Below are 86,882 nucleotides of genomic sequence, written 5' to 3' on the forward strand. Positions count from 1 at the left end.
TCCAAGTCGACCAAGGCCTTCAACCCCAACTCCAAGGTCACGTTCAATCACATGGTGCGATTCACCTATGGGCCGGACACCAAGTCGCCCATTGGTCTGCATGCGATCCCGAAGTACTACGACGGAACGATGATGCATTCGGTCAAGCAACTGGGTTTGCCCATTGCTCGGGGTGGATGCGTACGCCTGTCCGAACAGGCAGCGGCAGCGGTCTACAAGTTTGCCCGGGTCGGCACCCCTGTGGTCGTGCTTCCCTCGCCATGACTTCTCGCTGAGTCAACGACTGACTCTGCAAGCCAGCTCTGTAGCTCTCCAAGCCCAGCAACTCCGCGACGCCGACTCTTGGCAAGGCTTCTCAGTCCCGACTTTGCGAGTTCTTCAGTTGCATACCGCGGCAGTTCGAATATCGGCAGCGTGATGCCGTAATCGCGCAGGCTGGCAGCGCCCGCGGAGGCGCTGCCTTTCGCGTGTGGTGGGGTCAATGCGATTGCCGAGCACGGCGGGCGCGCATCCATTGTCGATGGCCGGTGCTGCAGGAAGCGCGTGATGCCCAAGGCAGTTGCCTCCACGATGGCCACAAATGCATCACAGGCGGCGACAGCGGCACTGGCTGCCTCATATCGCGGAGCGGCCAAAAGCTCCTTGGCGTGAGGCTTCTCCAAGCCGGCGCCCACATCGACCACCGTCATATCGAAACTTGCACGGCACAGGTCAATGACTGACGACAAGGCATAGGCGCGCACATCGCCCCACTGCTCGCAATGCTCCACGCCACCCAAAGCCCAGAGTCTTCCCTGAATCACATGCGCTGTTTGATGCAGGCGCGCCGAGTCCAAGGAGTCACGTTCGGCGAAGCGGCATGCGACAACAAGACTGCTTGCGCTTTCTGCGATGCCGCAGATCTGCAAGAGCGAGGGCGCCGTTGTATCGGCATCGATCAAGCACACTGAGCTTCCGCTCGCCGCAAAAAGCCGTCCGAGCATCAATGTGGCGCTGGTGCGACCCGGAGAGCCCGGCGGGCCCCAAACGCAGATCACCCCTCCGCGAGATATCGGGCCTCGAATGCTGGGGCTCTCGCGCCTGGGTGCTGCTGGGGTCGGTTCGGGAGCCCATGCGCCAGTTGACCAGACCCCCTGTTGACGTGCACGCATTGGTCCCAGAGTTCGACCCCGCAGCACCGCACACAGATCTTCCAGCGTGTGCTCAACAGCGCGCGCTCGCACCGAGTGAGCTATGCCCAAGCTGAGTAGCTGCTCGGCGCTGTGCTCATCGATTGCAAGACCCACAACGAGGCGATCCGCAAGCAACCGCGAGATCAGTTCACGGGCCAAGTGTGGAAGGCCCGGCGTCACCAGGACGGGCAATCCAGGCTCAAGAGCAGCGACCGCCATCAGGTCGGCCGCGTCCAGACAACGCCGCACAATGTGCAGATCAAAAGCCGCTGACTGCGCAACAAGTTCGGGTTCGTGTGGCAGATCCGGAGCCGCCAGAATGCATGCAAGAGAAGTCATGTCCGTGATTCCGGAGCAGGGCGCTGTGCCGAAAGCGGCACTTCGACAAGTGAGATGAGGCCACGCGAAGCAGCGACGATCGACGCCGCACGGTCACGTTCAATGGCGAGCACGACAGGGATTTCTCCTCCGACGCCGACATTCTCTCGGTCCACGGCTTGCACGTGCGCCTCGGCAAGCACCAAGTTCGGTGGAAGGGGATTCGACGAGTCATCGGGGATGGCCCAGACATCGACGACATCCCCCGCGGTCAGGTCCATTGGGGCATGCAAGGCATCAACGGGAACAGTGACCAATCGATCATGGGAGGACTCGGCGGCACCCACAGCTGCTGCCGGCAGCAGGGCGCCGGCCTGAACAGGGACACGCATTCGCCCCTGTGGCATCGAGGAAGTCACCAAGTAGGCCGAGGCTGCAGCATCGAGCCGAACTGAGACCGGCTCAACCTGGGGAACATCACCCACAGCCAGATCCGTCGAAGCACGCCAGACCTCGATGGATTGCTCATTTGCCGAAAGCAGATAGGCACCAGCGAACATCGAGCCCACGATGAGAGCCAGCCCCAACCACAGTCGAAGATCTGTCCATCGAGCACCGACCTTGCCCAGCATTGCCTTGTGCGTTCCCACCATCTGCTGCGCTCCTTTTGCATACCTGATGCTCACACCGAGACCAACGATGACTCCAAGGTCCATCGGATCCGAATCACTATCCACAGGGATCGCTTCACTTGATGCGCCTGTGGACAAACTCCTCATACCTGCGCTGGCATTGCACAATGCGTGGATGCCCAACTCGCCTCTTCGATTCCTGACTCTCGCGGATGTGGCAGAGCTGCTCAATATCTCGGCATCACAGGCATACGCGTTGGTACGCAACGGGGAACTACCCGCGATAAAAGTGGGCGGGCGTGGCCAGTGGCGAGTTGAACAGCAAATGCTCGAGCGCTACATCGCCCGGATGTACCAGCAGACACAGGAGTTTGTGGTGGAGCATCCGTTCAGCCAGAGTGACGCATACTCATGACTGTCACCGCACTGATGGCGTGCAGCATGACATCGCTCTCCTTTCCATTCTCATCGGCGATGCGAATGAAATCTGCAGCGACGTAGCAGATGAGCGCTCGGGTGATCCGGCCATCAACACACGCGATCTGAACGGTCCCTACCTGCTGCTCAACCAGCGATCGCAACCAGTGAGTCCATGTCGACAGGTCCACGGATTGCGACGCTTCTGTCGGCAGTCGATGATCCAGCCCCACGATGCGCACAACGGTCGAGAACTGCACGCCCGTCACCCGCCGATTGTCATGCGCAATCAGGACCCACTGGTGACTGAGATCAACGACGGCGCCCTTGATCATGGCCCCGCCCAGACAACTGATCTGCACTTCGACCGAGCTCTCGCGCAGTCCTTCGCGCATACGTGAACGAGCCCGCTCAGCATCGGCAATGGCACTGGCCTGCGCCAGCACATCCTGGGAAAGCTCTGTCTGCAGGCTGGCTTCAGCGCTCTCCCACACATGAGCAACTCGGCAGTCCGCATCGCCAATTGTTCGAGTTGTGCAAGAAAGCACGTCCACGGGTTTGGTCACCGCCTGCTGGGGGAACTCCATAGTCATGAACAATCAAGAGGCAACCGGCAACCTGGCAAATCCATCGTCCACAGGGACATCCGTTCATCCACAGTTGAATACTGCTGTTGAAGCCGAAGCCCTGACAGTGCAAGCATCGGCAAACGCAAGCCAATGCAAGCAAATGAATGCAACTCCACCCGCGAGCCCCCGACCGCGCACGACCGGCAAGGAGGCCGCCGTGTCCACGCTGTTGGATCGTCTACCCGCTCCAGTGCTCGCCACCGCTGAGGTCCCCGCTGAGCAGCTCGTGCTGCCACTGGTCTGGGAAATCGCCCCCGGTGTGCCAGCTGTGCCACAAGTGCCCCGTCACCTTCGGCTGGTGTCTGACACTCCCAGCACGACGCATCGCACCAACGGGCCAGCAACAGTGCCCGGCGGGCCGCCCATTCCACCACCAATCTGGGTGGCGCGGATGGCCCGAGCAATCGCTGAAGTCGCCAGCGGCGACCGCCCAGCTCAGCAGCTCACGAAATGGGTTGAGAAGCGACAACTCGCGATGCTTGCAGCCCGCGGCAATGCAGCCCGACGCCATCCAAGTGCCGTCCACGGACGCAACGCCCGCGCAGCAATGCGATCACTGCAGCAAGTGCGCGCCATCCGCGTATGCCCGGTAGCCCCTGGTGTCGCAGAAACCTCTGCCGTGCTCGTGGGTGATGGACGAGGTCGAGCTGTTGCCATGCGTTTTGAAGCGATCGCCGACACCTGGCAGGTGACAGCTATTGCACTGGGCTGATCAGCTCTGGCGCTTGCGGTTGGCCCGCTCAGCGCGGCGTCGATCTGCGCGACTGGCATTTGGGTCAACCTCGACGACAACTTCGGCATTCACCGACTCGTGCACGACATCACCTGACTCACCTGGCGCTGAATACTCCAGATGCGCGGGTCGTGATGGCGCCAAGCCTGCCACGATGACCTCCGACACCACCTCAGCTGCGATCGTCTCGCTGCCGTCAGCGCCCAATTCGACGAGAGCATCCTCGGCCTGCTCGACCTCGACCTGCACGTTGAAGAGATAGCCAACGGTCTCTTCCTTGATGCCATCCATCATTGCGTTGAACAGATCAAAGCCTTCGCGCTGGTATTCGATCAGCGGATCACGCTGAGCCATGGCCCGCAGGCCAATGCCATCACGCAGGTAGTCCATCTCGTACAGATGCTCGCGCCACTTGCGATCAAGCACAGACAAGATCACGCGTCGCTCGAGTTCGCGGGTGACTTCTTCGCCGAGCGCTTGCTCTCGCTCGTCGTAGGCGCTCTGCGCATCCTCCAGCAATTCGCGGGTCAGGAAATCGCTCGTGAGTCCTGCTCGGCTGCCACCGCTGGCTTCCTCGAGTTCTTCAACCGTGAGTTGAACAGGGTAGAGAGTCCGCAACGCGGTCCAGAGTTGATCCAGGTCCCAGTCCTCGGGAAATCCAACACCCGTGGCACCGCGAACATAGCTCTCAACAGTGTCCGTGATGAAACTGCGCACCTGCTCTTCGATGTCCTCGCCCTCAAGGACGCGACGGCGCTCGGCATAGACAACCAGTCGCTGGCGATTGAGGACATCGTCGTACTTCAGGACATCCTTGCGAATCTCAAAGTTGCGGGCCTCGACCTGGGACTGCGCCGAACGGATGGCATTGGACACCATGCTCGCCTCGATCGGCACGTCATCGGGCACATTGAAGCGGCGCAGGAATGCGTCAACCATGTCGGCCTTGAACAGCCGCATGAGGTCATCCTCAAGTGAGAGGTAGAACTGCGAGGCGCCTGGATCACCCTGACGACCGGAGCGCCCACGCAACTGGTTGTCGATGCGTCGCGACTCATGGCGCTCAGTGCCGAGCACATACAGCCCACCTGCGGAGATGACCTGGTCGTGCTCTGTCGAAACGGCAGTGCGTGCCTGTTCAATAGCGCCGCCCCAGGCTGCCTCGTAGGCCTGCGGATCATCAACGATTGAGATGCCGCGCTGGGTCAGGGCTGCCGCAGCCATGAACTCTGGGTTGCCGCCAAGCATGATGTCGGTTCCGCGACCGGCCATGTTGGTGGAGACTGTCACCGCGCCTTTACGTCCGGCTTGGGCAACGATGTGCGCCTCACGATCGTGGTACTTCGCATTGAGCACTTCATGCGGGACGCCATTTTGCTTCAGCAACTTGCTCAAGTGCTCGGACTTCTCAACCGAAGTCGTACCCACCAGCACTGGCTGCCCGCTGGCGTGCCGCTGGACAATGTCGGCGACAACAGCCTGCAGCTTGGCCTCGTTGGTGCGATAGATGACGTCAGCGTTGTCCAGCCGGATCATGTCGCGGTTGGTCGGAATCGGCACGACGCCGAGGTTGTAGATCTGCGAGAACTCACTGGCCTCAGTCATTGCCGTACCAGTCATGCCTGAAAGACGCCCGTACAGACGGAAGAAGTTCTGCAAGGTAACCGTGGCCAGAGTCTGGTTCTCGGCCTTGACCTCCACACCCTCCTTGGCCTCCAAGGACTGGTGCAATCCCTCGTTGTAGCGACGTCCCGCAAGGATGCGGCCGGTGTGCTCATCAACGATGAGGATCTCGCCATCCATGATCACGTAGTCGCGGTCGCGCTTGAAGAGCTCCTTGGCGCGGATGGCATTGTTGAGAAACCCAACCAGCGGGGTGTTGACCATGTCGTAGAGGTTGTCGATGCCGATCTGGTCTTCCACCTTGTCGATGGCCGACTCCAGCACGCCAACCGTGCGCTTCTTCTCGTCGACCTCGTAGTCCTCATCAAGGGTCAGCAAGGTGGCGATGCGTGCGAACTCGGCGTACCACGTTGTGGCTTGGTCGGCAGGGCCACTGATGATCAGCGGGGTACGGGCTTCGTCAATGAGAATCGAGTCCACTTCATCAACCACCGCGAAGTGATGCCCACGCTGGACGAGTTCCTCGGCGCTCCACGCCATGTTGTCACGCAGGTAGTCGAAGCCGAATTCATTGTTTGTGCCGTAGGTGATGTCCGCTGCATAGGCGATGCGGCGCTCGGCGGGGGTCATGGCGGACAAGATCACGCCTACCTCGAGTCCAAGGAAACGATGGACTCGTCCCATGTTCTCGGAGTCGCGCTCGGCGAGATAATCGTTGACCGTGACAACGTGCACACCATCACCCTTGAGAGCGTTGAGGTAGGCCGGCAGGGTTGACACGAGGGTCTTGCCCTCGCCTGTCTTCATCTCAGCAATATTGCCCATGTGCAGTGCCGCGCCACCCATGATCTGCACGTCGAAGTGGCGTTGACCAAGGGTGCGCTTGGCGGCCTCGCGCACCGTTGCGAAGGCCTCGGGCAGGAGATCGTCGAGAGTCTCACCTTCAGCAAGGCGCTCCCGGTACTCATCTGTCAGCGCCCGCAGCTCAGCGTCGCTCATCGAGGTGTAGTTCTCCTCGATTGCATTGACCGCCACAGAGATGGCGTGAAGCTTGCGAAGGATCTTGCCCTCGCCGGCGCGCAGGATCTTGTCGAGCACTCGCACTGTGAAGCGACCTTTCCTTCGTCGATCTTCTGCCAGCTGACCCGGCAGGACTCTCCATCGTAGGGGACTTGTTCCTCACGCCCCGGTGCCCTGCAAGACTGCCTGACGTGTCAGTTGCTTCACGGCCCATGGCGCCTAAGAATCCCCCGACCCTCACCGATGGGGTTGTGCTCCTGCGCCTGCCTGAGAGTCGCGATATTCCCACCATCGCCAATGGCTGCCAGGACCCTGAAGTCGCGCGCTGGACCAATCTGCCCAGTCCCTATACCGAGCAGGACGCCAGGGCCTGGGTGGACAAGGTGACCAATCCTGTTCACTGGTGGGATCAGCCGACCTGGGTGATCGCTGACACCGACAACCGATGGTCGGGATCGGTTCATTTGCAGCCAGACGGGCATGGAGCGGCCACCGTCCGTTTTCTCGTGGCTCCGTGGCTGCGGGGCCGCGGCATTGCCACCCGAGCTGTGCGACTGGCATGCCGGTGGGGCTTCAGTTCACTAGACGTCAATGTCATCACCTGGAGAGCGCTTCTTGGCAATGAAGCTGCCCGGGCCGTTGCTCAATCAGCCGGCTTTGCTGTGCATGAGCAGCCGATGCGCAGAGGCCTTGTACACCGAGGTGAACTCATGGACTGCTGGTACGCAGATCTGCTCGCCGACGACTTGATTGACATGGCTGGGGGCCAGGTCTGGACGGGACCTCAGTTGACACGTCGAGAACGCGAAGTCCTTCATGCAATGGCAGCGGGGCAGTCCAATCGCGATATCGCCCAGACTCTCGGCATCAGCGAGAACACTGTGAAGAACCACGTGCGCAGCATTTTGGAGAAGCTTCCCGCCAAGTCGCGGATGGAGGCCGTCCTGAAGGGCGTGCAGGAAGGCATCACGCGGCTTACCTAGTTCCTCGACTCCTACTCGCTACGCAGGCAACTGCCTGTACATCAACACCGGCAGCTCTGAGAACACGCACCGCCTCAGCGACGGTCGCGCCTGTAGTGACGACATCGTCAACAACAACAGCCATCCTTGGCAGTGCAGTACGCGATCGAACAAGGAATGCATTGTTGAGTTCCCACCGCGCACTGGCCGAGAGTCCAGCGTGCCTTTCATTCTCGCGACGCCATTGCAATACCGGTGCAACAGCAATCGACCGTCCGCGGGCACGAAGGACTCGAGCCGAGGACTGCACGATCTCGCCCAGGCTGTCCCGTCCGCGGGAACGAATAGAGCTTCGATGCGGCGGAACCGGGACCAAAGTGATCGGCGACGCGAACCAGCCATCCACCGCATGCCACGTAGAGATTGCAAGCAGGCGTCCCAGAATGTGAGTCACCGCACGGACTCCTCGCTCCTTATGCGCAAGTACCAGATCACGCACGAGGCCTTCATGCTCCCCTGCGTACCAGATCAAGGGATCGTGATCTCGTTTCGCGGCAGTCATCGGAAGGCGCGCTTGGCATCGATCGCACAGCACTGCGCACTCGCGCCCGCAACCAACGCACACGCGAGACAGTGACACATCTGCAAGATCCTGCGAGAGTTCCCTGACCTCTGCCAGGAGCTGCTGCATCAAGTGCATGGCGAATGATGACTTCGCGCATTCTCACATCGCCCGATGACTAACCCGACTGTGGATGAAATCCACAGATCAACTCGGATATGCAGGTGACCAACCGGGGGCCCGCACGGTCCAAGTGCCAGCATCGAGTTGATAGACAACGCCGTCGGCTGCCGCAATGAGTACTGGCAGTCCAGGAGCAGCAGCAATGGTCTCGGGCTCATCTGGACCACCTTGCGGGGTGAGCGCTCCCGAAGCCAGATCCAGATCGAAGGCCTGCAGATCACCATTTCCGGTCCGCCCGATGAATGCCAGCGAGTTTGCGCTTGACCAATCCACATCAAGCACACCAGTAGCACTCGGCGCGTAGGCCCGCGCTCCCGAAATGACGCGCCGATCGGTTTCGACGTCCTGCTCAATGCGCGCCAAATAGACCGATGTCGTACCAGATTTGCGAAGAATCAGCGCGGCTCGGGTGCCGTCACGCGAGGGCACGGCTTTCACCAGGCTGGCTCCGGGAGGCAGCCCGGTCACCGTGATGTCCTTGATTGGTCCAGGCGCATCCCAGACTGCCAGTCCATTGGATGGATCCCACATCCACAGCCCGCCACTGGCGTCGAATTCCAGCCATTGCGTTGGTCGAGTGATGGGCAGTTGCGCCCAGGTGGTGTTTGCCTCGATCAGGGCACTCCACACGCGACCAAGCGGGTCGACTCCTGAGAGCAGGCCACCAAAGCGATTCACCACGACTTGAGTGAACGTCGAGTTTGATGTTGATGGATATCCGACGATCGGCCTTTCCCGGCCATTGGTCAGCCGTGAGATCCCATTGGCGTTGGCGAACACCGCTTCAGCGCCAGGCTCCAGGCCTGAAGGATCAATGGTTGGCCATTCGTCGCGGGGAATCGGATAGGGCACGCCAGCGATTGTGAGCAATTGACCACCTGCAGTGATGCTCACTGCACTCACGTCGGGCAGCTGACGCAAAGTCCAGACGATCTGCTGCGCCATCTGCATGCGCTCACTGTCCGATGCGAAGAGCGCATCGGCAGTCAGATCAACCCGTGCCACCCCGGAGTTGATGCCGACGAAGTTGAAGTTGAGCCTCACGCCAAGCGGGAAGGCAGTCTTGACTGCCGGGGCAAGCCACGGATCAGACCCATTGAGCAGTGCCCGCATGAGCCCGGTCGCAACGCCATTGCCTGGTACCGGGATCATCCGCGCGTCGGGAACCAGGGTGCTGAACTGCGGATTGAAGTAATACACCGACAACGGCCGAAAGGCCCGGTCAACATCGATCGTGGACAGTTCCAGCCCCTGTGGGAGTTCAGCAATCCGCCACTCATCGTCTTGCCGTTCCAAGGAGAACTCGGCATTGAGCGTGGCATCAGGGCTGGCGATCTGGTACGTGCCTCGCTCGGAGATCGTGCCTGCCAGGGGCGCAGAAAAGCGCACGACGGACCCGTTCTGCACGAGATCGGGCGCACCCCGGAACACGCGTACTTCTGAATCGGGAGCCCACAGGTTCGCAGCCTTCAACGTGAGAAATTCACGCGCGACAGCGTGATCATCCTCGAATGCAGCCGAGGCATCCAGGAATCCCTGCACAATCTCTGCTTGCGACATCCCCTTGCGCGGACTCTGCGGGATCACCCGAATGAATTGGTCTTCACGATTGGCGGCGCTGGCATCGCCCTGCTGAATCGAGCCGCCTTCAGGCACCTGCGCGGTCAATGACCATGGCAGTACGCCGCAGCCACTCAGGAGCAAGCCGAAGGCAGTCAGCGCCGCTGCAAATCTCAGGACTTTCATGTGCGTCCCGATCGTGGTGGCAGTTGGAATCCCTTTGACGCCGGACCCGGAATGGTGTCCAAGCGCACTGCCGAAGAGTCCGCGGATTCAACGGCTTCGAAGTTCACTGGCACCAATGGCAGCGGTGAGCGCGTCAACGGCTCTCGGGCGACCCGCGGCAAGGTGAGTCGGAAGTTGGATCCAAGTCCGGGCTCACCCCAGGCCTCAAGCCAACCACCGTGAAGTCGGGCATCCTCAAATGCAATGGACAAGCCCAGTCCAGTTCCGCCCGTGGTGCGTGCCCGCGCCGGATCCGCGCGCCAGAAGCGGTTGAACACCAGCCCAGACTCACCCGGTCGCAGGCCAAGCCCATAGTCACGGACGCAAATCGCGACTGCATCCTCATTCGTGCCGACGGTGACAACGACGCCCTTGCCATCGCTGTGTTCGATTGCGTTGTCCAGAAGATTGCGTACGACTCTGTTGATGCGCCTGCTGTCTGCTGCAACGAGCGCCGGATCGGGCGAGGCAACGAGTTCCAGGCTGGTATCGATGCGCGTGGCCAAAGGTCGCGCTTGCTCAACTGCGCGAGCAACAAGGGCGTTCACGTCACAGGCTTCAAGATCCAGGACCGCAACGCCGGCATCGAAACGCGAAATCTCCAGCAGATCAACCAGCAGTTCCTCGAAGCGGTCCAATTGATTCTGAAGCAGCTCCGCGGCTCGCGCTGTCGCTGCGTCAAACTCCACCCGCCGTTCGAACATCAGGTCTGCTGCCATGCGAATAGTTGTCAACGGGGTACGAAGTTCGTGCGAGACGTCAGCCACGAATCGCTGCTGCACGCGCGAGAGCTCTTCCAGCTGCTTGATCTGCTGTTGCAGGCTCTCGGCCATCTCGTTGAAGGTAGTGGCCAGTTGTGCCAGCTCGTCCTCACCGCGAACCGTCATGCGTTCGGAGAGTTGCCCGTCAGCAAGCAATGCAGCAGTACGCGCGGCTTCACGCACCGGATTGACCACCAGTCGAGTCACCAGTCGAGCGATGAGCGTGAGCAGCACCAGGAGCAGCGCGCCTGTCAACAGCACTGCGCCTCGAACCAGGTCAAGGGTCTGTTGCTCTTGAGTCAGCGGAAACAGGTAGTACAGGTGATAGCGACCAAGCGACGGAATCTCAAGCGGCGCACCAACGAGCAATCCGGGGACGCTGAGACCATTGATGTAGCGGATTGGGTCATAGGTCCACAACTGCGTCTGGTCTTGATTCAACGCCACACGAAGTTCGGGATCGATACTGGAGGTGGACACCAGATTCGTGCCACGTTCGGGGAGCGCCTGTCCCGGCTGGGCAGCGAGCAGCAGGATGTCGAACTGTGTTGAGGTTCCGCCTTGCGATCCCAGCCCGGCCACGATGGCATCCACCAAACGGGAAGGCGAGGGCGCCGTCGGCGATGCCTCCGCCGCTTCAATGATTCGTTGGGCCTCAATCAATCCCGCCGAAGCTTCAGCGATCGAAGTCTGCTCCTTGGCTCCCATCAGGCCGGTCGTGACCTTGCTGAGCAAGGAGACGCCGAGAACGGTCAACACAATGAGAGAGGACACCAGGGTGATCGTGGTGATGCGTAGGAGAAGGGAGCCGCGCCAGCCGCGCTTGAGCCACCGGAAAGGCGCGGCAGCTGGACTCAGCGCCGCGGCAAGGCGTGGCCGCGAATAGCGAATCGAGGTCAAGCGGGTCCTGCCTTGTAGCCAATCCCCCGCACGGTGAGCACGTATTCGGGACGCTCTGGATCGCGCTCTACCTTGGACCGGAGCCTTTGCACGTGCACATTGACCAGTCGAGTGTCCGCTGCGTGCTGGTAGCCCCAGACATCGTGCAGCAGGGCCTCACGCGTGAAGACCTGCCCGGGCTTGCGTGCCAGGCAGACCAGCAGGTCAAACTCCAAGGGGGTCAGCGAAAGCATCTCGCTGTTGCGCGAAACCTTGTGGCCTGCCACATCTATGCGTAGATCGCCAATAGCCAGCGGTTGGGCCGCGGCATCGTCACCACGGCGCACACGCGCTCGCAGTCGGGCAATGAGCTCACGGGGCTTGAAGGGCTTGACGACGTAGTCGTCTGCCCCGGATTCCAGCCCCACGACCACATCAACGGTGTCGCTGCGTGCCGTGAGCATCACGATCGGGACGCCGGATTCCTTGCGGATTGCCCGACAGATCTCTATGCCGTTCATTCCGGGCAGCATGACATCCAGCAGCACGATGTCTGGCTGGACAGCGCGGAATCGATCCAGCGCCAATGAACCGTCAGCACAGAATTCCGCGGAGAATCCCTCTTGCCGCAGCACGATGCCCAGCATCTCTGAGAGCGCTGCATCGTCATCGACGACCAGAACCTTTCCGAGCGTGCCAAAGTCTGAGGGTTGATTCATACCCTCATGGTGCCACTCAAACTGCGCCATACCCAGTACCGCACGCAAAGTGCACGGATCGGCCCAAACTATGCTCCCAAGAGCGGTACAGCGGCTAGCCTTCCGTATTCCTCCGAGAAGGGTCTGTGAGTCAGTGGCGTCTAAACGTGATCGCAATGCGAACTCCCGCAAGCAGCGAAACAAGATTCGGCGTCGCGTCATTCTCGTGGTCCTGTGTCTACTGCCCGTCGTGGTCGGCGCTATCTGGTTCAGTTACGCAAACAAGATCATCGATGAGATCAACGGCTACAACACGCAATCCACGATCCTGAGTCGCACCGAATCCAGTCGTGAGTCGCTGAACTACAACCTCAAGGGCGCAGCTGCGGGCTACGTCGCTGGCGAGGGCAATGCGATGCTCGCCGCCCTTGAAGAGCTCAACCCTGGTTATAAGAATTCGATGAGCAAAGTGACCACACCACATGCACCCGGTTCAGCCGAACTAGAAGCATCTATCGAGGCATATACCGCAGAGGCAAGCAAGGCTGTGGACCTTGCGCTCTCGGCGCAGTACACGCCAGCTGGTGTCGCAAGCATCATCAATGGAGCGGTGTTCCTGGAGGTCGACGAGCAGGTGGCTTTGTCGGTGGCATCTGCGCGCCTGGGTCTGACTGGAGCCACCGACAGAGGCAATGACAACTGGAAGTTCGTCATCACGGCCGAATTGGTGATCACGCTCTTCATCACAGTCCTCGCCATCGTGCTCTCCTTGATCAGCGAACGAGCGATCAAACGTGCTGACGACAGTGAAGCCGCTCGCCATGAGGACCGCACCAATATGGCGACTGAACCCTTCACACATGTCGTCGCCACCATGAATGACGGCGTACTGCTGCTTTCAGATGAGCAGCAGGTGCTGCATGCCAACCCGGCAGCTCAGGCATTGCTTGGCATGGGGGTGACAGTCGGATCGAACTACAACATCCCTGAAGATGGCCGCGTGGAGATTCGCAAGGCCGATGGATCCACGAGTTCAGCGTCTGTGACGACCTCCCGGGCTGTCACGGGCGGCCAGCCAGTCACGATCCTGACGATCCAAGCCGACTAGCGGTCCGTCAGCACTGCACTCACTTGGTGAAGTTCGGGTTTTCTATCACCCCGAAGACAAAGCCTTCGGGGTTGCGCAGTTCGCCTACGCGGATGCCTTCACCGACCGCGCTGATGCCACCAACAATTGTGCAGCCGTTGTCGATGAAGTCTGAGAACGCCCGAACGATGTTGTCAGTGCGCAAATAGGCCACTGGCCCGTCCGCAATCGAAGCGCCGGGGTTGATGCCGAGCTCGTAGCCATTCAGCTCGAAGCCGACATAGAACGGCTCGTCAAAATATGGCTGCTTGCCCAAGGCCTGTGCCCACCAGGATTTTGATGCTTGAAGGTCAGCCGTAGGAAAGATGACGGTGGCAAGTCCCAGGATGTCGTTCATGCGGTGATCCTAAGGACCGGGCAGTGCGGCAACGAGTCGAATGCCTGCCCCGTTGGTCGCTTTCGGAGTACCGTGCCAAATAGGGAGACTCGTCTCCGGTATTGGGGCAGGAGGCAGCGTGCACACCCACCGTTCCCACCATCAAATCCCCACCCTGCGGCCGCCGCGGCAGGCACTCATCCCACGGCACTTCGATTTCGCAGCGAAGATCGCCACTGCATATCTGCTGCTCTCCATCTTGTGGATACTCGGTTCCGATCGAGCCGTTGACTTGCTGCTTCCTGAGAGCGACTTCGCTGCATGGGCGCAATCGGCGAAGGGCCTGGTGTTTGTCACCATCTCAGCCTTCGTGCTGTACCTCGCGGTGCACCTGTACATCAAGCGATTGGCCACGGCGAATGAGAATCTGCAGGCTGCCTGGGATGAGAGCCTTCTGGGCTGGGCCATGGCCATGGATGCCCGCGAGCCCGACATGGCAGAGCACTCTCAGAACGTTGCCTCACTCACCGTGCTGCTGGCAAAGTCCATGGGGGTAGACGCCAAGGACCTGCCCATCATCTACCGCGGCGCTCTTCTGCATGATATCGGAAAGATCGGCATTCCCGATGCCGTCCTGCAGTTTCCTGGCCCCCTCGACGAAGAGCAGTGGGCATTGATGCGCCAGCACCCGGATATCGCGATGCACATCTTGGAGCCGATTGAGTTCCTCAAGGACGCGATGGACATCCCCTACTGCCATCACGAGCGCTGGGACGGCGCCGGGTACCCGCAGGGTCTGAGCGGTACCGACATTCCACTTTGGGCTCGCATCTTTACAGTGGTGGATGTGTTCGATGCGCTGTCAACAAAGCGCGTGTATCGGGTGGCCATGCCCATGGCTGAAGTGCTCGCGCACATCAAAGCAGGTTCAGGCTCACACTTTGACCCGGAAGTGGTCGATGCCTTCTGCGCACTCATTGAAGATCTGCAGGTTCAGGTGGGATGAGGCTTGGGGTTGGGGCAGGAACAAAGTTTGGATCTTGCGTGGGAATTGGCGTTGGAGTTGGCGAAGCTGTCGGCTCGGGTGCCGGCGTAAGAGCAGGGGTGGGCACTGGAGTGCCCGCCAGCCAGGCTGCGAGCCCGATGACCGCCGATGCTGCGCGCTGCGCCCCTGCAGGCGTGACCTTGGAGCGCAATTCAACGGTGAGCCCGATGGCCTGCAACTCGGAGTTCACCCAGGCTGTCATTGTCCCCCTGCACACACCCCGACAGGGAACAATCCCAGTGGGCAGGCCCAAGAGCGCGCCGAACTTCTTGGCAGCCGCATGCCCACGCGGATAGGGGTCGTCGACCATCCCGTACGCCTGATGAAATGACAGGACCGCCGTCGGCTTCACCTCGCTGAGGAAGGCCATCAGGCTTTGCGTCTCTGGCTCACTTGCCACACTTGGACCGGGGTAATAGGGCGAGCGCTTCTTGCTGGTCCTCCACTGGCTGGGAAAATTGCGATTGATGTCGACCTTGTTGGCATTGCGACGCGTTCCAAGCACCGCACCATCGGGATTCACTGTGGAGATGAGCCAGAGTTGGACATGAGCCGGAAGCACGCGAGTCTGCAACAAGCTCACTATGCGCCGACCTGCGCGCTCATTGCCATGCATCTGGCCAAGTACCACGATCCGGACAGGCGCTGATTCTGGTCCCCGATGGGTCGCAACAATCGCACGACCCTTCACCGACTTGCCGATGGTCTGTGGCGTGCCACTTGAATTCGCAGCAAATCCCGGCTCGCTGCCAGCAAAAAGCAGGCACATCATGAGCGCAGCCAGCCCCGCAGAAATGGCGATCCGGAACGAATACATCAAGATGATCATGTCCCAAATCGCGGGCCAATAGTCAAGCCGAACGCAAGAGGCGCACAATTGGGATGTGAAGGGGACTCAGCGCGCCGGACTCCTGCGCCTGTTCGCGACCGTTGCGCTGTTCCTTGGCTTGGTGTCCATGCATCATCTCTCGCTGGCTCAATGTGATGACCTCCAGCACGCGACGAGCGCTTCCTCGGTCGCAATTGCGGCCGAGCCTGCGGGCATGGCGATGCCGGTCACAGCCAATTCGAGTCCTTCACCAAGCCACTCCCACTCCAACTCAGCGCTTGGGTGCGCGTGCCTGATTGCCATGTGCTTGGCAATCCTTGCCTTTGTCATTCTGCTCCGGCCACAATCCCCCAAGGACTGGCTGCGCGCCCGCCAGCGCACTGTGCAGAGCGTCACTCGCATTCGGCAGTTGTGGCCGCCAAGTCCTCCCGATCTGCTCGCGCTGTCAGTTTCGCGGACGTGACATGTGCTGATTTCTCGCACACATCTCACCTCCCTCAACTGAAAGGCTCAACATGAACACAAAAATGAAACTGGGAGCCGTCTGCGCTCTCTCGCTCTTCGCAGCATTGTCGCTTGGGGCATGCTCAAGCGATACCACGTCTCCCACTTCGGGCGACATGATGAATCAGTCAAGCCCGGGCACCTCAGGCATGATGATGGACAACGATGCAAACCAGGCCTCCGCTGCAGACATCTCCTTCTCCCAGATGATGATTCCTCATCACGAACAAGCCGTGGAGATGTCACAACTGGCCCCAGAACGAGCCTCGTCGACATTCATCAAGGATCTTGCGATGACGATTCAGAACGCCCAGCAGCCAGAGATCGAACTGATGGCCGGCTGGCTGGACACTTGGGGCATGCCTCGTATGACGATGATGGATTCCATGTCCGCCCACGGTGGGCATGGAATGGCCGGCATTGTGTCTGACGAGGACATGGACAAGTTGGCAGCTGCCAAGGGTGCAGCATTCGACCGGCTGTACGCCGAACTGATGATTGCCCACCACGAAGGCGCGATAGACATGGCCCAGGCGGTTGAGAACTCCTCGAACCCTGACGTGGCGGCTCTGGCAAAGGGGATCATCTCCTCGCAGCAGGCCGAGATTGCCCAGATGCAGGAGTTTCTGGATTCATAGGAAATGCATGAGGGGTGGATGCCGACGCCGGCATCCACCCCTCATTGCCTTGAACTCAGTAGCGGTAGTGCTCCGGCTTGTACGGGCCGGCAACATCGACACCCAAGTACTCGGCCTGCTGCTTGGTGAGATCGGTGAGTTGCACACCAAGGGCCTCAAGGTGCAGACGGGCAACCTTCTCGTCAAGGTGCTTGGGCAGGGTGTAGACGCCAAGCGGGTACTGATCGAGCTTGGTGAACAGCTCGATCTGCGCGAGGACCTGGTTGGTGAAGGAGTTGCTCATCACAAATGAAGGATGGCCCGTTGCGTTGCCTAGGTTCAGCAGGCGACCTTCGGACAGCATGATGATCGAGTGGCCATCAGCGAAGGTCCACTCATCAACCTGTGGCTTGATGGTCTTGCGCTTGATGCCGGGAAGAGTGCCAAGTCCAGCAATATCGATCTCATTGTCGAAGTGACCGATGTTGCCCACGATCGCCTGATGCTTCATCTGCGCCATGTGATCCGCAGTGATGACGTCATAGCAGCCAGTGGCGGTGATGAAGATGTCTGCCAAGCCGATGACATCCTCGATGCGAGCTACCTGGTAGCCATCCATGGCTGCCTGCAGCGCACAGATCGGATCAATCTCAGTGATGATGACGCGAGCACCCTGGCCACGCAGTGACTCGGCCGAGCCCTTGCCGACATCGCCGTAGCCGCAGACCACGGCAACCTTGCCGCCGATGAGAGTGTCGGTCGCACGGTTGATGCCGTCAATGAGTGAATGACGGCAGCCGTACTTGTTGTCGAACTTGCTCTTAGTCACTGAGTCGTTGACATTGATGGCCGGGAAGAGCAATTCACCCGCACGCAGCATCTCGTACAGACGGTGCACACCAGTGGTCGTCTCTTCTGTGACGCCCTTGATTCCGTCAGCGATGGTGGTGAATCTGTCGGAGTAGTTTGCGAGTGACTCACGAAGGGTGTGCAGAATGACCCGGTACTCCTCGGAGTGGCTCTCATCCGTTGCCGGCACTGCACCAGCAAGTTCGAACTCGCGTCCCTTGTGCACAAGAAGAGTGGCGTCGCCACCATCGTCCAGGATCATGTTCGGGCCCTTGCCATCTGGCCATTCCAGGATCTGCTCTGTGCACCACCAGTACTCCTCGAGCGACTCGCCCTTCCATGCGTACACCGGTACGCCACTTGGCTTCGCGACGGTGCCGTCGCGGCCAACCACGATCGCCGCTGCAGCGTGATCCTGGGTGGAGAAGATGTTGCACGAGGCCCAGCGCACATCGGCACCGAGATCAACGAGAGTCTCGATCAACACCGCGGTCTGGACGGTCATGTGCAATGACCCGGTGATACGAGCACCAGTCAACGGCTTGCTGTCGCCATACTCCACGCGCATGGCCATCAGGCCCGGCATCTCGTGCTCGGCCAGACGGATTTCATCGCGGCCGAATTCGGCCAGCTCCAGATCGGCAACCTTGAAGTCGGGGGTGCCATCAGCTTTGAACACGGACATAGATTTCTCCTCGTGAGTGTTGCGGATTGGGCGCGAACGTCACGAGGCTTCGTTGGTCCGGCGAGATGATTCTGCCAGAGATGGCGCGCAGGGCCAAAGCGCGACGCTCCATGGGGCGAAATGTGACGAAAACGAGGAAGCCATAGTCTGCCCGGATGCCACGCATGCCCAAGTGGGGGCTGATCTCAGCGGCAGCCGCCCCGATCCTGCTCGTGGCCGGCTGGACGATCGCGGCCCGCTTGCAGCCCGAGGGCTTCGATGCAACGACGCAGACCATCAGCGCTCTGGCTGGGGCCGATGCAAAGAACCGCTGGGTCATGAGCACAGCACTTCTTGCAGTGGGAGCAAGTCAGATCGGCACGGCAGTGGCGCTGCGACCCGTAGCTCCAGCGGGGCGAGTTCTGCTTGGCACTGGCGGAGTCTTCACGCTCCTTGTCGCCTTGAATCCTCTTCCCACTGCCGGACAAGCGGCGCCGGTGCACGGCGTTGTCGCCGCAGGATCATTCGCTGCTCTTGCTGTCTGGCCATTGCTGAGCTGGCAGCGCGGGCCATCAACTGCATGGGCACTGCGCCCAGCCGTGGCTGTTGCGGCCGGGTCAGTGCTGGTGATTGCCACCGGCTGGTTCTTCGCTTCAGTGGTGGCCGACGCACACCGCGTGGGACTGGCTGAACGCAGCGCGGCAGTCGTCTTGAACCTTTGGCCACTGGCCGCAGCAGCCTCGATCTGGAAGCTTCAGCGTCGAAACTAGATCACTGTCGGAAGTGAAGCCTCGCGATCAATGTCAGGTTCCAGGAAGATGTACCTGGCTGTGGGGACTGCTGCGCGCAGCGACTTCTCTGCGGCATCAATTGCCGCTGCGATGTCTTGGCCCGTGCCACTGTTCGCGATCGAAATCTTGGCTCCTACGAGCAGCTCATCTGGACCAACGTGCATCGTGCGCAGGTGAATAACACGCAATACACCGTCCGATGATTCAAGTGCTGCACGAATTGCGTCAACTTCTTCCGGAAGTGCGCTTTCTCCTACCAGCATGGTCGTCATCTCCATCGCCAAGAAGATGGCAATGACCACGAGCAAGGTGCCGACTGCCATCGCACCGAGAGCATCGAAGCGACCGTCGTCCGTGATGACTGCCATCCCGACACCAGTCAGCGCAAACACAAGGCCGATCAATGCACCAAAGTCTTCAAGCAGAATGACAGGCAGTTCAGGCTGACGTGCATCGCGCACGAATTTGCCAAGCGAGCGCTTTCCGCGCGCGCGGTTGGCCTCGCGAATAGCCGTGCGGAAACTGAAACTCTCCAACACAATCGCCACGAGGAGTACGACAACAGCGATCCACCAGTCATCAAGCGGCTCAGGGTGCTGCCACTTGTGAATGCCCTCGTACAACGAGAACAGACCACCGACCATGAACAGCACGATGGCTACGACGAAGCCATAGACATAGCGACGGCGCCCGTATCCGAAGGGATGATGCTCATCGGCTGGCTTGTTGGAGCGTTTATTACCGATCAGCAGCAGGATCTGATTGCCGGAGTCGGCGACTGAGTGAATGGCTTCAGACAGCATCGACGAGGACCCGGTGAACGCGAAGGCCACGAACTTGCTGACCGCGATGCCAAGGTTTGCCATCAGCGCCGCAATGACAGCCTTCATTCCGCCTTCTGTGCTCATGTGCTTTCCGATCGCGTTGCTTGCACGATTGCCGTGAGCCCTTCTGCGCGAACCACGGCCTCCGGCTCGGTTGCCGCGATCACATTGGCCATGCCCGGAAACAAGACAATCTCTTGACCCATGCAGGTCACCGTTGCCTTGCCCTCAATGGACAGCACGACTCGAAAAGCCCCGCCTGCCAATTCTTCGGCACCCTCACGCGTGAGTTGCGCACGAAATGGAGCACCTGCCGGATCAATACCTTCGCCAATCTCTGCACCGATGAACTGCGGCTGAATCTCGCGGTCAAGCGCCTGCAGCGCCTGATCAAGGAACACCGCCTTGGAGGTCAGGCCGAGACGAATCACGTTGTCGCTGGAGGTCATCACCTCGATGCCGATGCCGCGTATGTAACTGTGCGGAATTCCGGCAGGCACGAACAAAGCCTGGCCAGGCTGCAGCACCCGAAAGGACAGCAAGGGAGTGAGCAGAGCACCCAGATCCGCCGGATAGTCAGCCGATACCAGCAGATAGGCATCGACCTCTGCTTGCGGCAAGCCGATGAACTGCGCCGACTGTCCAAGAGCGGCGATGGCCGCGATGGAATTGCTCTCCAACAAGGGAGGAATCGCTGCCGGAAAATCACCATCGACAATCGCAGCAATCGCAGCGCTGGGATCAAAATCGTCAACAGCCGACTGCAATGCGCGCAGGAAACTCACGCATTCTGTTGGTTCGCGCCAACCAGCCAGTGCCTCGAAAGGCTCGAGGGCGATCAGCATTTCGGTCTTTTCGGACCGATCTGCGAACACCGGCAGTGAATCAGACGTGGCGATCTGGGCCTTGTAGCCATCGGCTGCAAACTCTGCCGGCGGATGCACCTGGATTGAAAGCGGGCGGGCTGCGGCGAGAAACTTCACCAGGATCGGTACATCGCCGCCGAAAACATCGGGATTCAGGAAGGCGCCGGTCGCAATGCCATCTGCCCCGACCAGCGGCGATCGGCCACTGGGATGCGCGCCGTACCAGAGCTCGGCTTGCGCTTCACCTGTACTGGCGCCGACCCATGGGGCCAAGCCATCAACGACTCCCCAGTCGTAGTTCTTCAGCGCCCCCCGCACGACCAGCGACACGCTATGCCTGACCTGGCGTTGTCGCCTCATCGATCAACATCACCGGAATGCCATCACGGACAGGAAAGACCAAGCCACACACCGTGCAGGTCAGCGTTCTGGCGGCTTCATCTGCCTTCAGTGAGCCGTGCGCATCGCATGGGCATGCCAGTACCTGCCAGAGCGCAGGATCAAGTCCCAATGGCGCAGTGCTCATGACAGCTCTCCCTCGATGACAGTCAGGACGTGAGGCGCATGCGCTGCAGCAGTGCATCGCGAAGCTCGGCCATCCGTGCTGGGTCCCTGGCCTCCACATTAAGGCGCAGCAGCGGCTCGGTATTACTCGGGCGTACGTTGAATGCCCAATCTGAAGCCGTGATGCTCAGGCCGTCGAGCTCATCGACTTCAACTCCTGGCAACTGGCTGTACTCAGCCTTGATGGCTGCGGTGACTCCTGCTTGATCAGCAACCTCGGTGTTGATCTCACCGCTGAGCGAGTAGCGAATGTATTGGGCCAGCATGGATGACAGCGTGGTCCCAACGGGCGTGTGCCCAAGAGCCGAGATCGTGTGGAGCGCAGCAAGCATGCCCGAATCGGCCCGCCAGAACTCACGGAAGTAGAAGTGACCTGAGTGCTCGCCGCCAAACACCGCATTCGTCTCGGCCATGCGCGCCTTGATGAACGAGTGCCCCACGCGCGTGCGCACAGGAACGCCGCCGTTCTCGATGATGACCTCTGGCACCGAACGCGAGGTGATGAGATTGTGAATCACTGCCGAGCCCGGTGACTTCGCCAGCTCACGCACAGCAATGAGTGCCGTCAAAGTTGAAGGACTGACAAGTTCGCCCCTCTCATCGACGACAAAGCATCGGTCCGCATCACCATCAAAGGCCAGCCCAAGGTCAGCACCGACAGCGACCACACGAGCCTGTAGATCAACAAGCGTCTCGGGGTCAATCGGATTTGCCTCGTGATTGGGAAAGGAGCCATCGAGTTCGAAGTACATCGAGATGACCTCAAGCGGAAGCGGGGGTAATCCGGCAGCACCCTGCAGCACCGCCGGCACGGTGTAGCCACCCATGCCATTGCCCGCATCGACCACCACTTTGAGGGGTCGAACAGAGGAGACATCAACAAGCTCACGCATATAACTTGCGTAGTCAGCAAGCATGTCCTGCGAACGAGTCTGGCCGCGCGGGCCCTCATACGTCGGAACACCCTGCTCGATGAGTTCACGAATAGCGCGCAGGCCGGAGTCCTGCCCCACGGGGGAAGCTTCCTGCTTGCACAGTTTGATGCCGTTGTACTGGGCCGGGTTATGACTGGCAGTGAACATCGCTCCGGGCAAGTTCAAGCGACCTGAGGCGAAATACAGCCCATCTGTGCTCGCCAGACCAATGAGCACCACATCGCAGCCTTGGTCCTGCACACCATCTGCGAAAGAGGCGACCAACTCCGGACCCGATGGGCGCATGTCGTGGGCGATGACCACGGCCCCGGGTCCGCCGTCATGAGCTGCCAGCCCCAGCACGCGAACGAACGCCGCGCCGACCTCATAAGCGAGGGTGGCGTCGAGCTGGTCGGGATAGATGCCACGAATGTCATAGGCCTTGATGACTTGCTCAAGGCTGCCCTGCTGATGATTACGCACGGGGGAAGGTTACCGGTCGGGCAGAACAGCCAGATGAACTAGAAATCCCTGTCAGCATTCGGCTCGATGTAGGACTCATCGTGCGTCAGCATGCGCAGGTGGCCGCGTCGGGCTACCTCGACAGCGCCATTGGGAACCGGTGGGTGGTCAATGTCGCCGCCAGGCACGTAGCGAGGTCGTGCTGCCTCGCGAACAGCATTGGCCAATGCCTCAAGATCATCGGAAGTCGGCTTCAGCGCATCTGGATCGGGGGTGATGCGCACGATCTCCCAGCCGCGAGGGGCAGTCAGTCGCTCACTGTGCATCTGGCAAAGGTCGTAGCAGTGTGGCTCAGCATACGTGGCCAGTGGTCCAAGGACAGCGGTCGAATCTGCGTAGACATACGTCAATGTAGAGGCCGCAGGGGCCTGACATGAGGGCTTGGAACAGCGACGACGAGCCACACGGGCACGCTAGCGTTCACGGGGAGCAAGTCAGAGCAGGACGCGCCGAACCTACTTCTGAACAGGCAGCCCGGCGTCCTGAATCGCGGTGGGCACAGCAACCTGAGTGCGCAATGCCTGCCACGGGTAGCCAGTGACCAGATCTCCGAAGCGCGAGTTCTCCAGCACCTGGTGTGCCACCAGGAATGGAGCGGAGTTGACGGGAGTGACCACCGCGGTGAACCAGGACGAATTCTGTTGCAGATTCAACGGAATCCACTTCACCGTCCCGGCCGGGATCGTGACTTCACGCTCCTGCACGGCACTTGAGACGACATCGCGCCCGAGGTAGGGATACAAGGAGATCTTGACCTTTGACTCCCCCTTTGGCGCTGTCAAAGCCAGGCGCACTCGTGTTGCCCCTTGCACGGGCAGCCCACTGACAGCAGCGGTGGTCATCAGGGCCTGAGCGCCAGATGCGTAGGCGGTGTCGTTCTGCTGATTGCGGCTGCCGAAGAACTGACGCATACCCGCAACGATTGGCTGGTCAGATGTGAGTTCCAAAGTGGTCGGCTGGCCTTGGGTCACACTGGACATGTCCATGCTCACCACGCTGTCACTTGGCACAGTGATCTGGTCACGTTCGGCAGGCTGGAAGGTGCCATCGCTGGTCATCACGTTGATGGAGACCTGCGCATCCTGATCTCCGGGTGCGGCGATGGCGAGCACTCGCGCACCGCTGCCTGGAAACACGCCGGGCACGTAGACATGCTTCGCCGGGGCAGCCGCGCGCGGAACCCATTCGGTGCCAATGGACTGCAGGCCAGACATCTGATCATCGTCGACCGAGGCGCCTATGCGCCCGGTGCGAGCGATGACGTGGATCGCTGACGTGGCAACGCCGGGAGCCAATGCATCAATGCGCACGTACATGCGCTGCAGCGGACTGACCACCAATCCGCGACCACCCGGCGCATCCACAATGCCACCCGGGCCGTAGATCACCAGATCAACGACAGCCGCGAAGTTGTCCGGATTGACCAACACCACTCGCGTTTGTCGACCAGCAACCGCGCCGCCGCCGACAAACCAGAAATCCGATCCCGCGGAATCGCAAGGCGTGCTTGCCATGCCGCGGCCAGTACCGCGAGGTGAGCGGCTCCACTGATTGGCGATCAGGCCCGGCGCCAGCGATCCAGTGCCTACGACGCGGATAGGCGGAAGCTTGCGGCCAGCTGCAGAGATCTCGGTCTGCGCCCCCGGAGCGGTGAGCCGCGCCTTGGCCGAAACCCGGCCAACCAGGGTCGTCAGGTTCACCAGCCCGGCGCCCTCTTCTTGACCTGCTTGGCCCGGCACCACCGCAGCTGTGACGCGCGCGCCCGCTTGTGCACCGACGCCAGGTTCAGGACACAGCAGCACCGAGGATTGAATCGGTTCCATGGCAACAGCGAGATCCTCGTCATTATTGATGCCGAACTGCCCGATCACTCCCAGGCCCAGAATCAAGGCGACACTGATCAGCGCGACGCGAAGGAAGAATCCTGCCTGTGAAGGCTCACTCACGAACTCTTCAAGCTCCAGGCAAGGACCGCCATCAGGAAGTTCGGTGCTCATGGCTCACCGCCTGCACATCAAAGCCAAAGCCATCCAGATCTGGATCGCTTTCATCAAGACGTCGTGTTGGCAGCGCCAGAACGACCAGCACGATCAGCACGATCAGTTGCATCCACATCCACAGGGTGCGCGTCCAGGCATCAAAGCGAACTTCCACCTGCGTTGCGCCAGCTGGAACAGTGAAGGCCTGCGACCAAGCAAGCGTGCCAGCAGGCGTGACGGCCTCCAGGCCTGTCTCATCGCCGGTCTTGGGATCGATGACCACTGCCTTCCACCCACCATTGGCCAAGGCACCTACGACCAACTGCCGGTCAACTCCGGCTGCCTCAAGAGTCTGGGCCAAGTACGGATCGGTGCCAACGCCAACAGCAGCCAGCCGAGCAGGTTCCCCGCCGACCACATTCAATTCTGAGGCCTTGCCATCGGTCAGCAACCGTGCCCGTGACGTCACGCCGTCAATCCCCCAGAGCACCTCGCCATTGGCGCTGGAAAGTCGTCGCAATCCGGGCTCGCCATCAAGGATGGGGATCAGATCCGCTGACGTGCCTTTGGCGAGCAGCACGTAGCGGACTCCGTAGCCACTGAGCACTTCGATTTCATTACCACCGCGACCTGAGGCAAGGGCTGCAACTTCAGCATCAATGGGCTCCCACACCTCTCCGGGTGGCGCCATGTCGGCATCGCCCAGCACCGGACCCGGGCCGTTCAGCATTGTGTAGAGCACTCGGCCAGCCCGATCGGCTCTCAACATCAAGGTGCGCGGAGCTGCCGGACTCAGCGAGTCAGCGGCGACGAAGGCGGGCACTGCGCTCGGTGATGACTTATGGAGTTCGTCAGCCGCCTTGGGGAACCACAGAATCGCGCACGCAAGAGGCGTGAGTACCGCAACAATCGTGACGACCGCTGCTATCGGCTGATTGAAGCTGAAACTGGCCCCGCCGATGTGATCGCGCAATCCGTCAGCCGCAAGTGCAGCAGCGAGCACTAGGCCCGCACCCCACACCAAGGTTGCCGGCCCGGGCCAGGGCCTGATCGCATCAGTCGCACCGGGAGGCGTCACCATCACAATCGTCTGCAGCATCGCGAACGCCAGACCAAGCAGCCCAAGCCCAATGGCCATCACAATTGGCATGAGTCGATCTCGTCGCAACAAGGCCAGTAATCCAGCCACAACGAGTCCAGCTGTGATCCAGATCGGCGTCATCCCCGGCCCGCCTGGGTGAATCAGCAGCACGGCCGATGGAGACAGGTCCTGATCGCTCAGATTGTTTTCGCCCGAGGCAGTCAGGAAACGCACAGGCTGCACGAACCACTGCAGGCTCCACGGCGCAAGCAGCACAACTGGAGCAAGAATGGCGATGGCCAGGCGCTGCACGAGCGGCTTTGCAGCGACTCGATCCTTACGCCAACTCAGCAGGCCGAATGCGACAGCGAAAATCACAGCAATGAGCCAGAAGAACGGCACCGCGCAAATCAGCACAGCAAGCAACAGGGCGGTTCCGGCCGCACGACGCAGGGTTGCGTGACCTGTGCCCAGACGCACGCATGATCGAACGGCAAAGGGGAAGGCGATGACGGCAATGACGGTGCCTAGACGCCCGGCAGTCATCGCGCCCGTCACGGGCGGTAGCACGGCGTACATCGCTGCAGCCCAGATGCGAACTGGCTTGCTCCTGATGACATTGCGCAAGCAGAAGTACGCGGCCCAGCCCGCAAAGGCCATTGCCAGCAGCACGACGAGCTGCACTGCAAGCGCGCTCTTGCCCAGCAGCGCTGCTCCTGAGGCAAAGACCATGAGGAGATATGGCGGAGCTGGCGCGATAGATCCTGGGCCGATGTCATGCCAGCCCTGTGTGTACATCGCCCAAAGGTCTGCCGCGCCATCTGGCGTGGGCAGGAGCGCGCCCCCTTGCAGCACTCCATCGCCCCACCAAAGATCACGCGTGGCGATCATTGAGAACAGGGCCAGAGCAAGGACTAGGACCACACTGGGTCGCACGAGCAATCGTCGGGCCAGTCCTGAGCCAGAGACGTCCAGGAAGTCCGAGGCGTCATCGCCTGGTCCGGTTTCGACAATGCTCGCCGCGCCACCAGATGATGCCCCGCTTGTCGAGGCGATGCCGAGCAGGGCTTCCCAGGCCTGTCGCGCCTGCCAGGCAAGACTTGGACGCAGTCGGTAGACAACCGAGACCGGCTCGATTGAGGTCTTGTGGATCCGATGGCGCGAATCTGCGAGATGTCTGGGGTGTCGGACGATATGCAGCACGGCTTGCACTTCGTCACCAGCAGCCGTGAGGTCTTTGCCAAGGAGAAAGACGAGCGCGCGAACAGCGCTATTGAGCAATAGCCGCAGAGCAATGAACGGGCTGGCCCAAGCTCGGCTTTGCGCAAGCAGCACGTGGACAGCTGCCTCGCGATCTGCACGATGATGGTGCTTGGCAAGATCGGCCACTCGGCGACCATGAGCTGAGGCCTCACGGTGATGGAGCACCGCATCGGTGACCACGATGACACGCTCACCAGCGCGGTGCACTCGCCAGCAGAAGTCCAAGTCGTCTCGAAAGAGCGGAAGCTGCGGATCAAATCCGTTGAGCCGCTCCCACACATCTCGACGGATCAACATGCCTGCGGAACTCACCGCGAGAACATCGCGCACTCCGTCGTGCTGGCCCTGATCGTGCTCGCGCCGCTCCAGGCCCGTGAAGCGACGTCCGGCGCCAGTGACGCTGAACCCAGCCTCCAGCAGCAGTCGCTGGTCATGCCAGCCCAGAATTTTTGGACCAAGGACTGCCACATCAGGCTGGTCGTCGGCGGCTTCAAGCAGCGCCGCCAGACAGGAGGTGTCCGGCGCACTGTCATCGTGCAGCAGCCAGATCCACGTGATGAGCTCACCCGCGTCCGGCGAGGCCTCCACCCTGACCTGGCCCACATGCTCCAGACCAGCAGCCACCGCCTGCCCGAATCCGGCGTTGCGGTCAGCTGTGATGACTCGGTCAAAGCCCAAGGAGGTGCGCAGCATGGCCGGGCTTTGGTCGTTGGAATCGGTGTCAACGCCCACGAAGGCATTTGGCTGACGGATCTGATTGGCCAAAGTGGTCAGGACTGCCGGCAGCCAGGTGTCACCGTCGTGGCTGACCAGAACTGCGGTGACGTGGTGGTGGCGCCTTTGTCTGGCGGGACCTTGATCTTCATCAGTCTCGCTGAACCACTCAGACCAGGCCAAATCCTCGATTGCGGTTTGCTCGCTTGCCGCACCTGCATCGGTGGATTCGAATTCAGCGGGAGCTATCTCGACAGTCGCTTGGAGCTCTCGCTCTTCAAATTCGGACTGCACCCGATCACTCTAGATGGCACGCTTCTTCAGGCGGCGGCGCTCCCGCTCGGACAGACCGCCCCAAATGCCGAATCGCTCATCCTGCTCCAGGGCGAATTCCAGACACTCGACTCGTACCTCGCACGACAGGCAGACACGCTTTGCTTCACGTGTGCTTCCGCCTTTTTCAGGGAAGAATGCTTCAGGATCAGTCTGGGCACAGAGCGCCTGTTCCTGCCAACCGAGCTCTTCGACCTCGGACAGCGGAAGCAGTATCACCCCGGCTGAAATGCTGTCGGTCACGAATCGGACCTCCTCGACCCTTACTGGAACATTGCAATTGCCTTGAAGGCGTATTACACCGGTGTCATTTGCTCGCGTCAACCTGAAGACCGACATATCAGACATGGTTTTCCCAGAATTAACACGACACGCCGAAGAACGCCCCAAATGTCCTCTAACGAGGGGACGCAGCCAAGTCGGGGTGGACTTGGCAGGATGCACCCATGACCCCTGCCCCATCGCGCATCACTGTCCTGTCCGGAGGCATCGGCGGGGCTCGGTTTCTTGTTGGTCTGCTCGACCATCTGCGTGAAGTCAATCCTGATGGCCAAGGCGGCAGCCTGACCACGGTGACGGTCATTGGCAATACCGGCGACGACATCTGGGTCCATGGAGTGCGGGTCTGCCCTGACCTGGACACCGTGATGTACACCCTTGGTGGTGGCATCAGTGCTGAACGCGGGTGGGGTCGCGAGGACGAGCACTTCACGGTCAAGGACGAGTTGGCCGCGTATGGGGTGGAACCGACGTGGTTCGGCTTGGGTGATCGAGATCTCGCGACACATCTGATTCGCACCCAGTCGCTGCAATCGGGTTTCACGCTTTCCGAGGTCACCGCTGCGCTGTGCGATCGCTGGCAACCCGGAGTCATCTTGCTGCCGATGAGTGATGACCGTGCCGAAACCCATGTGGTCGTCAACGACCCGGATCAAGGTCGCGTGGCCATCCACTTCCAAGAGTGGTGGATCCGGCATCGCGCGCAGCTCACCGCTGAGGCCTTCGTGATGATCGGCATCGATGACGCAAAGCCAGCGCCCGGCGTGATCGATGCCATCCTTGACACCGATCTGGTGATTGTGCCGCCGAGCAATCCCGTGGTCTCGGTCGGAGCGATACTTCAAGTACGCGGCATTGCTGACGCGATTCGCGGGACCCAGGCCGCAGTTGTGGGCGTCTCCCCCATCATCGGCGGGGCGCCGGTTCGAGGCATGGCTGATGCATGCTTGGAGGCCATTGGCGTGGCGACATCGGCGGCGGGCGTGGGCCTGCACTACGGGGCGCGCAGCGCGGGTGGCTATCTGGACGCTTGGCTGATTGCTGAAGAAGATGCTGGCAGTGCAGCCGAGATCACTGCGAGCGGCATTCGGGTGGAGTCGGCACCTCTGCTGATGTCTGACCCGGCAGCCAGCGCCGCGCTGGCCGCAGCCACTCTTGCATTGGCTGGTCGCTAGCCATGGCCAGCATCAGCCTGCTGCCAGTTGCCGGGCTCCCAGATATCCGACCAGGCGATGACATCGCCGCCATGCTCGTGCCTGCCCTCCGCTCCCTGTATTGGCCCGATGGCTCCACCGGCCTTGAGTCCGGCGACATCGTGGTCATTACCAGCAAGATCGTGGCCAAGGCCGAGGGTCGACTCCTGCCAGCCCAGTCGCGCGATCAGGCCATTGCCGACGAGACCGTGCGCTTGGTGGCGACAAGGCAGCATCGCGGCGGAACAACGCAGATCGTTCAGACCCAACACGGTCTGGTGCTGGCAGCAGCCGGCGTCGATGCAAGCAATGTCGATGCAGAGCACATCGTGCTGCTGCCCGCGCAGCCCGATGAATCCGCTGCGTCACTGATGCACGGGTTGAATATCGGATTGAGCCGTCAACTGGGCGTGATCATCACCGACACGATGGGTCGGCCTTGGCGCATGGGCGTCACGGATGTCGCGATCGGTGCAGCTGGCATCACAGTTCTTGATGATCACACCGGGCGAGTCGACAAGTTCGGTCGAACACTCGAGATGACTGTCATTGCCATTGCTGATGAAATTGCGGCCGCTGCTGATCTCGTGAAGGGCAAGCTCAATGACTGCCCAGTAGCCGTTGTGCGCGGACTGGGCGCATACGTGTCCAGCGACTCCCCTGCTACTGCGCGTGATCTGATTCGTCCTTTGGGCGAGGACATGTTCACTATGGGGACTGCCGAAGCCATTGCCGAAGGCCACCGCACAGCAGCGGCCAATCGCAGAACCATTCGTCAGTTCACCAATGCTGTGGTGCCAGACTCTGCTCTGATCGCTGCAGTAGACGCCGCCATCACTGCGCCCGCCCCGCATCACACGACGCCTTGGCAGTTCTTGATCCTTCGCGATGAGCCGATCCGCGAATACCTGTTGCAGGAGATGACGAATCGATGGGTTCAGGATCTGCGAGCAACCGAAGGCATCGATGAATCTGCAGTCGCCGCCCGGGTTGCGCGTGGCGACATCCTGCGCAATGCCCCGGTGCTCGTACTCGGATTCCTTGACCTCGCTGATGCCGCACATCTGTATCCAGATGCAGCACGCAACGCTGCAGAGCGAGATCTCTTCATGGTCGCCGGCGGCGCAGCAATGCAGAACCTGATGGTGTCGCTCGCAGCAAATGGACTCGGCTCAGCATGGATCTCTTCGACCATCTTCTGCGCAGACGTCGTGCAGCAAGTACTGCACCTTCCCGGTTCATATCAACCACTTGGCGCGCTTGCAGTCGGCTACCCGGCAGCAGATCCCATCAGTCGCGCCAAGCGCATTGCGACTGATCACATCATCAATTTCAACTAGCCGTCGCTTGAGAAGCGGATGGCTCTGTCTCCGATGACCGCATCCGGCCAGATGCGCACTCCGGTCTGAAGTTCATTTCCGGCACCAATAACTGCGCCATCACCGACCACCACACCATCAAGGTGTGAGCCTTCGCCAACGACCGCACCGACGCCAATGATGCTGTTCATCACCCGCGCACCCGCGAGGATGCGCGCATCATCAAACACCGCTGACCCATTGACCACCGCACCTGCAGCGACTGAGGCATTGCGGCCGATCACTGAGCCACCGTGCACATTGGCCGAGGCAGCTATCACTGCTCCCTGCATGGCAAGCAGGTCGCCATGCACAGGCACGGCCGGCGATGGAGCCAGTCCGAGCACAAGATCACGCGAGCCCTGAACGAAGGCCAATGGAGTACCCAGATCCAGCCAGTAGCCCCCGTCGACCACGCCGGAGACCATGGCGCCGGTCGCCAGCAGTTCGGGAAAGGTCTCACGTTCGACCGATACCACTTGGCCTGCCGGGATGCGATCGATGACATCGCGTCGGAAGACATAGCAGCCCGCATTGATGTTGTTGGTGACGATGCCTTCCAGACTGCTCGGCTTCTCCAGGAATGCGGTGACGCGACCCTGGCCATCAGTTGGCACCAGGCCATAGGCGCGCGGATCCTCAACCGGTGTCAGATACATGGTGACGTCGCTCTTGGTCTGTTCGTGGTGCGCGACCAGCGCCCTGATGTCGAGTCCGGAGAGCACGTCGCCGTTGAAGATGAGCACTGAATCGCTTGGGCCGCTGGTCAAATGGGAAGCAGCGAATCGAATGGCTCCACCAGTGCCCAGCGGCTCTGGTTCAGTGGCTATCACGATCTCAACACCAAGATCGCTCTCCTGGATGAACTCGCGAAACACTTCGGCCTTGTAGCTCGTGCCCAGGACAATGCGCGTGACTCCGGCATCACGAGCGCGAGCGATTTGATGCACCGTGAACGGCACACCTGCAACAGGCAGCATCGGCTTGGGGGTGTTGATCGTGAGCGGCCGAAGGCGAGTGCCCTGCCCTCCGACAAGGAGCACTGCTTCAGTCATTCGGCAACTGTGCCACATCGACAAGTGACAGGGGCGCAAGCATTAGGTTCGCTGCATGGCACTGCAATCTGACGGTTCAATCTGGCCTCGCGTTGTCCAACGCGCACGGAGTCAACCCAGTCTGCCCTTTCTTACATCCATCAATCACGATGGCATGCGCACTGAGCTCTCCGGCACCTCCGTGTTGAACGCCATTGCAAAAACCTCTGGGGCCTTAGTCACAGAAGCAGAGCTCGAACCCGGTGCCCGCATGGCGGTACACCTGCCCTGGCACTGGCAACGCGTGGTGTGGACTCTGGCCGCATGGACCGTCGGTGTTGTTGTTGTCGAGCATGGGGATCCGTCGGATTGCGATCTGCTCGTGGCATCTGCGCAATCGGCCTTGCCATTCACTGAGCGCTGCGAACCTTGGGTGGTCTCCTTGCACCCACTTGGACTCGTGGACAAAGGACTGCCGAACACCGTCGTTGATGCGACCATTCTGTGCCGAATGCAACCGGACGCGTTGCTGGTTGATGCGGCAACGGGCGATGGACCAGCAATTGAGCTGAGCGACGGTTCCACGCTGACCCGCCTGCAGGCTCTTGACTGGGCGATCGCACAAGACGGAAGTGATGCACGCATCCTCATGAACCACGCTTCAGCCAACGGACTTGCGGCCTGGCTGCTGCCCCCCTTGCACCCGCTGGTCGGTGCTGGAGCCATCATCTTGTGCGATGGCCAGGATTCAGAACAGACGGCCAAGCAGGAGGGCGCAACTCGCATCTGGAAGTGACTACTTTCGGATGGTGATGACGCCTGATGTGCTCGCGGCTATTTCGGTGCCGTTCTGCAGGACCACCACCCGGTATTCATACTGTGCGCCGGCCGGGACAGCCTTCTTGATGGTGAATTTGTAACGCCCATTGGCTTTGGTCGTCGTGCTGGCCTTCAACTGCCAGACGCCATCGACCTTCATCTGGCGCTGCACGACCAGTCCTCCAGCGGCCGGGACCACTCGACCCTTGAACTTCAGGGAGGTGCCAGCCTTGGGCTTGCTCGTGGGGCCAATGGCCATGGAGATCGATGCTGCCACTGGCACCGGGGCAGTCGTCGCAGCTGGCACGGGCGCAGCTGGCACCGGCGCAGCTGGCACCCCTGGCGTCACCGTGGGAGCGCCCGGAACAGCCTGGCCATTGACCGCGTTGATGTACGAGGACTTCAAGCTGAGTTTGGACCGCATGGTTTCGCCGGAGATCGTCCGCTGAGACCCGTCCTGCATGGTTCCCGCGAGAGTCCGCACGGCTCCAGATGGCAGGCGCTCAGCCACTGCCACCTTCCAGACACCGGGCACACCGAAGGCCGCGGCCATCGCCGCCTGCGGAACATTGACTGTCCAGCTGGCATTGGGATTGTCCGCGTTCAGCGACCAGCGATCATCGACATTGGTGGAGTACGGAAGCGCACCACCCCAGACATCCTTGGAAGCGTTGGTCACGCCACCGGTTGAGGCACTGTAGAAGGCGCTGATCGGTTGCCCGTTGTACAAGGCTGCGATGCCAGTGGTCTCTGAGCCGAAGGTGGCGTTCACTGCGGCAAGCCACTTGTCACCCTTGGTACTGCTGGCCTTTGCCCAACCGACAAAGAATTGATCGCCGTAGGGTCCATCGCCGTCATCAAGGTTGCAATCGCATGCCTTGCGCACGCCGGCTGCGATCTTGGCCATTCCGTATGAACGTGCCGCAATGACCTGCGCCTGCATGGCGGCGTCAGGCCACGAACTGGAGACCTCTGAGATGCCGTAGAGGTATTCATCGTGCACGCGCAATTGATTGACGATGTTCAGACGCGGTCCGTTGGGCGAGGAGGTCGCGATGACTTCCATTTTTCCATAGCGGTAGCGGTGACCCGGCGTACCAAATGAGCCCTTGGGCCCGATCACATTCACAGCCGTCGCCGGACCTCCTGCAGAACCGGAGTCTCGATTGCCCGCCCACTTCACTGTGACTGACGGCGCAGTGCCAAGAGAGGTTGTCTGCCCGTTCACCGTGCGCTGAACATTGACTGCACCAGCTGCTACGTTGAAGGTGAAGACGTCGTTTGGCCCACCAGTGGTGACCGCTCCGCCGACTGTCACTTCAATCGGACCTCCACCGGCATCCAGTGCTTCGGCTCGCATCCGAGCTGATGCAACTCGGTAGAACAGGTTGACGCGGATATCCATGTCATCCTGGACAGGAGCAACAGTGGTGCCCGGGTAGTAGTGCGCCACGATTGCACTGGCATCAAAGCCTTCCTTGGCCATGCCATAGGCGCCCCACTGCGACAGGCCCACGCCATGGCCGTATCCACTGCCGGTCAACGAGAAGGCATCTGGCGGACCACATGGATCTATGGGTGAGGTCGCTGTTGGACTGATGACACCGGTGCCCGTCCATGGATAGATGGCATCAGCACCGCTCGCGCCATTCAATACGAAGGTGTAGGCGCCTGGCGGCACTTGCGCGCCAGCATTGTCCAGGCCGTCCCAGCCGATCGAGAGTGCACCAGCAGCAGCCTGCGTGCCAGACAGATTGCGCACCACGGTGCCGCATCTCGAGGCAACACTCATCGTCCAGGTCAGGGGCGCGTTCGTCGTCGCATTCACCACCAATTGCTGACCCGCGCCCCACGGCACAGCGGGGCTGACCGCAGGGTTGGTTGCGGTGACGCCGAGCTTGGCTGTGGCCGCCGCGCGAATCGCCGGAAGCTGCGGCTCGAGGTACTTGCCCGGACAGGCAGTTGAGCCGATGTCACGGTGACCGCTGATCACCATTGCCGTTGCGACCTGCCCGGCCTTGTACTTGGAGGTACCTGCCGAGGAGTCCGAAGTCAGCGGCGTTGTGCCATTGGGGTCCCGATGATTCATGCCCAGTTTCCAGGCAAACAGCGAGGCAACGGCGTCGTCAATGGCGTTCAGCTGCTCAGGTGCAGGAGGAGCAGTCTGGAAGTTGCCCAATGCCGAGACCGCGAAGGTGTCCTGATTGAAGCCAGCGGTGTGACCACCCACAACGGCCTGATCCATGCCGCCTGCGCGTCCTTCATACAGGCGACCGAAGCGATCGACAATGAAGTTGTATGCCATATCTGAGTACTTCAGTCCCTTGACGAAGTACGAGTACAGATTGCGCACTTGCTGGGCCGCTTGCTCTGGCGTGTAGTTGTTGGTCGTGACCGTGTGGTGCAGGAAGGCGGCCTTGATGGTGCCCGCATAACTCGGGGCTCCGCGTCTCAGCGATTCATCGGCCCCCCACTCGGCTCGAGAGATGATCGCTGGCGGCGGGGCACCCAGGGTTGCGGCCTCGACGGTGGCGATCGGTCCGCTGTTTGCCTCTGAATCAGGAAGCTCGGCGTCCTCCGCGACGACTGGATTGTCGAAGAGCACGACTTGGGCGTTGGCCGGCTTGATGCCGTCAGGGGTGTCCATGCGCACCTGCACACCGTCGGCCGTGCCGGTCAGCAGCGGCGCTGTTCCGAAGCGCGCAGCGGCTGCTTCAGCAGATCCCGGATCTGGACGATCGTCGGTTGGCTCAAGCTGCTCCCAGCTCGACCATTGGCCAGACTCACGGACCCGCACCAGCACGCGCGTGCGCTCATCCAGCGGAGAGTCAGCAGTGACGGCAACTAATCCGAAGTCATCGGTGTCCAGGGGTGCGGTGGCCAGAGCCGGGCGCAGCGGGGCGCCGGTGTCGACAGCGGCGGTGACTGCACCTTGGCCTGCAAGGGGCAGCGAATGCACGTGCGCATCGCCTGACCAGGAGGCCATCGCCACAGCCGCATCGTTGACACCTCGCCGGTCCACGCCCGTCAAGGCGATCGACTGCTCAGTGGTCGTGACAGGCGAACGATCCGCAGTCGGCCATTGCGCAACCGGCAGAATCAGACCAGCGGCCACCACAGCCAAGCTGGTGCACCAGATCAGGGGTCGCCGAAGGTTGACTCCAGTCACCATCGTCGATCCCTTCTGGCCAAATCAGACAAACCGCCACCATGCCACAGCGAGCAGATTGACACCATCATCACACGCCACATGCGTCACATCCATCACATCCGGCCCTCGCGAGGGAACCTCTCGGGTCAACACGCCGTCCTAGCCACCGCAACTCCTTGGCCCACGACTTACGATGATCCGCACCCCCATCAGACATAAGGAATTCATGCCCCGCTCTTCCCGCCGCCGCTGGCCGCGCGTTATCGCCGCTATCGCTGCGGGAGCCGTGCTGCTGACCGCCGTGGTAGGCGCGGGCGTCAATCACCTGATCGGGCAGCTGCAGGGCAATATCACCACTCTTGACGTCAGCGAAGAACTAGGCGGCACAGGCAATGCCAACTCGGCGCTGGTCTTCGACGAGAACGGCAACATGAAGCCCCTCAATCTGCTGATTTTGGGCAGTGACTCGCGCACGGGCAAGGGCAATGGTGGCTTTGGTCGACCTGGCCAGTTCGGCGGCGAAAGGTCAGACACCGCGATCTTGTTGCACGTGAGCGCTGATCGCGGCAGCGCCATCGCGGTGAGCATCCCCCGCGACACTCTTGTCGACTACTCATGCACCAAGAAGGGCCAGACGGTCTCAGGCACCGATGTGAAGTTCAACGAGGCCTTCACCTACGGCGGCCCTGGCTGCACCCTGAAAGTGGTCAACGAGATGACCGGCATGGACGTGACCAACTTCGTGAAGGTCGACTTCGGCGGCTTCAAGAAGATCGTCAACGCAATCGGCGGCGTGGAGATCTGCCTGACCAAGGCCGTCGATGATCCCAAGAGTGGCTTGAAGCTGTCGGCAGGCAAGCATCTGGTCAGCGGCAATGAGGCCCTGGCATTTGTTCGCGCACGCAAGACACTTGGCGACGGCTCCGACACTTCGCGCATCCGCCGTCAGCAGGCCTTCATCTCGTCACTGTCGCGCAAGGTGCTTTCCAGCGGAACCCTGCTCAACCCAGCTTCGCTCATCGGCCTTCTCAACGCTGCCACGGAGTCGCTGACGGCGAACCCGCAGATGGCTGACCTGCAGAACCTCAAAGAACTCGCGCTGTCAATGAAGGACATTCGCCCTTCGGACATCACTTTCCTGACAATGCCCTGGAAGCCAGCTGGCGACGGCGCCAATGTGGTGGCCAACAACAAGAAGGCCCGGCCCGTGTGGCAGGCGATGATCAACGACACTGCCTATCCGCCGAAGATTGCTGGGCAGCCGACCCTGTCGACCCCGCCTTCAGGTATCTATGTCGACGTGCGCAACGGCACCACAACCAAGGGCCTGGCCAAGAAGGTTGCCAAGCAACTGAAGGCGCAGGGCTATCGCGTGCAGGATGTCGGCAATGCCAAGACACCCGTTACCGCCACCACCGTCACCTTCGATCCGAAATGGGACACCAGTGCCAAGACTTTGGTGTGGGCAGCTGGCGCCAAGGCTGATTCCACTGGCAAGGGCCAGCGCATGGTGTTGACCATTGGGCCCGACTTCACCGCAATCAAGCCAGTGGTCATCAGTTCCGCTGCGGGCGACGTCTACTCCAACCTCAACACTGGTGACGAATCCTTCTGCGCCTCCTAGTGCCACGTTCCAACTCGCGCTAGATGACCGGCGGACGACCAGCCTTGGTCATTGCCCAGACCGTGCTCCAGTGCATGACCTTGCGACCAGCCGGGCGTTCGCGAATGCCCTCACTCAGCCCTTCGAACCAGGCACGGCGGGCTTTTCGACCGCGCACACGGAGCAGGGTCATGCCCACCCAGGTGCCGACATAGAAGGGCTCTAGGACCAACGGAAGGTTGCGTCGCGCTAGCCACACCCGGTTGCGCGCATTGAGGCGGTAGTACTCCTCGTGCCGCGCCGGATCGATGACCGGATGATGCACCACGAGATCGCCGGCATACCAAGGGGTGAATCCCTCATCCCACACTCGCCAGACCAGATCAATGCCCTCGTGTGCATAGAAGAACTCATCAGGCCAGCCTCCGATGCGATCGAAGAGCTCGCGACGGATCGCAACAGCGCCCTCCCAGAGCGAGGTCGCTGGCCCGGGCTGTGCCGGATCACCGACGCGCAGACGCGGCACCCACCGCCCAGGTGCCGCCAGCCCAGTCGGATCGACAACGCGCGGCTGGATCAGCCCAAGTGTGGGATCTGAGGCAAATCGTTGGGCGATCGTTGACAGAAACTGATCGTCAGCAAGCGCAGCATCGTCATCAAGGAAGAAGAGCAGATCGCCTTGGACCTCTGGCACGCCCGCATTTCGGCCAGCCGGGATGCCGAGATTGCGCTGGAGCCAATGAGCCTTGACGCCCACTGGCAGATCAATCGGCTCCCAGCCGTTGCCGACCACGACGATGTCCAGATCGACATCGACTTGCGACTGCAGCGATGCCAGGCCACGAGCGAGGTCTTCTGGTCGCCTGCCCATCGTCAGCAGGACAACACCGAACTTGGGCGGACTCATCTGAGTTTGCTCGACGAAAGAATCGAGGCCAGGTGCCCGACAATTGTGACCACACCCAAGAGCACCAAGGCGACCAACAGGATCTGGGTGGCCTGCAGATCCTTCACGAACAGATCGACAATCCCGGCCACCAGAATCAAGATGGTGAGCTCCACCGAGTGATACGCGCGGTGGAAAGGAATGAATCGAGCCAGAGATCGAAGGCTGCGCAGCCCGGTGTTCTGCGGAACGCCGACTTCTTCCTTGTCGACCAACTTCGGCAGATCGTTGTACGCGCGGGAGACGTGCACCATGTCGTTCAAGGCCTTGTTGTACAAGATGATGACAGCCAGCAATGCACCCAGAAATGGCCAGATCGAATCTGTCCAGCCAGCATCAGGAAATCCCGCCGCGCGCATTCCCAGCGCAATAGGGATCAATCCCTCTGTCGTGTAGTGCCCGACCCGGTCGATGAACACGCCCTTGGGCGAGGACTTGCGACGCCAGCGAGCAACCTCGCCATCGCAGCAATCCCACAGCATCTGCATCTGGCCGAGCAGCACAGCCAGGATCGGGCCCATGATGCCTGGGATCAGGATGCTCAGCGCGGCCGATGCGCCGGTAGCAACCATCAACCACGTCACTTGGTTTGCAGTGATCGGAGTGCGAAGCAGGATTCGGGTCAGGTACGGAGAGATATCACGCAGATAGACATCAGCAACCCAGTGCTCGGAATTCTTGCGTCCCCGAATGGCAGGTGGCTGGCAGACCTCACGGATCTGTGCAACTGATGGACGCGAAGGGCGCTCGGGATCACTCATGATGCTGCCTTCATGCACGCTTCGCCCGTCGGAGAGTCGGAACATCCATGGGCTCTAAGCACGCCGTTACGATAGGTCACTGCCAGTCATCATCACTGTGACCACTCCGGACAGCACCAAAACGGTGCCTGCTTGTGGCTCAGGGCAAGCACCGGAAGGCATGGATGTGAATTACCAGGCAGTCATTCTGGCAGCCGGCATGGGCACCCGTCTTGGCAAGCAACCCTGGCCAAAGCCACTGACACCACTTGCCGATGGCCGCACGATCATGCAGCAGCAAATGGAGAATCTGCAGCAGATCTTCGGTGAGCAACTGCGAGTGCTGACAGTGGTGGGCTTCAAGCTCGAGTCGATCCTGGAAGCCTTTCCAGATGTGTCCTACGCCTACAACGAGTCATTTGACCAGACCAACACCAACCGCAGTCTTCTCAAGGCATTGCGGCAGGCGTCCGATGGTGGAGTGCTGTGGCTCAATGGCGATGTGGTCTTCGATCCATTGGTGCTCCAGCGAGCCAAGAACTTGATCGATGCCGACCGGTCCTTCGTGTGCGTCAACACTGCCGCAGTGGCCGATGAAGAAGTCAAGTACACAGTCGGTGCCGACGGCTACATCGATGCGCTGTCCAAGCAGGTCAGCCCCGCCCTGGGTGAAGCCGTGGGCATCAACTACATCAGTGCAGGGGATCGGGCAACACTTATTCGGGGCTTGGAAGCCTGCGCGGACAACGACTACTTCGAACGCGGCATTGAGATCGCCATTGAAACCGAATCGCTGAAGGTCCTGCCCTTGGACATCACTGACTTCTTTGTCGTGGAAGTCGACTTCGCCGAAGACCTCACCCGCGCCAACCAGCATCTCTAGGCCGCTCAGCGCAGCACGTCGGTGAAGACCTGCTCCCAACGATCAAGCACGACTTCAAGCCGATAGCCATCCATGACCTGCGGGCCCCGAGCGGCCATTGATGCGCGCCGGGCGTCATCGAGGGCCAGCATCAGCAAGCCATGGGCCAGATCCTTGGGGTCCCCACGATTGACGAGCACACCACAGCTTTCATCGGCCAGCAGTTCGCGAACCCCAGCCGAGCAGTCGCTGGCCACGACCGGCACGCCACACGAAAGTGCTTCCATCATCACCAAAGGCGAGCCCTCGACCAGCGAGGGCACTGCCAAGATGCCGGTCTCGGTCAAGACCGAAAAGGGATCAGCAACCTGGTCGCGCAACTGCACTCTGGGCAGCATCGCGGCGGCCTCGCGGATCTGACCTTCGTGCGGACCCGAACCCACGAACTGAAGATTCCAGTCAGACAGCTGTCCGGCCTCGACGAGGATCCGCCAGGCGTGCATGAGCGTCATTGGCGCCTTCTCAGCTGAGAAACGACCCAAGTAGGTGATGGTTCGTGAACGTGTCTGGGACTGCCGCGGTGGCCATTGCGCCAGCGGGTTGGGCATGGCCGCCGCGTTGTTGAGTCCGGCGGTCGTGAACAGCTGCGCATCGCTTGTGGTCAGCGCCAGGAAGCGATCACAATCACGATAGGCATCGATCACGCGCTTGAGATCCGGGCCAAAACTGGCAGCTTGGAAAGAGGAGTGGTACTGGCCGACCGTGCCCCAAGCCTGGATCGCGCATTGCGCAATGTGTTCCATCGCCCAGACCTGCGCCGTGATGATGATGCCTTTGGGACCCGAGTCAAGAATCTTCTGCAACTTCTGAAGTGCGGCCGCCCGCTGTGCGTCGAGATTGGGACCTTCATCTTTGTCATACGCAGCCTCGAGCAGCCTTTCGACTCGATAGCCAGCGGCCGAGTAATCACCGCGGGGTTCGCGCGTCTCAATGCCTACGACGGTGACGTCATGACCGCGATTCACGAAGCCGGCGGCAAGTGCATGCACGACTCGCTGCGCGCCGCCGATCTCGTCGATGTTGTTCGCAAGGAGAACGATGCGCGTGCTCATCGAGCACCTTCCATCGCTTCAAGAATCCGTACAGCTGCATCACCAGTCGATCGACAACCCAATGTCGCAAAGGCAGCGGAACGCTCCACGAACTCGGGCCAGGCGTGATCTCCGTGCGCCAGCCAACTCTCGAGTCGCTCAATGAGTTCACCCGTGGAGCCAACACAAGGCCCGGGCAGCACTTTCGGCAGATCCGCATACGTGCCGCGTCGCCGCACGACATCAAGCGCGTCGGCCTGGAAAGCCAGGATTGGACGTTGCAGGCCGGCAAATTCCATCGTCAGGCTCGACCACTCCGTCACCATCAGATCCGCTGCTGCGCACCAGGACGGCAAATCGTCAACGACCTGCTTTGCATCAGATCTCGACAGGTCATCTGTGACGACGACAAATTGCAAGCGCCCGGCAAAAGCATGGGTGAGCGACTCGACGCTCAATTGTGTCTGCGCAGATCGCAGGGCGAGCAGCACCAGCGGCAGCGAGGGCACCAATTCGAGTCGATCATGCAAGTCGGGCTCGGACAAGGCAGCAGCCATCGCATCGGCGAATGCCGAGACACCTTCAAGCACCGGACCCTCATAGCCACTGGAGGATCGAAGAACCTGTGTTGCGAAGGGACTCGAAGTCACCGCCAGATCCCAGCGCTCGACCTGAGACCGGGACGGACGTCTTTCACTTGTTGGCTGCAGCACCCAATCCGGATTGTCACGACCGCTGCGCACCAGCGGTACTTCAAATGCCGCCACGACCAGTTGCTGCCCCTCGCGCTTCGGCAGTCGGCTGATGAAGCGTTCGTTGGTGACCACCCATCTGGCCCGACCCAACTGCCAGGCGTGACGCCAACTGTTGCGCCCCTGTTTGCTGATCACCTCGACTTGCACCTTGCCGTGCTGCGCCTGCCACTGTTGACTCAGAGCAGCCAGTGCCGAATCGATGGCTCTGGAACCGTCGACATCGATGACCACCCGCGGGCTGAGTGGGAGCACCCGCGCGACAGAGAAGGCCAAGCCGGCAAGGCGGCTCACCGGACCAGCCCGCACGACTGCCTTGGACCCGTCGATGACCGTGGGAGGTGGGCCCGCGATTATCGCCTGCGAAATCAGCGCGATCGTCTCGGTAGATCCAAGAACGGTCGTCGCAATCTCGCGCACCCCTTGGGCCAGCTCATCGCCCAGCGGCTGGCGCGCGTGCAACCACTGACGATTGAACAGCACGCCGTGCACGTCCATGAATGGGCTCCGCGACTGCACCTGCACGCCAGTCAGCACCTCAAGCTCTGCCTGAGCACCACCCATCGCCAAGGCGGCGCCGGTGGCTTCCGCAGCAAGCAGAAGATTCTTGGCGGCATGCCGATCCAGGCCGTCGACTCTGCGCACGAACATCACCCATGTTCCTGTGGCATCCGAAAGGCGATCGACAATCTCCAGACTGCGCAAGCTCTGCTTGCCAGTCATGCTCTCAACGCCGGATTGACCAGCGCCGACAATCAGACTGACATCGATGGTCATCGCGAATCTCTGACCTGGGTTGCATGAGCAATGAGTTCAGCTGCCCGGGCCGCGAAGCTGTGCTCGTCTGCCACCTTTCGAGCAAACGCCAGTCGTTCTGGGTAGCCAGCAAAGTTCGATTCACGATCGGCCACGAGCATTCGCAGATCCTCGGGCGATTCATAGGTGCGCACAACAGCACCGAAAACCTCGTCCAGACCAAGAGCGCGATCACTGATCACTCTCGTTGCCGTGGCAGTGGTGTCGAACAATCGGTTCGAGAGAAATCCGAGCTCGGCCATGTGCACATGGTGATCGTTCAAGACCACCTGAGCGCCTGCATATGCCGCAGGAAGTTGGGCATTTGCCAGGAATTCAGCCGTGATCCGTGCTGGATCAACGTACTTCTCCCAGCCCACTCCGTAGAGCGCGAGCGGGAGGTGCGCAGCAATTGCATCACGCACGATCGGTCGATACTCGCCGCGAGTGGAACCGACAAAGAGCAAGGGCACTCCCGAATCGGCGACTGCTGCCTTCGGTGTGAAGCGCTGGGGATTGCTTGCCTGCAGCAGCGGCAACACATCCACGAATCCCGGCTGCCAATGTCGGCTGGCGGCAAAGACCGTGTCGTAGGACGCAGCCTCCTGCTCGTTGACCAGTTCAGGATGTGAAATGACCCAGAGAATCCACGCTGAGCCTGGGCCCTTGCGCGGGGTGATCTCATTGAGCCCCCGCAGGACCACAACGACGTCGTCATCAGCGCGCTCATCTGCGTGGGCTCGATGACGAGCGATGACCTTCGCGTCCTGACCCTGCTGGTTGAGCGCATCGACCAGATCGCGGGCGAACCAGGTGTCTCCCCACTGCTCCCCCGCTGCGCCAGCCGGAGCAGACGTCACCACCGACCATCGAAGTCTTCTCTTGCCGAAGATCCTCATGCTGCCCCGCGGAGAAAGCCCAGCCCCCAGGCGGCGTGCATCGTGGCGTAGACAAGGGGCAATGCCGCGGTGCCGCGCAGACCAAGCCGGGGCTTGCCCAATGCGCTGATCAGCGATGCAAGGAGATTGGCTAGCAGATAGCCCAAGGGCATCGCAAAGCCAGCCAGGGCAAGCCAGGTCATGCCACTGGCCAGACCGATGACACCGACGATGAGGCCAAGTGCCACCAGAACAACTGCGATTGGCGCGGCCAGGTAGCGAAGAGAAAGGGTCTCCGGGTGACGGCGGGCAACTTCGCGTCGCCATCTTCCGTAGTCGTGATACTGCCGAGCCAAGGCGAGTGTGTTTGCGCGCGGCCGATATTCGACTCGCATTTGGGGGGTGAACCACACCACGCCGCCAGTCTGGCGAATGCGCAGGTTCATCTCCCAGTCCTGAGCCCGCTCCATGGTCTCGTCATAGCCGCCAACCCGCGCCAGCGCATCTGCACGAAAGCAACCCAGGTAGACCGTCAGGGCCGGACCCGGCTCACCGCCGATATGGAACGCGGCTCCACCCACGCCAAAACGTGATGTCATAGCGCGCGCTACTGCTGATTCAAATGGAGTGGAGCCCTTGGCATCCATGATCCCGCCGACATTGTCAGCACCAGTTGCGTTCAGCACCTGCACACCGTTGGCGACGTAGTCATGCGGAATCAACGCGTGCCCGTCGACCCGCACCACAACGTCGCCTGCGGCCCTGGCAATCGCCGCGTTCAACGCGGCCGGCGTCTTGCCGCTGGGGTTTTGGACAACATGCACCGAGGTGAATTCCGCGGCCAAAGCATCAGCGACCTGCTGGGTCGCATCCCTTGATGGCCCCACAGCCATCACCACTTCTATCTCGCCTTGGTAGTCCTGATTGAGAATCTGCAGCACTGCTTCGCGCAGATGCCGCTCCTCATTCAGCACCGGCATGATCACACTGACCCTCGGCAGGATCCCAAGAGGAGCTTGGGTCATGCACGCGTCCCGAAGACCTCGTGCTCAATCCTGCCTTCGTAGGTGCGCGTGGTCTTGGTCAGGAAGTGCTCTTCAACTGCATTGGCGGTATGGCCCTCACCACGGCGCTCATAGAGATAGCCAAGTCCGTGCGTGCGGTAGATGGCTCCACCACTGTCGCGCACCTGATTGATCAATCCACGATCGACCGATTTGGCTACCGGCCGCCAACCACCAACGGAGTCCAGATCAGCGCGCGAGATCAGCATCGTCCCACCCGCGATGAATGGCGCGTAGCTCTCAGCTGCATATTCTGGACGGAACGCAGTGACATTGGCGGACTCGACATGGATCCAGTCCAATGCCTTGCCCACCAAGGTCGCACCTGAGTACATCCGAGCCAGCACAAGATCCCAGATGTGCTCAGGACCGTAGAAGTCGTCATCGTCCATCTTGCTGATCAAGTTGGCATCTGCCCGCTGGCTCAACTGCTGAAGGGCCGTACCGAATGGCACATCCGCTGAGATGTCGACGATCTTGACATCGCCAGGAATCCCAGCAAAGCGCTGATGATCGATCTGCACGCCGTGCAGGCCGACAACAATCTGCAGACGTGGATATCGAAGCTGGGAAAGTTGAGCAACGAGGTGGTCAACGAAGCGATCTCGATGGGTCATCACAATCACGCTGACAGTTGGCCAGGCATCAAAGGCTGCTGCCGGTGAATACATGCGCAGCGCATGGCGACGACCTTGCACGGACTGGACCAGCCAGTCCATGTCCTCCGCGGGAAAATCCTTTTGCTGCGCAAGGACTCCGCACGCTTCCAGCTGCGCCTGCCAACGGGCCGGCAGTGGCACATGAGACTGCACACCACCCACGGCAAGCAGGTCCCGCACCTCGGCCTGATTGAGATCCAGTGCCGTCTTGATGTGAATTCCCGGAGCCTCGATGATGAGCTCGCCAAGCTGCACCGAAGCGAGACCGACAGTCCACGGACCTGTTGACGCACGCCCGAGGGGGCGGTGCACCAGCGGGTTCACATGCACCGAGTGGTCGATCCCGTCCACAGTCCAGACAGTGCGCGATTCATCGATGAGCACTGTCCTTTGGCGCTCGATGGAGTCCACTGACGCCATCGTTGAAGCCACCAGCGTGTCGGTGCGTCGCAAGTGAACATTGCCGCGCTCATTTGGCTGCACTACATCGTGCAGATCACAGACGAGCGAGGCCGCCTCAGCCGGCAGTCCGGGAGCAAAACTCAGCATTGGTCCAACGCCCATCGCAACCATCGGCTGGAGCATGCGAGCGGCGGCGGCCAGCAACAGTCCCGGATCCACCGGCTCGGCTGTGACCAGCTCAAGCAGGATGCCCTTGCCGTGCCCGTGCAGCCAGATTGAGGAGAGTCCGGGAAGTCCGGGAGTGCCGGTCCAGCCCTTTGGTGGATCCCAGACTGAAATGCGCACATCCACTCGCGTGATCGGTGGGCCACCGATGACCATGATGGCCAATTGATGAAGCGAGTCCACACCGGCGGCTTTCACCTGCCAGGACTTTGGCTTGATCTTCAGGGCTAGCCCATCAGGCAGGCCCGGAATGGGTCCACGCTTGATCTTGCCCGCCTGGTCACGCAGTACAGCTACTGGATTGCTCACAGTGGTCAGCGTAGAGGGGCTGGCAGGAGGTGCGTCGGTAGCCTTGCGGCATGACCTTGCGACTGTCCGTCATCGGCACCGGCTACTTGGGTGCAACCCACGCTGCGTGTATGGCCGAATTGGGCTTCGAGGTCATTGGTGTGGATGTTGACCCCGTCAAGGTATCGATCCTGCAGGGCGGTCATGTCCCGTTCTATGAGCCCGGGCTGGACGAAGTACTCCAGCGCAATATCAAGGCCGGACGCCTGAATTTCACGACGTCAATTGCCGACGCCGCCAACTTCGCAGACATCCATTTCATCTGCGTGGGCACCCCACAACTGGCCGGCGCGCAGCGCGCTGATCTCTCGCAGGTGATGGGGTCGATTGAAGCTCTTGCGCCACATCTTCGCCCCGACGCTTTGGTGGTGGGCAAGTCCACTGTCCCGGTCGGGACCGCAGCATTGATCGCTGATCGCTTGAAGGCGATCGCTGCATCAGAAGTCGAGCTTGCCTGGAACCCCGAGTTCCTGCGCGAAGGCTTTGCCGTTGAAGACACGCTCACTCCCGACCGGCTGGTTGTCGGAGTGCGCAGCCAGCAAGCCGAAGATCGACTCCGCGAGGTGTACGCACCACTGATCGCAATCGGCACGCCATTTCTGGTCACGGACTTCCCGACAGCAGAACTGGTGAAGGTCGCCGCGAACTCCTTCCTTGCCACCAAGATTTCTTTCATCAATGCAATGGCCGAAGTATGCGAGGCGGCTGGTGCCGACGTATTGCAGCTTGCCGAGGCGATCGGTTACGACCCGCGCATCGGCAATCGCTTTCTGTCGGCCGGCCTGGGCTTCGGCGGTGGGTGCTTGCCCAAGGACATCCGCGCGTTCATGGCCCGAGCAGGAGAAATCGGAGCCGAGGAAGCGTTGACCTTCCTGCGCGAAGTCGATCAGATCAATTTGCGCAGACGTTCGCATGTCGTGGATATGGCTCGGGCAACCCTGGGCGGCAGCTTCACGGGCAAGGCCGTGACCGTGCTCGGTGCAGCTTTCAAGCCCAACAGTGACGATGTCCGCGACTCCCCTTCGCTGGATGTCGCGGTGGCGATGAGCAATTCCGGGGCGCGCGTGGTGGTGCACGATCCCAAGGCACTGCCCAATGCAGCCAAGGTGTATCCAAATATGACCTACGAAACAGATGTGCTCACGGCCTTGGCAGGTGCAGATCTCATTCTGCATGGCACCGAATGGGCTGAGTATCGCGAGCTGAATCCAGCGACGGTGGCTACAGTCGTACGCGAGCGTCACCTCATCGACGGACGCAACATTCTTGACCCCGATACCTGGCGCAACGCCGGCTTCACCTATCGAGCACTGGGACGACCGAACGCCTAGCGCTTGATCTTCTGACCCTTGCTCTTGGCCAAGGCATTGAGCTCACGCTGAAAGTCCACCATCGAGGCCATCAGGTCTGGATCGGCGATGCCAAGCATGCGAACAGCAAGCAGTCCGGCATTGCGGGCATTGCCGATCGCCACTGTTGCCACCGGGACTCCGGCTGGCATCTGCACAATGGACAGCAGCGAGTCCATGCCATCAAGAGAGCCAACGGCCACCGGCACACCGATGACCGGGATGGGCGTCAGTGCAGCGAGCATTCCGGGCAGATGCGCAGCGCCGCCGGCGCCAGCGATGATGACGCGAAGGCCACGCGTGTTCGCAGTGGCTCCGTACTCCACCATTTCGTGCGGCATGCGATGAGCTGAGACGACGTTGACTTCGTAGGACACATTGAACTCATCGAGCGCATCGGCGGCGGCCTGCATCGTTGGCCAGTCCGAGTCACTGCCCATGCAGATGCCTACCAACGGCTGATCTGCCACGGTCTCTCCTTCATTCATTGATAACGCCCGAGAAGTAGTCTGCTGCATGTCGCCCGCGGTTCAGCAATGACTCGGCGTCATCGCCGAGCACGGTCACGTGCCCGACCTTGCGACCCGGGCGAACTTCTTTGCCGTACAGGTGCACCTTCAGCTCAGGATCGCGAGCAAATACATGGCGATAGGCCGAGTACAAGCCCCCGACCGTGCCTCCCAGAATATTGACCATCACCGCAAATGGCGCGCGCCCGGCTGGATCTCCAAGCGGCAGGTCGAGCACCGCGCGAAGGTGATTCTCGAACTGGCTGGTGACTGCGCCGTCAATGGTCCAGTGCCCGGAGTTGTGCGGGCGCATTGCCAGCTCATTGACGACAAGCCCATCAGGGGTCTCAAAGAGCTCAACTGCCAACATCCCTACGACGTCCAGGTCGCGAGCGATCCGCAATGCGATGTCCTGGGCTTGCAGTGCCAGCTCTTCACTGAGTTCTACAGCGGGGGCCACCACCTCCGCGCAAATGCCATTGATCTGCGTGGTCTGGACAACCGGGTAGGCCACAGCCTGCCCATGTGGGGATCGAGCGACCTGCGCTGACAGCTCACGCGTGAAGGGCACGAATTGCTCAACCAGCCAAGAGGAGTCCGGCGCCAATGGAGTTGCCATGACTGCGCTGGCCTCATCGACGTTGTGCACGACCCAGACCCCGCGGCCGTCGTAGCCACCACGAGAGGTCTTCAGGACGACGGGCCAGCCATGCCCCTGGGCAAAATGCGCCACATCTGCAGGCGATGCCGCCTTCGACCAGGGCGGGCACGGAACATTGATTGCCGTCAGTGCGGTCCGCATGTGCAATTTGTCCTGGGCGTGGGCTAGTGCCCTTGGACCGGGTCGCACCGCAATCCCTCTGGCCACCAGTGCGTCCAGAATCGCTGTCGGCACGTGTTCATGATCGAAGGTGATGACATCACAGCCCTCGGCGAACTCCAGGACGGCAGCCGGGTCATCGTGCGCACCGAAGCGCACGTCGTGCACGACTTGGGCGGCTGGATCCTGAGGAGTTGCAGCCAGCACCCGGAAGCCGACTCCCAAGGCGGTGGCTGCTTCGGCAGTCATGCGCGCAAGTTGGCCGCCGCCAATCATCCCGACCGTTGGGGCACCATCTGCTTGCGTCACTGACCCAATCTACCGGGCGCCGATGAATGCAGATTCACGATCAAATTGACTCGGTATGCTGCCTTAATGCCTTCGACCGATCAGCGGCCCTTTGTGGTGCGCGCTGCTCTTGGTCTTCGCGATCAATTCCGCGCTCTGTACCGCGAGGTTGCAAAATTTGGTCTCGTCGGACTTACTGCACTTGTTGTCGATATCGGGCTGTTCAACTACCTGCGTTTTGCCGGTGGCCAGGGTCCGATGTATGACCGGCCCATCAGCGCGAAGATCGTCAGTGTCTGTGTCGCCACTCTGGTCGCGTATTTCGGCAATCGGTACTGGACTTTCCGACACCGCGGGCGCACGCATATGGGGCGCGAACTGCCCCTGTTCTTCCTGCTCAATGGCGTGGCAATGACCATCGCCATCGGATGCCTCTACATCAGCCACTACGTCTTGGGCTTGACCAGCGCCTTGGCCGACAACCTCAGTGCCAACGTCATCGGCCTGGGACTTGGCACCTTGTTCCGCTTCTGGAGCTACCGCAAATGGGTATTCCCTGCCGTGCCGAACCAACCGGGTGATCAGGAACTTGCCGAGCGCGACGCTGCCAGCCTCATTTAGCTTCGGCCAGAGAACTACGCCTCGCTCAAGAGAGACCTGATTCGCCGCCACCACGTCGGCGGCGCGCATCGTCCTCTTCCTGCAGCCGATAGACGTCACGCTGAATCTCTTCGACGTTGGTGACGTCCTTGATGATCAAACTGCCATCGGCGTTGGCTGAATCGATATCCAGATCCCCGTAGTTGAGCATCCGACCCAGAATGCTCTGACGAAAGGTGATGTTGTTCGTCTTGGCCAGCGGCATATCGCGGCCCTCTTTTGTCAGCAGGCCCTGCCGCACGATGATCCGGCGATCTGTGAAGACGTACTCGGTTGTGATCCATCGCAGGAACGGGATCAAGGAACGCCACACAACAAGAATCACGAACAAGGCACCCAGTGCCCATCGGAACCACGAGACATCTGACCACACGAACAACGCAGTCAGAATGAAGACTTCAACAAGGAAAGAGAAGACGGGAATGATGAGCCCTCGCCAATGCGGGCGGAGTTCATAGACAATTGATTCACCTGGTGCCAGAAGCTTTGCCGGATACGTCACGGTCAGATCGTTGCATGAATTACGTCGCCAGTGGTGACCATCACCGTTGTGGTGCCGTCATCGACGAGCAAGTGTCCGTCATTGTCGACATCAAGCACCAGACCCCGCACAATGACCGAATCCGGCATCGTCGCTTCAACCACACGCCCAATGGAGGCGCACAGCGCTCGGTACTCCACTTTCAATTCTGGATCGTCCAAGCGCCAACGCTCCAGGCATTCTGAGAAGCCGGCGAGCACCGCAGCGAACAAGGCCTCACGATTGGCACTGCCTCCCTCCAAGCTCACCGACGTTGCCGCGGCAATCGGCAGTTCAGCCTTGGCAGTCGACACATTGAGTCCGATGCCCACCACGACTGCGTCATCTCCGTGCACCTCGCTCAGGATTCCACCGAGCTTGCGTGAACTGTGATCCACAACCACGAGGTCATTTGGCCATTTCACTTCGGCCATGACGCCCGTCACTGCGCGGATGGCTCGTGCCGTTGCAAGTCCGGCCAGCAGCGGCAACCAGTTCCAGCTTGCTCTTGGCATGTCGGAGGGCCGCACCAGCACCGACAGCCAAAGGCCAGCGGAGTGCGGACTGACCCACTGCCGATCCAGTCGCCCGCGCCCAGCGGACTGGTACTCCGCCACGACGCACGAGCCCTCTGGCGCACCGGCCGTAGCAAGGAGCGCAACATCGCTGTTGGTCGACTCTGTGGTATCCACAATGGTGGGAATCGGGCCCGGCCAGGCACGAGCCTGAAGCTCGGCAATCACAGTGGGCAGGTCCAGGGCAGTTCGCGCATCCTGATCGGTCACGCCACTAAGGTAACGCGCGAGGAGGGCCGATGAGCGCCGCAGCGAAGGATCCGAAGAGCATCGACAGTCACACCACCGCAGGCAAGGGAGCGGTACTGGCTGACTACGAGGCCGAAACCACCCGCCGCCAGCAGGAGGCCGTCACCAAGCAGCATGGCCGCGGAAAGCTGTCGGCCATGGAGCGCATCGAGCTCCTGCTCGACGAGCACTCCTTCCAGCAGGTCGACTCGCTCACCCGCCACCGATCACATGACTTCGGTCAAGAGAACTCGCGACCGCTCGGCGATGCCGTCATCACCGGCTACGGCACAGTTGATGGCCGCCCGGTCTGCGTCTTTGCTCAGGACTTCTCCACCTTCGGTGGCTCACTTGGCGAACTCGTCGGCGAGAAGATCGTCAAGGTGATGGACCTTGCCCTGAAGACCGGCTGCCCCGTCATCGGCATGAACGACTCCGGCGGTGCGCGTATTCAAGAAGGCGTGGCGTCGCTGGCCATGTACGGCGAGATCTTCAAGCGCAACGTGGCAGCATCCGGCGTGATTCCACAGATCTCGATGATCATGGGTCCAAGCGCCGGCGGCGCCGTCTACTCCCCTGCGATCACTGACTTCACGATCATGGTCGAGAAGACCTCGTACATGTTCATCACAGGCCCCGATGTCATCAAGACCGTGACGGGTGAAGAAGTGGCGATGGAGGCACTTGGCGGCGCCCAGACCCACAACACCAAATCCGGTGTAGCCCACCACATGGCCCCGACTGAAGAAGAAGCCATTGAATACCTGCGCGCACTGCTCGGCTTCCTGCCCAGCAACAACCTCGAGGAAGCTCCGATCTTCGACACTGATGTGAGCCTGGAACTCAACGAGGACGACTACGAGCTCGACTCGCTCGTTCCCGATTCACCCAACCAGCCCTACGACATGCACCGGGTCATCGGACACGTCTTGGATGATGGCGACTTCCTTGAAGTCCAGGCGCTCTGGGCACCGAACATCGTGGTCGGCTTTGGTCGCGTCGAAGGACACAGCGTTGGCATCGTGGCCAATCAACCAATGCAGTTCGCTGGCACCCTTGACATCGACGCTTCAGAGAAGGCGGCTCGCTTCATCCGCACCTGCGATGCCTTCAACATCCCGATCATCACCTTCACTGACACCCCCGGATTCCTGCCCGGCACCCATCAGGAATGGGACGGCATCATTCGTCGCGGCGCCAAGCTCATCTACGCCTATGCCGAGGCCACTGTCCCGATGATCTGCGTGATCACGCGCAAGGCCTATGGCGGTGCCTACATCGTGATGTCCAGCAAGCACCTGGGCTCCGACATCAACCTGGCCTGGCCCACGGCAGAGATCGCCGTGATGGGCGCCGAGGGCGCGGCCAACATCCTGTACCGCAAGGAGCTGGCCGAAGCCACCGATCCAGTTGCCAAGCGTGCGGAGTTGATCGAGGAGTACAAGGAAACCCTTGCCAACCCGTACCGCGCTGCAGAGCGCGGCTACGTCGACCGCGTGATTCAGCCACACGACACCCGAGTGGTCATCATCCGCGCACTGCGCAATCTGCGAAACAAGCGCGCCAACCGCGCTCCTCGCAAGCACGGAAACATCCCGCTGTGAGCTCGGAGCATGCCGAGCCCAAGCGCCCGGTGTTGCGTGTCATCAGCGGCAATCCCACAGAGGAAGAGCTCGCTGCGATTCTGGCGATCGTGGCCAGCGCCACTCCCGAGGCCGAACCCGAGCCACGGGTCTCGCTTTGGAATGACTACAGCCGAGGCATCCACAGCACGCCACGTCCAAGCCCCACAGCTTGGCGCGCCTCGACGATGCCTCAGTAAGGCGTGACCTCACTCGTACTGGCCTCAGCCTCCCCCGCCCGCCGGATGCTGCTGACCAATGCTGGCGTCTCTGCAGAGATCAGGGTGAGCTCAGTTGACGAGGAAGCGCTGGCTGAGTCGCTGGCCCCCATTGCACCGATCGATCTGTGCCTGGCGCTGGCCCGAGCCAAGGCCCGCGATGTCGCTCAGCAGTTCTCAGCAGCCGATGACGTCATCGTGCTGGGTTGCGACTCAGTGCTGGACGTCGACGGCATTGCCTACGGAAAACCCGGCGACGCAGACGCTGCTCGAGCTCGCTGGCAGCAGATGGCCGGGCGCAGTGGCTTCCTGCGCACCGGTCATTGGCTCATCGCTCCCAGTACCGGCCAAGAGCTCGGCGAAGTCGCCAGCAGCGAGGTCTTCCACGCCAGGCCAACGGCGATCGAGATCGAGGCCTACATCGCCACCGGCGAACCACTGCAGGTTGCCGGTGGCTTCACCCTGGATGCCCTGGGTGGCGCATTCATCGAAAAGATCAACGGGGATCCTTCAAATGTTGTTGGCCTTTCGCTCCCCCTGCTGCGCCTACTACTGCAACAGTTCGAAGTGACCTGGACCGACCTCTGGGTCGGACTCCAGCAAGAAGGCCAGACCCAAGACTGACGGCCGTGGGCGGTGAGCATTCAGCGCCCTCTGGTCGATACAGTGCCATCTGCATACACGCGAGGAAGAGGCCAACGAAGTGCGCAAAGTACTGATTGCAAACCGGGGCGAGATTGCTGTCCGCGTCATTCGCGCCTGCAAGGACGCCGGGCTGACCTCGGTCGCTGTCTACGCCGAGCCTGACCGCAACGCGATGCATGTTCGCATGGCCGACGAGGCGTACAACCTCGGTGGCGAGACCGCAGGTGAGTCCTACCTCGTGTTCGACAAGATCCTCAAGGCCTGCGCTGACTCCGGCGCCGACGCTGTGCACCCTGGCTATGGCTTCCTGTCCGAGAATGCCGACTTCGCCCAAGCCGTCATTGACGCCGGCCTCACATGGATCGGCCCACCACCCGCCGCAATCCGCTCCCTTGGCGACAAGGTCTCGGCCCGGCACATCGCGCAGAAGGCTGGCGCACCACAGGTTCCCGGTACGGCTGAGCCAGTGGAGAGCGCCAAAGAGATTGTGGCCTTCGCCAAGGAGTTCGGCCTGCCAGTTGCCATCAAGGCTGCCTTCGGCGGTGGTGGCCGTGGCTTGAAGGTTGCCTACAAGCTCAATGAGATCCCTGAACTGTTCGAGTCAGCAGTGCGCGAAGCCACCGCAGCCTTTGGCCGCGGAGAGTGCTTCGTGGAGCGCTACCTGGACAAGCCTCGTCACGTCGAGACCCAATGCCTGGCCGACATGCACGGCAATGTGGTGGTCATCTCCACGCGCGACTGCTCACTTCAGCGTCGTCACCAGAAGCTGGTCGAGGAAGCGCCAGCGCCCTTCCTCACCGAAGCGCAGATCGCCACCCTGTACGAGTCGTCCAAGGCCATTCTCAAAGAGGCGGGCTACGTCAACGCCGGTACCTGTGAGTTCCTCATCGGCCAGGACGGCACAATCTCCTTCCTCGAGGTCAACACCCGATTGCAGGTTGAACACCCGGTTTCTGAAGAGGTGTCCGGCATCGACCTGGTCCGCGAGCAGTTCCGCATCGCTGACGGTGGCGCCATCGACTATCCAGACCCAGAGCTGCGCGGCCACTCCATTGAGTTCCGCATCAATGGTGAGGATCCAGGTCGCGGATTCCTCCCCGGTCCAGGTGAGCTCATCGTGTGGCGTCCACCCAGTGGTCCCGGGATTCGCCTGGACACCGGTGCTCGCCTCGGCGATGTCATCGGCGGCAACTTCGACTCGCTGATCGGCAAGCTCATTGTCACGGGCAAGGACCGCACTCAGGCCCTTGAGCGTGCACGTCGCGCCCTTGATGAGTTCGTCATTGAAGGCATCGCCACAGCATTGACCTTCCACCGGGAAGTGGTGCGTGACACCCACTTCGCTCCGGCCGATCCAGAGGCGACCTTCACTGTCCACACCCGCTGGATCGATGAGGACTTTGACAACAAGATCCAGTCCTATGCGGGATTCAGCGGTGGACTGGCAGCTGTTGATGCCCGACAGAACCTGGTCGTTGAGGTCAATGGCAAGCGGCTTGAAGTCAGCCTTCCTGGCGACGGTGTCATCGGCGGCGGCTCGAAGTCCAGCAAGGCACCAAGGTCCAGCGGCAAGAAGGCAACTGCGGTTGCCGACGGCGATGCACTCGTCGCGCCGATGCAGGGCACTGTGGTCAAGGTCGAGGTCACTGAGGGTCAGAAAGTTGCCATTGGCGACCTGCTCATCGTGCTGGAGGCCATGAAGATGGAACAGCCGTTGAACGCCCACAAGGCTGGCGTCATCACCAACCTCACTGCCGAGGCAGGCGCCACCGTTCCGAATGGCACCGTCCTGCTGGAGATCAAGGGCGAATAGCCGCCCGCCGCTGCCAACGAAAGGGAATGCAACGTGACAGCGGTCGTAATCATCGGAGGCGGCCCCGGCGGCTATGAGGCTGCGCTGGTGGCCCGGCAGCTTGGCGCAGATGTCACGCTGGTCGACAGCGATGGCATCGGCGGCTCGGCAGTCCTGACTGACTGCGTGCCGAGCAAGACCTTGATCGCCACGGCCAACGTCATGATGACCACTGCTGAATCCAGCGGGCTCGGAGTGCTGCTGGATGGCCAGGAGGCCGCAGCTCATCTGCTCAGCGTGAATCTGGCAACCGTCAACGAGCGAGTCATAGCGCTGGCGAACTCACAGAGCCAGGACATCCGACTGAGTCTGGAACGCGCAGGTGTGCGCCTGGTCCGCGGCAGGGGTCGACTCAATGGCGCAAATTCAGTGCTCGTGGAGACTTCTGAGGGTGGCGAGTACACCTACCGCGCGGACACCATCTTGATCGCCACCGGAGCCCGCCCGCGGCAATTGGCCGACGCGATGCCCGACGGCGAGCGCATATTGAACTGGGAGCAGATCTACAGCCTGCCTGAAGTTCCGCCACGACTCATCGTTGTCGGATCTGGAGTCACCGGTGCAGAGTTCGCCAGCGCTTATCACGGGCTTGGCAGCAGCGTCGTGCTGATCTCATCACGTGACCGCGTGCTGCCCGGCGAGGATTCAGATGCCGCGGCGGTGCTCGAAGAAGTCTGGGCTCGACGCGGCCTTGAGGTCATTTCCCGAGCACGAGCCGTGGCAGTGCGAAGAGAAGGCGACGGCGTCATCGTCGAACTCCAGGACGGTCGCTTGGTTGAAGGTTCGCATGTACTGATGGCAGTTGGCTCGATCCCCAACACCGAAATGCTCGGGCTCGCAGGTGCTGGAGTGGAGATCAATACCAACGGCTTCATTCGCGTTGACCGTGTATCGCGCACGTCAACGCGTGGCATCTACGCCGCAGGCGACTGCACCGGAGTGCTGATGCTGGCATCCGTTGCGGCCATGCAAGGTCGCATCGCCATGTGGCATGCACTCGGAGACGCAGTGCAACCACTGGACCGGCATCTTGTATCAAGCACAGTGTTCACCGATCCAGAGATCGCCACGGTCGGACTCACCCAGAAAGATCTCGACGACGGCAACTTCCGAGGCGATGTCGTGATTTTGCCGATCACTGCCAATGCCCGAGCCAAGATGCAGGAGCAGCACGACGGCTTCGTGAAGATCCTGTGCCGACGCGGCTCGCGACTCATCGCCGGAGCAGTTGTGGTGGGCGCCAACGCCAGTGAGCTGATTCATGTGCTCACTGTGGCGATCAATCAGCGGCTTACCGTTGATGAGCTGGCAGGCGCCTTCACCGTCTATCCGAGCCTTTCTGGCTCAATTGCTGAGGCGGCGCGGCATCTGCACGTGACGTCTGAATGACCTCGCGCCTATAGCGGCTTCGGCGGCTTTCCACTGTCGTCGGCGAGTATGAGAATTCCCGAGACGAGGTTGCAGAAGAGCAGCGCGCACACGCCAAGCGAAGTGTGTTTGTAGGGGCTTCGCACGCCCTTGTGCATCTGAATGGTCATCGGGATGAACCAGGCCGCACAGATGATCCCGAATCCAAGAGTCACCAAGATGATGAAGCCAAGCACCACCCAGTTGATGATGGCCGCTATCAGATACATATTGCGTGGCGCGATGCTCCCGCCCACCTGTGCGGGCAGGTAATTGCCGGGCGCGACGGGATACGAACCTTGATTCGGTGCCGCAACCCCAGCCGCCGGCCAGGTCGTTGGAACCGGAAGAGGTGCCGCGCTGGCCTGAGGAGTTGCCGTCGGATATTGCTGATGCCCAGCATTCGGCATTGCCGCACCGCAAGCTGGGCAAAAGGCTGACGCGTAGGGAGCCTCATGGCCGTTGGGACAAGTCATCTGCGGACTCTAGAGCGTGTGCACCTTCGATGCGATGGATTTGCCGTCGGTTCGTGACCAAGCACCTACTGCGCCGGTAGATTGACACGGGTGACCGATCATCCAAGCACCATTGAGGCCCAGGATCGTGCGGCGCAGGCCGCTGAAGTGCTGATTGAACTCACCGGTGTACCCCAACACGATGTTGCCATTGTGCTGGGATCCGGGTGGGTGTCGGCAGGGGATGCCTTGGGCACAACGGTGGCCGAGGTCGCGATGACTGCGCTGCCGCACTTCACCTCTCCAGTTGTTGCCGGTCATGCCGGCCGGGTGCGCAGCGTTGATGCTGACGGTGTTCGCGTCCTGGTGTTCTTCGGGCGCACGCATCTGTACGAGGAGCGGGGCGTTGACGCTGTGACGCACGGTGTGCGAACTGCCGCTGCTGCCGGCTGCCGCACCATCGTGCTGACCAATGGCTGCGGCGGGCTGGATCCCAGCTGGCAACCGGGCACTCCGGTGCTGATCAAGGATCACATCAACTTCACCGGCACCTCACCACTGCACGGTGCGCACTTTGTGGACCTCACCGATCTCTACAGCAGCCGACTGCGCGAGATCTGCAAGGCCATTGATCCAACCCTGCCCGAAGGAATCTACGGGCAGTTCCGCGGACCCATGTATGAGACTCCCGCTGAAATCGGCATGTTGCGAGCCATGGGTGGAACCCTGGTCGGCATGAGCACGGCACTTGAGGCAATCGTGGCTCGGTCACTTGGTATGGAGATTCTCGGGATCTCCTTGGTCACCAACCTCGCCGCGGGAATGAGCGGTGAAGCGCTCAATCATGAAGAGGTGCTGGCGGCCGGCAAAGCAGCCTCAACCTCAATGGGAGTCCTGCTGGGCCAAGTTGTTCGGGAGTTGGGGTGACCCACGATCTGGGCCGGACTCTTGGTGCGGCTCAGGACTGGCTCGACAATGATCCTGATCCGCAGACTCAGGCCGAATTGGCCACCCTCATCGCCACCGCGCAGGCCGGCTCCCACCAAGCTCTGGCAGCGCTTGACAATGCCTTCGCAACGCGATTGAGCTTTGGCACTGCCGGTATCCGTGGTGCCCTAGGGCCCGGGCCCAATCGGATGAATCGCGTGGTTGTTCGACAAACGGCTGCTGGTTTGGCCCGCTACCTGCGAGCGCATGGCGGGGGCTCAGTTGTCATCGGTCACGATGCCCGCCACCGATCAGCTGATTTCGCACATGATCTGGCGTCAGTGCTGACCCAGTCAGGGCTCAGTGTCATGGTGCTGCCGCGAGCCTTGCCCACTCCTGTGCTCGCATTTGCCATTCGATGGCTCGGGTGCGCGGCCGGCGTCATGGTCACGGCCAGCCACAATCCGCCTCGCGACAATGGCATCAAGGTCTACCTCGGCGACGGATCTCAGATCGTGGCGCCAGTTGATGCCGAGATCAGTGCGGAGATTGATCGAGAAGTCGAGCTGCGCCATCTGGCACAAGACGATCCTGATGCCGAGTGGCTCACCTTGGACGAACAGGTGGTCGAGGCATACATCGACACTGCAACGGCGCTCGTCGCTGATTCGCATCATCGCAATGTTCGTGCTGTGTACACCGCAATGCATGGTGTGGGCGGAGTGCTGCTTGAACGAGTCTTCGCACGAGCCGGTTTTCCGCCAGTGATACCGGTACCCGAGCAATTCCAGCCCGACGCAGACTTCCCAACCGTTGCATTTCCCAATCCCGAAGAGCCAGGCGCGATGGATCTGGCATTGGCATTGGCTCGCGAGCAGGCAGTTGATCTCATCATCGCCAGCGATCCCGATGCCGACCGCTGCGCCATCGGCATCCCCGATACAGGCGACTCTGCTTGGCGCATGCTCAGTGGCGATGAAGTGGGCTGGCTGCTTGGTTGGTGGATGCTGCAACGCGGCGCTCGCGGAACACTGGCCCAGTCGCTGGTCTCCGGCTCGATGCTGGAAGCCATTGCCAAGTCAGCTGGAGTGGACTACGACCAGACTCTGACCGGCTTCAAATGGATAAGCCGAGTGCCCAATCTGGCCTATGGCTATGAAGAAGCGCTCGGCTACTGCGTGGACCCGGCCAATGTGCGCGACAAGGACGGCATCACCGCAGCACTGCTGTTCGCCGAAATGGCGGCGAGCATCAAGGCCAAGGGCCAGACCATTCAAGGCCTCCTTGATCAGTTGGCCCTTGAGCACGGCGTCTATGCCACCTCGCAGGTGTCAGTGCGAGTGAACGATCCGGCACAGATCACCAAGTCAATGCAGGCGTTGAGAAGCAATCCGCCTACTTCTATCGGTGGCTTCACGGTGATCGGTGTTGATGACCTCGAGCTGCCCACCGATGGATTGCCGCCGACCGATGGCCTGCGCTTCAACCTGGACGATGGCGGGCGGGTGATCGTGCGCCCAAGCGGCACTGAGCCCAAGGTCAAGTGCTACCTGCAAGTCGTGGAGCGGGTGCAAGGCGGTGACGTCCGCGCGGCCCGCGAGGCTGCCGGAGCCGCCCTGTCCAGGATCGCCGCGGACGCGCGCACATGGCTAGGGTGAGATCGTGCCTCGGCTGACCGCTCATGACCTCGACGAGGCAGCACAGTCCCCTGCAGCAATGCGCAGTCTCGTCCTTGGCCTGCCCGGGGTGGATGAAGTTGGCGCGCATAGTCGTATTGCCATGCTCGGCACTCGCTCGATCAAGACCACTGCAAAGAGCTGGGCCATTGACACCGCCATCAGCATGGTCGACCTCACGACCTTGGAAGGCATGGATACCGCTGGCAAGGTCCGCGCGCTATGCGCCAAGGCCAAGCACCCCGACCCGCTTGACCCGTCAGTGCCGCATGTGGCTGCGGTGTGCGTGTACGGCGACATGGTTGCAACCGCACGCGCTGAGGTCGGCAGCACCCTGCACGTGGCAGCAGTTGCCACTGCATTCCCAAGTGGCCGGGCTGAACTCGATGTGAAACTCGCCGATACCCAGCACGCGGTTGCCGCCGGCGCTGACGAGATTGACATGGTCATTGATCGTGGAGCATTTCTCGAGGGCGATCTCGCGATGGTCTTCGATCAGATCAAAGCTGTGAAGCAGGTCTGCGGTGCCGCTCACCTGAAGGTGATTCTCGAAACCGGTGAACTGCAGACTCTGGACAATGTTCGCCGCGCCAGCTGGCTGGCGATGCTCGCCGGTGCCGACTTCATCAAGACCTCAACTGGCAAGGTCACACCTGCAGCGACCTTGCCAGTCACCCTGGTGATGCTGGAAGCCATTCGCGATTACTTCGAGATCACTGGTCGCCGAATCGGCATGAAGCCAGCGGGCGGGATCCGCACGAGCAAGGACGCAATCAAGTACCTGGTGCTGGTCAACGAGACTCTCGGCGAGGACTGGCTGAATCCGGATCTGTTCCGATTCGGCGCGTCCACTTTGCTCAACGATCTGCTCCAGCAGCGCCAACGCATGAGCACCGGCCACTACTCCGGCCCCGACTACGTCACGATCGATTAAGGACCAGGACCCATGGCATTTGAGTACGCACCGGCCCCCGAGTCGCGGTCGATCGTGAGCATCGCCCCGAGTTACGGACTGTTCATCAACGGTGAGTTCGTCGATGGAGCAAAGACCTTCGAGACGATCAATCCCGCCACTGAAGAAGTGCTCTCGATGGTGACGGAGGCAGACGAGGCTGACGTCCAGGCAGCGGTGAAGGCGGCGCGCACGGCCTACAGCAAGGTCTGGTCACGGATGTCGGGCCGCGAACGAGCCAAGTACCTGTTCCGCATTGCCCGCATCATTCAAGAGCGTGCTCGTGAGCTTGCGGTACTTGAATCTCTCGACAACGGCAAGCCCATTCGTGAGTCCCGCGATGTCGACGTGCCCCTGGTGGCGGCCCATTTCTTCTATTACGCGGGCTGGGCAGACAAGTTGGAGTACGCCGGGCTCGGCACCGAGCCCAAGGCCCTTGGTGTCGTGGGTCAGGTCATCCCCTGGAACTTTCCGCTGCTCATGCTGGCCTGGAAGATCGCACCAGCTCTGGCAGCCGGCAACACCGTGGTCTTGAAGCCAGCCGAGACCACATCACTGACGGCACTGCTGTTCGCTGAGATCTGCCAGCAGGCAGATCTGCCACCTGGCGTGGTCAACATCGTCACTGGAGCCGGCGAAACCGGTCGACTGCTTGTGGAGCATCCCGATGTGAACAAGGTTGCCTTCACCGGCAGCACCAACGTTGGTCGCTCCATCCAACGAGCGCTCGCCGGCAGCGGTAAAGGCCTGAGTCTGGAGCTCGGCGGTAAGGCTGCCAACATCGTTTTTGAGGATGCGGCCATGGACGAGGCCATCGAGGGCATCGTCAATGGCATCTTCTTCAACCAAGGTCAGGTGTGCTGCGCAGGCAGTCGGCTTCTGGTGCAGGAGTCAGTTGCCGACGAGGTCATTCATGCCCTGAAGCGTCGGCTGGCGACTTTGCGTCTGGGTGATCCACTGGATAAGAACACCGATATCGGAGCCATCAACTCACGCCGGCAACTGGACCGCATCACAGAACTGACAGCGGTCGGAGATGCCGAGGGCGCCGAGCGGTGGACCGCCGAATGTGCAATCCCCGAAGCAGGCTTCTGGTTCGCGCCCACCATCTTCACCAATGTCACGCAAGCACACCGCATTGCACGAGATGAGATCTTCGGCCCCGTGTTGTCGGTCCTGACCTTCCGCACACCCGAGGAAGCACTCGAGAAGGCGAACAACACTCCATATGGGCTCAGCGCGGGCATCTGGACTGAGAAGGGAAGCCGGATCCTGTGGATGGCCAACCGCCTGCGCGCGGGTGTCGTGTGGGCCAATACCTTCAATCGCTTTGACCCGGCCAGCCCCTTTGGTGGCTACAAGGAGTCCGGCTTCGGTCGCGAAGGCGGGGTGCATGGGCTTGCTCCCTACTTGCAGGATCATGCGAAAGGAGTCAGCGCATGAGTCGACTCGAAGTGCGAAAGACCTACAAGCTCTATGTCGGCGGGCAGTTCCCCCGGAGCGAGTCCGGACGAGTATTTGAAGTCAACGCAGCCGATGGCGAGTTCGTGACCAATATGGCCAAGGCGAGCCGCAAGGACGCGCGCGACGCTGTTCTGGCGGCACGCAAAGGTTTCCACTCCTGGTCATCAGCAACTGCGTACAACCGCGGCCAGGTCATGTATCGCATCGCTGAGGTGATGGAAGGTCGAAGCGCGCAGTTCGCCGACGAGCTTCAGTTGCTCGGTGGAGGTTCAGCCAAGAAGGCTCGACTTGAAGTTGAGCAGGCCATCGACCGAATGGTCTGGTACGCCGGTTGGGCCGACAAGCTGACCCAGGTTGTCGGCACCGCAAATCCAGTGGCCGGGCCGTACTTCAACTTCTCCATCCCCGAGCCGACCGGTGTCGTGGTTGCCGCTGCTCCGTCAACTCCAGCGCTGCTCGGATTGGTCAATGTGCTGGCGCCGATCATCGTCAGCGGTAATTCGGCGATCATCGTTGCCAGTGAGACTCGGCCGATTGCGGCCATCACCATGGCCGAGGTGCTGGACAGCAGCGACGTACCCGCTGGAGCAGTGAACATCCTGACCGGCAGCGGGGCTGAGATTCTGCCTTGGCTTGCCAGTCACGCTGACGTCAACGCACTTGACCTCAGCGGAGTGGCGGACGCCGAACTCGCCGTTGAGCTTGAGCGGGAGGCGGCCGGCACATTGAAGCGGGTGCTGCGCACTAGTACGCCAGCTGACCAGACTCCGAGCCTGCAGCAGATGATCGCCTTCCTGGAGATCAAGACTGTGTGGCACCCAATGGGCCTGTAAGGCTGGACTGGCCGTTGATCAGGCGATCGGCAAGCACTGCGCGCAGTTCTGCGTAGGCAGGCTTGATCTGCTCGTTGATAATCTGAAGTCGCTCGTCGAAGGGCAGAAACGCGCTCTTCATGGCATTGACGGTGAACCACTGCAAGTCATCCAGGCCGTAATGGAAGGCATCGCAGAGCAGTTGCATCTCATGTGTCATCGAAGTGCCTGACATCAGGCGGTTGTCAGTATTGACGGTGACCCGAAAGCCCAGTCTGCGCAGCAGGCCAATGGGGTGCTCTGCAATCGACGGCGCGGCCGCAGTCTGCACATTGGAACTCGGGCACATCTCAAGGGGAATGCGTCGATCGCGGACGTATGCAGCAAGTCGACCAAGAGTGACCTCGCCGTCGGCCTCGATGGTGATGTCATCAACGATCCGTACTCCATGTCCAAGGCGATCGGCGCCGCACCATTGGATGGCTTCCCAGATGCTCGGTAGCCCAAAGGCCTCGCCGGCGTGGATGGTGAAGTGCGCGTTCTCTCGCCGCAGGTATTCAAATGCATCCAGATGTCGAGTGGGCGGAAAGCCAGCCTCCGCACCAGCAATATCGAATCCCACGACCCCGCGGTCGCGGAAGGCAACCGAGAGCTCGGCAATCTCGCGCGAGTGCGTTGCGGTGCGCATGGCGGTGAGCAGCACACCAACCCGGATCGACTGGCCAAGCTTGGCGGCCTCGCGCTCTCCCTCGGCAAAGCCGGCGAGCACCGCTTCGACAATGCTCGGCAGCGTGAGCCCAAGCTGAGTGTGCAACTCAGGTGCGTAGCGAACCTCGGCATAGACCACGCCATCGGCAGCGAGATCGATTGCACATTCGCGTGCAACTCGACGAAGCGCCGCTTGGGTCTGCGTGACGCCAACAGTGTGCTTGAAGGTCTCCAGGTAGCGCTCCAGGGATCCGGAGTACGCAGCATCGGCGAACCATGAGGCAAGTGCTTCTGGTTGTGTCGCCGGGAGTTCGGAATATCCGGAATCTGCAGCCAACTCGATGACAGTTGAAGGACGAAGTCCCCCATCAAGGTGATCGTGCAGCAGAACCTTTGGGGCTCGCGCAATCAGATCTGCAGGGACGGGCGCGAAACTACCGGCATCAACCATGCCAGCACGCTACCGCGCAGATGCGCTCAGTGGGCTTGGGGCGCATCTTCGGAAGAGTCGATCTTGCCGAACAGCCACAGCGAGACCCAGGCCCAGCCGACGATCAGCGGGGCGGCAAATGCTGCCGTGCCGTAGTCGTTGAGGGCCGCCACCAGCATGAAGACCAGAGCCGCCAGGACGGTCGCAAAGACGTAGGCCTGAATCGGGTAGGTCTTTGCTTCGTGCTCGGTGCTCATAGTGTCCTCCAGACGAGATTCTGCAGCCGACTCTAGCGGGTCGCTGCTCTCCTGGCCTCAGCCCGTGATGCGTTCGAGAATCAGCGGCAGGCGCTTGACGATTGAATCTGCCGGACCTACCTCAATTGCGCCCTGAAGGGCCTCTGAGGCCTGGGGAATGCGGGCTGCGTCATCGGCATACATGGTCAGGATCGGATCGCCGGCTTGGACAGCATCGCCTGGCTTCACATGCAAGGTGATCCCGGCGCCGGCTGAGACTGGATCCTCCTTGCGCGCTCGACCCGCACCCAAGCGCCAGGCTGCGATGCCAAGGCTGAGGGCATCCATGTGGGTGATGATGCCGGACTGGGTGGCCAACACCTCTTGGCTCTCGTGCGATTTCGGAAGCGCTGCCGTGGGATCCCCGCCCTGCGCCCTGATCATCCGGTTCCAGCAATCCATCGCCGTGCCGTCCTTCAGAGTCTTCTCTGGATCCGCATCAATGCCGGCAAGATCCAGCATCTCGCGAGCCAAAGTCAAGGTGAGTTCGATGACATCGGCGGGGCCTGCGCCGGCCAGCACGTCAACGGATTCCTGCACTTCAAGTGCGTTGCCGATGGCCCATCCCAGCGGAACATCCATGGCCGTGATCAGGGCACGGGTGCGCAAGCCTGAGTCATTGCCGATGCGCACCATGGTCTGGGCGAGTTCACGAGCCAACTCCGGCTGACTCATGAAGGCCCCTGATCCAGTCTTCACATCAAGGACAAGCCCACCGGCGCCTTCAGCAATCTTCTTGCTCATGATGCTGCTGGCAATCAGCGGAATGCTCTCGACAGTCGCCGTGACATCTCGCAGTGCGTAGAGCTTCTTGTCAGCAGGAGCCAGACCATCGCCTGCCGCACAGATGACGCCACCAACTTCAGTGAGGATCTGCATCATTTCGTCGTTGCTCAACAACGCGCGCCAGCCGGGGATGGACTCGAGTTTGTCCAAAGTGCCGCCGGTGTGACCAAGACCGCGACCACTGAGTTGCGGCACTGCACCGCCGCATGCAGCTACAACGGGTACCAATGGCAAAGTGATCTTGTCACCGACTCCGCCGGTTGAATGCTTGTCGACAGTGGGACGCGGAAGATGCGTGAAATCCATTCGCTCGCCGCTGTCGATCATCGCCGTTGTCCATCGGACTGTCTCATGCTCATTCATCCCGTTGATGAAGATCGCCATGGCCAGCGCTGCCATCTGCTCATCGGCCACCACCCCACGGACGTAGGCGTCGATCACCCAGTCGATCTGCGGGTCGGTGAGCACATTGCGATCGCGCTTTGCTCGAATGACATCGACCGCTGCAAACGGCTCAAGCATGGGAATCCTCCGAACGGGTAATGAGATCAGATGGGCCAAAGGCTTGAGGCAGGATCTCGGCCAAGGTGAGCACACCTTCTGGCGTCATGATCTGCGTGCTTGCACTGCCGTGCTCCCACAGCAACTGCCGGCACCGACCACACGGCATGAGCGCGTTGCCATGCTGATCCACGCATGAGATCGCAGTGAGCAATCCGCCACCCGTGGCGTGGATGCTGGACACCATCCCGCATTCAGCGCACAGAGTCAGGCCGTACGACGCGTTCTCCACATTGCAGCCAGTCACGATGCGTCCATCGTCCATGAGTCCAGCGACGCCGACCTTGAAGTGCGAGTAGGGCGCATAGGCCTTGCTCATGATCTCCACAGCGGCCGAGTGCAGGCCTTCCCAGTCCACGCCCATGCTCACTGCTTCTCAAAGGGCTGGCCGTCAGCGGCCGGTGGTCGAGCCCGGCCCACGAGCCCGGCAACCACGATGATCGTCACCAGGTACGGCGCCATGGCCAGGAACTCCGTTGGAATGGGAGTGTCCAGTACCGCGAACTTCTGCTGAAGGGAATCGGAGAAGCCGAACACCAGCGAGGCCAAGAAGGCGCCGATCGGATTCCAACCACCAAAGATCATCGCCGCAAGTCCGATGAAGCCGCGACCACCGGTCATTCCTTCATCAAAACGACCCACGGTTCCCAGCGTGAACCAGGCACCGGCGAAGCCACCAACCATGCCGCCGTAGATCACAGCGAGGTAGCGAACCTTGGCAACGCTGATGCCAAGGCTGTCTGCGGCCTTCGGGTTCTCGCCCACACTTCGGGTCCTCAGTCCCCAACGTGTGCGGAACAGGAAGAAGGTCGTCAAGCCCACGAGCAGGAACATCCCGTAGACCATGACGGTTTGGTTGAAGAACATCGGACCGATGATCGGGATATCGCCCAGGACCGGGATCTTGATTGCCGGGAAGATCGGAGCGTCATTGAGGCTGGGGTTCTTGATCAGCAACTGCGAAGTAAGGAACGACGTCAGGCCGAGCACGAGGATGTTGATGACCACGCCAATGATGATCTGGTCGACTCTGAAGTTGACTGACAGCACTGCGAGCAGCAGCGCAAGGATGCCGCCCGTCAAGGTGGCTGCAATCAGGCCTATCCAGCCGCCGAGAATCGAGCCCATCACCACGCCCGTGAAGGCTCCGCCAAGCAGCATGCCCTCGATGCCGATGTTCACCACGCCCGAGCGCTCGCAGAGGATTCCCGACAGAGCGCCCAGCGCAATCGGTGTGGAGCGGGCCACCGTTGCCGTCAGCATGCTGACCAGGCTGAATTGCTGACCTGAAGATGCCCAGACCATCATCGCGAGCACGAACACGCCAAAGCCGATCCCCAGGAAGATCGTCGTCCTTGTCTGGAAGCCGCGCATGAACTGAGTGGTGCCCAGAAATGCCAGGACGCCGGACAGGATCCACAATGAACCGGCGCTGGGCACTGAGATCGGACTGAGCTGGATGAAGTCAGTGACTGTGCTGACACCGAAGGTGGAGACCCCACTGACTGCTGGCACGAACACCAACATGATCACGGCAGCCATCAAGAACAGCGCAACGCCAGAGATGCGCGCCTTGCGGATCTGCGATCGCGAGAGGATCTTGGTCTTGCGACCGGTGATCTCGTATGACTCCACGGCGGCGGTCATGATGCCCAGCCCTTGCTGATCTGGGTGGACGCCACCGGGGTTTTCAAACGGTAGATCGAACTGATGAGCGTGGGCGCTGCGACAAAGATGATGATCAAGGCCTGGATCACTGAGATGAGGTCGATGCCGACATCGGTGGACACCTGCATCTGCTGACCGCCAGCACGTAGGCCGCCGAACAGGACTGCGGCCGCTACGACGCCGACCGGGTTCGAGCGTCCGAGCAGCGCAACGGCTATGCCGTCAAAGCCAACGCCGGCAGTGAAGCCCGGTGTCACGCGCTCAAGCACGCCCAACACCTGCCCACCTCCGGCGAGCCCCGCGAGTCCACCTGCAATCACCATGACCAGGACGTAGACGCGTGCAACCGACATGCCCGCATATCTGGCCGCTGCAGGATTCGCGCCGACGGCTCGGAACTCAAAGCCCGTGGTGGTGCGAAAGAGCAGCCAGTGCACGAAAGCGGCCGCGAGCAGAGCGATGATCAGCCCAAAGTGGATGCGCATCGACGGATCGATCCAGTCGAGCAACTGCGGCATTTTCGCGCTGTCCTGAATCGTCTGTGAAACCGGATCGCTTCGTCCCTCGCGTTGAAAGAGCGTGGTCTTGAGCAGATAGCCGACAAGCAGAACGGCGATGTAGTTCATCATGATCGTCACGATCACTTCATGCGCGCCGGTCTTGGCCTTCAGGATGCCGGGAACGAAGCCCCATATCGCGCCGCCGATGAGTCCGGCGATGATCGCCAGGGGAAGGTGCACGATCAATGGCAGTCCGGTGAAGCTGAAGCCAACGAAAACAGCGAACATGCCGCCGATGGCCATCTGGCCCTCGCCGCCGATGTTGAATAGGCCGGCACGGAAGGCGAGTGCCACGGAGAGGCCAACAAGGATCAGCGGAGCTGCGGCAGTGAGGGTTTCAGAGATGGCCTTGACCGAGCCGACAGAGCCCTGCAGAAGTGCGCCGTAGGCCTCAAGCGCCTCGCTGAGTGAAGAGCCGCTCAGCACGATGATCACCAGGCCGATCAACAGGGCCGTGACGACTGAGAGGAATGGAATTAAGATGCCGGTGCGCCAGTTGACGCTGGTAGTCAGCCGCTGCACGAAGCCTCGATCGTGCTTAAGCGATTCCTCGGTGATGACTGGCGGGCCCGATCCCGCTTCAGGTGGCGGCGTTGGAGTCTGCTGGCTCATGCGTGGTTTCCTGCCATGAACAATCCGATTTCGGTTGGCGTAGTTTCACTGGTGACGCGCTCAGCCACAATCTCTCCGTCGTACATCACCAGAATGCGATCGGCCAGGGAGAAGATCTCATCAAGCTCAGTCGAGACAATCAAGATGGCCTTGCCTTCATCGCGCTTGCGGACGATCTGCTCATGGATGTACTCGATTGACCCCACGTCAATGCCACGTGTCGGCTGAGCACAGATCACAAGCGGCACATCGCGGCTGAACTCGCGGGCAACGATCATCTTCTGGGCATTGCCACCGGAAAGGGCATCACCAGTGTTGTCGATGTTCGGCGGACGCACGTCGTAGGCCTTGACCAAGGCAACTGCCGAATCCTGAATGGCGTCTCGATGCAACTGCATGCCACGGGAGAACGCATCGCTGTAGTACGAATCCAGGATGAGATTCTCACTCAGACTGAACGAGCCCACCATGCCCATGTGGTTGCGGTCTTCGGGCACATGCGCAATGCCGGCTTGATGGAGCTTGCGCGGACTGAGTTTGGTGACATCGCGGCCTTCAAATATCACCTTGCCAGTTTCTATCTGCTGGAGTCCGGTGATGGCCTGCACGAGCTCAGTTTGGCCGTTGCCCTGGATTCCAGCGATGCCCACGATCTCGCCACCCGCAACGGTCATCGAGATCGAGTCCAGCAGTTTGCGACCATAGTCATCAGTGACTGTGACGTCGTTGAGTTCGAGCACAGTGGCACCTGGCTTGGCCGGAGCCTTGTCGACTGACAGATCAATATCGCGGCCGACCATCAGCGCTGCAAGTTCTTCTGGCGTTGCGGTCTTCGGGTCGGCGTGCCCGGCCACCTTGCCAGCGCGAAGCACCGTGATGTCATCGGCGATTGCCAGGGCCTCTTTGAGTTTGTGGGTGATGAAGATGATGGCCGCACCGTTGGATTTCAACTCGGCGACGATACTGAAGAACTCCTCGACTTCTTGCGGGGTCAACACTGCAGTCGGCTCGTCAAAGACGATGACCTTGGCGCCACGCAACAGGATCTTGATGATCTCCACTCGCTGCTGAATACCCACGGGAAGGCTTTCGATGATCGCATCTGGGTCGACCGCCAGGCCATAGCGCTGGGAGATCTCTCGTACTTCAGTACGTGCCCGCTTGCGGTCCATGACGCCGCCAAAGGTGGTGGGCTCCACTCCCAACACGACATTGTCGGCAACCGAGAAGATCTGCACGAGCATGAAGTGCTGATGGACCATGCCGATGCCAGCAGCAATAGCGGCGCCTGGGTCATGGAAGCTCTGGGCCACACCGTCGAGAAGAATCTCGCCGGCATCTGGGCGGTAGATCCCGGAGAGGACATTCATGAGGGTGCTCTTGCCGGCACCGTTCTCGCCGATGAGTGCAAGGACCTTTCCGGAGCGAGCGACGAGGCTGACGTCATCATTGGCGAGCACACCTGGAAACTCCTTGCGAATACCGCGCAATTCGAGATCCATCGCCACCCTCCCTCGTCTTACAAAGATGCCTGTCCGGATATGCAGGTGGGCGGGATCCGATGTCTCGAACCCCGCCCACCTCCAGTAGTGCTACTTCACCTTCACCGTGCCGTCGATGATTCCGGTCTGCAATGCAGTGATCTGATCCTGCAACTCAGTTGGCACCGATGCCTCGAAGTCGTGGTACGGAGCCAGAGCGACACCGCCATTGGCGAGTGTGCCTACGACAGTCCCACCCTTGAAGGTGCCATCAAAGACAGACTTGATGGCGTCGAACGTGGTGACGTCCATGTTCTTCAGGACCGAAGTGAGGTACACGCCGCTGTTGGCGCTGTCCTTCAGGAACTGATCAGCGTCAACACCAATGATCATGAGCTTGTCTGCTCCCAGTTCACTTGCCAATGCTGCTGAGCCAAGGCCAACAGGACCGGCAACTGGCATCACGATGTCAGCGCCTTCGTCAACAAGGTTCTGGGCGAAGGTGCGACCGTCATCGAGCTTCTCGAAGTTCTCGGTGAACAGCCCCTTCTTGGTCTTGGGATTCCAGCCCAGGACCTTGACCTTTTTGCCGTTGTCAGCGTTGTACTTCTGAACGCCGTTGTAGAAGCCGTCCATGAAGATGGTCACGGTTGGGATGTTCAGACCACCGAAGGTGCCAACGGTGCCGGTCTTGGACATTCCCGCTGCGAGGTAGCCAGCGAGGAAGGAGGCCTCATCGGTGTTGAAGATCTGACCCAGCACATTGTTGTTCTTGATGACGCCTTCGTCATAGGCGTAGTCCACGATGCTGAACGGCACCGTTGGGTTGGCGTTAGCGGCCGTTGCCGTTGCGTCACCAAGCAGGAAGCCCACGGTGATGATGATGTTGCAACCCTGGTCGACGAAGGACTGGATATTGGTTGCGTAGTCGGTCTCGGCCTGTGATTCAAGCACTGAGCCCTGGATACCGAGCTGCTCTGCAGCGTCAGTCACACCCTTGTATGCGGTCTGGTTGAAACCCTTGTCATCGACGCCGCCGGTGTCTGTGACCTGGCAGGCCTTGAAGGATGGCTCGGCACTGTCGGTACTGCTGCTGCAGCCCGCCAGACCAAGTGCTGCCACGGCGACAAAAGCCGCGGCGATCTTCAGATTGGTTTTCATGCATCTCCCCCTCGGAGTGTTCTCGTACTAGAGCATCGGGATGAAGCGATTGTTTCTACCCTAGTGGGGCACAGACGTGAAGCCGAGCGTTCGGGCGGGCATTTTTTCGCGCCTTATGAGCGCGGCGCGTCGTTGTCCAAGAAGGCCTCGAGGAGACTGTCAGCTGCCACCGCCGCCGGCAGTTCACCTTTGCGCACCGCTGTTGAGATGCGATCAAGTTGCGACTGCACTTTCGGCGATTCTCGGAATTCGTCGAGCAATCGATCTGAGATCATCGACCACATCCAGCGCAGATGCTGCTCATGTCGACGCTGCTCACGTTCGCCGCTGAGAGTCTTGATTTCGCGATGCCGAACGACCTCATTCCAGATCTCTATGAGACCGGTGTTCTCCACGGCCGAGCACGTGAGCACCGGTGGAGTCCAGTTCTTGGATTCTGGAGTCATCAGTCGGATGGCTCGACGGTAGTCAGAGGCTGCGAGCTTGGCCTTCTTGACATTGTCGCCATCGGCCTTGTTGACCGCGATCAGATCGGCGAGTTCCAGCACGCCCTTCTTGATGCCCTGCAGTTCGTCACCGGCCCCGGCCAGCATCAGCACAACAAAGATGTCAACCATCTCTGCAACTGTCGTCTCGCTTTGTCCGACGCCGACTGTTTCAACGATGATCACGTCGAATCCAGCGGCCTCGCACAGCAGCATGGTCTCGCGCGTGCTGCGCGCTACCCCGCCCAGCGAGCTGCCTGCAGGAGATGGGCGAATGAAGGCATTGGGGTCAACGGCCAGATCCTGCATCCGCGTCTTGTCACCAAGGATGGCTCCGCCAGTGCGCGACGAAGTCGGATCAACTGCGAGCACTGCCACCTGATGGCCTTGGGCCGTGAGATTGGTGCCGAATTGATCGATGAAGGTGGACTTGCCTACTCCAGGCACGCCAGTCAGACCAATGCGATCCGCCTTGCCGGTATCGGGCATCAGCGCCGTCAAGAGCTCTGCCGCCAGCTGCCGGTGGTCTGCCTTGCGACTTTCTATCAAGGTGATCGCACGAGCCAGCCACATGCGATCCCCGCCACGGATCAGATCAGCGAGCTCCGCAGTCGGCGGCAGCGGTTGCTTCATGCACGCGATTCGAGCAACTGCTGCAGCAGCTTCTCAGCCGCCGCGGAGATGACTGTCCCAGGAGGGAAGATCGCCGCCGCACCGGCCTGGTACAGCGCGTCAAAGTCCTGGGGCGGAATCACGCCACCCACGACCACCATGATGTCGGGACGTCCCATGTCAGCCAACGCAGCCTTGAGCATCGGCACCAAGGTCAGGTGTCCGGCGGCAAGGGAGGATGCTCCAACGATGTCGACGTCGGCTTCCACTGCCTGACGGGCAACTTCCTCGGGAGTCTGGAACATCGGTCCGATGTCCACGACGAAGCCAAGGTCAGCAAAACTCGACGCGATGACCTTCTGCCCCCGGTCGTGTCCGTCTTGGCCCATTTTGGCAACGAGCAGACGGGGACGACGCCCTTCTTTTTTCTCAAAGCTGTCCACGAGGGTGCGCACGCGACCTACGGTCTCGTCGTTCTCGCCCATCTCCTGACGGTACACGCCTGAGATCGTGCGAATCTCCGCCTTATGGCGGCCCCAGACGTTCTCCAGCGCCATCGATATCTCGCCCACCGTGGCGCGCGCCCGGGCAGCGTTGACCGCCAGTTCCAGCAGGTTGCCGCTGCCCTCGCGGGCTGCCTCCTCGATTGCCGCAAGTGCGACGTCCACATCGGCCTGAGTGCGATCCGCCTTCAGTCGAACAAGCTTGGCGAGCTGATCCTCACGCACTGCCTTGTTGTCGATCTTGAGCACGTCAATGTCTTCAGGCTCTTCTGGCTGGAACAGGTTCACGCCAATCACGGCCTGACGGCCAGTGTCGATACGCGCCTGGGTACGAGCCGCGGCCTCCTCGATGCGCAACTTGGGGATACCGGCCTCGATCGCCTTGGTCATGCCACCGAGTTCTTCGATCTCCTGGATGTGCGCCCATGCCTTCTCGGCAAGTTCACGCGTGAGCTTCTCCACGTAGTAGCTGCCACCCCAGGGGTCAACCACGCGAGTGGTGGCTGACTCCTGCTGCAGGAACAACTGCGTGTTGCGTGCGATGCGCGCCGAGAAATCGGTGGGCAGCGCGAGAGCTTCGTCCAGAGCATTGGTGTGCAGCGACTGGGTGTGGCCCTGAGTTGCTGCCATTGCCTCAACGCAGGTGCGCATCACGTTGTTGTAGACATCCTGCGCAGTCAAGGACCATCCGGAGGTCTGTGAATGTGTCCGCAGCGCGAGCGCCTTCGGGTTCTTGGCTTCCATGCCCTTGACGAGCTTGGCCCAGATCAGTCGGGCTGCGCGCAGCTTGGCGATCTCCATGTAGAAGTTCATGCCGATGGCCCAGAAGAAGGACAGACGCGAAGCGAAGGAATCCACTGGCAAGCCGGCTGCAACACCTGCCCGGATGTACTCCACGCCGTCGGCCAAGGTGTATGCCAGTTCGAGATCAGCCGTGGCACCTGCTTCTTGCATGTGGTAGCCCGAGATGGAGATGGAGTTGAACTTGGGCATCTTCTGCGAGGTGTACGCGAAGATGTCGGAGATGATGCGCATCGACGGTGTCGGCGGATAGATGTAGGTGTTGCGCACCATGAACTCTTTGAGGATGTCGTTTTGGATCGTGCCCTCAAGCTTCTCAGTTGGCACACCCTGCTCTTCAGCAGCAACGATGTAGAGCGCCAGAATCGGCAGCACAGCACCGTTCATCGTCATCGACACACTCATCTCGCCGAGCGGGATGCCGTCGAAGAGCTCACGCATGTCCAGGATCGAGTCGATGGCCACACCGGCCATGCCGACGTCGCCGGCTACCCGCGGATGATCAGAGTCATAGCCACGGTGGGTTGCCAGATCGAAGGCAATGCTCAGCCCCTTTTGCCCCTGCGAGAGATTGCGTCGGTAGAAGGCATTGGAATCACGCGCAGTTGAGAAGCCTGCGTACTGACGCACGGTCCACGGTTGGTTGACGTACATAGTCGGATACGGACCCCGCAGAAAGGGAGCCAGACCCGGAAGGGTGCGAAGGTGGTCCAGTCCTTCAAGATCGGCCGCGGTGTACAGCGGTGAGACATCGATGCCCTCGGGTGTCTCCCAGACGAGCTTGTCGGGAACCGAACCGGTCAGTTTTGCGACCGCGTCAGCCCAGGCCGCGTGATCGCTGGCGGCCTTGCGCGGACTGAGCTCGATACCGCTGAAATCAGGAACGGTCGCCATCTCAGACTCCCAACTTGGTGTGTAGGCGTTGCAGGGTGGAAAGCACATCGACTCCCATATAGACGAAGTCGTCAATGCCGGCGGCCTCGTACTGATCCTTGGCATCACCTGCACGTCCGGCCAGGTAGACGAAGCTGGCACCAGCGGCCTTCAGCGCCTGGGCATAGGCCACTCCTTGCTCGGTATAGGCAGCATCGGTCCCGCAGATGACAGCGGCCTGTGCGCCCGAAGCCTTGAAGGCCTCCGCTGCCGCTGCGGCATCGGCGTAGCCACCGTCGCCAACTGCATCGACACCACCGGTGGCAAACAGGTTGCTGGAGAAGGTTGCCCGCGTGACATACGAGGGGCCGGTACCAATGTTGGCCAGGAAGATCGTGGGCTTGCTTGCTGCTGCCTCCGCGGCGGCGCGCAGCGCCTCATAGGGCTCAGCCAGTCGACGGGGCGGGAGTGGCGTCGCAGTGGTCGCCGGGCCGGGTCCGGGAACGCGGATCCCAGCTCGCACATCGGGGACTGGCGAATTGGTGGCCTCAGGCCGACGCTCGCCGATCTGAGGGAACTCACTGACACCGGTCAGTGGCTGGCGGCGGTTGGCGATGAGCTTGTCTCGCGTGGCGGCGGTCTTTGCGACTTCAGCCTGGAAGCTGCCGGAGGCCAGCACTGCTGCGAGCCCGCCCGCCGCCTCGATTGCCTGGAACTGCTTCCAGCCCACTGCCGCAAAACTGTCGGTGAGGCTCTCCACGTAGTAGCTGCCGCCGGCCGGATCCAGCACCCGACCGATGCCGGACTCATCCTGCAGCAGGAGCTGGGTGTTGCGGGCCAGTCGTCGACCCAGATCACTGGGAAGACCTTCGGCTCCGTCGAAGGCGGCAACGGTCAGGACATCGGCTCCGCCGACCACTGCGCCCAAGGCAGCAGAGGTTCCCCGCAGCAGGTTGACCCACGGGTCAACAACCGTCAGCCAGCGGCCACCGGCTTGAGCGGCCACCTCCACCAGCCTTGGATGCTGTGCATCCAAGGTGAGACCGCTTGACTCAAGCACCGTTGCCCAGCAATGACGAAGGGCGCGGGTCTTGGCAATGGTCGCGAACACGTCGACGTCAGCGGAGAGCTCGAGCACGATGTGGCTCGCGGCAGTCGCGACGTCGATGCCGTCCTCGACCATTGCCCGCAGATAGGTCGTTGCAGAGGACAGGAGGAAGGCCAGCTCCTGGCCCTCACTTGCACCAGCGTCAGCAACAACGGTTGCCGAAGCCCGAAAGACGCGCAATCTGGGCGTCGTGGACGCACGCGCCAAGGCCACGCCCTCGATGATCGCCTCGCCAAGGCCCTGCGGGACATCGCCCCTTGCCATCAGCGCACTGAAGGGATCGATGCCCAGACACCCAGCCGACTGGACTCCGCGAACCTTGCGAGCAGCCAGAATCAAGTTCAGCCACTCGGCCGCGATGATCGAATAGGCGCCAGCCCGAAGCGACACCGGCGCGATGTCGAGCATCACGCCATCGAGTACCCGCGCAAGGTCGGCCTCGGAGCGAACACTGATGCCAACGCCCTCACCAGCGAGATCCAGGTGCAGTTCCAAACTGGTGGCGCCATTGCGCAGTTCGGTCAACACCTGTGCATTGGCCACGGCCATGTCTGGATGCGCAATACAGGCGCGGATATCCCAAGCACCATCCACGCGGGGTTCAATCTGGCCGCCGCGGGTCAGTGGCGCCAAGCCCGGGAATCCTGATTCATCGGACTCAACAGCGACGTCCTCAGCGGTGTAGAGAGGTTCAATCCGAATGCCGTCGAGAGTGGTGCTGACCAGGATCTTGTCGAAGTCACCGCCCTTGATCGCCTTGTCGACCTCGACCATCCAGGCCTCGCGGGTGGGCTCATCAAATTCTGCGGCCAGGATCAGGCCATTCACGGAAGTCACAAGGGGCCAGATTACTCACGCACAGCGCGCGGTGGGCAGCAGACTGTTGAAGTCAGTGCAAATGCCTACCCATGCTGTGAAATCAATCAGAGCTCTTGCGTACACCGATCTTGCTGCCCAGCCAACGGATTGGGTCGTACTTCACGTCAGCGACGCGTTCCTTGAGAGGAATCAGCGCATTGTCAGTGATGTGAATGTGCTCCGGGCAGACCTCTGTGCAGCACTTGGTGATGTTGCAGTAGCCCAATCCGAGCTCGTCTTGAGCCATCTCCTTGCGATCCAAGGTGTCAAGAGGGTGCATGTCGAGTTCAGCAACACGCATCAGTACGCGAGGACCAGCGAAGGCCTCGTGGTTCTCCTCGTGATCGCGGACAACGTGGCAGGTGTTCTGGCACAGGAAGCACTCGATGCACTTGCGGAACTCCTGGCTGCGCTCAACGTCCTTCTGCTCCATACGGAACTCGCCTGGCTTGAGCCCAACGGGAGGCTGGAAGGAGGGCACTTCACGGGCCTTCTTGTAGTTGAAGGACACGTCGGTGACGAGGTCGCGAATGACCGGGAATGCGCGAAGTGGCGTGACCGTGATGGTCTGCTCCTCTTCGAAGGTGTTCATGCGTGTCATGCACATCAGGCGCGGCTTGCCATTGACCTCTGCGCTGCATGAGCCGCACTTGCCGGCCTTGCAGTTCCAGCGGATGGCGAGGTCATTTGCCTGCTCGGCCTGCACGCGATGCAGGACGTCAAGCACGACCTCGCCCTCGTTGACCTCAACTGAGTAGTCCTGAAGGGCGCCACTGCCATTGTCGCCACGCCAAATCTTGAACTTCGCCGTGTAACCCATAGTCAGAGTGTCCTTACCACTAGTGAGTCGAGTTCCTCTTGAGTCATGTACTTGCTGAGCTCGGATTCGTCGAACAGAGCCGCCAGTTCAGAGGTCATGGTCGGCAGATCCTGCTTCTCGATCGTGACGTCCTGGCCTTCGGCGCGCACGATGAGATTCACCTTGCGCCACTCATCGCTCATCTCGGGGAAGTCATCGCGAGTGTGACCACCACGCGACTCCTCGCGGACGAGTGCTGCCATGGCTACGCACTGCGAGACCAGCAACTGCTTGGGAAGATCAAGTGCCAGGTGCCAGCCCGGGTTGTATGCCCGACCACCGACCACCTTCATGTTCGCCATGCGTGTCTTGAACTCTTGAATCTTGACCAGCGCCTCTTCGATCTCCGACTTGGTTCGGATGATCCCGACGAGCGCGTTCATGGTGTCCTGCAAGTCGTACTGAATGGCGTACGGGCTTTCACCCTCAACTCGGGTGAAAGGGGCCAGTGCCCAGTCGAGTGCCTCTTGCAGATCGGCTTCGCTGACCTGGGTCTGCTTTCCGGCTCCACGTACCTGGTCCACATGCTCTGCAGCAAACTGACCGGCACGGCGCCCGAAGACGAGCAGATCAGACAGCGAGTTTCCGCCAAGGCGGTTTGAGCCATGCAGACCGCCACCGACCTCACCGGCCGCGAACAGCCCGGGGACGCCGATAGCCGCTTGAGTGTCGGGGTCGACCTCGACGCCTCCCATGACGTAATGGCAGGTCGGTCCCACCTCCATCGGCTCCAAAGTGATGTCGACATCGGCCAATTCCTTGAACTGGTGCCACATCGAAGGAAGTTTGGCCTTGATGACATCCGCCGGCAGTCGCTTGGAGACGTCCAGGAACACCCCACCATGGGGCGATCCGCGGCCCGCCTTGACCTCGGAGTTGATCGCACGCGCAACCTCGTCTCGCGGCAGCAACTCTGGCGGACGCAGGTTGTTGTCGGGGTCGGTATACCAGCGATCTGCTTCTTCTTCAGTGGTCGCGTACTTGCTCTTGAAGACGTCGGGGATGTAGTCGAACATGAAGCGGCGGCCCTCTGAGTTGGTCAGGACTCCACCATCACCGCGCACCGACTCAGTGACCAGCAGGCCCTTGACGCTCAGTGGCCACACCATGCCTGTGGGGTGGAACTGCAGGAACTCCATGTTGACCAGCGAGCCACCACACTCCAAAGCCATTGCGTGGCCGTCGCCGGTGTACTCCCAGGAGTTGCTTGTGACCTTGAAAGATTTGCCGATGCCGCCGGTGGCCAGCACAACGGATTCTGACTCAAAGAGTACGAAGGTGCCGCTTGGACGCCAATAGGCCAGCACGCCAGCAACGCGACGATCTTCGCCCTCGCCGGTCATGAAGATCTTGGTGACCGAGCACTCTGCAAAGACCTTGAGCCCGGACTCGAAATCGCCGCTGGCCTTCTTGTCTTCCTGCTGCAGGGCAACGATGCGCTGCTGCAGGGTGCGGATCATTTCAAGACCAGTGCGGTCGCCGACGTGCGCCAAGCGTGGGTACTCATGGCCACCGAAGTTGCGCTGGCTGATCTTGCCGTCCTTGGTGCGGTCAAACAGCGCGCCCCAAGCCTCAAGCTCCCATACGCGCTCAGGAGCTTCTTTGGCGTGCAGCTCGGCCATCCGGTAGTGGTTCAGGAACTTGCCACCACGCATGGTGTCGCCGAAGTGCACCTGCCAGTTGTCACGATCATTGACATTGCCCATGGATGCAGCGATGCCGCCCTCAGCCATAACGGTGTGCGCCTTGCCGAACAAGGACTTGCTGAGCACTGCGGCGCTCTTGCCATTTGCGCGTGCCTCGATTGCCGCACGAAGACCAGCTCCGCCAGCGCCAATGACGACAACGTCAAACTTGTACCGCTCGATGCGCTCGATGTTTTCCATGAGAGTCAGTGTCCTTTGGTGGCTTAGAAGAAGTAGAAATTCGTGATGGCTCCGCTTGCGACCTGGCGGACGTAGAGGTCGGTGAGGGCCACGCCGAACAGTGAGATCCAAGCGAAGCGTGCGTGACTGCCATTGAGCCTGCTGGTCAACGTCCACGCCTTGTAACGCACCGGATGCTTGGAGAAGTGCTTCAAACGTCCACCCATGGCATGGCGGCAGGAGTGGCATGAGACTGAGTACAACCAAAGGAACGTTGCGTTGGCGACAAGAATCAGCGTGCCGACACTCATGTGTCCCCACGCGCCTTCAGCGTTACGGAAGGCGATGATCGCGTCGTAGGTGAGCACAACGTTGAGCAGCAGCCCCAGGTAGAAGAACCAGCGGTGCGCGTTGTTCAAGATCAGCGGAAAGCGAGTCTCGCCCGTGTACTTGGTGTGCGGCTCCGAGACGGCGCAGGCGGGCGGTGACATCCAAAATGAGCGGAAGTAGGCCTTGCGGTAGTAGTAGCACGTCAGGCGGAAGCCCAGCGGGATGATCAGGATGAACAGCGCTGGGGAGATCGTCATGCCGAAGATCTGCAGATCGCCGAAGGGGGTCCAGAAGAACTGGGCTCCTTCAGGACATGACGATGACAAACACGGGGCGTACAGCGGAGAGATCAAAGGCTCGGCAAAGTAGTACGCGTTCTCAAAGGCGCGCCAAGTTGAGTAGATGACGAAACTGGTCAGCACGATGACGGTCACCAGTGGCATCAGCCACCAGCGGTCGGTGCGGAGAGTTCTGACCCCGATCTTCGCCTTGGTCCGAATTGGTGCCGTGCCAGCAGGCGGGATGTCGAGTGAACTACTCACTTGTGAGACCTTTCGAAAGATCAAACGCGAAATACTGCGTTTCGCATCATAGGGCTCGAAACCAGGGGCGCGGGGTGGCCCTTGTGCGAACTTCATCACAAATCCTTGCCTGGATTACGATGGCCCCACTATGCGCAAGTTTGTGGTGGCGGGTCTGGCCGGATGTCTGGCTTTCGGGCTCACCTTCACACCTGCCAGTGCCGCCGGACTCGGCGGCGAGCAATTGGACCTGCCAGGGATTCAGGTTGATCTCACAGGCGGGGCAGCTCCGCTTCCACCGATCCCGGTTCGCACGTGGATTCTGGCCGACGCGACAAACGGCCAGGTGTACGCAGCCAGGCGAGCCCACAAACCTCGCCCTCCTGCCAGCACGCTCAAGACGTTGACGGCCCTGACGGTCTTGCCTCGCCTTGATCCAACTGGCACATTCACCGCAACTCGCAAGGCCGCCCAAAGTGAGGGCGCCAAGGCTGGGCTCCAGGTCGGACAGCAGTACACAATCGAGCAGTTGCTATACGGAATGATGCTGCCAAGCGGAAATGACGCAGCGATCGCCTTGGCGCAGGCCAATGGCGGAGTCCGCACCACCATTGCGCAGATGAACGCTCTCGCTGATCAGTTGCAGGCCGTTGACACCGAGGCCAAGGGCCCAAATGGACTCGATAAGCCAGGACAGGTGTCAACTGCCTACGACCTTGCACTCATCGCGCGCGCTGCCATGGCCCGACCCGACTTCGCCACGATCGTGTCAACCAAGCGATATGAGTTTCCGTCCAAGGGTGGCGGCAGCCACACGATCTACAACCTGAATCAGATGCTCACCAGCGGATTCAAAGGCGCGCTAGGCGTCAAGACCGGATTCACCAGCAACGCGGGTCGCACCTTCATCGGAGCAGCGAACCGGAAGGGACACACCCTGATCTTTGTCGGCATGGGTATCAAGGAGTCGACGAAGATTGCCGCTGAAGATGCGCTTGCCTGGGGCTTCAAGAATCTGGACAGACTTCGACCCATTGGGACTTTGGTTGATCCACTCACGCCATTGCCGGGCGAATCTGCTGCACCGCTCACGGCTGCAGCGCAGGCAGCCGATGTTCCAGCGGCGAACCCTGAGCCAACTCGAACCCCAGATCCTGTTGCCTCAGCCGCCATCAGCCAGGCTGCATTGAAGATCCCCACTGCTCCAGCCCAAGCGCCTTCCTGGTGGCTGGCGTTGATCGTGCTTGCCGTCATCGGCGTGCTGTTGCTTGCGTTCAACGCCAGCCGCAACCGACGTCGCCGCTATCGCTGAAGGCAACCACGACCTAGCTGGGAATGCTGACGAAGCCGATGGCCTCGTATACCGCCGCCAGAGTCTTGGAGGCAGTGGCGCGCGCCTTGTGCGCACCCTTGCCCATCAGTCGCTGCAGCTCGGCTGGATCTGACATCAACTCGTCGACACCGTCTCGGATGGGCCGGATGAATTCGACAACGATCTCAGCAGTGTCTGACTTCAGATCGCCGTAGCCACGATCGGCATAGTCAGCAACGAGTCGGTCAATGCTCTTGCCAGTAAGCGCCTGCTGAATGGTCAGCAGATTGGAAACGCCAGCTTTGTTCTCGGCATCAAAGCGAATCTCACGCTCTGAATCTGTGACCGCACTCTTGATCTTCTTAGTGATGGTCTTGTCATCGTCAAGCAGGAAGACACAGCCAGCGGGGCTGGACTTGCTCATCTTCGAACTCGGATCCTGAAGATCAACAATCTTGGCGGTGTCGGTGACATACATCGCCTTGGGGACGGTCAAAGTGTCGCCGAAGTTGGCGTTGAAGCGCTGTGCAAGATCACGAGTGAGCTCCAGGTGCTGGCGCTGGTCCTCCCCCACTGGCACTGCGTCGGCCTGGTACACGAGGATGTCGGCCGCCTGCAGGATCGGATAGGTGAACAAGCCGACAGTGGATCGATCAGCGCCACCTTTTTGGGACTTGTCCTTGAACTGCGTCATCCGCCCTGCTTCGCCGAAGCCGGTCTGACACTCAAGAATCCACGCCATCTGGCTGTGCTCGGGCACGTGGCTTTGCACGAAGATCGTGCACAGTTCAGGGTCCAAACCGATTGCGAGCAACTGGGCGAAGGAGGCGAGGGTGCGCTGCCGCAGCAGAGCCGGGTCATGATCAACGGTGATTGCGTGCTGATCGACCACCACGTAGTACGCATCATTCTCATGCTGCATCTGCAGCCACTGCCGCAGCGCGCCCAGATAGTTGCCAATCTGGAAGGAATCCGCCGTAGGTTGAATTCCGGAGAGCACGCGCGAAAGACGCGGTTGATGCGATTGCGAAGACATGGCGGTCATTGTGGCAAAGCGGTGCCTGGCTCCGCCACGAGGTCGTCCATGACCCCAACTTCTTGAACTCGCACCCGAGCCAGTCGTCGCCCATCCAGCTCTTCCACGATGAACACGTGATCCACTGCCTGCACTTGATCGCCCAGTTCCGGCAGATGGCCAAGGGAGGCAACAACAAAGCCGGCGATCGTTTCGTAGGGTCCCTCTGGCAGCTCAATGCCGTAGTCATCAGCAAAGTCGCCAATATTCATCAGGCCATCGACCACCGGATTTCGGGTGGGGACTGCGTCAGTGCGGCTCTCGTCGACGTCGTACTCATCATGAATGTCACCAATGAGCTCTTCGACGAGGTCTTCAAGAGTCACGATGCCTGCGGTGCCGCCATATTCGTCGATCACGAGCGCAAGGTGCTGGCGAAGACGGCGCATCTCGGCAAGAGTCGACAGCACTCCCTTTGTGCCCGGGAACGCAGGTACTTCGCGGACCAATTCACCAACAGTGACAGCGGCATTCTCTGAAGTCGGGGCGAAGATGTCGCGGATGTGGACGAAGCCAATGATGTCGTCGGAATCCTCGCGCATCACGGGGTAGCGCGAGTGCGGTTGATCCAATACGTGTTTCGCCGCATCGACAACCCAATCGCTGGCGGACAGGAACTCGACCTCCGTGCGCGGGAGCATCACTTCACGCAGCTCGCGATCACCGGCGGTGAACACGTCATCGATGAGCTCGCGCTCCTGCTCAGTCAGATCTTCGTGAGCCGCCACCAGATCGCGCAGCTCCTCACCACTGATCTGCTCCTTGGCAGCTTTGGGATCGATGCCAAAGAGTCGAACGATGGCGTCGGTTGCCAGCGACAGGGCGTAGATGAAGGGCCGAAAGATCTTCGCTGTTACGTCAATTGGGCCGGCAACAAACAGCGCAACGGCCTCCACTCTCTGCAAGGCAATGCGCTTGGGCACCAATTCTCCAAGCACGAGGGAGAAGAACACGATCACCAAAGTGACCAGGATGAATGACAACGGCTCCGCCAGCGAGGGATTCATGCCCCAGCCCACGAAACGTTCAGTGATGATCGGCGCAATCTGGGCCGCACCAAAGCCTGCAGAGATGAATCCCGCCAGGGTGATGCCAACCTGACCGGCAGCCAGGAAGCGATTGGGATACTTGGCGACCGCAGCCAGGCGTCGGCCCCGTCTGCCTTGCTCCTCCAACTTGCTGATCTGGCTTTCACGCAAACTGACCAATGCGAGTTCAGCTGCGGCGAAGAATGCGCCAACGAGGATGAAGAACAGGACAGCAACGACATTGACCCAGATGCCGCTCATAGAGGCACTCTAGAGAATCAGCGGCAAGTGCACGTTGGCGCTAGGCAGTTTTGGCTGGCCCCAGAGTCACTGTGCGGGAAGCAGCAGAGGCCTCTGAGTTGCCAGCGCTGTTGGTGCCGACCACGGTGAAGTAGTAAGGCGTGCCCTCAGTCAGGCCCGTGATTGTGCACGAACGCTTGGTCGTCGTGCACGAAGCGCCACCGGGCGAAGCTGTGAAAGTGAAGGAAGTTGCCGGGAATCCACCACCGGGATTGGCCGTCAATTCAACTGAGGTAGCACCTTCAACAACGGCCGCAATACTGGGAGATTCAGGGACGGTGAAAGGAATCTCTGGTGTCACAGCTTCTGAAGGTGCAGATGCTGCCGACTCCCCCCAACGATTGATGCCGGTGGCAACGAAGGTGTACGGCTTGCCATTGTCCAGATCGGAGATCAGGCATGAGCCGGTGGAAGTGATGCAGTCCTGTCCGCCCGGGGAGGCCGTGATGCGGAACTGTGAGGGACGGCCACCAGGACTCGCCGAGACGCTGACTTTCACAAGACCAGCTCCACCATTGAGTGAGGAGACCACTGGGGGGCTTGGTAGCCCTGCCTCGACAGAGGGCGCCACTGATTCAGATGGCTTGGACTCCTTGGAGACCCCGAAACTGTTCTTTGCGCGAGCGGTGAAGGTGTACGTCGTGCCATTGCTCAGGCCGGCCACCAGACAGGAATCTTCCTTCTTGGCAGTGGTGCAGCTTGCACCGCCAGGGCTGGCCACAATCGTGTACGTGTCCACCGGAGGGCTGTCGTTGTCGCCCTGCTTGTCGACGAGGGCCGAGACCATTGCCTGCTGGTTTCCATTGAGCACGTCGTCGATCTCTGGAGTGTCGGGTGCCCCCTTCAACCGCGAGGGCCGCACTGCCTTTGAGGGCTTCGAGGGATCCGAGGTGCCCTGATCGTTGGTGGCCGTGGCCGTGAAGGTGTACTCGTCCTCGTTGGTCAAGCCGTCAATCACGCAGGAATCAGACTTGATGGTGCGGCAGGTGAACTTGTCAGAAACCGGGTCCGCTGCTTTGGAGCCGGCGTCTGGTTGTGCAGATTCAGAAGTTGCCGCAGGGGTCTGGGCCGGTGAGGCCGTGCCCTTGTCTGCAACTGCCCGCAGGTTCTCTGTGGGGCGGGCACTCGCGGGAGGCAACGCAGCTGAAGATGACGGCTGTACGGCCGTGGCCGACGGCTGCACTGCCGTGGCGGACGGCTGCGCGCCGCTGCCGGATGGCGCAGGAGTGGCCGAGGCATCAGCAGCATCCTGAGCGGCCTTGGCTTGCTTCTTGGCCGCATCGGTCAGTTCACCGTTGATTGAATGGATTGAGACGGTGTAGTACTCGGGGAAGCCACCATTCTTGCCTGGCTCCATGGTCAGTTCGACTTGACCGCTGCCAGCAACTGCATCGGTGATTTCCGGCGGCGCTGGCTTGTCAGACGGGGCCGGTGTCACAGCGGCGGACTCTGCCGACAGCAGCGAGGAGCCCACGAGGTTGAAGGCTGCTACACGGAAGGTGTAGGCCGTCCCGTTGGTCAGCCCCTCGACCAGACACGAGAGCTTGGTCGTGGCGGTGCAGGTGAAGGACCCGGGCTTGGATGTCACCACGTACTTGGTGATGGGGCTGGTGCCTTCAAGTTTTGGAGCCGTCCATGAGACCAGAACTGTGCCGTCACGTGGGGCGGCCTTGACTTCGGTCGGGGCATCTGGGGAGCCAGGAAGCCCGCGCCCGCTGGCATCGCCCTCTTCGGGACAGCCATCAGGGGTTGAACTGGGCGAGGGACTGGCCGACACCCCGGGCGTGGCCAAGGACTGGCCGCTGGCAGTTGGCCCGGGATCGGACACCGCTGATGAAGTAGCCGAGGGACTCTCAGAGGCGGCGGCTGCTGGAGCCTGAGTCGCGGGAGCCTGGGTGGCCGGGGCTTGGGTCGCGGGGGCCTGAGTAGCGGGGGCCAAAGTCTGCGAATCGGCCACGGCAGGCAGGCTGCTCGAAGTCGGTGTGGCCGCGCGCGGGGACGCAGTCGGGGCCGGCGAGGATTGCGGTGCAACTGAGGATGAAGTCGGTGTTGGTGCGGCGCTGCCGCTGGTGTCTGGAGTCGGATCAGCCGTGGCAGAGCTGGTCGGCGAGACCGTGCCACTTGCCGAAGGTGATGCCGTTGGCGTGGGCGAACCGCCGAACGAACTGCTCGGGCTGGCGCTGCTGGATACCCCGGCCAGGGGAGGACAGATCGGCTCCTGGGTCGTGATGGTGATCGCAGCTGCCGCAACACCCGTGACGAGCAGCCCACCCACAAGTGCCAGCGCCACAGGTCCAACAGACCAAGCACGCCTGCTCTTCTTGGGGTCTTTCCCGGGCTCAAGGATGGGCAAGGAACTCATTGCACACCCCTTTTCATTGCAGCCCAGACCAGCCACGGCGTGACTGGTGAATTTGCTTTACAAGTGTACGCCCACCAGAAGGGGCAGTCCACCAACGAGCTCATGCCACGAAGGTGAACTTCTCGGAGATCTCAACCGACAGCGGGAACGTTCTTCGCCGATTCTCTGGCCAACAGCACGGTGCACAGCAGCGCCAAGGCTGAGCAGATCGTCATGACCACAGCCATCGTCAGGCCGGTATTGAAGGGCAAAATGGCCAGCAACGGGGTGGCCACGAGAGCCCCAGCGAAGGTCATCGCCCCGATGATGGCCGACGCCGTGCCGACGTACGCGCTGCGCTCCAGAGCCAGCGC

At 60.9% G+C, this 86,882-nt stretch carries 79 protein-coding genes (1 of these 79 only partly in view); 28 read left to right on the forward strand and 51 right to left on the reverse strand.

Going from position 1 to position 86,882, the window contains the following annotated elements; translation table 11 throughout:
* Positions 1-264: the 3' portion of a L,D-transpeptidase gene (locus tag Q8M73_11355; GenBank protein ID MDP2289145.1), read on the forward strand. Its footprint begins 408 nt before the window's first position; 264 of the gene's 672 nt are visible here — the last part of the coding sequence; its start codon lies beyond the left edge, outside the window; the stop codon is at positions 262-264.
* Here the strand turns inward: Q8M73_11355 and Q8M73_11360 are convergent.
* The gene (locus Q8M73_11360) at positions 213-1,511 is read right to left on the reverse strand and encodes a hypothetical protein (protein ID MDP2289146.1); all 1,299 of its coding nucleotides are present in this window, start codon (positions 1,509-1,511) and stop codon (positions 213-215) included. The genes Q8M73_11355 and Q8M73_11360 overlap by 52 nt on opposite strands.
* A complete protein-coding gene (locus tag Q8M73_11365) occupies positions 1,508-2,227 on the reverse strand; it encodes a hypothetical protein (protein ID MDP2289147.1) in 720 nt (239 codons plus the stop codon). Before Q8M73_11365 ends, Q8M73_11360 begins: the two co-directional genes overlap by 4 nt.
* A gap of 70 nt (positions 2,228-2,297) precedes the next feature.
* Between Q8M73_11365 and Q8M73_11370 the strand changes: the two genes are divergently transcribed.
* Positions 2,298-2,537 carry a helix-turn-helix domain-containing protein gene (locus Q8M73_11370; GenBank protein MDP2289148.1) on the forward strand — a complete coding sequence of 80 codons (240 nt, stop codon included), beginning with the start codon at positions 2,298-2,300 and terminating at the stop codon, positions 2,535-2,537.
* On the opposite strand, the gene Q8M73_11375 is transcribed toward Q8M73_11370, so the two are convergent.
* On the reverse strand, positions 2,512-3,132 hold the full coding sequence (locus Q8M73_11375; protein ID MDP2289149.1) for a hypothetical protein: 621 nt from the start codon (positions 3,130-3,132) through the stop codon (positions 2,512-2,514). The genes Q8M73_11370 and Q8M73_11375 overlap by 26 nt on opposite strands.
* Positions 3,133-3,325: 193 nt before the next feature.
* On the opposite strand from Q8M73_11375, the gene Q8M73_11380 reads away from it, so the two are divergent.
* A complete protein-coding gene (locus tag Q8M73_11380) occupies positions 3,326-3,880 on the forward strand; it encodes an Rv3235 family protein (GenBank protein MDP2289150.1) in 555 nt (184 codons plus the stop codon).
* Here the strand turns inward: Q8M73_11380 and secA are convergent, their stop codons facing one another.
* Positions 3,881-6,628 (reverse strand): preprotein translocase subunit SecA, encoded by a 2,748-nt coding sequence (secA, locus tag Q8M73_11385; GenBank protein ID MDP2289151.1) that lies wholly within the window; start codon positions 6,626-6,628, stop codon positions 3,881-3,883.
* A 107-nt stretch (positions 6,629-6,735) separates the two neighbouring features.
* Here secA and Q8M73_11390 point away from each other — a divergent pair, with 107 nt between their 5' ends.
* Positions 6,736-7,527: a GNAT family N-acetyltransferase gene (locus Q8M73_11390; protein MDP2289152.1), complete on the forward strand. Its 792-nt coding sequence runs from the start codon at positions 6,736-6,738 to the stop codon at positions 7,525-7,527.
* On the opposite strand, the gene Q8M73_11395 is transcribed toward Q8M73_11390, so the two are convergent.
* From Q8M73_11395 to mtrA, 4 genes are all read right to left on the reverse strand, one after another.
* Complete coding sequence (locus Q8M73_11395) at positions 7,520-8,206, reverse strand: ComF family protein (protein MDP2289153.1); 687 nt, start codon at positions 8,204-8,206, stop codon at positions 7,520-7,522. The two genes, Q8M73_11390 and Q8M73_11395, sit on opposite strands and share 8 nt — an antisense overlap.
* Before the next feature lie 69 nt (positions 8,207-8,275).
* The gene (locus Q8M73_11400) at positions 8,276-9,997 is read right to left on the reverse strand and encodes an LpqB family beta-propeller domain-containing protein (protein MDP2289154.1); all 1,722 of its coding nucleotides are present in this window, start codon (positions 9,995-9,997) and stop codon (positions 8,276-8,278) included.
* The gene (mtrB, locus tag Q8M73_11405; GenBank protein MDP2289155.1) at positions 9,994-11,697 is read right to left on the reverse strand and encodes an MtrAB system histidine kinase MtrB; all 1,704 of its coding nucleotides are present in this window, start codon (positions 11,695-11,697) and stop codon (positions 9,994-9,996) included. The genes Q8M73_11400 and mtrB overlap by 4 nt, the downstream gene beginning before the upstream one ends.
* Positions 11,694-12,395 (reverse strand): MtrAB system response regulator MtrA, encoded by a 702-nt coding sequence (gene mtrA / locus Q8M73_11410; GenBank protein ID MDP2289156.1) that lies wholly within the window; start codon positions 12,393-12,395, stop codon positions 11,694-11,696. The genes mtrB and mtrA overlap by 4 nt, the downstream gene beginning before the upstream one ends.
* Positions 12,396-12,528: 133 nt before the next feature.
* Here mtrA and Q8M73_11415 point away from each other — a divergent pair, with 133 nt between their 5' ends.
* Entirely contained in the window at positions 12,529-13,482 is a 954-nt protein-coding gene (locus Q8M73_11415) for a hypothetical protein (GenBank protein ID MDP2289157.1), read from the forward strand.
* Between the two features lie 19 nt (positions 13,483-13,501).
* Here the strand turns inward: Q8M73_11415 and Q8M73_11420 are convergent, their stop codons facing one another.
* Positions 13,502-13,858: a VOC family protein gene (locus Q8M73_11420; GenBank protein MDP2289158.1), complete on the reverse strand. Its 357-nt coding sequence runs from the start codon at positions 13,856-13,858 to the stop codon at positions 13,502-13,504.
* Positions 13,859-13,976: 118 nt separating this feature from the next.
* Between Q8M73_11420 and Q8M73_11425 the strand changes: the two genes are divergently transcribed.
* Positions 13,977-14,843, forward strand: a complete 867-nt coding sequence (locus Q8M73_11425; protein MDP2289159.1) for an HD domain-containing phosphohydrolase — start codon at positions 13,977-13,979, stop codon at positions 14,841-14,843.
* Here the strand turns inward: Q8M73_11425 and Q8M73_11430 are convergent.
* Positions 14,812-15,699 carry a DUF2817 domain-containing protein gene (locus tag Q8M73_11430; protein MDP2289160.1) on the reverse strand — a complete coding sequence of 296 codons (888 nt, stop codon included), beginning with the start codon at positions 15,697-15,699 and terminating at the stop codon, positions 14,812-14,814. The two genes, Q8M73_11425 and Q8M73_11430, sit on opposite strands and share 32 nt — an antisense overlap.
* Positions 15,700-15,766: 67 nt before the next feature.
* On the opposite strand from Q8M73_11430, the gene Q8M73_11435 reads away from it, so the two are divergent.
* Both Q8M73_11435 and Q8M73_11440 read left to right on the forward strand, forming a co-directional pair.
* Positions 15,767-16,174, forward strand: coding sequence for a DUF6153 family protein (locus tag Q8M73_11435; protein ID MDP2289161.1), 408 nt, complete (start codon positions 15,767-15,769; stop codon positions 16,172-16,174).
* A 52-nt stretch (positions 16,175-16,226) separates the two neighbouring features.
* Entirely contained in the window at positions 16,227-16,853 is a 627-nt protein-coding gene (locus Q8M73_11440) for a DUF305 domain-containing protein (protein MDP2289162.1), read from the forward strand.
* A gap of 55 nt (positions 16,854-16,908) precedes the next feature.
* Here Q8M73_11440 and ahcY read toward each other — a convergent pair whose 3' ends face one another.
* Entirely contained in the window at positions 16,909-18,366 is a 1,458-nt protein-coding gene (gene ahcY / locus Q8M73_11445; GenBank protein MDP2289163.1) for an adenosylhomocysteinase, read from the reverse strand.
* A 155-nt stretch (positions 18,367-18,521) separates the two neighbouring features.
* Here ahcY and Q8M73_11450 point away from each other — a divergent pair, with 155 nt between their 5' ends.
* Positions 18,522-19,115, forward strand: coding sequence for a DUF998 domain-containing protein (locus tag Q8M73_11450; protein MDP2289164.1), 594 nt, complete (start codon positions 18,522-18,524; stop codon positions 19,113-19,115).
* On the opposite strand, the gene Q8M73_11455 is transcribed toward Q8M73_11450, so the two are convergent.
* Genes Q8M73_11455 through Q8M73_11490 form a run of 8 tightly spaced genes read right to left on the reverse strand, consistent with a single transcriptional unit; the run spans position 19,112 to position 28,427 of the window.
* On the reverse strand, positions 19,112-20,044 hold the full coding sequence (locus Q8M73_11455) for a cation diffusion facilitator family transporter (protein ID MDP2289165.1): 933 nt from the start codon (positions 20,042-20,044) through the stop codon (positions 19,112-19,114). The two genes, Q8M73_11450 and Q8M73_11455, sit on opposite strands and share 4 nt — an antisense overlap.
* Positions 20,041-21,156, reverse strand: a complete 1,116-nt coding sequence (manA, locus tag Q8M73_11460; GenBank protein MDP2289166.1) for a mannose-6-phosphate isomerase, class I — start codon at positions 21,154-21,156, stop codon at positions 20,041-20,043. The genes Q8M73_11455 and manA overlap by 4 nt, the downstream gene beginning before the upstream one ends.
* Position 21,157: 1 nt before the next feature.
* Positions 21,158-21,352, reverse strand: a complete 195-nt coding sequence (locus Q8M73_11465; protein ID MDP2289167.1) for a Trm112 family protein — start codon at positions 21,350-21,352, stop codon at positions 21,158-21,160.
* A gap of 22 nt (positions 21,353-21,374) precedes the next feature.
* On the reverse strand, positions 21,375-22,787 hold the full coding sequence (locus Q8M73_11470) for a phosphomannomutase/phosphoglucomutase (protein ID MDP2289168.1): 1,413 nt from the start codon (positions 22,785-22,787) through the stop codon (positions 21,375-21,377).
* 38 nt (positions 22,788-22,825) lie between these two features.
* The gene (locus tag Q8M73_11475; protein MDP2289169.1) at positions 22,826-23,230 is read right to left on the reverse strand and encodes a DUF3499 domain-containing protein; all 405 of its coding nucleotides are present in this window, start codon (positions 23,228-23,230) and stop codon (positions 22,826-22,828) included.
* Between the two features lie 51 nt (positions 23,231-23,281).
* Positions 23,282-24,823 carry a DUF5719 family protein gene (locus Q8M73_11480; GenBank protein ID MDP2289170.1) on the reverse strand — a complete coding sequence of 514 codons (1,542 nt, stop codon included), beginning with the start codon at positions 24,821-24,823 and terminating at the stop codon, positions 23,282-23,284.
* Positions 24,804-28,157: a glycosyltransferase gene (locus Q8M73_11485; protein MDP2289171.1), complete on the reverse strand. Its 3,354-nt coding sequence runs from the start codon at positions 28,155-28,157 to the stop codon at positions 24,804-24,806. Before Q8M73_11485 ends, Q8M73_11480 begins: the two co-directional genes overlap by 20 nt.
* 9 nt (positions 28,158-28,166) lie before the next feature.
* On the reverse strand, positions 28,167-28,427 hold the full coding sequence (locus tag Q8M73_11490) for a WhiB family transcriptional regulator (protein ID MDP2289172.1): 261 nt from the start codon (positions 28,425-28,427) through the stop codon (positions 28,167-28,169).
* 215 nt (positions 28,428-28,642) lie between these two features.
* Here Q8M73_11490 and cofD point away from each other — a divergent pair, with 215 nt between their 5' ends.
* Together cofD and Q8M73_11500 are read left to right on the forward strand one after the other, a co-directional pair.
* On the forward strand, positions 28,643-29,650 hold the full coding sequence (cofD, locus tag Q8M73_11495) for a 2-phospho-L-lactate transferase (GenBank protein ID MDP2289173.1): 1,008 nt from the start codon (positions 28,643-28,645) through the stop codon (positions 29,648-29,650).
* Positions 29,651-29,652: 2 nt separating this feature from the next.
* A complete protein-coding gene (locus Q8M73_11500) occupies positions 29,653-31,008 on the forward strand; it encodes a coenzyme F420-0:L-glutamate ligase (protein ID MDP2289174.1) in 1,356 nt (451 codons plus the stop codon).
* Here Q8M73_11500 and Q8M73_11505 read toward each other — a convergent pair.
* On the reverse strand, positions 31,005-32,081 hold the full coding sequence (locus Q8M73_11505; GenBank protein ID MDP2289175.1) for an NDP-sugar synthase: 1,077 nt from the start codon (positions 32,079-32,081) through the stop codon (positions 31,005-31,007). The genes Q8M73_11500 and Q8M73_11505 overlap by 4 nt on opposite strands.
* 55 nt (positions 32,082-32,136) lie before the next feature.
* On the opposite strand from Q8M73_11505, the gene Q8M73_11510 reads away from it, so the two are divergent.
* The gene (locus tag Q8M73_11510; protein MDP2289176.1) at positions 32,137-32,856 is read left to right on the forward strand and encodes a TIGR03089 family protein; all 720 of its coding nucleotides are present in this window, start codon (positions 32,137-32,139) and stop codon (positions 32,854-32,856) included.
* On the opposite strand, the gene Q8M73_11515 is transcribed toward Q8M73_11510, so the two are convergent.
* Positions 32,857-36,051 (reverse strand): N-acetylmuramoyl-L-alanine amidase, encoded by a 3,195-nt coding sequence (locus Q8M73_11515; protein MDP2289177.1) that lies wholly within the window; start codon positions 36,049-36,051, stop codon positions 32,857-32,859. It lies immediately after the preceding gene.
* Between the two features lie 205 nt (positions 36,052-36,256).
* Here Q8M73_11515 and Q8M73_11520 point away from each other — a divergent pair, with 205 nt between their 5' ends.
* Complete coding sequence (locus Q8M73_11520) at positions 36,257-37,654, forward strand: LCP family protein (protein MDP2289178.1); 1,398 nt, start codon at positions 36,257-36,259, stop codon at positions 37,652-37,654.
* A 19-nt stretch (positions 37,655-37,673) separates the two neighbouring features.
* Here the strand turns inward: Q8M73_11520 and Q8M73_11525 are convergent, their stop codons facing one another.
* Both Q8M73_11525 and Q8M73_11530 read right to left on the reverse strand, forming a co-directional pair.
* Complete coding sequence (locus Q8M73_11525; GenBank protein ID MDP2289179.1) at positions 37,674-38,540, reverse strand: glycosyltransferase; 867 nt, start codon at positions 38,538-38,540, stop codon at positions 37,674-37,676.
* Entirely contained in the window at positions 38,537-39,340 is an 804-nt protein-coding gene (locus Q8M73_11530; GenBank protein ID MDP2289180.1) for a CDP-alcohol phosphatidyltransferase family protein, read from the reverse strand. The genes Q8M73_11525 and Q8M73_11530 overlap by 4 nt, the downstream gene beginning before the upstream one ends.
* Before the next feature lie 166 nt (positions 39,341-39,506).
* On the opposite strand from Q8M73_11530, the gene Q8M73_11535 reads away from it, so the two are divergent.
* On the forward strand, positions 39,507-40,202 hold the full coding sequence (locus Q8M73_11535; GenBank protein ID MDP2289181.1) for an NTP transferase domain-containing protein: 696 nt from the start codon (positions 39,507-39,509) through the stop codon (positions 40,200-40,202).
* 5 nt (positions 40,203-40,207) lie between these two features.
* Here Q8M73_11535 and Q8M73_11540 read toward each other — a convergent pair whose 3' ends face one another.
* Genes Q8M73_11540 through Q8M73_11560 form a run of 5 tightly spaced genes read right to left on the reverse strand, consistent with a single transcriptional unit; the run spans position 40,208 to position 46,356 of the window.
* Complete coding sequence (locus tag Q8M73_11540; protein MDP2289182.1) at positions 40,208-41,293, reverse strand: glycosyltransferase; 1,086 nt, start codon at positions 41,291-41,293, stop codon at positions 40,208-40,210.
* A complete protein-coding gene (locus tag Q8M73_11545; GenBank protein ID MDP2289183.1) occupies positions 41,290-42,801 on the reverse strand; it encodes a CDP-glycerol glycerophosphotransferase family protein in 1,512 nt (503 codons plus the stop codon). Before Q8M73_11545 ends, Q8M73_11540 begins: the two co-directional genes overlap by 4 nt.
* Complete coding sequence (locus Q8M73_11550; protein ID MDP2289184.1) at positions 42,798-43,679, reverse strand: glycosyltransferase; 882 nt, start codon at positions 43,677-43,679, stop codon at positions 42,798-42,800. The genes Q8M73_11545 and Q8M73_11550 overlap by 4 nt, the downstream gene beginning before the upstream one ends.
* 35 nt (positions 43,680-43,714) lie before the next feature.
* Positions 43,715-44,722 (reverse strand): glycosyltransferase family 2 protein, encoded by a 1,008-nt coding sequence (locus Q8M73_11555; protein MDP2289185.1) that lies wholly within the window; start codon positions 44,720-44,722, stop codon positions 43,715-43,717.
* A complete protein-coding gene (locus Q8M73_11560; protein MDP2289186.1) occupies positions 44,719-46,356 on the reverse strand; it encodes a hypothetical protein in 1,638 nt (545 codons plus the stop codon). Before Q8M73_11560 ends, Q8M73_11555 begins: the two co-directional genes overlap by 4 nt.
* Before the next feature lie 50 nt (positions 46,357-46,406).
* Between Q8M73_11560 and Q8M73_11565 the strand changes: the two genes are divergently transcribed.
* Complete coding sequence (locus Q8M73_11565) at positions 46,407-47,726, forward strand: UDP-glucose/GDP-mannose dehydrogenase family protein (GenBank protein ID MDP2289187.1); 1,320 nt, start codon at positions 46,407-46,409, stop codon at positions 47,724-47,726.
* Here Q8M73_11565 and purE read toward each other — a convergent pair.
* Together purE and Q8M73_11575 are read right to left on the reverse strand one after the other, a co-directional pair.
* The gene (gene purE, locus Q8M73_11570; protein ID MDP2289188.1) at positions 47,723-48,232 is read right to left on the reverse strand and encodes a 5-(carboxyamino)imidazole ribonucleotide mutase; all 510 of its coding nucleotides are present in this window, start codon (positions 48,230-48,232) and stop codon (positions 47,723-47,725) included. The genes Q8M73_11565 and purE overlap by 4 nt on opposite strands.
* Positions 48,225-49,382 (reverse strand): 5-(carboxyamino)imidazole ribonucleotide synthase, encoded by a 1,158-nt coding sequence (locus Q8M73_11575; protein ID MDP2289189.1) that lies wholly within the window; start codon positions 49,380-49,382, stop codon positions 48,225-48,227. Before Q8M73_11575 ends, purE begins: the two co-directional genes overlap by 8 nt.
* A gap of 66 nt (positions 49,383-49,448) precedes the next feature.
* Here Q8M73_11575 and Q8M73_11580 point away from each other — a divergent pair, with 66 nt between their 5' ends.
* Entirely contained in the window at positions 49,449-49,982 is a 534-nt protein-coding gene (locus Q8M73_11580) for a GtrA family protein (GenBank protein ID MDP2289190.1), read from the forward strand.
* Between the two features lie 25 nt (positions 49,983-50,007).
* On the opposite strand, the gene Q8M73_11585 is transcribed toward Q8M73_11580, so the two are convergent.
* Together Q8M73_11585 and Q8M73_11590 are read right to left on the reverse strand one after the other, a co-directional pair.
* Positions 50,008-50,523: a PH domain-containing protein gene (locus Q8M73_11585; protein MDP2289191.1), complete on the reverse strand. Its 516-nt coding sequence runs from the start codon at positions 50,521-50,523 to the stop codon at positions 50,008-50,010.
* Between the two features lie 2 nt (positions 50,524-50,525).
* Positions 50,526-51,326 (reverse strand): biotin--[acetyl-CoA-carboxylase] ligase, encoded by an 801-nt coding sequence (locus Q8M73_11590; GenBank protein MDP2289192.1) that lies wholly within the window; start codon positions 51,324-51,326, stop codon positions 50,526-50,528.
* Between the two features lie 29 nt (positions 51,327-51,355).
* Between Q8M73_11590 and Q8M73_11595 the strand changes: the two genes are divergently transcribed.
* The 5 genes from Q8M73_11595 (at position 51,356) to Q8M73_11615 (ending at position 57,070) form a co-directional block, all read left to right on the forward strand.
* Positions 51,356-52,948 (forward strand): acyl-CoA carboxylase subunit beta, encoded by a 1,593-nt coding sequence (locus Q8M73_11595; protein ID MDP2289193.1) that lies wholly within the window; start codon positions 51,356-51,358, stop codon positions 52,946-52,948.
* Positions 52,945-53,166, forward strand: coding sequence for an acyl-CoA carboxylase subunit epsilon (locus tag Q8M73_11600; GenBank protein ID MDP2289194.1), 222 nt, complete (start codon positions 52,945-52,947; stop codon positions 53,164-53,166). The genes Q8M73_11595 and Q8M73_11600 overlap by 4 nt, the downstream gene beginning before the upstream one ends.
* A 3-nt stretch (positions 53,167-53,169) precedes the next feature.
* Positions 53,170-53,808, forward strand: coding sequence for a Maf family protein (locus Q8M73_11605; protein MDP2289195.1), 639 nt, complete (start codon positions 53,170-53,172; stop codon positions 53,806-53,808).
* Positions 53,809-53,887: 79 nt separating this feature from the next.
* Positions 53,888-55,642: a biotin carboxylase N-terminal domain-containing protein gene (locus Q8M73_11610; GenBank protein MDP2289196.1), complete on the forward strand. Its 1,755-nt coding sequence runs from the start codon at positions 53,888-53,890 to the stop codon at positions 55,640-55,642.
* Between the two features lie 33 nt (positions 55,643-55,675).
* Entirely contained in the window at positions 55,676-57,070 is a 1,395-nt protein-coding gene (locus tag Q8M73_11615; protein ID MDP2289197.1) for an NAD(P)H-quinone dehydrogenase, read from the forward strand.
* Between the two features lie 8 nt (positions 57,071-57,078).
* Here the strand turns inward: Q8M73_11615 and Q8M73_11620 are convergent, their stop codons facing one another.
* Positions 57,079-57,564 (reverse strand): hypothetical protein, encoded by a 486-nt coding sequence (locus Q8M73_11620; protein MDP2289198.1) that lies wholly within the window; start codon positions 57,562-57,564, stop codon positions 57,079-57,081.
* A 90-nt stretch (positions 57,565-57,654) separates the two neighbouring features.
* Here Q8M73_11620 and Q8M73_11625 point away from each other — a divergent pair, with 90 nt between their 5' ends.
* From Q8M73_11625 to Q8M73_11645, 5 genes are read left to right on the forward strand one after another with little or no spacing between them, the layout of a single operon-like run.
* A complete protein-coding gene (locus tag Q8M73_11625) occupies positions 57,655-58,470 on the forward strand; it encodes a purine-nucleoside phosphorylase (GenBank protein MDP2289199.1) in 816 nt (271 codons plus the stop codon).
* Positions 58,467-60,128, forward strand: coding sequence for a phospho-sugar mutase (locus tag Q8M73_11630; GenBank protein MDP2289200.1), 1,662 nt, complete (start codon positions 58,467-58,469; stop codon positions 60,126-60,128). Before Q8M73_11625 ends, Q8M73_11630 begins: the two co-directional genes overlap by 4 nt.
* A gap of 58 nt (positions 60,129-60,186) precedes the next feature.
* Positions 60,187-61,080 carry a deoxyribose-phosphate aldolase gene (deoC, locus tag Q8M73_11635; GenBank protein ID MDP2289201.1) on the forward strand — a complete coding sequence of 298 codons (894 nt, stop codon included), beginning with the start codon at positions 60,187-60,189 and terminating at the stop codon, positions 61,078-61,080.
* A gap of 12 nt (positions 61,081-61,092) precedes the next feature.
* Positions 61,093-62,541 carry an aldehyde dehydrogenase family protein gene (locus tag Q8M73_11640; protein ID MDP2289202.1) on the forward strand — a complete coding sequence of 483 codons (1,449 nt, stop codon included), beginning with the start codon at positions 61,093-61,095 and terminating at the stop codon, positions 62,539-62,541.
* Positions 62,538-63,395 (forward strand): aldehyde dehydrogenase family protein, encoded by an 858-nt coding sequence (locus Q8M73_11645; protein MDP2289203.1) that lies wholly within the window; start codon positions 62,538-62,540, stop codon positions 63,393-63,395. The genes Q8M73_11640 and Q8M73_11645 overlap by 4 nt, the downstream gene beginning before the upstream one ends.
* On the opposite strand, the gene Q8M73_11650 is transcribed toward Q8M73_11645, so the two are convergent.
* From Q8M73_11650 to Q8M73_11715, 14 genes are all read right to left on the reverse strand, one after another.
* Entirely contained in the window at positions 63,364-64,533 is a 1,170-nt protein-coding gene (locus tag Q8M73_11650; protein MDP2289204.1) for an adenosine deaminase, read from the reverse strand. The two genes, Q8M73_11645 and Q8M73_11650, sit on opposite strands and share 32 nt — an antisense overlap.
* A gap of 26 nt (positions 64,534-64,559) precedes the next feature.
* Positions 64,560-64,769 (reverse strand): hypothetical protein, encoded by a 210-nt coding sequence (locus Q8M73_11655; GenBank protein ID MDP2289205.1) that lies wholly within the window; start codon positions 64,767-64,769, stop codon positions 64,560-64,562.
* Positions 64,770-64,826: 57 nt separating this feature from the next.
* Positions 64,827-66,116: a thymidine phosphorylase gene (locus Q8M73_11660; GenBank protein MDP2289206.1), complete on the reverse strand. Its 1,290-nt coding sequence runs from the start codon at positions 66,114-66,116 to the stop codon at positions 64,827-64,829.
* Entirely contained in the window at positions 66,109-66,519 is a 411-nt protein-coding gene (locus Q8M73_11665) for a cytidine deaminase (protein MDP2289207.1), read from the reverse strand. Before Q8M73_11665 ends, Q8M73_11660 begins: the two co-directional genes overlap by 8 nt.
* Positions 66,520-66,521: 2 nt before the next feature.
* The gene (locus Q8M73_11670) at positions 66,522-67,802 is read right to left on the reverse strand and encodes an ABC transporter permease (protein MDP2289208.1); all 1,281 of its coding nucleotides are present in this window, start codon (positions 67,800-67,802) and stop codon (positions 66,522-66,524) included.
* Positions 67,799-68,995, reverse strand: coding sequence for an ABC transporter permease (locus Q8M73_11675; protein ID MDP2289209.1), 1,197 nt, complete (start codon positions 68,993-68,995; stop codon positions 67,799-67,801). Before Q8M73_11675 ends, Q8M73_11670 begins: the two co-directional genes overlap by 4 nt.
* On the reverse strand, positions 68,992-70,497 hold the full coding sequence (locus Q8M73_11680) for an ABC transporter ATP-binding protein (protein MDP2289210.1): 1,506 nt from the start codon (positions 70,495-70,497) through the stop codon (positions 68,992-68,994). The genes Q8M73_11675 and Q8M73_11680 overlap by 4 nt, the downstream gene beginning before the upstream one ends.
* 90 nt (positions 70,498-70,587) lie before the next feature.
* Positions 70,588-71,637: a BMP family ABC transporter substrate-binding protein gene (locus Q8M73_11685; protein ID MDP2289211.1), complete on the reverse strand. Its 1,050-nt coding sequence runs from the start codon at positions 71,635-71,637 to the stop codon at positions 70,588-70,590.
* Positions 71,638-71,750: 113 nt separating this feature from the next.
* Entirely contained in the window at positions 71,751-72,755 is a 1,005-nt protein-coding gene (gene meaB, locus Q8M73_11690) for a methylmalonyl Co-A mutase-associated GTPase MeaB (protein ID MDP2289212.1), read from the reverse strand.
* Complete coding sequence (gene scpA / locus Q8M73_11695; GenBank protein ID MDP2289213.1) at positions 72,752-74,932, reverse strand: methylmalonyl-CoA mutase; 2,181 nt, start codon at positions 74,930-74,932, stop codon at positions 72,752-72,754. Before scpA ends, meaB begins: the two co-directional genes overlap by 4 nt.
* A gap of 1 nt (position 74,933) precedes the next feature.
* Complete coding sequence (locus tag Q8M73_11700) at positions 74,934-76,856, reverse strand: methylmalonyl-CoA mutase family protein (protein ID MDP2289214.1); 1,923 nt, start codon at positions 76,854-76,856, stop codon at positions 74,934-74,936.
* A gap of 82 nt (positions 76,857-76,938) precedes the next feature.
* Entirely contained in the window at positions 76,939-77,697 is a 759-nt protein-coding gene (locus tag Q8M73_11705; GenBank protein MDP2289215.1) for a succinate dehydrogenase/fumarate reductase iron-sulfur subunit, read from the reverse strand.
* 2 nt (positions 77,698-77,699) lie between these two features.
* Positions 77,700-79,622 (reverse strand): fumarate reductase/succinate dehydrogenase flavoprotein subunit, encoded by a 1,923-nt coding sequence (locus tag Q8M73_11710; GenBank protein MDP2289216.1) that lies wholly within the window; start codon positions 79,620-79,622, stop codon positions 77,700-77,702.
* Between the two features lie 23 nt (positions 79,623-79,645).
* Positions 79,646-80,473: a hypothetical protein gene (locus tag Q8M73_11715; GenBank protein MDP2289217.1), complete on the reverse strand. Its 828-nt coding sequence runs from the start codon at positions 80,471-80,473 to the stop codon at positions 79,646-79,648.
* 130 nt (positions 80,474-80,603) lie between these two features.
* Here Q8M73_11715 and Q8M73_11720 point away from each other — a divergent pair, with 130 nt between their 5' ends.
* Positions 80,604-81,764 carry a serine hydrolase gene (locus Q8M73_11720; GenBank protein MDP2289218.1) on the forward strand — a complete coding sequence of 387 codons (1,161 nt, stop codon included), beginning with the start codon at positions 80,604-80,606 and terminating at the stop codon, positions 81,762-81,764.
* 13 nt (positions 81,765-81,777) lie between these two features.
* Here Q8M73_11720 and trpS read toward each other — a convergent pair whose 3' ends face one another.
* From trpS to Q8M73_11735, 3 genes are read right to left on the reverse strand one after another with little or no spacing between them, the layout of a single operon-like run.
* Positions 81,778-82,800 (reverse strand): tryptophan--tRNA ligase, encoded by a 1,023-nt coding sequence (gene trpS, locus Q8M73_11725; GenBank protein ID MDP2289219.1) that lies wholly within the window; start codon positions 82,798-82,800, stop codon positions 81,778-81,780.
* 5 nt (positions 82,801-82,805) lie between these two features.
* Positions 82,806-84,128, reverse strand: a complete 1,323-nt coding sequence (locus tag Q8M73_11730; GenBank protein MDP2289220.1) for a hemolysin family protein — start codon at positions 84,126-84,128, stop codon at positions 82,806-82,808.
* 40 nt (positions 84,129-84,168) lie between these two features.
* Positions 84,169-86,124 carry a fibronectin type III domain-containing protein gene (locus tag Q8M73_11735; GenBank protein MDP2289221.1) on the reverse strand — a complete coding sequence of 652 codons (1,956 nt, stop codon included), beginning with the start codon at positions 86,122-86,124 and terminating at the stop codon, positions 84,169-84,171.
* Between the two features lie 25 nt (positions 86,125-86,149).
* On the opposite strand from Q8M73_11735, the gene Q8M73_11740 reads away from it, so the two are divergent.
* On the forward strand, positions 86,150-86,572 hold the full coding sequence (locus tag Q8M73_11740) for a hypothetical protein (protein ID MDP2289222.1): 423 nt from the start codon (positions 86,150-86,152) through the stop codon (positions 86,570-86,572).
* Positions 86,573-86,660: 88 nt separating this feature from the next.
* Here Q8M73_11740 and Q8M73_11745 read toward each other — a convergent pair.
* On the reverse strand, positions 86,661-86,882 hold a 222-nt coding region (locus Q8M73_11745; protein ID MDP2289223.1), incomplete at its 5' end, for a hypothetical protein.

This window comes from Actinomycetota bacterium (genome assembly GCA_030684515.1).
Lineage (GTDB): Bacteria > Actinomycetota > Actinomycetes > S36-B12 > S36-B12 > UBA11398.

Bases quoted from the DNA above. Each gene is read 5' to 3' on its own strand.
- Q8M73_11455 (MDP2289165.1), bottom strand. From the start codon at position 20,044: ATGAGCACAGAAGGCGGAATGAAGGCTGTCATTGCGGCGCTGATGGCA.
- Q8M73_11680 (MDP2289210.1), bottom strand. From the start codon at position 70,497: ATGGATCTCGAATTGCGCGGTATTCGCAAGGAGTTTCCAGGTGTGCTC.
- purE (MDP2289188.1), bottom strand. From the start codon at position 48,232: ATGAATGAAGGAGAGACCGTGGCAGATCAGCCGTTGGTAGGCATCTGC.
- Q8M73_11430 (MDP2289160.1), bottom strand. From the start codon at position 15,699: ATGTATTCGTTCCGGATCGCCATTTCTGCGGGGCTGGCTGCGCTCATG.
- Q8M73_11650 (MDP2289204.1), bottom strand. From the start codon at position 64,533: ATGGTTGATGCCGGTAGTTTCGCGCCCGTCCCTGCAGATCTGATTGCG.
- Q8M73_11400 (MDP2289154.1), bottom strand. From the start codon at position 9,997: ATGAAAGTCCTGAGATTTGCAGCGGCGCTGACTGCCTTCGGCTTGCTC.
- Q8M73_11450 (MDP2289164.1), top strand. From the start codon at position 18,522: ATGCCACGCATGCCCAAGTGGGGGCTGATCTCAGCGGCAGCCGCCCCG.
- Q8M73_11360 (MDP2289146.1), bottom strand. From the start codon at position 1,511: ATGACTTCTCTTGCATGCATTCTGGCGGCTCCGGATCTGCCACACGAA.
- Q8M73_11375 (MDP2289149.1), bottom strand. From the start codon at position 3,132: ATGACTATGGAGTTCCCCCAGCAGGCGGTGACCAAACCCGTGGACGTG.
- Q8M73_11505 (MDP2289175.1), bottom strand. From the start codon at position 32,081: ATGACTGAAGCAGTGCTCCTTGTCGGAGGGCAGGGCACTCGCCTTCGG.
- Q8M73_11370 (MDP2289148.1), top strand. From the start codon at position 2,298: ATGCCCAACTCGCCTCTTCGATTCCTGACTCTCGCGGATGTGGCAGAG.
- Q8M73_11480 (MDP2289170.1), bottom strand. From the start codon at position 24,823: ATGAGCACCGAACTTCCTGATGGCGGTCCTTGCCTGGAGCTTGAAGAG.
- Q8M73_11720 (MDP2289218.1), top strand. From the start codon at position 80,604: ATGCGCAAGTTTGTGGTGGCGGGTCTGGCCGGATGTCTGGCTTTCGGG.
- Q8M73_11595 (MDP2289193.1), top strand. From the start codon at position 51,356: ATGAGCGCCGCAGCGAAGGATCCGAAGAGCATCGACAGTCACACCACC.
- Q8M73_11580 (MDP2289190.1), top strand. From the start codon at position 49,449: ATGCCTTCGACCGATCAGCGGCCCTTTGTGGTGCGCGCTGCTCTTGGT.
- Q8M73_11500 (MDP2289174.1), top strand. From the start codon at position 29,653: ATGGCCAGCATCAGCCTGCTGCCAGTTGCCGGGCTCCCAGATATCCGA.
- Q8M73_11640 (MDP2289202.1), top strand. From the start codon at position 61,093: ATGGCATTTGAGTACGCACCGGCCCCCGAGTCGCGGTCGATCGTGAGC.
- Q8M73_11395 (MDP2289153.1), bottom strand. From the start codon at position 8,206: ATGCACTTGATGCAGCAGCTCCTGGCAGAGGTCAGGGAACTCTCGCAG.
- cofD (MDP2289173.1), top strand. From the start codon at position 28,643: ATGACCCCTGCCCCATCGCGCATCACTGTCCTGTCCGGAGGCATCGGC.
- Q8M73_11620 (MDP2289198.1), bottom strand. From the start codon at position 57,564: ATGACTTGTCCCAACGGCCATGAGGCTCCCTACGCGTCAGCCTTTTGC.
- Q8M73_11520 (MDP2289178.1), top strand. From the start codon at position 36,257: ATGCCCCGCTCTTCCCGCCGCCGCTGGCCGCGCGTTATCGCCGCTATC.
- Q8M73_11420 (MDP2289158.1), bottom strand. From the start codon at position 13,858: ATGAACGACATCCTGGGACTTGCCACCGTCATCTTTCCTACGGCTGAC.
- Q8M73_11565 (MDP2289187.1), top strand. From the start codon at position 46,407: ATGACCTTGCGACTGTCCGTCATCGGCACCGGCTACTTGGGTGCAACC.
- ahcY (MDP2289163.1), bottom strand. From the start codon at position 18,366: ATGTCCGTGTTCAAAGCTGATGGCACCCCCGACTTCAAGGTTGCCGAT.
- Q8M73_11665 (MDP2289207.1), bottom strand. From the start codon at position 66,519: ATGGGCGTGGACTGGGAAGGCCTGCACTCGGCCGCTGTGGAGATCATG.
- Q8M73_11440 (MDP2289162.1), top strand. From the start codon at position 16,227: ATGAACACAAAAATGAAACTGGGAGCCGTCTGCGCTCTCTCGCTCTTC.
- Q8M73_11515 (MDP2289177.1), bottom strand. From the start codon at position 36,051: ATGGTGACTGGAGTCAACCTTCGGCGACCCCTGATCTGGTGCACCAGC.
- Q8M73_11685 (MDP2289211.1), bottom strand. From the start codon at position 71,637: ATGAAAACCAATCTGAAGATCGCCGCGGCTTTTGTCGCCGTGGCAGCA.
- Q8M73_11705 (MDP2289215.1), bottom strand. From the start codon at position 77,697: ATGGGTTACACGGCGAAGTTCAAGATTTGGCGTGGCGACAATGGCAGT.
- trpS (MDP2289219.1), bottom strand. From the start codon at position 82,800: ATGTCTTCGCAATCGCATCAACCGCGTCTTTCGCGCGTGCTCTCCGGA.
- Q8M73_11730 (MDP2289220.1), bottom strand. From the start codon at position 84,128: ATGAGCGGCATCTGGGTCAATGTCGTTGCTGTCCTGTTCTTCATCCTC.
- deoC (MDP2289201.1), top strand. From the start codon at position 60,187: ATGCGCAGTCTCGTCCTTGGCCTGCCCGGGGTGGATGAAGTTGGCGCG.
- mtrA (MDP2289156.1), bottom strand. From the start codon at position 12,395: ATGAATCAACCCTCAGACTTTGGCACGCTCGGAAAGGTTCTGGTCGTC.
- Q8M73_11710 (MDP2289216.1), bottom strand. From the start codon at position 79,622: ATGGAAAACATCGAGCGCATCGAGCGGTACAAGTTTGACGTTGTCGTC.
- Q8M73_11510 (MDP2289176.1), top strand. From the start codon at position 32,137: ATGGCACTGCAATCTGACGGTTCAATCTGGCCTCGCGTTGTCCAACGC.
- Q8M73_11675 (MDP2289209.1), bottom strand. From the start codon at position 68,995: ATGAGCCAGCAGACTCCAACGCCGCCACCTGAAGCGGGATCGGGCCCG.
- Q8M73_11555 (MDP2289185.1), bottom strand. From the start codon at position 44,722: ATGACCCAAGCTCCTCTTGGGATCCTGCCGAGGGTCAGTGTGATCATG.
- Q8M73_11655 (MDP2289205.1), bottom strand. From the start codon at position 64,769: ATGAGCACCGAGCACGAAGCAAAGACCTACCCGATTCAGGCCTACGTC.
- Q8M73_11670 (MDP2289208.1), bottom strand. From the start codon at position 67,802: ATGACCGCCGCCGTGGAGTCATACGAGATCACCGGTCGCAAGACCAAG.
- Q8M73_11545 (MDP2289183.1), bottom strand. From the start codon at position 42,801: ATGACCATCGATGTCAGTCTGATTGTCGGCGCTGGTCAATCCGGCGTT.
- Q8M73_11645 (MDP2289203.1), top strand. From the start codon at position 62,538: ATGAGTCGACTCGAAGTGCGAAAGACCTACAAGCTCTATGTCGGCGGG.
- scpA (MDP2289213.1), bottom strand. From the start codon at position 74,932: ATGGCGACCGTTCCTGATTTCAGCGGTATCGAGCTCAGTCCGCGCAAG.
- Q8M73_11465 (MDP2289167.1), bottom strand. From the start codon at position 21,352: ATGAGCACTGCGCCATTGGGACTTGATCCTGCGCTCTGGCAGGTACTG.
- Q8M73_11660 (MDP2289206.1), bottom strand. From the start codon at position 66,116: ATGCTTGAGCCGTTTGCAGCGGTCGATGTCATTCGAGCAAAGCGCGAT.
- meaB (MDP2289212.1), bottom strand. From the start codon at position 72,755: ATGAAGCAACCGCTGCCGCCGACTGCGGAGCTCGCTGATCTGATCCGT.
- Q8M73_11540 (MDP2289182.1), bottom strand. From the start codon at position 41,293: ATGAGCACGCGCATCGTTCTCCTTGCGAACAACATCGACGAGATCGGC.
- Q8M73_11530 (MDP2289180.1), bottom strand. From the start codon at position 39,340: ATGAGTGATCCCGAGCGCCCTTCGCGTCCATCAGTTGCACAGATCCGT.
- Q8M73_11525 (MDP2289179.1), bottom strand. From the start codon at position 38,540: ATGAGTCCGCCCAAGTTCGGTGTTGTCCTGCTGACGATGGGCAGGCGA.